We start from the raw sequence: 115,343 nt of genomic DNA, 5'->3' as shown, positions 1-115,343 counted from the left end.
TTACTCAGCCTTTCTCCATCAGCATTACGCAAAACAACACCATATGATTCTTTATAGTTAGAGACAGTGGCTTCGTTGGCTTTGTCAAATACCTTCGCAATAGAACCCTTCATTAAGACCTGTTTCAAAAGAGAATTGATTTGAGTCAATGGAAACCATGTCATAACCTGTTGTAATGCTTTTCCTACCGAGCCAATTGAGAGATATACTCCTGAAATAAAACCAATAAAAGTCCCTACAATTGTGCTAAGAGTCGTAAAAGCTGAACTAGTATGAATAAAGGCTAAAATAGGTAAAATCATCGCCGCAGATAAAACAGTCCCTAAGGAAACGATCCCTAAAATAGTTAAATAATCCATAGCTGAATACTCTAGCAAGGAATTAAAGCCGTTAAAAATACCGATAGCAAAGATGCAAGAGAACATCGTCATGACAATACCAAATAAAACGGCAAATATAGCATAGGACAATTCAATTTTGATATTTGATATAGGACTGACCTTAAAATCTTCATTTAATTTTTTTTCTTTGTCGGACACCATAACTCCAAAGGCACCTAATGTACTAGTCATTGAAATAATAGTCGTCAAACCTGCAATGAGCCAATAATTAACCATGTGAATAGTATCACTGGATACTGTATTACTCCTCAATGCTGCTTTTATAGCATCTAATTGAATTTTTCCCAAGAAAATCTGATAGACCAAAATTAAGATAATAACTGATAAAAAAGACATGAAAAACGCTAACCGATCTCGCGTGTAAACTTTACGATTTCTAGAAATTAGTTCAAACATTGTTTTTCCTTTCTTTTTCTCTAAGCAAGTTGAGATACGCCGCCTCTAAGTTCGAATATTCAACATTAAATGTCTCAATAATAGATTTATCTTGATTGTCTGAGATAACCTGCATCATTTCCTCAACAGAAATATCCTTAAATACTATCTCCCTTTCTGAAAGGACTTGACATTTATTAACAAAATCAGCTATCGAAAGTTGGTCTAATGACTTTTCTGGTTTCAATACCACATTCAAGTTTGTTGTGGAATGTTGCTCAATAAAGCTTTTAATATCTCCCGAATAATAAATGTTTCCTTCAATAAGAACATTTAAAACATCACAAGCAGACATTTCTTCAAGATAATGAGTAATTAGTACAACTGTCATCTGCGATTGTTGATTTAGTTGTGCGATAGCATCCCATAAATCGCGACGAGATTGAGGGTCTAAACCAGTCGTTGGTTCATCTAATAATAATAGAGAAGGTTGTGGCAGCAAGGCGCGTGCAATATCAACTTTTCGTTTTTGACCTCCTGATAAACTGCCATATTTTTGTTTTTTTATTGCTGTGATATCTAGATACGTTTGAAGATCTTTAAGGCGATTACGTACTTGTGATTTAGATAAACCGTACAAAGCACCTCTAGAAATTAGATTTTCCTCAACCGTTAAATTATCATCTAAGCGATTACTTTGGAAGACAATACCAATGTGACGATAAAAATCTTTAATAGATAGAGGTTTTCCATCCACCTCCCACTTAATATCGCCTGACGTTTGCTTAAAATTTTGAATTAAAAGGTTAAATAAAGTTGTTTTACCAGCTCCATTAGGTCCAAGAAGGCCATAAAATTTTCCCTCTTCAAAGATGAGATTAATGTCTCTCAATGCTTCAAAAGAACCATATTTTTTTCCAATATTTTTGAGTTTAATTTCCATTTTCTGATACCAACATCCTTCCTGAGGCAACCTCTTTTTTATTCTCATCTCTAATAACGACTTGAATTTCTAAAAGATGCCCCAATTTTGATTGAGATTTACATGTAATGTTTAGCTGGTCTCCTGGAGTAACAATTTTCTTGAATTTGAAATTCTTCACACTGGCTAAATAACCTACTTTTTCTGCTATTTTCTCTGCTGTTAATTCATCAAGAGAGGGGAGGCTACCATCAAGTGCATCTAAAATATAAAGTAAAGCTGCAGATTGAGCTGCCATCTCAATCATCAAAACACCCGGAACTATAGGACGTTGTGGAAAATGTCCTTGAAAGTAAGGTTCGTTGATAGTAATATTCTTACGACATTCAATGATACCTTTTTTATAACTCTGCACTCTATCCACCATTAGAAACGGATAGCGATGAGGTAACATTTTTATAATTTCTTCACTACTTAGCTTGGTCATCTATATCCTCACTATTTTCAATCACAAAATCTGCTAGTCTATTTACTGATGATAATATTGAAATATCATCATCATTTAGTTCAACACCAAACGTTGTTGAAATCCCTATTGACAGTTCTAGGGCATCAATAGAGTCTAGCTCTAATCCACGACCAAATAATGGTTGATCATTCATAATCAGATCTTTATCAATATCCAACATTAAAGAGTCAATCAAAATACCTTTAATTTCATCAACTACTTCTTGACGTGTTTTTATTATTTTACGTTCTTCAGCCCAGTTAATCATTAATCATTCCTCCATCAATCACAATATTTTTTCCTGTAATATAGTTTGCCTTCTCACTTGCTAAAAAGCTTACGAGCCAAGCCACCTCTTCAGGTTGTCCAAACCTTTTTAGAGGAATAAGATGCTCTTTTAGCTCTTCTTTATTTTGCAATTCATTTGTCATATCTGTTTCAATGAATCCTGGACTTACACAATTAATCGTAATACCATCTGATGCAAATTCTTTCGCTAGAGTTTTAGTAATGGAAATGATAGCGCCTTTCGTTGCTGAATAGTTCGCTTGCCCTATCTGCCCTGCTATACCACTAGTTGAAGAAATATTGATAACCTTTCCCTGTATACGCTTAGCCTTCATGATTTTTAACACGGCTTTACTCATGTTAACTAGCCCCATAATATTTATGTTAATGACATCCATCCATTTTTCCTTAGACATCATCAAGAAAAAGCCATCTCTAACAATACCAGCATTATTAACTAAACAATCAATACCGCCATATTCTCTAAAAATTTTAGTCACCAATTTTTGTACTGCTTTTGCATCTGAAATATTGCATTTATAAACGTCTAATTTTGGTAACTCCTCTTGTAAAGCTCTTGCCTTAGCATCATTGCTATTATAAATAGCAATGACTTTGTAACCTTCTTTGTATAACTCTTTTGTAATAGCCCTTCCAATTCCTCTGGTACCACCAGTAACTATTGCTACTTTCATAACTGTTTCCTCCCCCTCTTTTTCATTTTTTGCAACTGACTAGAAATAAACCTATTAGGAGAAATATCAATAATCTCCGCATCCTTTTCTATGATAGTTTCCTTAATCGCACGCCAGTTAAAGAGATTGGTCCACTGATATAAAATTTCATCTACCAATTGATCACAATGAAAAATATAGTCATAGTCATCATTTTGCGAAATATCTAGGCTTTCAATCAATTGTTTATACTGCTCTTTAGATTCATTTAAAAAATCAGTATGATATGGTGCTTTTACGCCTAACTGCTTTAATTTATAAAAATAACCTTTGTTAGTCATCACGTCATCAAAGAAAGAACGGTTGACTTGATCCATAGCAATTACACCAGCTCTATCATCAGTAATAATAGCTAATTTTACTTTCTCAGACTGTTCTTTTAAAACATCCTTACTAAACATATCAATGTTTTCAACCATCAAAAGCCAAAGCTCTTCAGACACATGACAATTTTCTATAAGTTGGGCACGACGTTTAATAAAGTGAATAATGTTTTCAAAACTAGTACTACCACTAGCATATAACACATTGAAAATACCGGCGCTATGAGCTGAAAATCCTATCCCAGATACTATTTTTTCATCGTTTGTTAGCCAATCATTATATAAAAAATTTGCTAACATAGACGCATGAACATTGTCTAAACTTACCTTGTGGTTAATGACATCCATCATTAACTGATATGATTCTAAATCAGTTGCTTGTAACTTTGAAAAAAGAATTTCACCTTTTGGAGTTTTAACTAGTTGACAAAGGTGTTTTGACTGAACATTACCCTGTCCTCCATATATTATTACTGTTTTCATTATTCAATCCTTTCCATTAATAGTATTGGCATGTTATAATCAACGACACTGCCATCAGCACAGTACTTCTTGATTACTTTGATATCCCCATAACTTTTATATTCATAAGAAATTCCTAAGGTTATAACTTCCAACAAGGTTTCTCCCTTATGATATACACCACCTTCCGTAAGAAACTCAGAATACCTAATATTTCCAACCAGTTGGACTACTAATAGTAACTTGTCTTTAAGCCGCGTTTTATACAAGCCACATTGATTATCAGAACATTGTTCACACCTACTCAAAATATTAGAACGTCCCATATTATCACCTTCAACTAATCATCTTCGCTCTGATATCAGTACTGTTGGAAAATAAAATATTTCTAAACATCTACTTCAAACACTACTATGGACAAGCCGTGCATTGCCTTTCTTATGTTTTCTTCCTTTCTGTGTCGTCTGAAACTCTTTAAAATGAGGTCATGACTTAAGTGTTGAATTCACAAAATCATGAGTAAAACACTGCTATAAACATTAGTTTAAATTTAAAATAAACATTGTAAAAATTAATTATAAATTCACACTCTAATTAAAATATCATTATTATGTTAAAATAGTAACAAAGTATTTCATCTTTGTCAACACTTTCATAAATGACATCTGCTTTTTGCTTACCTTTTATAGACCAAAAAACGCTCTTAGAAAGCACATCTAAGAGCGTTTTTAACTTTATTTTGGTAAAGATATGGTAATTATTGTTCTATGAGGGACATTATTCTCAACACTAATAGTCCCTCTTCACCTGATATACTCCCCTTATAGTGGACAGTAAAAAAACAAAAATTCACTAGACACTATAAGGGGAGTATATCATCACTAACAAAGCTAAGTTAGTAAGCCTAAAACTTCTAAACACTCAAAAAAATTAATGGCTTGCCTTACTAATCAAGAACCCGCACTCTCATATACTTCTACTCCTTTATGCCAAAGTATTAGTGATACCATAAAAGAAATCAAGGAAATCAAGATAACCCCACCAATATTAAAATAGACATTTCTATCTTGTAAGAAGTAAGCAGCGGGATAATAAGCTGTAAAAGCAAATGGAATGACAAAACTAATGATCCAACGCAATAGATTATTATATATTGCGACAGGATACTTAGCAAAGTCATTAAACATATAAAAAATATAGATAACAGCACCAGATTGTTTGGTCCAAAAAGCGATACTTGACGTAGCAATCTTCAAGGAGGTATAAATCAAAGTTGCAAAGGGGATAATAAATATAAATAATAATACTTTTGGCACGATCCAGCTTATACTAGATACTGTGGTAGATAACAGAATAAAACCAACCAATAACTCCCCCAATGCATCTACTTGAAAGGTTTCAACTAGGACATGAAATAAAGGACTGATCGGCCTGGTTAAATACTTATCAAATTCTCCTTTTCGAATAAGCCTTTGACCAAGAGCCCACAAGTTATCAAAGAAAAGGTGATCAATTCCTTTTGGGAGGAGAGAAAAACCATAAATAAAAGCTATTTGCTGAAAAGTCCATCCTTCTAAAGAAGGGATATGTTGAAAAAGAACATTCAGAAATAAAAGATTTAGCCCTTGTGTTAAAAATACTCCTAAAACGCCTACAAAAAAGTCTATTTTATACTCCATGATTTGCTTCATGTATTGTTTAATAAAAATAAAGTGCATTCGCTGATATTTTGTCATCTCAACCTCCTTGGATAGTGATATGCGACTGTACTTTTTTCCATATTAATTGAGATAAAGCTACCATTACTATTAGCCAAAATATTTGTAAAAGTAAGGCTTGCACAATTTGACTGCCATCATATTTACCAATAATAATCATTACTGGTGTGTAAATTAAAGATGAAAATGGTAAAAATCCTAAAATATCAGCAACGATTTTCGGAAAAAAAGTAAGAGGAATCAAGCTCCCCGACATAAATGCGACTAACGAATTTTTTAACAGGTTTGACCCCCATAAATTTTTAAAAACAAATGCCGAGAAGCCAAAACAAATATTAAAAAAGAAGTTAATCAAAAAAGCTAAAATAATGCTAATAATATAAAATACCACTAACACTATAGCTTGAATCAAATCAGTCCCCAAGAAGAGGCGTACCCCCGTAATAACAAGCAAAAACGGTACCCCTATACTTAAAAAGATGAGCCATCTAGAACCAATCTCCATGAAAAGGTAGGAAGCAGCAAAGTGAACTGGACGTAAGAGTCGCATAATAATTGAACCGTCTTTTACTTCGTCACCTATCATAAATGAACTATCAGTTCTTGTTAATAAATTAGTCACAAAACTCATAATAATATAGAGAATCATATCTGACAGCTGAAAACCTTGGATTAAGGATTGACTTGAGGAATCGAAAACTGCTTTCCATAGATAAAATGCAACAAATGCTCCTATCACATCACCTATCCTATAAAGGATGAAATCAACACGATATGTGATTAATCCTTGGATTCCTGTACTAATAAAAGGTTTATAACGTCTCCAAATTCTGTTCATCCTTATAGCTCATTTCTATAGAAGCGACGAATGATATCTTCAATATCCGCATCTGTCATTTTAAGGTCACGTACAGAAAAATCTGCTAATGTCTGCTGAATTATGTCAGCAGTTTGGTAGCGAGAACTATCATACTGAATATCTAAAACTAAGTCATTACGTTTAATATTAATCTCCGACTTTCCAATTAAACTAGAGCTGATATGCTCTTGTCCTGGGCGCAAATCAAAAGAAAGAGTTTTCATCTTTCCAAATGTCTCTTTTAGCTGAGAAACTGTGCCATCAAATATTTCTTGTCCTCTATCAATCATAAAAATACGATGACAAAGTTGTTCAATATCACTGAGGTCATGTGTCGTTAGTAAAATCGTTGTCTCTTCTTCTTGATTAATTTGTGTGATTGCACGTCGGATATTATCTTTCACTGAAACGTCCAAGCCAATGGTGGGTTCATCTAAGAAAAGAACCTTTGGGTTATGTAATAAAGAAGCTGCGATATCCGCTCTCATACGCTGTCCGAGAGACAAAGTTCTAACAGGATCCTTTATAAAGTCATTTAGTTCCAAAACCTCATTTAAAAAAGCCATGCGTTTGCGAAATTCTTTATCAGGAACGTCATAGATTTCTTTTAACACTGTATAGGTTTCTTGTAGAGCTAAATCCCACCACAACTACGTACGTTGCCCAAAAACGACTCCAATATCCTTAACATAATTTTGTCGGTTTTCTTGTGGCAATTTGCCATCAATACGGCAAAAGCCCGAAGTTGGTTTTAAAATCCCAGTTAACATTTTAATTGTTGTAGATTTTCCTGCACCGTTCGCTCCAATAAATCCCCAAATTTGTCCTTTAGGCACATCAAATGTTAAATCTTTAACAGCTTCAAAGGTGTGTTTTTCAGGACGAAGAAATGATTGAAATGCTCCTTTTAACCCTGGTGCTTTAACGGTTTTTATAAAATTTTTCTGAAGGTGAGAAACTTCAATCATTGACATATTAATACCTCTTTTACTCAACAGTATTTTTATAGCTTAAATCAGCTCGACAGTTAGATTATTAAACTATAATAATGATTAACAGCTATTTATTATAGCACAATTAAAAATTCAATGCAAACGTTTTCTTAGATGGTGTTACTGCTTAATATTGAATAAAAAAGAAGGCCAACTTAGCCTTCTTTTTTATTCATGTGATTTAGAGACGTTTCTTATACCTTCTTTTCCTAAACGAATGACGTATTAAAAGCATTAAAAAGAAAGAAAATACAAAGTAAAAGACTAAGTGGAAAATCTTATTAAGGAACATAAATTTTTGATAATATTCAAATGCTTTTGGTGCCACGTGACTAGCATCACTATAGACTTTGTTATTCATAAAAAGCACCATTGTATCATGCGTCTTTAGATCTGCATAACCAAAACTTGAATACTGGAAAAAGGCCCCATTAGAATTAACTATACGACCATGCATGTAAAGCCCACCATAATAATGTGATATCGCATCATTTTGATGTTTGGTATATTCATCCGTTGGGAAAAAGTACCCTTTAGAAAAAGACCGCATCAACACCCAAAAGTTCAGCGGAGTTGTGAAAAAATCTCCAGCTCCATATGCTGTGGATACTTGATTAAAGATATTAATTTTATTTAACTTGCCGTTCTTTCGCATTGGGCTAACTAAGTCATGATTAACAACTGATTGGTAACTTTGGGTATCATCTAATCGCAAAGGATTTTTTATCACATCATCAACAAGTTCAGCGTAGGTCCTTCCCGTAACTTGAGTGGCTATACCTGTTAGGAAACTAAAGTTGATATTAGAATAATACCACGATTTCTTATTAACAAAGTTATAGTGTTTTAAGCAAAATTGTAATTGTTCTCTCTCATTTTTTAGATAAGGAGACACCTTAACACCTTTTTCTCTTAACCCACTCGTATGGGTCAACAATTGGTGGATGGTAATACTATTACTACCTTTTACTTGGGGAAAGAACTGAGACAATCGGTCGTCTTCACTCAAGACATCTTGATCAATTAATCTTTGGATAATAATTCCTGTCATGAGTTTTTGGAGAGAAGCCATTGGAAATAATTTATTATTTTCAATATCCGTTTCAACTTCCCCACGGTTAATCCCATGCGAGATGGTAATCGGTTTACCAGTATTATCGCTAACAATCATCATTCCATTAACATTATTTTTTCGCATAAAGCGATGCAATAAAATCGGTGTAATATTCCCTTTATTTTCTGGAATAAAAAAGAAACATGCCACTGAAATACCGGTGGCGATTACTGCTATAAGAAAGAGAGATAGGAGCGATTTTAAAAATTTACGTACCATAAATAACCTCCTTAATATCATAACACAGGGCTAAATTATTTCAAAGACATTTTATATATTCTAGCAAAAAATATGTTCGTCGCTAATATTATTTTCAACTCCTATCATTGCTACCTCAATATTTCCTTTTAGATTCTCACTATGATCTTGATAGTTATAACTCTTCTGATAAGTACGGATTCCTAAAAAAACTTGGTAATTCTCTTCAGTCACTTTAGCCTTCTCAAAATTTTCTGTTTCAAGATAAGAAGATATCGCTTCTCTATAAAAAACATTATGAAACTCTATCAACTCCTCCTGCTTTACTTTCAAGAGAAGCAAGCTCACCATTTCTTTACCCTGTTTAAAACACTTTCTCTAGTGTCACTCCAATCTTTTAAACTGTTTTTAGGACATTTTTTAAAGACAGAGATAAGGTTATCAATGTCCTTGAATCGCCTTATTCAAACACCAAACTTGAGCAACCAATAATCTCATCAAAATCATCAAGCACAAACATTTAGCTTTAGAAACTTTGAATATTTTAAAAAGAGAATTCATATCACTTTGAATATCAAAAAGGAGAAAACCAATTTGGTTTTCTCCAGAATATAATTTTTCATCAACCCACTACAGTTGACAAAGAGCCAAAAAACAAGGAATCAATCAAGAAATTTTGATTGATTCCTCGTTTTATGCTTATATGAGATACTTTAAACAAATTTTTTCAATGAGATCCAACTATCTAGTGACTCCTCGATATCCTTTTATATCTCTCACGATAGCTTTGAGGAGTAAGTACTATTCCATTCGTTTTACCTATAATTTCACCAAATGCATACATACCATATCCTATATAACGGCTATCGTTTTAAGAACAATTTATTTATGTTGGCAGAAAATAATAATAGGAAGCAGAAAAATCCAATAATATTCAAGAGAAAAAGTATAGGTGATAGCTCTCTAAAAAAATTTGATATTGAAACTATAAGAAACCCTGTAGATACGATAGTTGAAACAACCTTTTTCTTATCCATATTAATAACCACCCCTTAAAACAATTTCATATCCTATATACTTTGTACGCATAACGAATCCCTCCTAAATTATTTTTTTGTCTGTTGCAACCCTGACAAGTTAGTGTAGCACGAAAAAACGATTATATTCTCAAAATCTTATCTTCTAGCTGCTCAACTTCTTCTTCAATACGAGGGTCTTCATCATTCTTAGTGTTAAATAAAGCGAGATTGGATCAACCAGTGTCACGTTAGCCTCTCCAAGCTATTTATTTTTCTAGTAATCAAAGGGATTGGTTCATAATTCCAAATCTCTAGCCGATGACTTTGAAGGATGTATAGTTGAAGACTTGATTCGAAACTTTTGTATCTTTTCCTTGAAATAGTATAGTCTCCGTATTTTTCCGAATCATCAAGCAAGCCTAGATATGATAAGTCTTTAAAATAAGTCGGTTAAAATAATAGCTCTTGTTTTAATTTTTGAAAATCCTTATCACTTATAATCAACGCTTCTCTAACTGGACTATCTATTAGATCTTTGGACTCTTCAAATATCATATTTTTTGGCTTCGCAAATTGGTAAGATTTCTGTTTATTATGAAGCCATCCACGCTCTTTAAAATTTCTAAAGCAACAATATAAGTTTTAGAATAGAAAGATCGGTTAGCTGACTTACTTCTTACATATCAATGATTAAACCTTTAGTATGTAATAATAAGGTAATCAATAACTTTTGTTCAGTCGGAGACAACCGATTATCAAGTTCAATTTTTTTAGTTAATTTAGAATATAGAAAACCTAATTGTGGGATAAGAGCATTTTCTTGATAGTCAAAATAAGACTTCCCAACATGCATTAACTTCTCCTTCTGCTCATCAGATAGCTTATTAAAAACTAGAGTAATGCCCATTTCAAACTATTTTTAGATAGCTTGAGCTTGTTTGACAAAGTTATCTAAACGACCTGACCTTTTTTCTTTAACCAAAGGGAGGTGGAATCCTAACAGTTAAGATTGAAAATTCATATCGTCGACGAAAAACAATTAGAAGTTCTAGAACTATTAGCTATATTTGAATTTCAAAATGGAAAGCACTTAGGATACTCTTGATTTTTTAAATATCCATATTTAGCTCCTACTATCATTATATTTGCATCTTATCAAACATAATGATAATATGCAAACTTTTCGATAAAATGGACAAATACGATAATAAATATTTCATTTGTTAGTATATCCTCACTTTACTTGGTCATATAAGCAAAATTCATGGTACTATCTGTAGATGTAATGTGACGAAAGATATAGTTCCGTAGCCTATATACGAACCATAACTACTTTCCTAAAAAGAGAGAATAGTACCTTCTTTTGGAACTGTATCAGTTTCACCATCTAGTCTTTCGGCTGTTCCAACCCAATCCTGACCATTTCCCATTGAACTGGTAATGGTAATCTTCTCACCATTTCAACCTTTGAGTTTCAGTCCCACTGATTAATTCGTGCCGCAACTCCCCAAGTACATTTGCTATAAGCATAACCCATGACATCATCACCGCCCGAAATCGAATCATTACGGACACTTTCTAGTGCCTTTGGATCATTCTGGGCGGTTCCCCTTTTGGTTGACTAAAGCTACGATCGACTTGGTAGTACCACCCCGTTGCGCTGGTTTGGTGTTCAATGAGCTTGTCCCCAGAATTCCCCTCCCAATGGATGAGAACTCGTGAATCCTGTTTTTCCATATATATTTTTCCTCCGTAAACTAAAAAAAGAGAACACTCTAAAAATGTTCTCGTAATGCCAGAAATTTATCTGACGTATCTATTTTTTTGTCTACGCAAGCCACTTCAAAACAAACGGTCACGTCAATATGTTTTTTAATACCTTTTTTATGTTAAAATCACTCTTTTCAATAAAGACAAAATGCTTGAAAAAGTGCTTAAAATAAAGGATTTTTACCCTTTGCTTCGTTGTAGCAACGCTACGCACTCCACATGGCTGGTATTATCAGCCATTGGGTAATCAGCCTCTTTGAAGTTAGCTTCATCCACAATTGTCGTTTTTCCTGAATTTTGAACGACCACAACATAAGTCTTAGGATCAAGTACGTAAGCATTCGGCGCTTTCGTTTCTTTAAGGTCATAAAATCCAGGTTTAAGGTTGTCAAAGGTAAGGGTTGTCCGACCGACTGTCGTCTCTTTGCTGACAGGAATGAAATCTCCTTGTACTTGATGATCTGCCGCTACTGTTGTGCGTTTAGACAAGGTGAAGGTCGCACCTACTAAGCCTTCTTTAGCTTCGTCAATCTTGTTAATGCTGAACTTCCTGCTCTTTTTATCCGTAACCGTCAAAATCGATTCCGGAATTTGTGACTTAATCGTTGTCCCAATAGCTTGAATCTGAATGGTGTAGTTTGCATTAATAGGTGGTGTAAATAAAGTGCTGGAGTTGTTAGACCAAGCTACCTTAATATTATCTGCTGGAAAAAAGGCGCCAAAAGAGGATGATAGAACTTTTGGATCTAAATATCTCGATCTATCACTATATGGATCGCGCGCCACTAAAAGATAAGGAATAACTCCTAATGGCTTCATGATATCAAAGCTAGACTGACTTTGAGGTATAAAAGTTTTCTCAGATGAGCTCCGCTATTATAACGACCTTTATCAGCTCATACTCTTTCATTTCTAAGAAAAGCGAACAACTGAATTCTTTAGCTTCATAGATGATAACGTAACAACTGGCAATTCTGCTTTTAAAATGGTCTTTAGGACCTTCATGAAGTACAAAACTTACATCACAAACGCCCTCAGCTATCCCTTTCCAATGCCAAATTAGAAGCGACCAACAAGCTTATCAAAGACATCAAGCGACAAGCCTTTGGCTTTCGCAACTTTAAAAATTTTAAAAGCAAAATTCTCATCGCTTTGAACATCCAAAAAGAGAGAGAACCAAGCTGATTCTCTCTCGTTGTTAATGATAAGTCACCCATTACAGTTGACAAAGAGCCCATATAAGGTGTACAGGTCAGAAGGGTAACATAATCTTTATCCTCTTCAATGCTCACGGCATCCAATTGGCTAGGTTCAATCACCATGATACGATCCACTTGATAAGCCAAGGTTTCTTTCAGATTGGTAACATAAAAATAATCACCTTTTTTCATCTTATCCAAATCCGCAAACAACCGAGCAGCTGGCATACCTCTTTGACCGCTCAAGACCGCATGTGTAGAAGCCCCTCCAATCGGCAAACTTATCCCTTCTAGATGACCAACTCCCCGTTGCAGATTGTCCTCTTCTGAACCAGCGTAGATTGGTAAATCCTGATTGATTTTTGGAATCATCACATGGTCAACCTGCTCTCTGACTTCTAACATCCTAGCGTATTCAGTCCACCCTGCCTTTTTTGCTCCTCAGAATAAGAATCTCTCAGCACAGATTGAGTCGACTGACTACTTGTTCCAGAAATACTAGCATTGTAGGCTTTAGCCAGACCTAACCGTCGTTGAATCTCCGTACGGTCAATGGTTGTAACTGTTCTTTTAAAGGCATTAATATTGGCATGAGAAGCTTGATAATAACTAATCTGACTGACAATAGGGAAAGGCCAAAACTAGTCATTTTCTATTATTTAATAATTTCAACGACACCTTACAATTGTTTACGACGGAAAGAACAAATGGTAAGTATCATAAAAGTAGAACCAACTAATATATAGACAATTGTACCAATTCCCCCTGTTTTAGGAAAAACACCTGGTGGGCGTTTGGGAGTGTTGGTAATAAGATGTTTACCATTTCCTTCAAGATACCCGATTTGATTTTTATTAGCATTTGGATCTGCTTTCAGGTTCGTAACTTCTCCATTTTGAATTGTAAATGTCACAACAGGTTTCGTTTTAACCTCTATATAGCCATCTGGACTTGAAATTTCATATAATTTATAGTTACCATCTTGAAGTGCTTTAAAATAAATTTTACCATCATTCTTTGTTGTAACATCACTTCCCTCTGGAACAAATTGCTTATACCCAGAAAAATCTTTTTCTATCTGAAGTTGAAACTTAGCTCCCAAAAGCGATTCTGAATGTTTGTCTTTATTAACTTTAATAAATTCAACCTCACCCATTTTCTTCTGATTACTGATGGTTAGTACCGGAAACTCACGAACATCACGAATTTTGGGAATTGGGAAATCACGAATAGTATTTGGTTCTTTTTCACTCTTCGGACTTAGCGTTGTACGATTATTTGTATTGTAAAATTTGTTACTTATATAGTTATCTTTTAAACGTACATCATAGGTAAGAACTACTTTTTGTCCACTTCCTAAGTTCAAATGATTGATTTTGATGGTTTGAGATGTCTTATCATAAGTCACTGTAACATCTTTTAAAATTCCCCCATCACTGTTTGGTCCACCAAGAGCCACACCATTTTTTAATTGACTGCCATCATTTCCAACCAAAACGTAATCATCATGTGTAAAACTTTGACCATTTTTTAATTGGAATTCAATCATCTCTCCCATAGGATCAGTCACATTTCCATCAACAATAGAATGTTTTTCCTCAACAATTGTTTTAAAGTATTTATTTAGCTCATCATAAATTTTATTTGTATCATCAACATTAGTATAATTTTCTGTTTTACTTGATATTGATTGCATAAATTTCTCAGCTTCAAGAGGAGTTGCACCAGGATCTCCGTTTACACCAATCCCAACAGTAAAAATGTCATAACCTTTAGGTCTTATATTTCCATTAAAGTATAATGTTGTTGGCTCACCATGAGTTTTGATTTGTTTCGTTGCAGAAACTTTCTTTGTCTTAGGATCAAATGGATAGACCCAGTTGTAATCTCTCCAATAGAGATAAATATATCCACTATTAATTGCATATCCCTCATTACTCATTACAGAGAGTTGATTTTGCGGTACTCGATAAGCTGCTTGTGTCGTTCCTCCAGTAACAGGAACTTTTCTATCCGAAAACAGTTTAAAACTCTCTCCATCTCCTTTTACTATTTGATAATCATCACCATTGATTATAAAATCCTCTTGGAGAATACCACTTCTATCTGGTATTTTATTTAAAAAAGAATTAAACTGGTTTTGGTAAGATGTTGATATATAAGGATTAAAATTTATGGCATAAGACATCGTAGGGACACCATCAGTTACGTGAAAAATAAGTTTTTTTCTAGCATTAGAACTTTGTGTCTCTAAAATTTCATTTGCTTTCATTAGAGCTTTTTGAGTAAATGTCGCACCAAATTGATAGAGCGTGCGATCCCCATTTATATGCTCCGCTTCCTTTGGAATTCTTGACTTTAGAATATTAACTTCGTTAGCATCATTTGTTAAATTTAAATAACTGTAATTATGTGTAGTTGCTGTAAAAGTAGTTTTATGATAATCCCATGATACACTATCATTCAGCGCTTTACCATTTTGATCGGCAACTCCCTTTGATACGGTCGCTTCAGTACCATCAAAAATGGTTGAGGCATATGTCACAAGAGCTACTCTATTGTCTTTATTTGATGTAATTTTATCAATCAGCTTTTCAACTGCTTCCCCAGCTTTTAATGCTCTTTGAGAATTATTGGCTCTTTCATTATTCATACTATTTGAATTATCTAATAGCACAACGACATCTAGTGGTTGATTAAGTTCTTTCGTTTCAACAGTGGTTTTACCCTCAACAGTTAATTCAATTTTATATTTATTCTTATCGAGATCATTGACCCCTGTAATTTTTTTTGATAACCAACCTTCAGCAATCTCTCTTCGACCATCTTTTCCATTTATTGGATTCAATGCTTTGTATTGTTCACCAACTTTGGAACCCTCTACATTAACTAATGGGTAATTTTCTTTTGTATCCTCATAAATAGCTGATTTTGGATATTGGGCATTCAAAACTTCTTTTCGTTTCTCTGCTTTATCTGCATCCATACCCTCGATTATTGTTGCTCCGTTATCTGCAACTTTAACTTTCCAGGTTTTATCAGTTTTTTTATAACCAATTGGTGCTGTTTCTTCTCTTAATGTGTAGTCTCCAGGTTTTATGTTTTCAAAGGTTGCTTCTCCAGAACCCTCTACCGTTTCGTGACTTGTTTCTGACTTATCATTGTCATTTTTTAACACAAAAGTCGCTTTGCCTAATGGTGTAGCATTGTCTCCCGTTTTTTTAACAATTACTTTTCCAAGTGCTTGATTGGTATCTTGGGTTTCACCTTGTACCAATATACCAAATGGAATTTGGGACAGGATTAGTAAAGTAACTGATAACCCTCTCCATATTTTTTGTCTCTTTTTCATTTTTCTCCCTTCTAGATAACCATTATTCACAATCATCATTAGTCACCTATTTGATAAGTAAGTAAGCCATTCACAACATCGTTATTGACGATGTTGCATCCATCTTCTCATCATTATCACGATGAAGAGTCCAATTAATAATACTAGTAGTATCTTCAACACTAGTGACAAACGATAATCTTGTACGGTTTGTTCTTTGTGCTTTTCCGCCTCGGTAGAATCATAAGGAATACGCTCTCCTTTTACCAAGAGACGATGACTATTGATCATGTAAGGTGTGCAAGTCAGCAAGGTTATATAATCCTTACCATTGACAATCTTAACCTCACTTAAAGCTGTTGGATCCACAACTTTGATAGACACGACTTTGTAGGCAAGTGTTTCCTTGATGTTCGTCACATAGAAAATCTGGCCTTTTTTAACTTTATTTAAGTCGGTAAATAGCCTAGCTGTTGGCAAGCCACGGTGGGCAGTTAGTACTGAATGGGTTGACAAACCTCCCACTGGAAGACTGGTTCCCTCCAAATGCCCACTACCTTTCTGAAGCACAGTTTCGGATGTTCCAGCATAAATTGGAATATCAACCCCAATACTTGGGATTGCCACATGACCTATTTGCTCATGAACTTCAAGCATACGAGCATACTCTCTCAAACCTTCTTTTTGCTTACTGGTAAAAGGGTCTATAAGCAAGGGATTCCTTGATAACGTCTCATTGTAAGCATTAGCTAAAGCGATGCGTCGTTCAACCGTATTAGTATCAATCTTAGCGACTTCCCGCTTAAATTGATTAATATTTTGATGCGAAGCAAGGTAGTAACTTACCTGGCTCACAATCGGAAATAAGAGAATCAGACTTCCCATCACAAAAATGAGGGTTCTGATTTTATTATTTCGAATTATTGTGACTATTTTGACTAGCCGCTTTTTCATTCTTTCTCCGCTTTTTCTGTTTCGTCTTTTTAAACCAAATGAGAAGCGACAGCAAGATAAGTCCAACGACTACCCACATAGCATAGGTTAGGTATTGTTGTTGCCTGAAGGTCTTTGAATCTTTCTGCACTGTTTTTTCCACATAAGGAATTCGCTTGCCTCGAACGAGGAGGCGATGACTATTTATCATATAAGGTGTGCAAGTTAATAGGGTGACGTGATCTTCTCCTTGAATCACGTACAAATCCTCTAACTGATCAGGGGCGATAACTTTGATTTGGTCTACCTGATAAGCAATCTTTCCGCCGATGTGTTCAATGTAAAAACGGTCACCTACTGTTACCTTGTCTAAATTGGTAAATAGCTTGGCCGTTGGTAGCCCTCGATGGGCAGTTAGAACGGCATGAGTTGACTCACCACCGACTGGAAGACTGGTCCCCTCTAAATGTCCAACGCCCCTCTGAAGATTTTCTTCAGCAGAGCCAGCGTAAATAGGGATATCCTGATTAATTCTTGGAATAATCACATGACCTATTTGTTCTTTGACTTCAAGCATGCGGGCGTACTCAACGACCCCTGCCTGCTTTTGTTCAGCAGAGTAGGGGTCTTTAAGCGCTGGATATTCGCCATTAGTTTTGGCACCTGCTATACTGGCGTTATAAGCATAAGCAAGTTCTAAACGCCGATTAATCTCCACCCGGTCAATCTTGGTAACAGCTTCTTTAAAAGCATTAATATTGGCGTGAGAGGCTTGAAAGTACATGACCTGACTAACGATGGGAAATGCCAAAACAAGGAAACCCGCTAAGAAAATTAAACGAAAAATCCATATACGAATATTCGTAGCTAGAGATATTTTTGATTTTTGTCCCATGCTAATCCTTATTTTGATGTTTCCGATGTTTTGATAGTAATCGTAAGGCTAAAGCAATTAAAATACCACCAATAATTACAAGTGCCATTGCCTGTTGCTCACCTGTTTTGGGAATAAGACCTCCTCGAGATGGCACTTTAGGTGTCGGAACTTTTTTATTTTCAATCGTTACTGTTACTGTTTTTGATTTTTCAATAGTCACAGCAGTCTCTGCCTGTCCGATCTGATATCCTGACTGTGTCTCGATTTCTTTTAAGACATAGTCCCCATGGATGAGCCCGGAAATTCTGATATGCCCTGATGAATCTGTTTCTAAATGTTTTGCAGCGTCAATATCTTGAGAATGCACCCCATTTTTCACACGAATAGGAGTCCTACCATTCTTTTCATAAAGTTCAAAGACAACGCCTGCTAGTGGTTTTTTGGTATCACCATCCACACCAACTTTAAGCAAGTCCAACTCACCTGTGGACCAGATGATTTTAGGATAAATCACTTTATCCTCAGACAAGTCAACCAAGAAAGCTGAGACATTACGATTTTTTTCACCGGCTTTAACCGCCAGACCATAATAAATTCCATCTGGTAGTTGGTTAAATGTAGCCTTTCCTTGTTGATTAGTAGTGGCTTCAAAAACCTGCTGCGCCTGTTTTTTCAATTCTGTGATAGTTAGGGAATTCCAATGTGCCAACAAATCGCCATCTTCAGTTGATTTTAATTGGTACAACTGATAGAGTACTCCTTCAATTGGAGTCCCTTCTTTAGGGGCAATCTCCAACTGTGGATTTGGACGATCAATATCCCTTGCTTCAAGATGAACAATCGTCAACTGATGAGTTTCTTGCGCTAAAACAGTTTGGCTAATTCCAAACATAGTCCCTAACATCAACAGAAAAGAAAACATAAGTTTTAATGTTTGTTTCATGATGTTCCTTTATTTTAAAAACGACAAAAAGAGAAATAAGGCTATTTCTCTTTTCTTAAACATGGTTACTTAAGAAGTAGCCTTTTATTTAGTTATCTTTTGTACGACGCTTCATCCCCTTAACAGCAAAAGCCATCACCGCAGCACCGATAGCGACAAAGATAGCCGTACCAATACCACCAGTATTAGGGATTGAAGGACGTTTGTTGTTTTTAATTGTATCAGGTGTTGCATCAGCACTATCAACCGTGATGTCAGTTGGTTTTGTATTATAAGATGTTTGTGATACTGTAAACTCGATTTCTTTATCAGGGATTACATAACCTTCTGGTGCTTTTGTTTCTTTTAATTTGTAAGTTACTGCTGTACCCTCTGCATTCGCATCAACTGCATAAGCCAAACCTTTAATCTCAAACGTACCGTCTGTATGTGATTTCAATTTGATTGGTTGCCCAGTAACAGCTTCTCCAGCAATATAGTTTTTATTAGTATTCGCTTTAATAAGAGCATCTGTCCATTTTACTGCTGTCCCATCAGAAGCCAACAAATCAAACTCAGCACCACCTAGTGTTTGTGTTTCTGTTGAGTCTTTCTTTACAAATCGTTTCCCACCAGTATGAACTTCTGGTTTTCTTGGAGGATTAGATGGTTTTGGATTGTCAGCTTTATCAGGAGTATGGTCATATTGAAGTTCAAAAGTATTTTCAATTGCTTTTCCTAAAACTGCTTTTTCATTAATAGTTGATGCAACTGGAATTTCCAAAAATGCCGCATCATCTGTATTTGCAGTAGCTTTATCAAGAGCATCTTGATTTTTAACAAGGGTCATTCCTTTAAGTAGCTCAGCAATTTCTTTAAATTTCTCTGGTTTAAACGTAATTTTTAATGTATTTTGGTTATCAACTGTTGGTTCATCAATAGTGTAGTGCTCATCTCTATTCAGTGTTTTCGAACCAATCTTGATTTTTCCAACAGATTTATAAGTCAAGCCATCTGCAAATTTATCAGTAATTTCAAATTTTTCATAGTCACCTAAATTGGCAGGGATTGTAGATTTCAAGAACCATTTGAATTCTTCACCAATCGTATAACCTGCATCGTCCTGACCTAATTTTTTAACATCTTTATCTGTTTTTGGTTCATCAGTTACAACGTTTTTAGGGTAAATATTAATTTCAGAAAGGAAACCTGTACCTGTAGAGTTAGCAACTGGTAATTCCAACACAAACGGTACAGCATAAGCTTTGGTAATGTTTGAAGGTGAATTCTTTAAATCTTCTACATACAAGTATCTCACATTACTTTTTGAATCCAGAGCATCGACGACCAAACCTTGAGCATTAGTTTTTTGAGGTAGACTGACACCTTCTTCAAGAATCGTTCCAACTTTTGCATCTGCTGCTTCAACTGTTGTCAATTTTTTCAATTCATCAACAGAAATATCCGTCTTGACTTTATAACGTTTAAACTGTACACCTTGCAAACCTTTTACATTGTCACCAAGTTTAGCATAGTTAGATATTACTTCGCCGTCTTTATTCTCGATACCACCATTAGAAGTAATTTCCGATTTATAACTATCAGCTTGTAATTTATAGATATTTACTGTTGTTTTCGCTGGGCGTTCTTGTGACACTTCTGCAGCTCTTACAATACTCATTCCAGTCGCAAACTGAGCTACTGGTTCAACAGTTGACCCCGCCACCATTGTTAAAACAGCAGCCGAAAACAATAACTTCTTCGATAATTTCATTAAAAGTTCTCTCCTCGCTTTTCCCTTTGTTCTTTGTAAGTGCTGATTATTATTAAGCACAAAACTATTAAAGTTTAGCACAGATTTTCTTAAAAAATTTGCTTATTTTAAATTCGTGTTTATTTTTACTATTTTTATTTATTTTTTCAGACGGAAGATTAAAAATATATGTGGATTTTCAAAGTTATATTTTAACAAAATCACCTTTATTTGTCATATAAATAGTAGTATAATAATGGTGAGAGATGATGAAGAGAGAGTTTGCTAATTAGCGTGTCTTTTTAGTGTATCCACAAGATAGTTGTTTTCATCATTTTATTTTGTAGTCTTTACAAACCTAAAGAAAAATTCTAGAAATGATAATGAAGGCGGTCTATCAAATGGTTACATTCGATTTTAAACATGTTCAAACATTGCATACCATATCTCAACTACCTATTTCAGTCATGTCACGAGACAAGGAACTCGTTCAGTTATATAGTAACGAAGACTATCTGTTGCCTTACTATCAGTTTTTAAAACATTTAGCTATCCCTTATAACCAAGATATCACTGTTTATGAGGGTCTTTTTGAAGAATCATTCTTAATTTTTCCTGTCTGTCAATATCTTATTGCTATTGGACCATTTTATCCCTATAGCCCTGATATCAATAGGCAAGAACAGTTATCCAGTCGCTTTCTAGAACAATTTTCTCATCGTAGTAAAAAAGAAATCTTATCCTATATAAAGCTTGTCCCTTGTTTTCCTACTACCAGTATACGTAGTCTTCTTGTGTCTATCGATGCCTTTTTCCAAACACAGTTTGAGGCTAGTTGCCAACAAGTCATCAATCATTTATTAGAAGAGTCAGAACAGATTGTTGCGGATCCTGATATTGTTCTTCACCTAAAACATACTAAGAAAAACTCTTTTCAGTTACCCACTGTTTTAAACCATCTCAATCACATTATTGATCTCGTTAAGCTGGGTAACACTCAACTGTTAAAGCAAGAAATTAATCGCCTCCCATCATCCAGTGTTACCTCATCTTCAATCCCTGCCCTAAGAGCTGAAAAGAACTTAACTGTTGTTTACTTAACAAAATTACTAGAATTAAGTTTCGAGGAAAATACTGATGTGGCTAAAAGTTATGCGCTGGTAAAGCACTATATGGCTTTAAACGAAGAGGCTCCTGATCTTATTGATGTTTCAAGAATTCGCTGTGCAGCTCTTATTGATTTTTCAGAATCCTTAACCAATAAGAGCATCTCTGACAAGCAGCAAATGTACAATAGTATTCTCCATTATGTGGACAACCACCTCTACTCCAAACTCAAAGTATCTGATATTGCCAACTACCTATATATCTCAGATTCCCACTTACGCTCAGTTTTTAAAAAATACTCTGACATTTCCTTGCAAAGTTATATTCTAAAGGCAAAAATTAAGGAGGGACAATTACTACTGCAAAGAGGGGTACCGATTGGGGAAGTAGCGAAATTATTACATTTTTACGACACCACACATTTTCTTAAAACCTTTAAAAAATACGTGGGAATATCTTCAAACGAATATCTTACTAAATATCGTGAGACCTCATGCCAGTAACATAGCAATCCATGAAGGTACGGAATTATTTCATCGTCCTTTTGCCTTCATCTGAAACGACTAAAAACAGCCTTCTCGTTTAAACGGAAGACTCTTTTGTTACCTTTCAAAATCCACTGGCACTACTTTTTAGTCTAAAATTTTCAGCTAATCCAGTCCATACAAACTCTCTCTTTGTGCTATAACATAGGTTATGGATAAAATTATTAAATCAATTTCTGCCTCTGGTGCCTTCAGGTCTTATGTCCTCGATAGCACCGAGACTGTTAAATTGGCTCAGGAAAAACATCATACCTTGTCGTCTTCAACAGTTGCTCTTGGTCGCACCCTGATTGCTAATCAAATATTAGCGGCTAATCAAAAAGGCGATAGCAAGATTACGGTTAAAGTCATCGGTGATTCTTCCTTTGGTCATATTATCTCTGTTGCAGATACCAAAGGGCATGTTAAGGGGTACATCCAAAATACTGGTGTTGACATCAAAAAACGGCCACAGGTGAAGTTTTGGTTGGCTCTTTTATGGGGAATGGTCATTTTGTGACCATCATCGACTATGGCACAGGTAATCCCTATACCTCAACAACGCCTCTTATTACTGGGAAAATTGGTGAGGATTTTGCTTATTACTTAACCGAATCAGAGCAACCCCCCCTGCTGTTGGGCTTAACGTGCTTCTCGATGAAAGTGATACTGAGCCTGAGAAATTAGATGGCTTTGGTTGATAGCACGCGCAATTTGATTGATGTTATTTCCAATCCGTGTTAATCGTGACAAATGACATATTGGGATTAAGAAGAACTCTTCTAGCATAGACTGAGAAATTTTGACAATTGCTCTTAGCAATCCGCTCATTTAATTGATTCAATTCTGAATCTGTTAGAAAGACTTTTTTGAGATTGGTACGATAACGATAAACAATTGCAGCCTCCTAACCCATATACTTTTCACGAAACTCACGACTGAGTGGCTGTGTTTGATTGACTTCCACAATCAATTCTTGAACGCAGGTCAATAAGATTGACACGTGTTCATGAGTCACTTGATGATTCTCTCTTGCGATAATCAAAACTTCCTGCACATCTCAACTAATCTGCTCAAACTTTTGGTATTGCCAAAGGGTGGATGTATACTATAAAAGTAGACAAAACTTTGTGTGTTACAATCTGTTTTAAAAGACACAAAAACGAAAGGACAACCTATGTCAACATTTAAACGCTATGATGAAGAATTCAAACAATCTCTTGTTAACCTTTATCAAACTGGAAAAACTCAGTCTGAACTCTGTAAAGACTATAGGGTATCCACTTCTGCGCTTGCAAAATGGATCAAACAGTACTCTCAATTCAAACTCGAAGATAATTCTGTACTTACTGCCAAGCAAATACAAGAGTTACAAAAACGTAATGCGCAGCTTGAAGAGGAGAACCTTATCCTAAAAAAAGCAAGTGCCATATTCATGCAAAACTTAAAGTAAGACTCCTCGCTGTCTATCGGTTACGCTTTGAACACGCCACAACAACCTTGTGTCGTGTTTTACGTGTCAATCGCTCCACTTACTATAAATTTCTAAAACATAAGCCCTCAAAAAGAGAATTGGATAATCAAATTTATAAAAAACAAATACTTGAGATTTATACCAAAGCAAACAAAAGACTTGGTGTGAAGTCTATCAAAGTCATTCTTCAAAGAGACTACGACACAAAAATCTCTGAAGGAAGAATTTACCATCTGATGAAGAATATGGCGCTCCCTAAAATGGCTACCGTTAAGCCAAAAACAGCTCTTAAAAAGACTCAAAAAACGTATCCTCAAAACTTACTCAACCAGAAATTTTATCCTGACAAACCTAATCAAGTATGGTCTACTGACTTCACCTATATTTCTATTGGATATAAGAAATATGTCTATCTCTGCGCAATACTTGATCTCTATTCTAGAAAATGTATTGCTTGGAAATTGAGTCACCGTATGGATGCAAAGTTAGCATGTAACACTCTAGAATTAGCTCTTAATAAAAGAAAGATTGAAGGAACACTTCTCTTTCATTCCGACCAAGGGTCACAATTTAAGGCCAGGGAATTTAGAAAAATAATTGATGACAACAATATCATGCATTCTTTTTCTAAACCTGGATATCCTTATGATAATGCCGTAACTGAAGCATTTTTCAAGTATTTAAAGCATAGACAAATCAACCGAAAACATTATCAAAATATCAAACAGGTTCAATTAGACTGCTTTGAATACATTGAGAATTTTTATAACAATTACAACCCACATACGGCTAATCTAGGACTAACCCCTAATCAGAAAGAAGAAAATTATTTTAACGCAATAAAATAACACGGTTTTCTGTCTACTTATTTGACATTAGTCCACTCTGTGAATTCAGATGTGGAAGAAGAAGTAACTCGCAATGTTTTATTTGCTTCTTTTTCGTGTGTCACTGGAACCGCTGCATCTTCAGCATTCTAATCCTACAGCATGCTCCGCTGATTCTGTAGGATTAGAATGAGATGCATCTGTTGATAACACTGCTGAAGTTGACGTATCTGTCGCAAGACTTGTTACATCTGAAGTAGGCTGTGTAACAGTAACTTCCGGTTTTACACCAGCTGTTTGTGGTACCTCAGTACTCATAATGCTTGACTCATCCGCCAAAACAGAATGACTACTCATTCCTAGAAATGTCAATCCAATTAATACCGATGCTACACCAAATTTGAATTTCTTAATCGAAAAACGCTGTTTCGTATGTGCGACATTATAATTTCTTTGCTTATACTTCCTAAGCATAACTTCTCTCCTTTTCAAAAGTAAAAATAGATTAACCAATAAAGTTATCTATTTTTACTTTTTTTAAAGTTTTACTGTTTTACATTATCTCGATAAATGTGAACTATTATTTGAATTTGTATTGTATAATCACATTCGATAAGATTTATAACTTTAAGATTTTATATAAAGGTGATAGTATATTGGTAAGTTCAGATAACACTAATTTAAAATTTTTAAAAGCTTTCTCAGAATTGTTAAAGATGAGGAGCTTTGAGCAAATTAAAGTTAGCGATTTAGCAAAAAAAGCTCGACTTAGTAGAAGATCTTTCTATAATCATTACAATTCAAAAGAAGACTTCCTTAGGGAGTCTATTTTAATAATCTTTGATGATATCACAAAAATTTTAAATAATGATTTATTATATGAAGAAGTGGTCTTAAAGGAGATGCTTAGCTATATGTATATAAATAAAGAAATTATTAAATCCTTTGTTTTTTCCGAATATTGACAACATAATTAAAAACTATATCAAAGAGATGATTACACATTCCGATATACCAGACTTACAAAAACAACTGGAAACAGCATATCAAGTTCCATATTCTTTCGCTCTTGGTATTTATATCTCAACAATTGAAAGTATTATTTTAAATTGGATAGATCATGACTTTACTGAAGAGCCTGAAGAAATAGCAAGATATATTACATCTGTCGTGAGAATTTAATATTTGTATTAGAAAAAACTATCGTCTTTGGTAACCATTTTTATGAAATTTTTTAAAGTTAAAAATATAATTTATAATACTATCTTCTTCCATTTTCTGATTTTAGTTCTGAAAGTTCCAAAAGGTGCAACCGTATTTACATGAATAAACTTATACACTTCCCAAGTCGCTGTTTTAGTCGCTTCATCAGCCCACTTTCTCATATGCGCTTCAAATAATTCTTCCTCACTCAACAAATCAATCATTGCATAGATAGAATTAATATTTTCATTTAATTTTGCTTTCAACTCTTGCAGAGATAAATGAGCGTAGGTATCTGTGAACCACTGATATAATTCACCAAGTTGATTCCATTTAAATTTATCCGATGGTGTTTTTACTTGAAGTCCCTTTCTTTCATCTTCTTCCCATTTAAGAACCAAGTTGGTCCAGCCAACCTGATAAGAAAGGTTTTCTGCTGGAGTTCTATCAACTTCATCAATTCTTTTATCTTTTAGATTCTCTGGAATATTATTAAATTCCATAATGTATTTCTCAAATGTTTTACTTATTTCTTTTTTCAACTCTTCTTTATTTTCATAAACTCTCAAAAAACATCTCCTTTCTGATACATATTATTAATAATGATACGGAAACAACCCCAAAGTATTGTATTATAGAATTAGATGACTGATTACAAATTCCTTGTTCACGCCAAAAGAGTTATTAAAAAATTATGATTCAATTTTTTTAGACAGGCATTTGTTAGAAAAACTTCTTGTTACCGAGAGGAGAGAAGATCAGTCATTAATAATCAATCTAAACTACTCCAACTTCCCTTATTAGCATATCATTGATTGCTACTTTTTTAGCACTTCTTATTACAAATCTAAAAATTGATAGATAATACTATGTTAACTAATAAAGATACTAGTAAGCTGAATTTTCGAGAACCTCTTCACCGTAGCCTCCAGCTTCTGGTAAAGGTAGATTTGTAGAATTAGGTGCTCTTAAAATTCTAATTGGTCTAGCACCGGCCTCCCTAGCTGCATGAATATCGTCATCACTATCTCCATAATGAATGTCTGAACCATATTTCTTAATATAATATGATTTATCATATTTGTATGGCTTTTTAGGTTTATCGCCTGTATAATTTACAGCAATTGGTTTGTCTAATTTAAAATCTTTAGCTAAGGCTTTAGCTGTTTTATCAACCTCGCCCTCCTTATACATTGACCCTCTTGTCCTACCTGTTATAAAAACAATTTTATCTCCTCGTTTTTGATGCATAGCAATTAATTTTTTAGCATATTCTTTGGGAATGGAATCTTGATCTCCTCGTTTTGCAACAAGATCCCAGAATTTTTGTTTATGAAGAAAATCAAACGATCCAGGAGTTACATATTCTTTACCATATTGAAAATATTGACTACTGAAAAGCAGTGTATCATCAATATCAAAACTAACAGTAATCGGCTTCTTACCTTCTAAGCTTTTTTGAATCTCGTCAATAGAAATAGTAGTGACTTTATCTTTATTTGTGTCCGAAAGAGCAGTCATTCCCTCTTGTGTATAAGCTACTTTTGGCCCCTTAGCCTCAACTACTGTTTGTAACGTTATCGTAATCCCTAAAACCAAAAGACTACTCACTAACACTTTCTTCATAAGAACCTCCATAATAAAGTATAAAAATTATTTCTTTAATTAGTTTATCACAAAAAACATAAGAATGAAAGCGATATCATATATGGTTATTTTTTACTTATGTTAAGTCTACAGTCTTCAAAGTGATTTTTCTTCTGTCTCTTGCTTAGGAGTGTTCGCTTCACGAGATTTAATATAATCTTTCATTTCTTGGTAGGTTGTATAAGTCTTCAGCATATCGTCAAAAAATTCTTGAAGGGCATCTCTTTCTATTTCAAATTCTTGGATACTTTGACTGACATCTGCTATGGTAATGTCTTTTGGAAGAACTAACTCATCTAACAGCTGCATAGTTGGCAAACTATTTCCTGGTGTTTGTGCAATGGCAAGTAGAGCCCCTTCGATTTTTTGGTAATAGGTCAGTCGATTATCTAAGGCTTTTTAATATTCCTTTCGTTAAAAAGTTTCTAGGCTTTTACGAGCAGAGCCACACACTCCACATGATGTGTCATTGGGAATAAGTCTACTGGTTGAATTTTTACTAAATGATACCCTAATTCTTCAAATAGTTTGATATCACGCGCCATTGTCGCTGAATTACAAGAAATATAAGTGATTTTATCTGCTTTTGTTTGGGCAGCAGAATATACAAAACTCTCCGTTAATCCTTTTCGTGGTGGATCAACCATTATAACAGTTGGTTTTATACCTTCTTTAAGCCACTTTGCCATTGCATTTTCAGCCGAATCAGCAACATAGGTACTGTTAGTTATCCCATTTCGAGTAGCATTTTCTTTGGCATCACTTACTGCTTTTTCAACAACTTCAACACCATAAACATGTTTTACTTGTTTAGCAACAGATAAGCCAATTGTTCCTATACCTGAATAGGCATCAATAACGATATCCTCTGAGTTTAAATCTGAAAAATCGATTGCTTTTTGGTACAGTTTTTCAGCCATTTCAGTATTAACTTGGTAAAAAGATTGGGCTGATATAGCGTAAGTATTTCCTAACATTTGGTCCTCAATAGTATCAGAACCATATAGAGTACGAAATTCTTTCCCAAAAATAACGTTGCTATTACGATCATTAATATTTTGCATAATTGAAACAACAGAAGGAAAGGCAGACACCAACTTTTCAATCATTTGGTCAATGCGGAATATTTTAGGACGTGTTGTCACCAAAACCAACATTAATTGCCCTGTATAATGTCCTCGACGAACAACGAGATTTCTAATTAAACCAGATTGCTGCTCTTCGTCATATGGTTTAACATCAAATTTTCTTAATAAATCTCGTGTAAAATTAATCAGAGCATCAATCTCTTTTTCCTGAATTAAATAATCTTCAATGGATACCAGAGTATGTGAATTTTTTCTGAAAAAACCTGTCTCTAGCTGTCCATCAACACGACGAACTGGTACCTGAGCTTTATTTCGATATGCCAAAGGGATTGTCATACCAAGAGTAGGTTCTACTAAAACATCAGATATATGAGCAATTTTATAAAGGTTATCAGCTACTTGTTTTTGTTTAAATAACAGCTGTTGTTCATAAGTAAGATGTCCCAAATCAGCAATCCCTGTACGTAAATAGGTATAGTCTAATCCTTCATTTCGGTGAGGAGAAGTCGTTAAATATTCCTCAACTTTTCCATATCCTATACGCTTACGTAATTTCAAGACGCGCATCTTAATAATCTCACCTGGAAGAGCATTTTCAACAAAGAAAACAAAGCCATCTACTTTGGCAATACCCATTCCCTCATGGCTAATGTCGCTAATTTCAGTTTCAATAATATCATTTTTATGTAACATAATTTTCCTTTTATATCTATCATTTGAAGTCTTTAGTTTATACACTAAAGATAAAAATAGAGTGACAATAAATCACTCTATTATATCATAATTAAAAATGTTAACGCAGTCCCATTTTCTTTAGGATCTTTTTGTACTTAGCAAAATCAATTGTTAACCCTTGACCACCATACTGGTCATAATCATCTACCCAATCTCCTTCTCTTGGAATTGTCATTTGCTTAATACCATTTTTAGCATCTGATAAAATTGGAATGCCATCTGTTAGGACAAAGCTATAAGATAAATTACTTGAAGTTAAAGCATAGGCTTTACCGATAGCAGCAGAACCTGTAAAGAGACGACGTGGGTCTTTTATTTGAGAGACAATAGCTCTCATAACTTGTTGTTGACGTTGTGTTCGACCAAAGTCCCCATCATCGTCTTTTCTGAAACGAGCATAATTTAGAAGGGTCCTTCCATCCATGTACTGAATCCCAACCTTAATTTTTTGGCTAGGTACAACGCCATTTTTCATCCTTAAATCATCAGGAACTTTAACTGAATCAGCAGATTGTCCACCGACAAGTCCAAATTTAGCATTAATCTTGACACCATTAGGAAACAGTGTATCAATAGCATCTGCAAATGTCTCAAAGTCAACCATAACATAATATTTTATATCAATATCAAAATGATTTTTCAACGTTTGTCGAACATACTCTGCTCCTTTATGATTATCTTGTTCTCCCAAATTAAAAGACGCATTTAATTTCATATCATAGTAACCTTCCGTACTATAATTAGGAATATTGACTAAGAGATCTCGCATAAAACTCACCATCTTAACCTTATTATCCTTGTTACCAACATTAGCAACCATTATGGTATCTGTTCTCGCATCAGTAGATCTCTCGCTGACACGTTTATCACTACCTAAAATTAAGATATTAGTCCCATCAACAGCATCTTTTCCCTTAAAATCTTCAATAATTGCAGGGCTATAATGTGACTTCCCATTATTCACATCACGCATTCCTTTAACAAACATGAAAACCATACCTGATAAAACAATTAGTAATATAATACCTATGAACTTTAGGAAACCCTTAAATTTTTTTTTCTTTCTAGGGGGGGTTATAGCCTTTGGAGGGAAAGGCGCCATAACCTTCACCCTCTGTTTTTCTTTTCTGGCCCTTTGTTTTTTCTTCTTCGGAGCTCTCTCTTCTTGATAAATTGGTAAACCTTGTGAGGTTAGCTGAGGCTCTGAGTAAAAATCGTCATCTTGATAATAAGAATCAGAATAAGGTTCCTCATAATAAGAATTAGTTGGTGGACTTTCTGTCCTTCTCTGTGGTCGTACTGCTGTTTTTTTATAATGAAGGTACTGAAATTCCATCTTTTCACGTTCATTAAGATAATGGATGTTTTTTAAAAGATAGTTATATCGTAGCTCTTCATGATGATTTAGCTGACCGTAATTATTTCTTGACATATTTTCAGGTGATTTACTTTCAATAATAATAGTTCATACTACCAAACTGTGATAACTTAGTTAGATAAATTAACCAGTGACTCTCCAATTACAGTAGCTATTTTTTGTGGTGTAAGATAATCGGTATCAATAATCATATCAGACAAACCACTATAGAGTAACATGCGTTTTTGATAAATATCATAAAATTCTTCTTTTGAATGGTTTAAAAATAATGGTCTTCTATTCTTCTCATCTTTTTTTATACGATGATATAAGACTTCAAAACTTCCTGTTAAAAGAATATTATTATGACGATTTAAAGTTAAAAGACGACGATTTTCTTCAAGGAGTACAATACCTCCTCCACTAGCTATCACAAGTCCTTCATTTTTTTTCTTTAAAAGTTCGTTTAAAAATTGAGATTCTAAAGCACGAAAGGAGGCTTCTCCTTCTTCTGTAAAAAATCGGGAAATTGACATACCAATATGTTTTTCAATCAGACTATCCATATCAATTACTTCATTTTCTAAGCAGTTGGCAACACTAGTCTTGCCAACTCCCATGAATCCCAATAATACCTTAGGCATTAACTAATCCCTCCAAATGTTCTAAAAAGTTAGGATAGCTTGTATTAATAGCTTCTTCACCAGATAAATCTACTTCGCCTTCTTTGACCAAGAGAGCAGCAATAGCTATCATCATTCCTATTCTATGATCTCCATGACAATCAAGTGAAGCAGCGTGAAGAGGGGTATTACCACGTATAATCATACCATCTGCTGTAGCAGTAATATCAGCACCCATCTGTTTTAGCGATTCGACAACGACCTGAATCCGATCTGTCTCTTTCACCTTTAATTCCTGAGCATCTGCTATGACTGTGGTGCCTTGAGCTTGTGTTGCTAAAAGAGCAATAATAGGTAATTCATCAATCAGACGTGGAATCATAGCCCCAGAAATATGAGTAGCTTGTAGATGAGAGTAATCAACTGTAAGGGTTGCTGATTTTACTTGATTATCAACCGAAGATAACTTAATTTTTCCACCCATTTTACTGACGACATCAAGGATTCCAGTTCGTGTCTCGTTTATACCTACGTTTTCTAAAATAATATGACTGTTAGGAATAATAAGACCCGCTACTATCCAAAAGGCAGCACTCGAAATATCACCAGGAACTCTTATATCTTGTCCTACTAAGCTCTGACCGCCATTGAGTCGAATTTCTTTATCTTTAATATCCAAATGTCCACCAAATTGCCGAATCATGTCCTCAGTATGATTCCTTGTTTGCTCTTTTTCTACAATGAGAGATTCTCCCTTAGTTTGTAAAGCCGCAAAAATTAAAGCTGATTTTACTTGTGCAGAAGCTACGGGTAAATGGTAAAAAATAGGTTTTAATTTTTTTGTACCTTGAAGTTTTAATGGTGGTAAATCACGGTTAGTTACTCCCGAAATTCTAGCTCCCATTTTGCTTAAAGGCAATGCTATACGATCCATAGGTCTCTTTGACAAACTATTGTCTCCAACCATCGTCACTTCAAACTCTTGACCAGCTAACACACCTGCTATCAGACGCATTGAAGTACCAGAGTTTCCCATGTCTAAGAGATTATTCGGTTGTGTTAAACCTGCAAATCCTTTGCCATAGATAGTGATTATCTCGCCATCGTCTTCAATTAGAACCCCCATTTGTTTAAAAGCCTCTATAGTTGATAAAACATCCTCGCCTCTTAAGACATCAACAATTCGGGTAACTCCCTGAGATATACTCCCAAAAATAATAGCCCTGTGACTTATTGATTTATCGCCAGGAACACGGATGGTTCCCTTGAGAGTATTTGCATTAGTCAGTAATTTCATGATAACTCCCAAAATCTATTTTGCTATTATTGTATCATAATATATGCTATATTTTGAATTTTTTATTTATACTATAGCTCCTCTATATAGCTGTAACATCTTTTATAAATTAACTTCACATGTCATACATCATTATGTTATAATATTGTTACAAAAATCACATTTTAATTTTCAGAATGCATTTAAAAATAAACAGCTACTATTTTATGTTATTTTAGAGGTTAACAGATGAAAAGAAAACAGTTTATAAAATTAGGAATTGCAACCTTACTAACGGTTATTTCGCTTTACACACCAATAAACCTAGCTACAAATCATACCACAGAAAATATTGTTACTGCTCAAGAGTATAAAACAAAAGAGAATGGTACTTTACCTTTTAAACACAAACGACAATTGGTTTTAGGAGAGTTGGATGACAAAGGTCGTGCCACATTCGCACATATTCAGCTAAAAGTTAAAGATGAACCCAAGAAAAAGAGAGTAAAACGTTTAAAAACAACCCCTGTTGGATGGCACAATTTTAAATTCTATTATAATGATGGTACTCAAAAAGCTTGGCTAATGAGCCGAGGCCGTCTTATTTGCCACCAATTTAGTGGACTAAACAATGAAAGAAAGAATTTAGTTCCAATGACGAATTGGCTAAATACTGGAAACTACAATAGCACGAATTCATCTAACCCTGAGAGCATGCTATTCTATGAAAAACAACTAAAGACTTGGCTTTCGACTCATAAAAACTACTACTTAGATTATAAAGTAACACCAATTTATCAAAATAATGAACTAATTCCAAGAAAAATTGAATTAAAATATGTTGGTATTGATAAGACTGGGAAATTATTACCTATTTTTATCGGAAACAAATCCACTCAAGATCAATTCGGCATCAGCACTGTTACCTTAGAGAATACCTCACCAAATGCTACCATTGACTACCTCAGCGGAAAGGCTCAAAATACTGTCTTATCAGCTAAAGAACAAAGAAAACTTATCGCTAAGCACGAAGAAGAAAAACGACTTGCAGAAAAGAAAGTTGAAGAGGAAAAAGCTGCTGCTGAAACTCAGAAAAAACTGGAAGAAGAACAAGCAAGGCTTGCTGCTGAAGCTCAAAGGAAGCAAAAAGAGGAGCAAGCAAGGCTCGCAGCTGAAACTCAGAAAAAACAAGAAACTCTAGTACAAGAACAAACTAGTCAAGGCTACAAACGTGACTATAGAGGAAGGTGGCATCGTCCAAATGGACAATACGCTTCAAAAGCAGAAATCGCTGCTGCTGGATTGCAATGGTAGAACTGTTTATTATCAAATCAATTCTATTATTATAATGTGTACATAAAAACCATCTTGCATATGCAAGATGGTTTTTATTATATTTTCAACTGTTTAATAATCTGAGACTATTTTTTTAAGTTGTAGAATGATTTGATACCTTTGTATTGAGCAACTTCACCAAGTTGGTCTTCGATACGAAGTAATTGGTTGTATTTAGCAATACGGTCAGTACGTGATAATGAACCTGTTTTAATTTGACCAGCGTTAGTTGCAACTGCGATATCAGCGATTGTTGAATCTTCAGTTTCACCTGAACGGTGTGATACAACTGCAGTGTAACCAGCTTCTTTAGCCATTTCAATAGCTTCGAAAGTTTCTGTCAAAGTACCGATTTGGTTAACTTTGATAAGGATTGAGTTAGCAGCTTCTTCTTTGATACCACGTGCTAAGTAATCAGTATTTGTAACGAAGAAATCGTCACCAACTAATTGTACACGTCCACCAAGGCGTTCTGTAAGAGCTTTCCAACCATCCCAGTCGTTTTCATCCATACCATCTTCAATAGTGATGATTGGGTATTTGTTAACCAACTCTTCAAGGTAATCGATTTGTTCTGCAGCAGTACGAACTGCTCCACCTTCACCTTCGAATTTACTGTAGTCGTATACTTTACGTTCTGCATCGTAGAACTCTGATGAAGCACAGTCAAAACCAATCATGATTCCGTTTTCGCCAGCTTCGTAACCAGCTGCTTCAATAGCTTTAAGAATAGTTTCTACGCCATCTTCAGTACCTTCAAATTTAGGTGCAAATCCACCTTCATCACCAACAGCTGTTTCAAGACCACGTTCTTTAAGGATTTTCTTAAGAGCATGGAATACTTCAGCACCCCAACGAAGTGCTTCTTTGAAAGTTGGTGCACCAACTGGCATAATCATGAATTCTTGGAATGCGATTGGAGCGTCTGAGTGAGAACCACCGTTGATGATGTTCATCATTGGAGTTGGAAGAACTTTAGTGTTGAATCCACCAAGGTAGCTGTAAAGTGGTACTTCAAGGTAATCAGCTGCAGCACGTGCTACGGCAATAGAAACACCAAGAATAGCATTTGCACCTAATTTACCTTTATTAGGAGTTCCGTCAAGAGCGATCATAGCACGGTCGATAGCTTGTTGGTCGCGTACATCATAACCAATGATTGCTTCTGCAATAACGTTATTTACATTGTCAACAGCTTTTTGTGTTCCAAGACCACCGTAACGAGACTTGTCGCCGTCGCGAAGTTCAACTGCTTCGTGTTCACCAGTAGAAGCTCCTGAAGGAACCATACCACGTCCGAAAGCACCTGATTCTGTATAAACTTCTACTTCAAGTGTTGGGTTACCGCGTGAGTCAAGGACTTCGCGTGCGTAAACATCAGTAATAATTGACATTACAATACTCTCCTTATGAGTTTTAATTTTTTACATATTCATAATATCATAATCTTTAGTTAATAACAAGGAAAAACCCAGTGAAACCGCTTTATTACGTGGTTTTTGATAAAAAAATCACTAATTCTTTTCAAGTTTACCTGTGCTAATGCAACCCATTTAGGTTATAATAAAATTAGCAAATTCAAGGAGAAATTATGACTGAACTTGACAATAAAATCCTACAAAAAGCAAGCGGTGAAAATCGTCTTGATCCTGATCAACAACGTTACTACCTTGGTACTTATAAAGAAAGAGTTGTGCTCCACTTAAGTTTAAAAGAGGCACAAGAAGAAAAGTTTCAACTTGCTATAACATCTGCTCTTAATAATCTGATACTTGAATATCCTAATCTTAGTTTAAAATTATCACCAAATCTCCCTACTGATGTTCAAATGTTCTACATGAAGTTAGCTAACCGTCTATCACTAGCTGCTACGATTGTTAATGAAGCAAATGCCAATTCTCCATTTGGTATTATTATACATAGTGATAAGGCTGAAAACGTTGAATGGAACGATTTTGAGACACAATTCCCTGATTTATTCAATTCACCAAAAAAAGAGGAGTCTCCTAAAAAAAGTCTATGGCAACATTTCTTTAGTCAAAAATAACAAGGAGGTCTAATGGAAATTTGGGATGCTTATGACCAATATGGGTTCATTACAGGTCTTACACTTAATAGGGATCAAAATATCCCACAAGGCTTATTCCACTTAGTTGTTGATGTTATCCTTTTTCATGAGGATGGTGACGTATTGATGATGAAACGGCACCCTAAAAAGAAAGCTTTTCCTGCTTATTTCGAAGCCACCGCTGGCGGATCTGCCCTTAAAGGAGAAAATGCTAAGCAAGCTATTCTAAGGGAACTCAAAGAAGAAACTGGTATCGTTCCTCAATGTCTAACCTTTCTTAATAGAGAGTGGTTCTCTGAGCGTTCTTACTTTGTAGACCATTTTATCGCAAAATACAATGGTGCAAAAGATATAATTACATTGCAAGAAGGAGAGACCGTTGACTATATCTGGTTAAAACCAGAATATATTGATTTATTTTTATCTAAAAACAAATTAATACCCTCTCAAATAAAACTCTTAAAATCCTTAATCTAAAAACTAGGCTTAATAAAGGCCTAGTTTTCATTTGCATCAATAATATCAAATACCTTAAGCAAATTTTTTTCATTAATCTGATACGCAGCTTCTTCTCTGACAATTGGTTTTGCACAAAAAGCAATTCCTACCCCAGCGGATTTGATCATTGGTAAATCATTGGCACCATCTCCCATTGCGATGGTTTGTGAAAGGTCTAAGTGATTTTCAGAAGCCCACTCTTTTAACTTTATTTTTTTCACTTCTTTAGTGACAATCTCTCCCTCAACTTCGCCAGTGAGAAAACCACCTTTGACACCAAGACGATTCGCTTTGACATAATCAACTTGTAATTGCTTAGCTAAGATATCAATCGTCTCGTGAAAACCTCCTGATACAAGACCAACTTTCATCTGACGCTTGTGACACTCTTTAATCAATTCATAAGCCCCTGGAGTAAAATGTATTGAGGATAATATATCTGTCAAAATAGTAACAGGCAAACCTTTAAGTAGCGCTACTCTTTTCTTCAAAGCTTCTTCAAAATCTAACTCGCCACGCATTGCAGCGTCAGTCAGTGCAGCAACCTGTTTCCCCACCCCTGCTTCAATAGCTAATAAATCAATAGCTTCTTCCATTATTAAGGTTGAATCAACGTCCATGACTAACAAACCTTTAATCATTTAAAACCTCCAAAACTTTTTTACTATTGTACCTTAAAATTAGCACCTTTCATAGATAGCAATTAAAAAAAGAAGAGTACTAACTCTTCTTTTTTAGAAACGAATACGTTCTTGTGTCTTTTCATAAGACGTCACAAAACGGTCAGTTACACCTGGTTCCACAGTCTCAAGTGCGTATGAAATTTCATCGAAAGATGCTTTATAGTTATGTTCAACTTCAAATAAGTACAAAGCTTGTTCAAAGCTCTTTTGCACATTTTGTTCAAAACTACGATAACGGTTTGAATACTGTAGTAACTGCTCTGTGAGAGTCGCATCTTGAACAACTAGATATGTAGCTTGCTCTAAATTAGCGATAGCATTTGTAGTCACATCATTTAAACGTGAAACAGCCTCAATATCAATACGACCGCGACTGAGTTCATTAATAAGTGCCTCAATTTGAGAACTTGTTGTAAAGAAAGTGCTTAAGAAGTCTTGCGGGATTCCTGGAAGATTGCGTTTTTCCATGAAACGTTTAATCATATGGAGCTTGTTAACATACTTATCCATATTTTGGCGTGCTCGTGTCTCAACGCTTTCAATAGTTTTAACGGCTTCAAAAACTTCCATTTGATTTTCTTCAACAGTAGTCAATGTTTTCAACGTACGCTCAAATAAAATTTGTAGATGAGTATAAGGTGAAGCTTCTTGACCAAAATTTTCTACAGAAGGTAAAACCTTTGTTTCAATTTCTTCCAAATCATTTGTGAAGGAACGTAAACTTAAGCTTTCATTTTCATTTAAGATATATTTAGCAGATAATCGTTTGATTTCATGCCCCAGTTGTTCATTGTTAGATTTTGCATGAGCAAGGAATTGAGGAATAATTTTACTATCCTTATGAGCTACTTTATAAGCAGCAATCTCACGTTCAAAAATATCATAAAGTTTATCAATTTTTTCTTGAATATGTTCATTTTCATCGCGAGCACGATCTAGATCCAAACTAACTAAACCATCTGAATTCGAACGAATAGCCTCACGAACTTCTTGAAAACGTTGTTCAATATCCTTTTCAGGGAAATGGTAGTTTTCCTCTAAAAGACGACGATATCCTGTCTCCAAATCATCTAACTGATCTGGAAAATCGTCTTCTAATTTAGCAACAATAGCTGGAATTTGTTCTGTAATTTGCCCTAAAGCAATCGTATGCTCCTCTGCTTTATTCAAAACTTCAGAAGCTTCAATCGGGTCACCAGTTGAGTTTAAGGTCACAAAATGTGAAAATTCAGCCTCGATATTTTTCAACTGCTTTTCAATTTCTGGCATGGTTGTCCCGTAATTATCTTCTTTTTCAGAAATTGATTTTTGAAGTGTTTCGTATAGGTCCAAAGCATGTGTTACACGGGCACTATTTTTCTCTTCTTGCTCTTTTAAAACTTCTAAAGCTTCACGAATCGAAACAATATCTTCTTCTATAATAGTTAGCTGACTATCAACATTATCAATCTCGTGCTTAGCACGCACAAAATTAAATGAATCATTAAGATTTTCAGCTTCAACTAAATGAAAATCAATATCTTTAAATGAATTAGTTGATAAATCAGTCCATTTTTGGTTCCATTCTCTAAAAGTTGATTGACTTTGGCCAATCAAATGAAGCAATTTGACTTGCTCAATCTCCTCTTGCACAGGAAGGTCAACTAACTCTTGTTTTCTAGTTTCTAAGTTTGCAATTAATGTATCATTACGTTTTCTTATTACGACGCCGACTACGTAGGCAATAATCACAAGCAGGACTATAGCCACAAGCAGCAATATGATTCCGCTCGACATTCAACTCTCCTTATAATGGTCTAATTTTCTAAAAATCTACTATAACGTTAAGATTATAGCATACTTGAACTGTTTTTCAAAGCTATCTTTGGACTAGATATCTAAGTTACTATAAACAGCATTAGCTTCAATGAATTCACGTCGTGGTTCTACTCGATCTCCCATTAGCATATCGAAAATCTTATCTGCTTCTGCTGCATCATCAACTGAGACACGTGCCATCAAGCGGTTTTCAGGATCCATTGTTGTTTCCCAAAGTTGATGGTCATCCATCTCACCTAGACCTTTGTAACGTTGTACAGTAGGTTTTGAACGTCCTGAACTATAGGTATCTAGAGCTTGACGTAATTCCTCTTCTTGATTGACCCCTGGCTGAATATAAGCTTTAATCTCACTTCCTACTTTGACACCATAGATTGGTGGTTGAGCGATATAAACATATCCTGCTTCCAAAACAGGTCGCATAAAACGATAAATCAGAGTTAAAAGTAAAGTTCTGATGTGAGCTCCATCAACATCGGCATCAGTCATAATGACTAATTTTTGATATCTGACTTTTGATACATCAAAATCTGCACCAAATCCAGTTCCCATAGCTGTGAAGAGACTTCGGATTTCTTCGTTTGCTAAAATTTTATCCATTGTAGCTTTTTCAACGTTTAGAATCTTACCCCTAATCGGTAAAATTGCTTGAAACTCACGATTACGTCCTGATTTTGCAGACCCTCCCGCAGAATCTCCCTCCACTATAAAAAGTTCATTCATCTCAGCATTATTAGATGAGCAATCAGCCAGTTTCCCAGGTAAGTTTGAAATCTCTAAGCCTGACTTTTTACGTGTTACTTCACGCGCCCGTTTTGCTGCAATACGGGCTTTAGATGCCAAAATTCCTTTTTCAACAATCTTCTTAGCTACTTGTGGATTTTCTAATAGGAATCGATTGAAAGCTTCGCTAAAGAGACGATTTGTAATTTTAACAACTTCAGAATTTCCAAGTTTTGTTTTAGTTTGTCCTTCAAATTGTGGATTTGGATGTTTAACAGATATAACTGCTGTTAAACCTTCACGAACATCTTCTCCAGTTAAATTATCTTCATTTTCTTTGAGAATCTTATTCTTTTTAGCGTAATCATTAATCACACGTGTCAAGGCAGTACGAAATCCTTGTTCGTGCGTTCCTCCTTCATGAGTGTGGATGTTATTTGCAAAACTCATAACAGTCTCTTGATATCCAGTAGTATACTGCATTGCTACTTCAACTGAAATACCATCTAATTCACCGTCAGTATAAATAGGATTTTCAAAAATCACTTCTTTGTTCTCATTGATAAACTCAACGTATGAACCTATACCACCTTCATAGTGATATTCTTTTTCAACTTCTTGACCTTCTCGCTTGTCTGAAATGGAGATTCTTAGTCCACGATTTAAAAAAGCTAATTCCTGAATACGTTTGGCTAATTTATCAAAATCAAATACAGTGGTTTCAGTGAAAATTTCTGGGTCAGGCGTAAAGTGAACTGTTGTTCCTGATAAGTCAGTATCACCGATAATTTCAAGATCATTAACAACAACACCGCGTTGGTATTCTTGATAATGAACCTTGCCATTTTTATAAACCTTGACATCTAATTGTGTTGACAATGCATTAACAACAGATGACCCTACACCATGTAAGCCACCAGAAACCTTGTATCCGCCACCACCAAATTTACCACCGGCATGGAGAACTGTAAAAACTGTCTCTACAGCTGGTCTTCCAGTTTTTTCTTGGATATCTACCGGAATACCGCGACCATCATCAACAACTGTAATAGAGTTATCTGGTTCAATGTAAACTTTAATATGTCCTGCAAATCCAGCTAAGGCTTCATCAATTGAGTTATCAACAATTTCCCATACAAGGTGATGAAGCCCTTCTTTCGAAGTCGAACCGATATACATGCCTGGACGCATGCGAACAGCTTCTAAACCTTCTAATACTTGAATCTGACTTGCGTCATATTCTTGAGCACGTTGTTCCATATTCTTTGTTTCTTCTGTCATTTACTCTATTATCTCCATCAATGATTTTGACCCATCGACTAATAAGGTATCAAAACCAGCCGATTCTCCTGCTTGCTTATCTATATCACGATCGCCTATTACTAAACAATTATCAATTTGGTATTTTTCTTTCAAATAAAGCATACTCTCGGGACTAGGTTTCCTTGAAAAGCCGTTATCAGCAGTCACTACTTCTGTAAAATAGTCAATAATTTCTGTTTTTTCCAGAATAACTATAACTTGATTATCACGATGAGACACCAAAAAATTACGACTACCTTGTCTTTGAATTTTCGCTAAAAGTTCTTTTGCCCCTTGGAATAGAATTGGTGTTTCCAAAACCTTAGCTTCATTAGCCTTATACTCTTTTAAAAAATCAGCTTCTTCAGGGATAAAATATGCAATTGCATCTGCTGTTGACTCTTTTAATTTTTGATACACACTATCGTGGTCTGCTTGATATCCAAATTCTTTCAAAGTCTCTACAAAAGCACGTGTGGAACTTTCGTAATTATCAAGTAGTGTACCACCCAAATCCCAAATATAATCATGATAATTCATACCCTTTATTATATCATATTATTACGATTTTTTATAGCTACCACCTTACTTAATTAACTCACTCCTCTAAAATATTTCGATTATTAAAAGGCTGGATTATCTTTCCAACCTTTTTTTGTTATATACTACGATACTTCAAATGTGATCCATTAGCCTTGGCCTGACGAACTGTATTTTGATAAGACATGGATAAGACCAATCCAATTCCAATAAGATTACTTAGTAATGAACTTCCACCTTGCGAAATAAACGGAAGTGGGATTCCTGTTAGAGGTAATATACCAACTGCTGCACCAATATTTTCAAAAACATGGAAAACAATCATCATGATAAAACCAGTTGATATAAAAGTATAAAATTGATTATTAGATTCAATGGTGATCCTTAACATACGGTAAATGATAATGAGATATAACCCTAAAACAATCGCCGAACCAATGAAGCCAAAATTCTCAGCAATGACAGTAAAAATCATGTCACTTTCACGAACAGGAACCGAGAGCTCTAAAATATTAAAACCTTTACCTGTTACCCCGCCACTTCCAATTGATACCATACCCTGTGTTTGTTGATAAGCAATTGAGTCTGCAAAACTAAATGGATCAATCCAAGCAGATAAACGGTTGATTTGATATGTATCCATCCCCAAATTATAAAACCATTCCTTGCCGTTTGGTGAGATAAAAATCATCAAAAAGCTAGCTATAAAAAGAACGATAGTAGATAAAATTGGCAAGATTATCCACCAAGATATGCCCGATAAAAGGATTAAACCTGACAAAATGGCAAGGAAAACTAATGCTGTTCCTAAATCTTTTTGTAACATTAGAAGAATCATCACTGGCAATGTAACCAAACCAAACAATCCTAGCAACTTCCAATCATCTTGAAAAGTTTTGCGATTTTTCTGATGAAAACTAACAGTTATTCGAGATAACATTAAAATATAGGAAATCTTCATAAACTCTGACGGTTGAAACAAAGTTACCGAGCCAATGGTCACCCAATTTTTAGCACCTGTTGCCGCAAAAAGCTGTGGACTATAAAAAATTAAGGGAAGAACCATTAGGGTTAGTCCTAAAGCATACAGATAGGGCGTGGCTTTCCATAAAAATTCAGTACTGAAAAGCATAACGACAAATGCAATAATACACCCCATAATAATCCAAGACACCTGCTGAAACATCGCGATATAGATATTAGAAGGATAATCATTCATCGTTGCAACATAAATTGAGGCTAAACCAATCATTAATAAAAAAAATACTGGTATCACAACAGCATAATCAATTTGCCCTTTAAAATAGTTTGATTTTTGTGACATAGGACTTCCTTTTTTATTCATGGTAATTATTATAACATTTTTTCAGAATCTGACTTATATTTTTTGCAATAAAAAATGCAACTCAAATCATTATGAGTTGCAAATATTAGGAGATTGTTCTTCATCAGTAAAACAAAGAACATGAAAAGAAAAGTTTATTTAGGATATTTAAAGTATACAAAGTTCACCTTAAACAAAACTTAAATAATCTTATTTAAGTTTTGTTATTTTCTCAACACTAGTCTAAAGAATAAAATCCTTCCTAACATCTCAAAAAAGGTTTTAATATGTCCCCTGCCAACTTCTCTACCATTAAAATAGGATATATTAAAGGTTAAAATACACGATACATCCATAATAAAAAGCATATTTTTTTATTTTATTCTATTTTAAAATACTTTTTGGGGCGAATTTTGGTCCGTTATTATGATAACTTCCTCAGTACATCAAGCACTCTCTCAACTGTAACAACCTCTTCTTCTCTCACTTCTTCGTGTAGTAACACATAATCAAATATCTTTCCGTTTTTACGCACTATCGCTACTGTGTTCCCTGAAATATAGCCTTTATCAATCGCTTCTTTAAACTCATCTATATCTGTTCTGATAGACAAAAAGATAACAAATAACCGCTCGTTAAATGAGCGGTTATTTGTTACTTCAGTTTTTCTTTGACAGCATCTACTGCCCCTTCAACAGCATCTTTAGCATCATCTGCTAGTTCTTTGCCTTTAGCAATTGTTTTTTCGATAAATCCTTTTGCTTCTAACTCTTTATCACCGGTTATTTTGCCAAAGCCTTCTTTAGCACCACCTTTTGCTTGATCTAATTTTGATTTTAGTTTTTCTTGTGACATACTGCACCTCCTTATTATTTTTATTAATCATAACATCTATATCTTTCTTTAGCAAATAAAAACAAGAGTCGCTAGTGTCAGGCGACTCTTGTTTTAGTGATTATCTCATGGTTATGCGAGTATGGATGTATACTATAAAAATAGACAACACTTTGTGTGTTATAACCTGTTTTAAAAGACACAAAAATCTCTGAAGGAAGAATTTACCGTCTGATGAAGAATATGGCGCTCCCTAAAATGGCTACCGTTAAGACAAAAACAGCTCTTAAAAAGACTCAAAAAACGTATCCTCAAAACTTACTCAACCAGAAATTTAATCCTGATAAACCTAATCAAGTATGGTCTACTGACTTCACCTATATTTCTATTGGATATAAGAAATATGTCTATCTCTGCGCAATAATTGATCTCTATTCTAGAAAATATATTGCTTGGAAATTGAGTCATCGTATGGATGCAAAGTTAGCATGTGACACTCTAGAATTAGCTCTTAATAAAAGAAAGATTGAAGGAACACTTCTCTTTCATTCCGACCAAGGGTCACAATTTAAGGCCAGGGAATTTAGAAAAATAATTGATGACAACAATATCATGCATTCTTTTTCTAAACCTAGATATCCTTATGATAATGCCGTAACTGAAGCATTTTTCAAGTATTTAAAGCATAGACAAATCAACCAAAAAAATTATCAAAATATCAAACAGGTTCAATTAGACTGCTTTGAATACATTGAGAATTTTTATAACAATTACATCCCACATACGGCTAATCTAGGACTAACCCCTAATCAGAAAGAAGAAAATTATTTTAACGCAATAAAATAACACGGTTTTCTGTCTACTTATTTGACATTAGTCCAATAGTATGATTATTACTCAAGAGATTATTTTTATTTTAAATATAAAATAATTTTCACCATGTAATATTTCATACTTTATATTATACTTATTAAGTATATTCTTTACTATATTTAATCCTAATCCATTACTATTATCCAATTTTAGATCAAAACTAGCATCTAAAATTTTATTTATTTTCGAAATTTTATTTTTATCATATGAGTTTTCTATAAGTAACCAATCATTAGCTATTTTGATATTAATTATTCCATTTCGATTAGTATATTTTACTGCATTGCTAATCAAATTAGAAAATACAATATTTAGTGCCGTTTTTCCTATATAAATATTATAGTCTAATAATTCCTTATTAATATTTATTTTTTTTTGATTTACTAAGATAGAGTATTTTTCTAATACTTCATCTAATGTATCACCAACATTTAAATATTCTTCATCATTATTCAAGTCTTTTATAGAATAAAAAGATAATATTTGCAAGACATTCTTTGTTAAGTTATCTACAATATTAATACACTCACTGATATAAAAGTCTCTATCTTTATATTTTCCGATATTATATTTCATATTCTCAAGTAATATCTTTAGGCTGGAAAGAGGAGTTTTAAGTTCGTGGGACGCCCCCTTAAAAAAATCATATTTCAATTTTTCTAACTTTAAAATTTCCTTATTTTTAAATTCCAAATCATTAATTGTATTCAATAAAGCACAATATAAGTCATTGATTTGCTGTTTTAGTTGTCCAATTTCATCATTAGAACTAATTTTCAATCTTGTTTCTTTGTCAAGTTTTATCATTTTATCAGTAACCATAGTTATTTCTTGTATATTGTTTTTTATAGATTTAGCATAAATTAAAGAAATAACAATGGAAAAAAGAAATGATATCGATAAAGAATATGGTAAAAACTTAAGGCTCAAGTCTTTCGCGTCTTTTTGCATATCAGCTGTTGAAACAAATTGAAGATGTATTTTTTTGCCATCATGAAGTTTAATTTCCCTTTCTTCAATTATTAAAGAATTACTATCACTTTTTACATTAACATTTATATTATCATTTATTTGTAATTCATTTTTGTTATTATTTTTTTTTATAAATACCTTTATGTCACTACTTTTAGAATAAAGCTCCAAAGTTTGGTCTAAATATTTTAACTCTTTTCCATTCATATTTTTAGAAATTTCATCTGCCATAATGTGGATTTTTACTTTCCTCGTCTCCAAATATGTTTTAGGAAAGATAAAAAAGAATAATGAATGAACTAATATAATTAGTATTCCAAGAATAGAAAATATTTGTATGAACATTTTTGGGAATATTTTTAATTTCTTCATTTTCTCTCCAATTTATATCCTACATTTCTTATAGTAGTTATACAGTCTAATTGTAATTTTTTTCTAAGTTCTTTTATATATACATCTACTACTCGATCATAAGGGATCTCTTCGCTATCCTTCCAGACATAATCAATAATTTGCATTCTTGTTAAAACTTGTCCATCATTATCCAATAAACATTTTAGTATTTCGAGTTCTTTTGCATTTACATCTATTTTTTCATCATTTATTTTAGCTGTATAACTATTAAAATTTACCGAAAGATTCTTATATTCAAACTTCTCTAAATGTCCAAAATTCTTCTTAATTAAAGAATCTATTCTAGCCTTTAAAACAGGCAATGAAAATGGTTTTTCTACATATCCATCTACTAAATTAGTAAATGCATCAATTTTATATTCTTCATCACTAAATGCAGTCAAAATTAGAATTGGTAAATTGCTTTTCTTTCTAATTTCTTTCAACACTTCTAAACCATTTATAAAAGGTATCTGAATGTCTAAGATAACCAAGTTTATATCACTATTAAATTTTGACAAGGCTTCCCTTCCATCTTTAGCCTGAATAACAGTATATCCAAATTCTGAAAGGTATTCACTTATTCCCTCTCTTATCAACTTATCATCTTCAACAGTTAATATTTTCATAGATACCTCCATTTAAATCTATACATAATATTATACAGTATATTATTTGATTTTTATAAGTCAAAAAACATTCGGTGATATAAATCACCGAAAATTTTAATTATTATCAATTAATAACTCTTTTGGATTCTTTCTTAATGTATAAATTGAAGAAAGAATCAATGATACAAGAAGTACAAAACTCATAAATATAACTACATAAATTATGAATTTAGGTAATACATTTATATCTAAACCTGAAAGAGTCTTGTTGAATCCTTCAGCTTCTGCCCCCCCGCCTAATTGACTAGATGCAGATTGTCTAGCTATTTGTTTAGCTATATCGCCAGTAACTTTATTCAATATATTATTCCCTAGCTTATCAGCTGTATATTGAGCTAAGAAATAAGATCCAAGAAGTGCGGGAATGGATATAAATACCATCTCGATTATAAATTGACCAAAAATTTCTAATTTAGATATACCTAATGATAGTAATACTGCTATTTCTTTCTTTCTGGCATTCATCCATAAGAAAAGTAATAATGAAACTACAACTCCTGCAAATATTAATGAGCCAACAAATAATTTGTTTGAAATAGAATAGATACCGGATATAGATTGTTGCAGCGCAGGATAATTTGATGAACTTTTAATCAAATTATATTCTCTCCAATTTATATCTAGTTTCCCAAGATCTTTTATTACACTATCAAGATTCTTATCACCTTTTACAAAGAATGTTGCATCTTGGTATACGGCTGTATCTTCTGTATTACCATAAACTTTAGCAGCTGAATGAACGTCAGTGATTAGTGTATTTTCGTATAGTTCTTGTGCTGCACTTACCCCACCGCTATTATGACCATCAAATAAACCTTTAATTTCTACTTCTACAGTTTCATTTGCAACTTTTTCATTGTCAGCATCAAACAAATTAGATTTTATTTTTATTTTATCTCCAACTTTGAGATTGTTTTTTTTTGCCAAATCTTTATGCATTAAAATTTTATTTTTATCTTTATTTTCTAAATGCTTTCCTTCTACTAACTTATATGCTTCTGATACAAATTTTGTTTCTTTTGCTGAGTCATTAACCCCTGTTAACATAACTGTTCTCTTAAAATTCTTTGCTCTTTCAGGTGATTGATTTGCAAGTGTATCTTGAGTTTCAATTATATCATGATCAACTAGGTCTGCGACGCTGTTTATTCTTTTTACATAGGAGTCTATACTGTTTGTTTGAGATATCTTTTTAATATCTTCACCTTTTACATTTCCTCCACCCCTAGGTGTTCCTGGATTTACTTGTCTATTTATTTCCATAGAAAAACTGTTTGTTATATTAGCAAATGTTTCCTTAGAAGCTCTATCTGTGGCATCTTTAATAGATAAACTAATGATGCTTAAAGTTGCCATTGATAGAATAACTAATATAATAATTAATGATTTTAAGCTTTTTCTAGTTACATAAGCAAATGCATTTTTTATCATTATTCAACCTCCAAATTCATTTTATTTACTTTTTTCAACTTTTTACCACTTAGTTCTAAAATGATATCCGCAGAATCTGCTACTTCCTTACTATGTGTTACAACTATTACACATTTATTTCTATCTTGAGCTAATTCCTTTAATATATTAATTATTTCTCCAGCAGTAACACTGTCTAGGTTACCGGTAGGCTCATCAGCTAGTATTATTGGGGCATCTGATACCAGTGCCCTAGCAATAGCTACCCTTTGTTGCTGACCACCAGATAATTTCATAACATTTCTTTTTATTTGTTTTTTATCTAAACCTAATTCGAACAAGATACTCTCATCTACTGATTTATTTACTAGTCTAATATTTTCAATCGGCGATAAATAATCTATTAAATTATAATTTTGAAATACCAAAGATATATTATTTTTTCTGTGATTACTATATCCTTTCTTTTCTATATCTTCATTCTTAAACAAGATTTTTCCTGTTTGAACTTTATCAAGTCCTGCAAGTAAGGAAAGAAGTGTGGATTTTCCTGTTCCTGACTTCCCTACTATCGCATAAAACTTTCCAAGTTCAAATTTTTGATTTACTCCTGACAAAACTTTTTCTTTAGAATTTGCGTAACTGTAATTTACATTCTTTATTTCTAATATATCCATTATTTGCTCCTAACTTATTTTTGATAATATTTCTTTTGGTTTCTTAAATAATATTAATGAAGAGGCCATTACAACTGATAAAACAATAATACTTATTAATATTAAATAACTTTCTGCAAGTGTTGTTATGTTTAACATAAAACTGCTTTTATTTATTAAACTTCCACCGAAAATCATTGAGTTCTCTGAGTTAATAAATCCTTCTACAATTACTTTTAATAGTAGATTCCCTAAAAATAAGGAGGATATTATACTTGGTATTGATATGAATATTAACTCAAATATAAATTGCCTTATAATTTGTATCTTAGTTGTTCCAATAGATAAAAATATACCTATTTCATAAATTCTTTCTCTTAACCATAGAATCAAGATTAATGAAAGAACAACTATTCCACCTAACATAATCGAATAAGTCATTATTTTAATTATATGTTTTATTCCACTCACTGACTCTAAAGACTCTTCGAATGCTTTATTATCTTTCTTAATAGAATACTTTGACTTATCAATTTTAAAGTCTTTCAATTTGTTTAAGGCAAGCTCTGTAGATTCTAAACTACCAGAATACATTAAAATTTTATTTGCAATTCTATTATTCTCTGATTTATTTAATATTTCTTGGCTAGTTGAATAATCTACAAAAACCATATTTTCGCTAAAATCAGATGATAATCCTGTATATGTTTCCTGTTTTTTACCAGAAAAGATTCCTATAATTTTAAATTTATGACTTTTTATTTTTCCACTTTTTTCCGTATCTAGTAATTCAAGATCAATTTCATCACCCAATTTTAGTTTGTTTTGTTTAGCAAATTCTTCATGAACAAGAATTGAATTCTTATCATTTTCTTCTATATTTTTTCCTTCTTTAAAACTAAATACTCCACTACTAAATAAAAGATTTCTTTTAGTATTACTTGTAGCTTCTAGTGAAACAACATTTTTAAATTCGTCAGATAAATCTTCTCTATTTATACTTTGCTCACCACTAACTACTTTAAGATCTTTCAATTTTGCTAATCCATCATATTGAAATATTTTTTCTTCAACCTCTTTTATTTTTTCAATATTCTTAAATTGATTAATATTAAAATATTTACCATCTTTTTTTGTAATTGATATTGAAGAATTAGAACTTTCATATAAAGCCTTTTCTATTTCATTACTTGATTTCATTATTGTTAAACATGAATACAAGCAAGAAAGAACAATTGTTAAAATAGCAAATATAATAAGTGTTCTATTTTTTTTTCTGGTAATATATGCTATAGCATTTTTTATCACTTCCTAATTACTCCTCTCTATTTTTACTCCGCAACTATTGCATCCACTGGATTAATATTTTTACATCGCCTACAACTAATGTTTTTAAAACTATTTCCATTAAAATTTCTTCATTTGACAAACTATCTCAATGATAGAGCCGTTTATATATGAAGTTACTGAATTTCGTATCTATTTATTCAAAGGAAAATCTCAAATAACTCATTATGAAGAATGCGATACGAAATCTAATTCTCATGTTTATATAGTTTTATTATCAAAAACTACCTAATGCTCTATTGAAAAAACTAGACTTAGGGTAGCGATGATAAACAATGAACTGATGTCTGGTTAAGGAAATAGTTATTAAGCAATACAGATTTTATGATGCATACTGGCTGTTTCAATAATCATCCCGTACTTGACAGTACCTATCTAATTTTACATAAGTTCACCTCCCAATTTAGCTTACAATAAATAGACATTTAACTCTTAAAGCGAAGAATTACGTTTACTAGTAAAATTATCAATCTATAAGTTACTAGACACCAGTGACAAAATAGTGTTGCCTAAATACTATATTACATACCTTTTATGAAACGTTTATGAAATAAAATTTTTTCCATATTATATTAATTTTTTTATTTTCAAAAGAGCTATGCTAATTTCTTTTATCCCTTACTCTAATCCATTTATATGAAATTCAGTTGTAAAAATAAAGTCTTATGCTAACATAGTAGTTTATGTTTTATTAACGTTCTTTTGGGCGGCATTGGAGCGCATAAATTTTACGCAGGAAAAATAGGCCAGGTTTTTTTATATATTATTTTTAGTATTACCTTTATTCCTGGAATTATCGACCTTATCGAAGCTTTGATGGCTCTCGGAAAACAAACTGATGAATATGGAAATATCATCGTTTAATGAAACAAAAAGCCTCACGCTCAATTTTTGGTCGAGGAGAGCGTGAGGCAAGACAGTATAAGAAATAAGCATTAAATGGCTCGTTTTCTTGTAGCTATTTTAGCAAATTTAGAAAGGTTAAGCAATCTGAACGGCTCCCTGTCAAGTAGACAGTCAAATAATAAAAGATAAGTTATGCAACCTGATTCCTGAATTCTAGAGGAGTCAGATTGTTTAATTTTGATTGATAACGTTGTGTGTTGTAGAATTCGATATAACGTGCCACATCATTGACCAACTCATCATAAGAGTTGTATTTCTTAAGGTGGTAAGACTCAGTCTTGAAAAACCCAAAGAAACTTTCAGTTGGTGCATTATCAATACATTTGCCAATCCGGGACATGGATAAGGTCAGACCAGCTTGTTGTATGATATAACGGTATTCTTTGGAAGTATATTGACTACCTCAATCGCTATGGATGATAGGTGTGGCTCCTGGATTGAGCTCTAGCCCCTTTTTAATGGTCTTCATAACAAGTGGATTTCATTGTTGTGACTAATCTCATAAGCGATAATAGAACCGTTATACAGGTCTTTAATCGCACTGAGATAAGCTTTAGCTCCCAGACCGTATTGAAGATAGGTGACATCTGTGCACCATTTCTGGTTATGAGCTGTGGCTGTAAATTCACGATTAAGAATATTTTCTTCGTAAAATCTGTCACCAGCTTTTGTACAAGCATGGCTAACACGACGAATGACTGAACTAATCCCCAGAATGTTCATCAATCAACGAATCCGTTTCTTGTTTTAAGTTGTCCCAAGTTGACGATTAATAAATGTTGTCATACGGCGATAACCTAAGATACCATTGTAGAGTCTATGAAGTTCCTTGATTTTAGCCATTAGCTTTGTATTTTTTGTCTCAAAATCTGTTTTTTGACGATTGAGCCACTTGTAATAGCCTGAACGAGACCCCTTCAAGAGTTGGCATAAGGCCTGAATAGGCACATTAGATTCCTCATCGTAATAATTCTTGATTACTTGGAACTCCGCTAAATGCTTACCTAGTCTTACCGTCTGTTTCCTCGTTTGATGTCTTCTAACTTTTTTAGTAAACTAACCTCGATTTCTAAGAGACGATTACGTTCCTCCAATTGTTTAATCTTGAGTTAAAGTTGCTCAATCTCGGTTAAATCAGGCCTACTCTCCAACCCTTTCACACGTCTATCAACCAAACCTTGTGAGCCATTCTTCTCAAGCTTACGCACCCAAGAATAAATTTGTTGGTAGGAAACACCAAACTTCTCAATAGCTGCTTGATAGTCTTTCCCATGGGCAATGGTGTAGTTAACAATCTCTACACGTTCTTCAAATGTGGCTTGCCTTCCTTGTTTCATACGGCTATATCCTCTACTAGTGGCTTTCAAGTCTTCACCACTAGTATACCGTTTTATCCACTTTTGGAGAACAGAGCGACTTGAGATATCATACCATTTACAAATATCTCTAAGAGAGCCTTTTCCATCAAGGTAGCCTTGAACACCCTGTTCTTTAGCTAATGTGGAGTATATCAATGGCGTATTTCCGTAAACGCGACAACGGGTGGGAATATCGAATATCGTATAAACATATAATAGGAAATATATTACTTTGCAATATTACTTCCACTAAATATCAACAAGTCATAAATCATTATAGTCAAACGCATGTGCAAGATACAGTAAAGCGTTTTAACATACATGTAAAAGCCTGCGTATCCATGGCTGTTCACGAGGGATATATAGAAAAAAATTTTTGTTTATTCACTAAGGTTAAAGCAAAAAATAAGGGGCGTAAATAAAGATAAAATTTCTTGAAACCAATGAATACTTACGCTTGATAAAAATTTGTAAAGAAAAATCACAACATCAATCGTATGCAGCGTTATACCTCATCGCTAAAACTGGCATGCGCTTCGCTGAATGTTTAGGTTTAACAGTTAATGATATTGATTACACTAACAAATATTTATCAATTAATAAAACTTGGGATTATCATTTCAACCAAAGATACCTGCCAACAAAAAACAAAAGTAGTATCAGAAATATACCAATTGACAATGATACATTATTTTTTTTGCATGAATTTACAAAAAATAAAAACGACAGATTATTCGACAAACTTTCAAATAATGCAGTCAATAAAACTATCCGAAAAATAACTGGTCGCGAGGTACGAGTGCACTCTCTCAGGCATACATTTGCAAGCTATCTAATTTCCATCTCTCAAGTTTTAGATCACGAGAATTTAAATATCACTTTAGAAGTTTACGCACATCAATTACAAGAACAAAAAGATAGGAACGATAAACTTAATCAGAGAAATTTGGGGCGGATTTGGGGCAAAATAGCTCTAAACCGCTATTTACATGCAATGAATATGTCCCCTGCCGGAATCGAACCAGCAATTACTCCTTAGGAGGGAGTTGTTATATCCATTGAACTAAGGGGACCTAGTAAAAAAACTGCCCACAGGCAGATTTTTTACGTCTTGGTTGTCCAGTTTTAAAACATAGTTACTATCCTCAAACAACCAAGCATTTTTAAAATCTGATCATCAAAATTAACGACGGATTTCTTTAATACGTGCAGCTTTACCTTGCAATGCGCGTAAGTAGTAAAGTTTAGCACGACGTACTTTACCATAACGAACAACTTCGATTTTATCAACACGAGGAGTGTGAATTGGGAATGTACGCTCTACACCGATACCACCAGAAATTTTACGTACTGTGTACATTTCTGAGATTCCTTGACCTTTACGTGAGATAACAACACCTTCAAAGATCTGAATACGTTCGCGAGTACCTTCAACAACTTTAGCGTGAACACGTACAGTATCACCAGCACGGAACTCAGGGATATCAGAACGAAGTTGACCTTCTGTCAAACTTTGAATTAATGGATTCATTTTTATTCTCCTTCTCTTACTAATCTTAAGTACTTGTCTCAGCGGATTAGCCGTTTTTTGTGCGTCCATTACACACTCTCACAATTCTACCAAATTTTAACCTGCTTGTAAAGCTATTTTATCTAGAAGAACAAGGTGTCATCCTTTAGAATAGTTATTTGTATATTATTGAAATTTGATTTACTGTTTCTAGGTTAGCTTTTTTCTGATTTTTGAGAGTTTAATTCATTTAATATTATATGATTTTTTAAACTACGTTTTCTATATTAGCTTTCGTGTCACCTGACTCTTTCCCATAAAGTTGAAATCCACATCAACTTTTTATCTTCTAATGCATTTCACCATCGCGACTTAAATGCTTGTAGACATTATCCTAACCTAAGTTCTTACACATTCAATTGGATTTTACAGTATTTTAATGACAATCATAAAATCAATTTCTTTGAAGAAAATTATATTAGCCACATAATTTTTGCATTCATAAAATTTACAAACTTCATTTTTATAAACTTTAAGAGAATAAAAAAGAGAACGGAATATTCCGTTCTATAAACTGATAAACTCTTTTAAAACTCATCACTAACTATCTAGATTGAGCACCATAAATCGTATGAGCATGTGATATGGAGTAAGCAACAAGACATACAATAACAAAATAAGGAGTGTTGGCAAAGCCAAAGACTTCGCCACCTATTAAGATAGGACCTAACAGAGTATTCGTTGCACTCCCAAAAACGCTAGTATAGCCTAAAGCAGCAACTAAAATAACTGGCAAACCTAAAATGGGCGCAATAATCACTCCTAAACTTGCTCCTATTGCAAATAAGGGAGTTACTTCTCCTCCCTGATAACCTGCAGCCAAAGTAATAACTGTCAAACACAATTTTAACAACCAATCATAATCATAAAGATTCTTATTAGTGAAGCTAGCCTCAATTAGATTTGTTCCCAGTCCTGAATATCGTCCAAAATGGAAGATAAACAATAAAAAAGTAGCTAACAATCCAAGTGTGAAAATCCGTTTATATGGGTTTAGTAACCTACTAGAAGCAATTAATTTAGCTTTAGCCAATAAATAAGCAAATAAATTGCCACACAGACCAAAACATAGTCCTAAAACCAATAATTTTAGAATAATATCTGGTGTTAACGCCATTGATGTTGCTATACTATGAGAAAATTTTTCTAAACCTAAAGAATGTGAGACGAAATTTGCTGTCAGAGCAGCAATTAAACTTGGTAATATATACGAAACCATTAAACGACCTACTACCAAAACTTCGATCGCAAAAAAAGTAGCAGCTAAAGGAGTCTGAAATAAACCAGCAAAACCTGCTGCCATTCCCATTACTAGGAAAAGTTGAGAAGCGTTTTGTAAACGGCAATATTTTTGAAAGTAGTGTGAAACGGTAGCCCCAATCTGTACAGCAACCCCCTCACGACCTGCACTACCACCAAATAAGTGGGTTAACCAAGTTGTTAATATCACGAGAGGAACAAGACGTTTCGGAATAGTCTCCTCATTACCATGACCTACTTCAAATACCAATCCCATCCCTTTAACACTCTTACCCCCAAATTTTTGATAGACAAAAACTATAAATAAACCAACAATGCTAAGAAAAGGGAGTAGGTAAGCTATATAATCACTTCTAAAGGCTGTCAGGAATAATAGAACACGTCCAAAGACTGCTGTAATAGCCCCAACCACACCACCGATTAGTAAGCTAAACCCTAAAACAAGTACGTACTGAGCATAATTATCAAATCGTTTAATCACCGTCTACAATATTCTCCTTTTGATAAACACGAGATTCTGTCATAATGTCTTTGAAAGTTGCTCGTATCACATCGTCAAATTGATGATTTTGGACTTTCTTCAATACATTGTTAAGCACTTCGTTTTCACGATTATTATCTAAAACTGGAAGTCGGTGTTTCTTTTTAAATGCTATGACCTCTAAAATTAGACCCATTCTAGTTTCTAAAAGGCTTACCAATTGCTGATCTATTTCATCTATTTCTTGACGAATCTCTTCTAATTCCATATCTATATCTCATATTCTAGTTACAAAAGATGGTAAAAAAGTTAAAAAGACGACTCGTGTTCGTCTTTTTGGTAGCTTAGTTAAGTTTAGAAGCAATTTCTTCAGCAAAAGCTTCTAAGTTTTCAATGTCTTCGTCTTCTGCCGCTAAATCAACTTTAACACAATCAGCACCTTTTTGTGCTCCTGTTAATGCGAATTGAGCCTCGAACTCATCAACAGATTTGCAGAAGTAATCATAGAAAGTATCACCTGAACCCACTACGCCGTAAACTTTACCAGATAAATCAACTTCTGCTAAATCTTCATAAAAGTCCACGATTTCATCTGGTAAATCTCCATCACCATATGTATAAGTGGCAACAATTGCAATGTCAGCATCTTCAAAATCTGCAGCATCAACCATCGTACACTCTTCTACTTCAACATCTAGACCCAAGTCACGTAATTTATCAGCAACAATGTCAGCAATTTCTTCAGTATTTCCGGTCATGCTAGCATAAACAATCTTTGCTAAAGCCATATCTTCCTCCACTTGTAAATTACCACTATTCTATCATATTTTTAAAGAATCGTGAAGGTTATTTTAGATAGCTGTCATAGTTTTCTTGTAGCTTATGTAGTAAAGTATCTTTCTCTGAATCACTTGTAAAGGAGGCCTTCACAGCGTTTTGATTAAAAACAAGAAAGTCTTCTATTTTCGTTCCAAAATAAGTTACGAAAAGACTATATTCTTTCGTCAAATTTGTATCGGAAACAGTACGATTATCTGTATTAATTGTAATCTTACCTCCAGCATCATAAAGTTCTTGATAAGGAAAACTTTGAATACTTGAGGCTGCTTTCGTTTGTAAATTGCTAGTTAAACACATCTCTGCTACAGCATCTTCTTCGACAAATCGCTTTATTAAAGCCCTCTGTCCTGTTAAAGCTGTCACATGTCCCATACGCTTAATCCCTAAATTTAAACTATCCGCAATATGCTTAGCACAACCACACTCACCTGCATGTAAAGTCATCGGGTAACCTGAGCGTTTTACTTCCTGAATAAGATCTACTAAACTATCTGTTGGATAGGAAAATTCATCACCTGCAAAATCAAAACCTACCAGGCCTTTGGGAGCCAAATCAACAATGTGTTTAATAATTTCCTTGGTCGTTTTATGAGACGATTGGCGCATACCGCAGACAAGGGCGCGTGCAACGATATTAAATTCTTTCTGAGCATCTGCTAAACCTTCTAAGACTGCAAAGACTGTATCACTTGCGGTTAAACCTTTATCCATAGAGAGTTCTGGCGCAAAACGAATTTCAATATAAATAACATTTTCTAAAGCTGCCTGTCTAGCAACATCATAAGCAGCAAAACGTAATGCTTCCTTCGTTTGAAGAAGCGGTCTGATAAACTCAAACGTTTTAAGGTAATCTACCAAGCTTTCTGTTTGAGCTGGAGCTATAACATATTTTCTTAATTCTTTATCACTATTTGGCAGTATTATATCAGCCATATTAGCCAATTTTCTAATAGCTGGTAAAGAAAGTGAGCCATCTAGATGACAATGCAACTCCGCCTTAGCCAATTCTTTTAATACTGCTTGTGTCATAATTTATCTCCTATTAAAAAGCATTTTTACTATATTAACAAAAGTTAGCTAAAAAGCAATACATTTACAAAATATTATCATAAAAAAGATTGTTAGTTAGCAGTATCCGAATTTTATAAAAAAATAACATACCATCATATAAAAATAAACAAACATTGCGGCCGCTATCTTAATTTCTTTCCTCAATAAAAGATTTAAGCTATAATATAGTCAACAATATAGCCTTGTTCTTCACTAAAAGACAAAACAGTTAGGTAGGTAAAAAATGATTATTTTTCAACAAATTCTTGATAAAATCAAAGAGTACGACACCATCATTATCCATCGACATATGAGACCAGACCCTGATGCTCTTGGTAGCCAAATCGGCTTAAGGGATATCATCAGGCATAATTTCCCAAAGAAAAAAGTACTTGCTACTGGTTTTGACGAACCCACACTCGCTTGGATTGCTAAAATGGATCAAGTGACCGACCAAGACTATCAAGGCGCTCTTGTTATTGTTACAGATACAGCAAATACCCCTCGCATTGATGATGAACGTTATAAAAAAGGTGACTTTTTAATTAAAATTGACCATCATCCAAACGATGAAGTCTATGGAGACCTCTCTTATGTAGATACTAACGCCTCTAGTGCAAGTGAAATTGTGACAGACTTTGCTCTTTCTTGTGATTTGTTGTTATCAACAAGTGCAGCAAGAGTTCTATATAATGGTATTGTAGGAGATACAGGACGCTTTTTATATCCTGCTACCACAAGTAAAACACTGAAGATTGCTAGCAAACTTCGTGAATTTGACTTTGATTTTTCTGCAATGGCACGTCAAATGGATTCCTTTCCTTTCAAAATTGCAAAATTACAAGGCTTTATTTTTGAGCAACTTGAAATTGACAAGAACGGCGCTGCATGCGTTACTTTAACACAAGAAGACTTAAAACGCTTTGATGTAACAGATGCAGAGACTGCTGCAATCGTTGGTATACCTGGAAAAATTGATATTGTAGAAAGTTGGGCAATTTTCGTTGAACAAAGCGATGGGCATTATCGTGTGCGCCTACGTAGTAAGTCACACATCATTAATGAAATAGCTAAACGTCATAATGGAGGCGGCCATCCTTTAGCCAGTGGAGCTAATTCTTATAGTTTGGAAGAGAATCAAGCTATTTACCAAGAAATCCAGGAAGTACTTTCTTTATAATTTTACTTTTTTTATCAAAACACTTGTCAAGGCTATTCTTATTTGATAGAATAGAGTGGTTAATAACTATGACTCAGACGAGTTATGGCAGAAAGGAAATTTTTAAAGATGAAAAAAGACATCCATCCAGATTATCGTCCAGTTGTTTTCTTAGATACAACTACAGGTTACAAATTCCTTAGTGGTTCAACTAAATCAACTAAAGAAACAGTAGAATTCGAAGGTGAAACTTACCCACTTATCCGTGTGGAAATCTCATCAGATTCACACCCATTCTATACAGGACGTCAAAAATTCACTCAAGCAGATGGACGTGTGGACCGTTTCAACAAAAAATATGGTCTCAAAGACGCAAACGCTGCTCAATAAGCATAGCATTAATTTTAAAAGCACTTCTAATAGAAGTGCTTTTTTCTATGTTTGAGCCTATCACGTACGAAGAAAAAAAGATGATATCGTATCCGATATCATCTTTTAAATATTAATGAGACATAAGGTCTTGGGCAACTTCACGTCCAGACATTTTAGCTGGGAAGTATGTTGGCCAGTTTTCCATTTCCTCAAATAATTTTTCTTGGCTTTCTGAACCCCAGAAGATATGGAAGTGTTCAGCTTTATTCGGTTTAATACCATGGTCACTAAATTGGATATATTTGAATTGACCAGCATCTTTTTCCTTAGCTTCAAAGAGATAACGTACTCCACGATTACCTTTTTTATAAGTTAAGATTTTGTAACCTGCATATTTGTATGTAAATGTTTGTGATTTACCATTACGTACAAAGGTCATTTGGTGTTTTTTACCATCAATCTTGATTGATTCTACGTCAGTCTTGTAACCTGCTGTATAATATTTTTTGTACTCTGCAGCAGTCATATCTTTTTTAGATTTAGCTTTGTAATCCCAAACTGGATCAAGTGTTCCATCTTGAAGAAGAGGATATACTGATTGCCAATTACCAGAGTAATCTGTCAATTTACGGTCTTTAACATCTTTAGTTTTAAAGTAACCTGTTTCAACTGTTTTAGTTTTATCTTCTTCAGGAGCTACTTCTTTACCTGCAACATCTGTTGTCTTTTTAAGAACTTTCAAATTACGTCTCATAACTGAGAAGTAATCTTCGCCAGCTGCCATTTCTTTTTTAGAAAGTCCTTCAAGTGGACTAAGCACAGCTGTTTTCACGCCAACTTCATCTGCTAAAGTTTTAGCAACTTTATTTGAAGCATTTTCTTCAAAATAAATGTAGTTGATGTTATATTTCTTGATGTATTTAGCTAATTCGCCTAAACGTTTTGATGAAGGTTCTGCATCTGGAGTAAGACCAGCAATTGGAACTTGATTTAAACCGTAATCAAGCGCCATGTAACCAAACGCTGCGTGTTGAGTCACAAAACTCTTTTGTTTAGCATTTGACAAACCATTTTTGTATTCTTTGTCAAGCTCTTTTAATTTTGCAATGTAAGCATCTGCATTTTTATTAAATGAAGCTGCATCTTTTGGATAAGCTTTGACAAATTTATTACGGATGTTTTCTACAACAGAAATCGCACGTTCTGGAGACAACCATACGTGTGGGTCAAGTTCATGATGATGCCCTTCATGACCATGTCCTTCATGTTCTTCACCTTCTTCTTCGACGCCTTTAGTAAGTAACATATCGCCAGTACCTTTAATAGTTGTTACTTTTTTGGATTTAACTGACTTAGCTACTTTTGGAGCCCAAGTTTCCATGTTATCATCCATGTAAACAAAAGCATTTGAATCTTGGATGGCAGCGATGTTTTTAGTTGATGGTTCAAAATCATGCGGCTCTGTACCTGCTTTAATTAACATAGATACATCAGCTTTATCACCAACGATATTTTTTGTAAACTCATAAACTGGGTAAAAAGTTGTTACCACTTTAAGTTTACTATCAGCCCAAACTTGTTTAACTTGAACAAGTTGCCAAGCTGCAAACATAGCTACAAAGCTTATCAATAAAAGAAATTTCTTTCTCATTTTTTCTCCTTTTTATTTAACCCGTTATTTACCGGTTAATATTTTACTAGTAAAGTATAGCACGATATTTTTTTTTTGCAAGTTTTATATACTTATGCAAGCGTTTTTATCTTAAAAAACCCGGAAAATATTCCGAGTTTTTTAATCTCCCATTGAAAAGCGATTTGTCATTAAATTACTTGCATCAAATAGAATACGATTTAACAATTCTTGGCTTTCTTTTTGAATATAGTCACTCATTTCTTGATTTTTCTGTTGAAAATCAATCTCTTTATTCTCAGCAACTTCTCTATCAATACCATTAATATGTGCATGTCCTTGGGCCATCGTTCTCTCGATATAGCTTTCAATATCAGCTTCATGTTGATAAAAGTGTGGATCTGCTAGAGCTGCAATTAAACGATTGGTCCAATAAAAATTATCTGTTGAAGCATCCTTGGTTGTATTCGAAAAATAGTCTGGTACAGTCTCAACTTGTGTAAACAACGGCACCATGGTTGCAAATGGCATAGAGCCATAAGATAACCATTGAACACCTGTCGTTTCAAGTGATTTATTTGGTCGCAATTGTAGAATAGACGTTTGACTAGTTCGGTTGATACCAACTGAACGAAAAGCTCTCCTACTTACCGCATCCCCTTCTGGTCCATATGGGTCATACACACTGTCTTGATAATGATCACTCAACACATATTTAATATCCTCAACAGTAATTTTTCGGTAAGGCTTTTGACACCAGGGAATAAACAAACTACGTGGATCCTGTTCAATTTCAGGATTTAAAAAACGCTGCATTGCCCAACTTCTTGGTGTGTTGTAATGACGATCTTTATCACGTTGGCTACCAAAAGCATATCGAGGATTGAAATGCTCATTAGAATAGGTCAAATCTAAATGGTATTGTTCGATAAACTCTTTCAAATCACTAGAGCACATGTAGTCATCACAGTTATTAAATTCAAAATGATCAATTCCTAGTTGGTTAGGATTAGTAACATAAACATCATCAGGTACGCGACGAGCAATCCAATGATGCCCACCAATTGTTTCTAACCACCATATTTCTTCGGTATCTGAAAAAGCAATACCATTTGATTCATAGGTTCCATATTTTTCCAAAATAGCACCTAAACGCTCCACACCTTCTCGCGCTGACTGAATATAGGGAAGCACTAAAGTGAGTATATCCTCTTCCCCTATACCATCTGAAACCAAAGGATCTGCACCCAAAACGCGGGAATTCGTTGTAATAGTTTCTGTAGCACTCATCGCTACATTTTTACTGTTAATACCGGCTTCACCCCATATACCATCTTTTCCCAATGCGTCCGGTACTGAAGTATAAGGAAGTGGGTTATCTGGTAAATCTACTTCAAAATTTGATAAAACTGATTTGTAATGACGCGGTTGATCTTTAGATGTCATTACCTTTAATTTTTTGGGTGTGAAATCGCCATTAACAGAGTCTTCCGTTCTAGCGATCATAGTCGAACCATCATAAGAAGCCTTTTTACCAACCAATATTGTTGTACAAGCCATGCTAATATCTCCTTCTATAATTCATCTGCAATTTTATTTATTTTCCGTAAGCGATGGTTAACGCCACTCTTACTCAGAGGCGTTTCTAAACTGTCTGCTATTTGTTGAATAGAGTAATCTGGATGAGCCACACGCACCTGAGCTACTTGTCTTAAATCACTAGGCAGTGCATCAAAACCAATAGTATCCATAATCTTGATAATATTATTGATAGTCTTCATACTAGCTGTGATTGTTCTAGCAATATTAGCTGTTTCAACGTTGTTAGCACGGTTAATATCATTACGTGTCTCACGTATCATTTTAATCTCTTCAAAAGCATCTCTAGCTTCCATGGCATCAATGACTATCAAGAAATCCATAATATCTTCTGCTTTTTGCAAATAAGTTACTGCTCCATGTTTATGTTCAATAACCTTTGCATCTAACATAAATTTTTTCATAAGATTAGCTAAGTCTTGTGCATGGTCTAGATAAACAGAAAAAATTTCTAGTTGATATTTTCCAGAATCAGGTTCTCTAACAGTACCCGTTGATAAGAATGCTCCCCTGAGATAAGCTCTTCCATTTTCATCATTGTCCAATATAGAGTGTTCAATACCAGTTTCAATACCAAAAAAAGCATCAGCCAACTTCAAATCAGCAAGAATAACATCAACTTTTTCTTCAATAAAAACAGTATACACACGATTCTTTCGTAAGTTCGTTTTTTGATGGTATTTGATTTCTGGCTGCAAATGATAATGTTCTTCTAACATGCTATAAATATGACGAGCAATTTTAGCATTTTCTGTGGTAATAGAAAGGTTGAGGCCGTGGTTAGCTAATCCTAAACTACCTGACATTTTGATAATAGCTGACAGTTCCATCTTATTTTCACTCTTATGACCTAGCAACTCTTCTTTGACTTTTACTGTAAAACTCATAAATGTGTTCCTACTAAATTCATTAGTTCCTCAACAACGAAGTCACCATGATGGAAGGCTCCACCTTTTTCTAATTTTAAAAAGTTAGACGAGATGACACGTCTGGCATGTTTTCTAAGCCCTGAAAAATCATGTTCAACCTGTACCAAATACTCATCAAAATGATTGTTTTCCATATAAGACTCTGGCACTTTTTCAATATTAACCAAAACTGTATCGATAGCATCTTGTCCTAAATGACGTTTCAATACTTCAACGTGGTCTGCGTCTGTAAAATGCTCAGTTTCACCACGTTGTGTCATAATATTGCATACATAAGCTACCTCTGCCCGAGTTTCTAAAAGAGCTTGTTTAATCTCTGGAATAACTAGGTTAGGTAAAATAGAGGTGAAAAGTGACCCTGGACCCAACACAATCATATCACTTTCTAAAATTGCATCAACAACTTTGCGGCTGGCCGTAGGAGTCTCTTCATTATAAGTATTAGTGACATACACATGGTCAATCATGCCTTTATAATCGGCTATTTGACTCTCTCCAACCACTTCATGGCCATCTTTAAAAACAGCATGCAGAGTGAGCGGATGTTCACTAGATGGATATATCTTTCCTGTTGTATGAAAGAACTGTGTTAAACTCTGCATAGCGTTATAAGTTGAACCTTGCATTTCAGCAACACCAGCAATAATAAGATTTCCTAAAGGATGACCTGCAAAATCCCCATCACCTTCTGCAAAACGATATTGGAAAATTTGTTCGTAAAACTTCGGCATATCACTCAAGGCAACCAAAACATTTCTTAAATCTCCTGGCGGTGTTAGTTGCATAACTGAGCGCAACTCACCTGACGAACCACCATCATCTGCCACCGTGACAACCGCTGTAATCTCAACATCTTCTAAGCGAAGACTTTTCAAAATAACTGGAATTCCCGTTCCTCCGCCAATAACGGTTATTTTAGGTTTTCTCATGAACGATTCACCGTCTCCTTACGCTTATTTTTATCACGATGGCTTTCATTCACTGTCCAATCTGCTTTTAAATCTTCTGATAATCTATGAGCAAAAGCGGTGCTACGATGTTGCCCACCTGTACATCCGATTGCCACAGTCAAAACAGATTTCCCTTCTTTTTGATAGCCTGGTAAGATTGGCTTTATTAAGGCAAGAAGATGGTCATAAAAATCGTCTGATTCATCAAAACTCATGACATAGTCATAAACCTCAGTATCTAAACCTGTCTTATCTCTTAATTCTGGTTTATAGTATGGATTTGGTAAAAAACGCACATCGAATACTAAATCCGCATCCAAAGGTATACCATATTTAAACCCAAAACTCATAACTTCAATACGAAAAGAACTTTGACTATCTTGATTTGAGAATTCTTCAGAAATGACCTTACGTAGTTGTCTTGGTGTTAATTCACTAGTGTCCACAACGTTCTGACTCATACTTTTAAGCGGTGCTAATAGTTCTCTCTCTAGAGAAATACCATCTAACACTCTGCCGTCGGCAGCAAGAGGGTGGCTACGACGTGTCTCTTTATATCGTGACACTAGCTCGGTGTCAGTAGCATCTAAAAATAGAATCTTAAAGTTAATATTATCATTAATTTCAAGGCTATCCAAAATAGAGTTAATTTCTCTAAAGAAAAGACGACTACGCATGTCAACTACCATAGCAATCTTGCTTGTATCTCCTGATTGTGCTGCTAATTCTAAAAACTTAGGCACTAGAGTAGGCGGCATATTATCTATTGTAAAATATCCTAAATCTTCAAATGACTGAATAGCCACTGTCTTTCCTGCCCCACTCATACCTGTTACAATCACAAGTTTGATTTGTTCGTCTGACATTACGATTACCTCTTTCTCTTATGTTTTATGCCATTATACCACAAATGGCTAGCAATTAGGATTTTACTTCAGAGGAAAAGAAACTCATTCTAAATAGTAAAATCTTGTCGGAATGCTCCCAAATTTGGTAAACTAGACCCAAAGGAGTTTATTATGCTTTATGAAGTAACCTCATCAAACACTCAAGGCGTTGATGGAAAAGTTTATCTCTCCAATGGAAAAATTGTGGAGACCAATCACCCTTTAAATCATTTACCAGGATTTAATCCTGAAGAATTAATTGCTTTAGCATGGTCAACATGTTTAAATGCAACTATAAAAGCTATTTTAGAACAAAAAGGATTCAAAGACCTAAAATCTCGTGTTGATGTTAATTGCCAGCTCATGAAGGAAAAGCAAGTAGGTAAGGGATTTTATTTCCAAGTTAACGCTGTTGCTAGTATTGAAAAACTGTCATTATCTGATAGTAAGCTAATCGTTAACAAAGCACACAGCAGATGTCCGATTTCAAAATTAATTTCAAATGCTAAAACAATCAATCTAGACACTGTTAAATGGTCAGTTTGAATCTTTACAAGTTAGTGCTTTCATATTATAATAAAACACGTGCATAATCGAGGATTTCTCGGACTGGTTCGAAAACTTCCCAGAATAAAAAACTAAGTGACTGAAAATATGATTGAATTTAGAAAACTAAATTCATTTTTTCGTGTGATCTTGGTAACTGCCAAGATCTTTTTTATTGCCATGACTATTGTTAATAGTTTCATAAAAGCATAGAACATTCACTAATATTAAAAGAAAGGAGACAAATGAACAAAGAAAAAATTATTATCGATTGCGATCCCGGTATTGATGATACCTTAGCACTGATGTATGCTATTCAGCATCCTAAGTTAGAAGTTGTTGCTATTACTATAACAGCAGGCAATTCGCCTGTTGAGCTAGGACTAAAGAATACCTTTGTAACGCTTGAATTACTAAATCGTCGCGACATTTCAGTTTATGTTGGTAATAACTTGCCTTTACAACGTGAATTTGTATCTGCTCAAGATACTCATGGAATGGATGGCCTTGGAGAGAATAACTTTACATTGGCGCAACCAATTATCTTTCAAGAAGAATCAGCAGATTGTTTTTTAGCAAACTATTTTGAACACAAAAATGATACTTCTATTATAGCTCTCGGACCTCTGACCAATATCGCTCGAGCCTTACAAACTAATCCCAAATTAGGCAAACATTGCAAGCGATTTGTTAGCATGGGAGGAAATTTTAAATCACATGGCAATTGTTCTCCAGTTGCTGAATACAACTATTGGTATGATCCCCATGCTGCACAATATGTATTTGAAAACCTTGACAAAAAAATAGAGATGGTTGGACTAGACATCACACGTCATATTGTATTAACCCCCAATCATTTATCTTATATGGAGCGTATTAATCCAGACGTATCAACTTTTATCCAAAAAATCACAAAGTTCTACTTCGATTTTCACTGGCAATATGAGCATATTATTGGATGTGTGATAAATGATCCTTTAGCTATTGCTTACTTTGTTAATGAAAATATCGCTACTGGTTTTGATAGCTATACCGATGTTGCTTGTCACGGAATCGCCATGGGACAAACAATTGTAGATCAGTATCATTTTTATAAAAAAGATGCTAACAGTAAGATTTTAACCTCAGTCAATACTAATTTATTTTGGAATGATTTTATGACCGTCCTATTACATGCACAAAATTCAGTCATCATTGAAGACTTAGAAATGTTAGGACTTAACAAATGACAAAATCACCTGCTCGTTTAATTTCATTTATCTCAATCGCTATCGCCATCAACCTTATTGGGGCTAATTTAGCTCTATTTTTACGCCTACCTATCTATCTAGATACTATAGGTACATTGCTAATAGCAGTTATCCTGGGACCATGGTACGCTGCCAGCACTGCTTTTCTCAGTGCACTCATCAATTGGATGACTACTGATATTTTTTCACTTTATTATTCACCAGTCGCCATCGTAGTTGCTATCATTACTGGTATCTTGATTAAAAGGAATTGTAAACCCTCTAGCCTATTGTGGAAATCACTGATTATTTCTTTACCAGGAACTATTATTGCTTCAGTTATAACAGTTATCCTTTTTAAAGGAATTACCTCTAGTGGCTCAAGTATTATAGCACAATTCTTACATGGAATTGGATTAGACATGACAAGTAGTTTGATACTTGTTCAAGTTGGAACAGATTATATTGATCGACTAATCAGTCTTATCCTTGTCTTTTCGACAATCACATTGTTAAAAAAACATAGTCCCAATTTAATTAACCAACGATTCTAAAGACCATAATAAAAAAGCGCACTAGCTAGCGCTTTTTTATTATGGTTTGATACGATGTAACATACGTGGGAATGGAATAGCTTCGCGAATATGTTTGGTACCAGCAACAAAAGTTACCATACGTTCAATACCTATACCAAAACCGCCATGAGGAACAGAGCCGTATTTACGAAGGTCAAGGTAAAAGTCGTATTCTGATTTATCCATACCTAGTTCATCCATTTTAGCCACAAGAGCATCGTAGTTGTCTTCACGCATTGAGCCGCCAATGATCTCTCCATAACCTTCTGGAGCTAAAAGATCAGCACAAAGAACGCGTTCTGGATTTCCAGGAACTGGTTTCATATAAAATGCTTTAAAGCTTGCTGGGTAATTCACTACAAATGTCGGCACTCCAAAGTAATTAGAAATCCAAGTTTCATGTGGTGAACCAAAGTCATCACCATGCTCTAAATGTTCATAATCTGTATCTTCATCTGCTTCATGCTCTTGAAGAAGTGTAATAGCATCATCATAAGAAACACGCTTGAATGGCTCTGCGATATAACGTTTGAGAGCCTCAACATCACGTTCTAAAATATCAAGTGCTTGAGGCGCACGATCTAGAACGCCTTGGATCAATGCTTTAACATAAGCTTCTTGAAGGTCAAGTGATTCCTCATGTGACAAGAAAGAATACTCGGCATCCATCATCCAAAATTCTGTTAAATGGCGACGTGTTTTAGATTTTTCAGCACGAAAGACTGGACCAAAGTCGAAAACTCGGCCTAGAGCCATTGCTCCAGCTTCAAGGTATAATTGACCAGATTGGCTAAGAAATGCTGGTTTCCCAAAATAGTCTGTTTCGAATAACTCTGTTGAATCTTCTGCTGCATTTTCTGATAAAATTGGGCTATCAAATTTGATAAAACCATTTTGGTCAAAGAATTCATAAGTTGAATAAATAATAGCGTTACGAATTTGCATAACAGCCATTTGTTTACGAGAACGCAACCAAAGATGACGGTTGTCCATCAAGAAGTCTGTCCCATGCTCTTTAGGAGTTATAGGATATTCATGTGACTCTCCAATGACTTCAAGGTCAGTAATATCAAGCTCATAGCCAAATTTTGAACGTTCATCCTCTTTAACAATCCCTGTTACATAAACAGATGTTTCTTGGTTGAGACGTTTAATAACGTCAAATTTTTCAAGACCTGATTCTTCACCATATTTTTCAATGAAGTTTGGTTTAAAAGCGACACCTTGGAAAAAGGCAGAACCATCGCGCAACTGTACAAACGCAATCTTACCTTTACCTGATTTGTTAGCAACCCAAGCACCAATAGTAACTTCTTGACCAACATAATCTTTAACATCAACAATTGAAATAAGTTTTTTTGACATAAGTTTCTCTCTATTTTTATTTAATTAATTTCATTACTTCCCATAAAGACATGCAGTCTACGAACAGCTTCTTTAAGGGTTCCAAGATCTGTAGCATAACTCAGACGAACATTTTCCGGCGCTCCAAAACCAGCACCCGTTACTAAAGCAAGTCCAACTTCTTCAAGAATGGCATCCGTGAATGCTGTAACATCCGTATATCCTTTCATTTCCATTGCTTTTGTAACATTTGGGAAAAGATAAAAAGCACCTTGTGGTTTAACAACCTCAAACCCAGGGACCTGACACAACAATGGATAAATGATATTAAGGCGTTCTTCAAATGCTAGCCTCATTTTTTCAAATGACTCTTGAGAACCATTTAAAGCCTCAATAGTAGCATACTGTGAGACAGCCGTAAGGTTAGAAGTTGTTTGACTGACTACTTTAGACATTGCCGCTATAATATCATGATTACCCACTGCAAAACCAACACGCCAACCTGTCATCGCATAAGTCTTAGAAACTCCATTTATGACTATCGTTTGGTTTCGAATGGACTCTGAAAGGCTTGAAATAGGGGTAAAAATATTGCCATTGTAAACCAATCGACCGTAAATATCATCTGCTAAAATTAGGATATCATGTTCGACTGCCCAATTTCCAATAGCCTCCAACTCCTCAGCTTTATAAATCATACCTGTAGGATTTGATGGACTATTAAGAAGTATGACTTTTGTCTTATCAGTCCTAACAGCTTCTAACTGTTCCACAGTTACTTTGAAGTGATTAACTTCTTTTGCTGTGACAAAAACTGGCTTACCTTCAGCCATCTTAATCTGATCAGCATAAGATACCCAATAAGGAGTCGGAATAATTACTTCATCACCGGGATTCAGTACTGTCATAAAGAAAGTATAAAGGATAAACTTAGCACCAGTTCCCACAACCACCTGATTAGGTTTAAGGGAGTAGCCATAAAAACGTTCAAAATACGCATTAATTGCTGACTTCAACTCCGGCAAACCACTTGATGGTGTGTAAAAACTTGCACGTCCATCTGTTATAGCCTCAATAGCCGCTTGCTGAATGTTTTTAGGAGTAGCGAAATCAGGCTCCCCTAAAGTTAAACTAAGAATATCTCTTCCTTGTACTCTGAGTTCTCTTGCTTTAGCTCCCGCAGCTAAAGTAACACTCTCTTCCATATTGAGTACACGTTCTGACAAATAGGTCATCACTCCTCCTTTTATCAACGTACTACTATTATTTAATCTTGAGTCGCACTGTCAACATCTTATTTTTAGACAATGATCTTTACCATTATATCAAAAATTTAGCCATTTCAGTCAAGACCTTGTTAATTTTTTCCTTAGAAATTTCAAAATCTCTACCAAGAGAATGCATGATGGTTTGTCCATAAGATTTAATAACCAATCTGCTATCCAAAATAATTACCGCTGACTTTTGTTCTTCTCTCCTTGTAGTACGTCCCAAGGCCTGTTTTAATTTTAAGACAGTCATTGGTAAAGAATAGTCATAAAAGAAGTTTTTCCCCTCTTTTGTTAAACTCTGCGATAGTTTCTGGATAAAATAGTCTTTGGGATTATCAAAAGGCAATCGCGTGATAACTTCAATAAGACGATCACGATGTACAAAGTCAACACCTTCCCAAAAAGATCCTGTACCTAAAAGAAGATTGCTTTCTCCACGATCAAAACGTTTTTTAACGTTATAAGCTAAGCCATTTTTATCTTGAGTAAGATGTTTTATCTCCCACTTATCCAAATAATCAGATACCATAAACATTGTCTGTTTAGAAGTTAATAAGACTAAGGTAGGCTGCTTTAACGTCATTATATCTTGTAAACGCTTGGCTATTTCGTAAGCATACTGTTCCGGTGATAAATCAAGTATATTAGGCATAGAGGTATCAATCCATACTTTCTGATTGGCATTTTTCTCATGCGCTATCTTCTCTGTGCTTATACTTGAAAATCCTCCTAAAAGATCTGACAAGTAGACTTTGGGACTGATTTGTAAAGTAGCTGATATCATATAGGTCTTTTTTGTGGGAGGGAGGAACTCTGAAAATTTAAGAAAATCTTCTCTCGCCCCACGTAAAATGGTTAAACGCTTCTCATTGACTTTATCAGTTTCAAACCAATAGTTAGTATAAGTAGCTGTGAAAAAAGTTTGTAAATCATCTAATCCTACTACTTCTAAAGCGTTTATACTATTTTTTAGACGTTTCAACCAGGTCTCTGAAAATTCAAAAGAATTATGACGATAAAAAAGTTCTGCTGCATGACTTAACTCATAAGAAATACTTTCCAGAAGGCGCTTTTGTAATAACGGAATAGGACTATCAATTATTTTTTGAATAACCTGCAATTGGTGACTAATATCAAGTTGCCCACGAGAAAAATTTTCCAGTCCCAAAACAAGTTTCTGAGCTTCATCAAAAACTAAAACCTTCCCCTTTGCAAAATCTTTGTCATCCTGAACACGCTCAAGAAAATAAGCATGATTAATAATAACAAGTTGACTTTGTGCAACTTTATCATAACTGCGTTTCCAAAAATCCAGATCATAAAAAAGTGATGATTGAGTCACTTCTCCATCGTGTTTTAGCTGGTCAAAGTAAGATTCTAATCGTTGTTTTTGTTTAATTTCATCCAAATCACCTGTAGTCGTTTCCGTCAACCACACTAGCAGTTGCATTTTAAAACGATTTATCAATCGATTTCGATCCTGCACTTGGAGGCTCTTATAAAACGCATCTAACTTCAAGTAATTTCTCGGTCCTTTGATACTGTGACAGGGAATATGAAAAAGTTCTTGAATGTGCTTTATTTCTTTAGCCATTATTTGATCTTGCAAAATCTTTGTTGGAACAGATACTATTATTTGTTGTTTTTGAGACTGATCCAATAAAGGCAAGAGATATCCATATGTTTTACCAAGTCCTGATTGAGCTTCTAAAAACGTTGTTGTTTGATCATTAAAATGCGCTTTAACCAAGTCAGCAAAAACAATTTGCTTAGGGCGAGCATCCATACCTAACAAAGCCATGTTAACTTGAAAATCACTAGATAATTTCTTAGGCTTTCCAACAGCTTTTTCTTTTTTTAAGACCAATCCTTGCCAGAAATAATATTCTTTAGGATTAACGAAATCAGCTTCTTGATAAGCTTCTTCAATCAATAAATAGGATTCGAACAAAAGATTATCAGCAAATGTTAAAATGGTCTCCAACACTTCTTTAGGTAAACTACTAATTTTAGCTTTTAACTTAATGAATAACTGTGCTGTAGCTCTTGCATCTGCAATAGCAGTGTGCGCATCTGTTAATTCAATATTTAAGCTTTCTGCTAATGCCCCTAAAGAATATTTTTCTAAACAGGGATAAAACACTTGTGATAACTCTACTGTATCTATCCTTGGTGTACGTAACTCGAAGCCTTCTAAAAATAGTTGCTCAGCCAATAAATTTGCATCGAACTTTACATTGTGGGCAACAAAAATACAATCTTCAATCAATTGATAAATGTGATGCGCCACTTGACCAAAATCCGGAGCTTTAACCAACTGCTTATCCGTAATACCTGTCAAATGAACAATATGCTCATCCAAAGATTCATGAGGATTAACATCTGTTTCATAACTATCAATAATTTTATTTCCTTGGATAATAACAATCCCAACCTGAATAATAGAAGCATTGGGACCTGCTCCAGTAGCCTCCAAGTCAACTACTGCATATTTTCTAAGTTTTTTCTGGGTCATAGTAAGTCTATTATAGCACGCTATATCTATAAAACAAAACATGACTGTACCTCAAAGATGCCATCACTCCAATAACCAAGATAAGATAATTTTTTAAGAAATATAAAAAACACTGTGAGTTTCACTCACAGTGTTAGCATTAATCATTTTTAATGGAATACCATACCACCATCGACAACTATTGTTTGTCCAGTGATATAATTTGAATCATCTCCCGCTAAGAAGCCTACTGCATTAGCAACATCTTCTGGTTCAGACAAGCGTTTCAAAGTGATATCTTTTGCAAACTGCTCCATACCCCATTCATCATCTTTGCCTGCATTCTTACCAACTTCATGGGCAATATCAAACATCATAGGTGTTTTAACAATACCTGGTGCGTAGGCATTGACTGTGATTCCTTCTGATGCCAAATCCTTTGCCAAAGTCTGTGTAATACCACGAACTGCAAATTTTGTACCACCATAAACAGTCAAATTAGGATTCCCTTCACATCCTGCTTGTGAAGTTGCATTTATAATTTTTCCGCCATGACCTAATTCTCTAAAATGTTTTTGAGCTGCTTGACTTCCCCAAATAGTTCCTCCGACATTGATTGCAAAAGCCTTTTCAAACTGCTCTTCAGTAATAGTGTCAAGAGGGGTTGTTGGGGCAATACCTGCATTGTTAACAACAACATTCAAATCACCAAAAGTATCTACAACTTTTTGGAAAGCATCAAAGACTTGATCACGTTTTGAAACATCTGCTACAACTGCAACAGCATCCTCAAGTGATAGTTTATCAACCGCAGCCTGAGCAGTCTCTTCATTATAGTCTAAAACGCCTATTTTAAAGCCGTCTGCATGAAGACGTTTCGCAATAGCAAATCCAATTCCTTGACCAGCACCAGTAACAATAGCAACTTTTGACATATCTTCCACCTCATATTCTTTAGTCAACCAATTAGGTTGCTCTCAAAAAGTCAGTGTTCTTAAACTAAGTTCAGCTTTAGGCTTGGCTTATTGATTACTTTTATGATACACCTTTATGAAAACGGTGTCAAGAAATTGCTGTGAGATCCCATATTTTCTGAAACTAGTTGCCATTTATTTTCCGCCACTCTTTTTTTAACAAAGTCTTGATTTTTTGGTACACTATCATTATGAAAATCTATAAAACAATAAACCACATTGCTGGTGAAAATACTTATTACCTCGTTAATGATCAAGCTGTTATCCTCATTGATCCAGGGAGCAATGGCCAAGAAATCATTGCTAAAATTAAATCCTTTGAAAAACCTTTAGTGGCTATCCTCTTAACTCATACTCACTATGATCATATTTTTAGTTTAGATTTGGTCAGAGATACTTTTGATAATCCACCTGTTTATGTTTCAGAAAAAGAAGCCGCTTGGCTATCTTCCCCAGATGATAATTTATCTGGGTTAGGCCGTCATGATGATATCATTAATGTTATAGCAAGACCGGCAGAGAACTTTTTTAAATTAAAGCAACCCTATCAACTAAATGGTTTTGAATTCACAGTTTTACCAACACCTGGTCATTCTTGGGGAGGAGTCTCATTTGTTTTCCACTCAGATGAATTAGTCGTTACTGGCGATGCTCTATTTCGTGAAACTATCGGTCGTACTGACTTACCTACCAGTAACTTTGAGGACCTCATTACTGGTATTCGCCAAGAACTATTCACCTTACCTAGTCATTATAGTGTTCACCCAGGCCATGGCATGAATACAACTATTGGCCACGAAAAAAACTTTAATCCTTTCTTCCAATGAACATAAAACGTCACTCTATTTTTCTTTGGTTAACAACAAGTATCCTTGCTATTTTAATGGCCGTCGGGATGACCATTTACTTCAATACTTACCAAGCCTCCCCATTAGCTAGGAGAATTGCTAAAACCGCTACAAACCATAAGAACTACCTTCTTTTTAGAAGCAAGGGTAAGGTAAAAGCAAATATTATTTTCTATCAAGGGGCTCTTGTGGAAGAAGAAGCTTATTCTCAACTTGCTAGAGATTTAGCTGATAAAGGGTATAATACCTATATTTTGAAGACACCTTTAAATTTGCCAGTTTTATCACCTTATAAAGCTAAAACAATTATTAATCAGAACCACTTAACTAATGTTTACCTTGCTGGACATTCTTTAGGAGGAGTTGTTGCTAGCCAAAATGCCAAAGTAGCCCCTGTTAGAGGGCTCATATTATTAGCTTCCTACCCTTCAAGTAAATCCGACCTATCTCATAAAAAGTTAAGAGTACTCTCCATTACAGCAAGTAACGATCATATTTTAAACTGGGAAAAATATGAGGAAGCTAAAAAACGCCTCCCAAATTCAAGTACTTTTCGAACTATTGTCGGGGGAAACCATAGCCGATTTGGTAACTACGGACATCAAAAAGGGGATGGTAAAGCTACCCTTTCTCACAAATCATCTGAAAAACAATTGGCTACGTTTATTTCAAATTTTATCCACTAGCATGATATCTACAATTAATAAAAAGAGATGAAATAGATGTACTGACCCCCAAAAGTTGGACAATTTATTTTAAGTGAAGGATTTAGTTCTGTATTGCACAGGACTAAGTCCTTTTAGTTTTGCTTTGATTCGCTTGTTGTTGTAGTAAAAAATGTAATCTGTGATAGCTTGCTCAAGGTCATCAAGTGATTTGTAAGACTTCTCCAAGCCATAGAACATCTCAGACTTTAGAATCCCAAAGAAAGATTCCATCATACCGTTGTCAGGACTGTTCCCCTTCCGTGACATAGAAGGACGAATGCCTTTGTCCTCCAGAAATTGATGGTAGGACTTGTGCTGGTACTGCCAGCCTTGGTCGCTGTGGAGAATGGTTTCGCTGTATGAAGCCGCAGGAAAAGCCCTCTCAAGCATGGTTTGAACCTGTTTCAAGGCAGGAGACCGAGACAGGGTAAAATCAATTATCTCACTGTTATAGCCATCAAGAACAGGCGATAGATAAAGTTTCCCTTCAGGTAAAGCAAACTCCGTCACATCGGTATAGCACTTCTCATAGGGCTTCGACCCCTCAAACTGGCGTTGAATCAGGTTATCAGCCTTCTTACCAACCTCACCTTTGTAAGAGGCATACTTGCGCTTACGACGAATACGAGCAGTCAAGCCCATACTTTTCATCAAGCCTTGCACCCTTTTGTGGTTGATGACAAAGCCACGATTTCGCAGTTCTAAATAAATCCGACGATAGCCATAGTTTCCTCTATGTTCATCATAAATGGATTGAATGTCAGATTTGATTGCTTTGTCTTTATCTGGTTTATTCAGTTTCTTTAGTTGATAATAGTAAGTTGCACGAGCTATCTTAGTTATCTCAAGTAAGAGGTCTAGTCGGAATCCTCCTGTGACCATTTCTCTAATTGTTTCTGCCGTTCGCTCTGTAAGGCTTCGTCCCTCAAGCGCAAATCCCTCAACTTTTTTAGAAAGGCATTCTCCGTTCTCAAGCGCTCATTTTCTTCCTGAAGTCGCTCGAGCTCTGTCATTTCTTCCCAAGTTTTCTTACGCTTACGTCCCATTTTACTCGGTCTCCCTCTTGTTTTCTCAACAATAGTATAACCATTTTTCTTAAATTGGGAAAGCCAATTTGTGAGTATAGAACAATTAGAGAGAGCATAATCAAGAGAAACAGAGAGTTGAGAACAACCATGAATCAAGACTTTATCTATCATTTCCTGCTTTAATTCAGGTGGATAATACTCATTTCTACCTTTTTCGACGATTTCTACACCATACCGATCCATGAGTTTTATCATGTATTTAAGATTCGAGATACGAACATCATATCGTTGACTAATCTGAGACCAGGACATCCCGATCTTTCTTAACTCGTATATTTCTAGTTTATCTTCATAACTTAATTTCATCAGAAAAGCACCCCAATCGTTAGATTTTTTGTCTAACTTTTGGGGTGCAGTTCATAGATTTCATCTCTTTTTATTAAATCTTAAGGTAACGTCTCATTGATAGGACAGATCCAAGTGAGCCAATAATAATACCAATAATCACCATACCACCAATAATTGCTGGAACCATAATATCCATAGGATACAATGAAACATGGCTTGTCTCAAATTTTGGATTAAACTTGTTAAACACAAATTGATAACCAAAATAGAAAATCAGCGATGGAACGATAGCCCCTAAAATCCCTACCCAAGCACCTTCAAAAAAGAACGGTCCTCGAATATAAGAATTTTTAGCGCCAACTAATCTCATGATTTCAATATCTGTACGGCGTGACATAATCGACATACGAATAGTATTTGAAATCAAAAAGATAGCAAGGACAATTAATAAGGCAACACCACCAAATCCCCATATACGGATGTTATCTGTGAGATTAGATAGTTTTGTTGAATCAATAGGTTCTTTAGTATAATCAACACCTTCAATGCGTCCAATTGCTTCACTGACACTCTTAGAAACTTTTGCAGAACTTGTCCCAACTACGTAAACATCTAACAAAGCATCTTTGTAGGTATCATCAATAACATCTGAACCATACTCTTTTTGAACTTCTTTTAATTGTTCAGCTTTACTTGAATAAGTGACTTTCTCTACACCAGAAATACGTTTAATCTTGTCATAAACTTTATGATAATCAGGATTATCTTTTAGCTTTCCGTCCTTATCTTTGACTTGTTTTTGAGCATCCGTTGAGTCAACATTTAAAAAGGCACTGATAGTAAAATTACCTGAAACATCAGTTGTTAACTTTTCAACATTCAGTAAAACTGATGAAAACAAGCCTACAAGAAGTAATGTTATGGTAACTGATGTTACAGAAGCAAAAGTCATCCAAAAGTTACGTTTTAAGTTTTTAAGCGATTCCCAGAAATGTCTAAAGAAATTAATCATGATAACCATATTCTCCCTTCTCTTCATCTCGGATAACGCTACCTGCTTCAATCTCAATGACACGATGACGAAGTGTGTTAACAATTTGACTATTGTGTGTTGCCATCAAAACAGTCGTTCCTTGAAGGTTAATACGTTCCAATAGATGCATGATTTCCCAAGCGATTTCTGGATCCAAATTACCAGTAGGTTCATCTGCAATTAATAATTTTGGATTATTAACAATCGCACGTGCAATTGCCACACGTTGTTGTTCTCCACCAGATAACTGTGTTGGAAAAGAACGCATCTTGTGTTTTAAACCTACTAATTCTAAAACTTCTGGCACGCGTTTTTTAATATGACGGCGCTTAGCTCCAATAACTTGCATCGCAAACGCAACATTCTCATAAACTGTTTTTGTTGGTAGTAATTTATAATCTTGGAAGACAACTCCAATACTACGACGTAAAATAGGAATTTGACGACGTTTGAGTTTATTGAGATTGAATTCCCCTACCTTTAATCTACCTGAACTTAATTTTTCTTCACGGTATAGGAGGCGAATCAAGCTAGATTTACCAGCACCTGACGGACCAACTAAATACACAAACTCACCTTGCTGAATTGATAAATTTAAGTTTCTCAAGGCAGTTGTTGAACGGCGATACTTTTTAGTAACACCAGACATTTCTATTAGTGCCATGTTTCTCCTTCATTATTTTTAGTCTTCAATGCGCCACTTAAGGTAGGCATCAATAAAGCCATTGATTTCTCCATCCATAACCTTATCTACCTGAGCAAGCTCAAAGTTAGTACGATGATCCTTCACCATCGTATAAGGGGTGAAAACATAAGAACGAATCTGACTTCCCCAAGTGATTTCTTTTTTATCACCCTTGAGAGCATCTACTTCTTGTGCTTTCTTTTCTTGTTCTAACTGATATAGCTTAGCCTGCAACATCTTCATAGCGCGATCGCGGTTCCCATATTGAGTACGGTCAACGGTAGACGATACCACAATTCCAGTTGGAATATGCGTCAAACGAACACCTGTTGATACTTTATTGACGTTCTGACCACCAGCTCCTCCGGAACGGAAAGTATCCATTTTAATGTCATCATCACGTACTTCTACTTCAATCGTATCATCTAACTCTGGCATCACTTCAACTGAAGCAAATGAGGTATGACGACGTTTAGCCGAATCAAAAGGTGATATACGAACGAGGCGATGAACTCCCATTTCTGATTTCAACAAACCATAAGCATTGGGACCTTCAAAAGAGAGGGTAACCGATTTAATACCAGCTTCATCCCCTGCTTGATAATCCAATACTTCTACTTTGAAACCATTAGCATTGCCAAAACGGGTATACATTCGTAAGAGTAAATCTCCCCAATCTTGCGCTTCAGTTCCTCCTGAACCAGGATGGATTTCTAAGATAGCATTATTGTGGTCATAAGGCTCAGATAAGAGAAGCGTCATTTCATAAGCACCCATTATCTTATCTAGCTGCATTAGATTTTCTTCTAATTCTTCTTTCAAAGAATCATCTTCGTCAAGCATCTCAAGTAAGAGTTCTGTTTCGTCAGATAATTCTTGCATATTATGGAAAGTATCATACTTACCTTTTAACTCATTCAGTTCTTGAGATGTCTTTTGCGCTGCAATATTGTCATTCCAAAAGTCTGGCTCAGTCATTTGATTTTCAAGAAGAGCAATCTCCTCTTCCAAACGATCTAAGTCAAAGAGACCTCCTGAAGCTAGTCAACTTCTCTTTATTTTCTACTATTTTTTGGCGAATTTCAGCCACTTCCATGAGATTTCTCCAATCTTTGTTAATCTGTTTTATTTTATCATAAGGTTCTTAAAAATACCATAAAAGGCTTAAAATTGCCATTTATGACGGATTAATTCCAACTCTTTTCGGCTATCTTCATCTTTTAAGGTTAAATTACTCATAAACTCCAGTATCTCATCGTTTGGTTTTTTGACAATTTCTCCCAATGCCCATATAGCTGTTGCAGTATGAATAGGGTTATTATTTTTATCAATAATCTCTATTAATTTAACCACTGCGGTTTTATCATGAGCATTTGCTAGCGCAATAATGGCATTACGCTGTAAAATATTTTTACCTCGCCAACTTCCAGCAATCATACCAAATTTTTCTTTAAATTGTCCATTTGATAAACTCAAAAATGGTATTAATTCTGGTTGAGCCAACTCAGGATCAATCTCTGTCGCCAATGGATTATTTATACCTTTGTTATAAGGACAGCAAATTTGGCAAATATCGCAACCATAGATAACTGTTTTAATCTTTTTTCGAAACTCTATGTCCATCATTCCCTTATCTTGGGTTTGAAATGATAGACAACGCTTGGCATTCATTGAGCCATCACCAATTAAACAAGAAGTTGGACAGGCATCTAGACAACGACGACAGTCACCACAATCATAATCGACAGGCTTGTCTGGCTCGATCTCTAAATTGGTAATTAATTCTCCCAAAAACATATAAGAGCCATATTCTTTAGAAATAACTAGACCATTTTTTCCTATAAAACCAATACCTGCTCTTTGGGCAACTGCAGTATCAACTAAAGCTCCAGTATCGACCATTGCTTTTTGTTGCAAAGGAAAATCTCGACAGAGCTCTTCAATGCCTTTTGATAGTCTGTCTAACTTTTCGCCGACCACATAATGATAATCAAGCCCCCACGAATTAGGTGTAATTTTTCCTCGTTTATAAGGTGTTTTTTGAGGTTGCTGAGGAAGTTTGTGAGGATAAGCAACGCCAATTGAAATAATCGTTTTAGCCGATTCTAAAAGCCTTTCAGGGTAGATACGATCCTCTATGACTTTATGTTCAAATCCTGAATTGCGCCCCTCTTCCACAGAAGCACGCAATGACTTTTCCAAATAATCAAAGTTATCTGCCGTCGTAAAACCAATTTTAGAGATACCAATTTCTTTTGCTAATTTTTGAATTTCTGCCTTTATGTCCATAATATTATTTTAAGTCAATTTAATAAAAGAGACAAGGTAAGAAACTGAAAAATTAAATCCTACATATCAATTAGTAAATTACTTAAACACTAGTCATCATATTCCTGAAAATGACGATAAAGGTGATCTAAGTCTTTAATCTCTTTGGTTAACTTTTGTCCAATAGTTGTATCTTTTACAAGAATCCTATCCTTGGCTTCTTCTACTAATCGCTTCGTATCAATGATATAGTTGGTTCCACTTAAAACTTCCTCAATGGATGTAAAAGGAAGGTGTGAAATTAATTGTATCCCATAGCTATTATAAATCAAAGTGTAGCCAGCTAAACCTGTATTTTTCTGATAACCTTTGGCAAAGCCACCATCAATTACTAACATCTTACCATTTGCTTTTATCGGTTGCTCACCATTTTTTTCTTTGACTGGCGTATGACCATTGACAATATGTCCAAACTTAGGCAAATCAAACTCTTGTAAAAGGGCAGTGCAAATATCATCTTTATCTCTCAGTTTAAAGTAGGGATTTTTTCTTTCTTGATGAGTTACTTTGTCGGAAACATAATAGCGCTCAAAAGTAGTCATGGCATTCTTACCAAAAAGAGAAGAATTTTCACCACACCAAAGATACCAAACGATATCTGTCGCCAAATCATCATGTTTCTCTGGTCTAGCATATGCTAGACGTATTTGACTTTCAAATAAATCCAGTAAATCCCTACCACCATAAGTTTTTCCTGCAATTTTAAAGCTTTTAAAATCACCATTACTATGCATTGGTATGCAACCATGGAATAAAAGATTATCATTATAGGTTAAATACATACTTCCTTTCTCAAATAGGAAATCAATATGTTTCTTTAAACTTTCAGAAGTCTGGAAGGCTATCATCAATTGTTGTAAAAGCTCTTCTTCCTCACTTGTTAATCGACTGGGATTTTTCGAATCAATGCATCTACTATTAAAATCTTTAAGTTGATGCACAACTCCCTTTATAGATATACTTAAATCTTTATAATTTACCTGGTTAATAAGTTGTCGATTATGCATTTGAAATTCTGGACGCCTGTCAATCAATTGGGCTTCCAATTTAAACTGTAAAATTGCTGTTGCTTGTTGTATCATATTTAACAAATCTAATTCATCTGGATGAGTCATTTCCTCTCCATCTAATATGGGGGCGAAAGAAGGTAGAGGTTCATAGTAACGGCGTGAGTAATCAACCAAGCGACGCAAATTGATACCATATCGGTCTTCAATTAAAGTAATATTATTATAACGTGCAGCAATACGGATAACATTTACCATACAAAGGTAGGAACCAGATGCTGCTCCCATCCAAGTGACATCATGGTTCCCCCATTGGATATCCAAATTTGGAAAAGCCATTAACCTATTCAAGATACGATCAGGATACCTACCACGATCGTAAATATCCCCTACAACATGTAAATGGTCAATGATTAAAACTTGAATTGTTTGGGATAATACTATAATTAAATCTTCTACTTGGTCTAATTCAAATAATTTTTCAATAATAGTATCAAAATAGCTTTTCTTCTCTGGGTTACGGTCAATCTCAGCTAAAAGTTCTTCGATAATGTAAGCAAACTTACCTGGCAATTGCTTACGTACTTTAGATTTTGTATATTTACTAGAAAAATATTTTAAAACTTGTATTTGTAACGGAATCATTTCCCATAACTTCGTTTTATAAGCACTTACTGACAAGTTCATTTTATCGAAGGCTAATTTTTCCTTTGGGTAATAAAGCAGTATACAAAAATCATCTAAATCAACAGCAACTATTTTCTGCCAATCAAAGCAGTCTAATAATTTAGCTCTAATAGACCCTGCACCTGTCCGTAAGAGATAATCAACAGCATCGTATTCCCCGTGTAAATCACTAATAAAATATTCCGTCCCTTTGGGTAATTGACAAATAGCTTCTAAATTGATCATTTCTGTTACGATATCTTCTTTTCGAGGAAATTTTTCTTTCAAGAGCTTATAAAAATTAGACATGAGACCTCCTTAAGGCACCTTAAATATAAAGCTTCTAAACACAATTATGAAAGCGCATTCTACAATGACATATCTATTATAGAATGACTTTAAAACTATTTCAAAAATTTACTGTTTATCTCTTTGAACTACAATATGGTACAATACCCTTATGACCAAACTTGCTATCATGAGTGATTTACATATTGACCTCAATCATTTTTCTACCTTTGAGACGAAAACGTTAATTAATTTGCTTAAGAAAGAAAAAATTGATCACCTCCATATCGCTGGGGATATATCTAATCATTTTACTAAAGATACACTTCCCTTTATCAATAACTTAAAAAAGCATATTAAACTTAGCTATAATTTAGGAAACCATGATATGCTTGATTTAACAGAAACAGAAATCCAACGCCTTGACTTTCAAACCTATCGATTTGACAAAAAAATGCTACTAGCTTTTCATGGCTAGTATGATTACAGCTTTTCAAATAATAGAGATATCAAGGATGTTGAAAAATTAAAAAAGACTTTTTGGTTTGATAGACGTTTAAAACGTCCAAATAATGATGTAACTATCCAAGCATCAATTTTAAAACGCTTAGACGAAATATTAGCAAAAGTCGATTCTTCAAATATCATTATTGCTATGCACTTTGTTCCCCATAAACAGTTCACGATGACTCATCCTAGATTCTCTCCTTTTAATGCTTTTTTGGGGAGTCAGGCTTATCATGATTTATTCCAAAAATATCATATCAAAGATGTTGTTTTTGGTCATGCACACCGCTCATTTGGCGACGTTAAAATTGGAGAGACTACTTATCATTCTAGACCACTTGGATATATTAGAGAATGGAATTTAACTATTGACTTTGTCAATCAGAATCCCAATCATAACCCTAATTTAACCTGGAATCTTAGCAAAAGGCATAATGCCGTTAAGCATTTGGATAGTTTTGAAAACTATCCAAAAAAATATTTTGAAGACGAATTACGCAACTCTATGACAATATTTGATTGCTAAAAAACTCACTTAGATATTCTAAGTGAGTTTTTTTATCAGCTAAACTAAATAGCTTTTTCGTCTTGTCCTAATTTACGTTGGATAAATTTAACAATTTCCGTTAACACTACCATCAATAAACTTCCGATAACTACAGTTAACCATTGTGTTGAACTTAAATGAGTTACATGGAAAAGTTTATTAAATCCAGGAACAACAATAGTCACCATCAAAAGAATGAAAGCTACTGGAATAGACCAGTTAAAGGTTCTATTTTTAAAAGCTCCAACTGTAAAGATTGATTGGTAAACTGATTTAACGTTAAATGCATGTACCAATTGGATTAAACCAAGCGTTGCAAAGGCCATCGTAAGGGCATCTGCGTGAATCATGCGATAACCAGCATGTTCTGGATACATCAATGCCCAACCATAGACACCAAGTACTAAGATAGTTTGTAAAATACCTTGATAGATAATAGCTCCCATAACACCACCATCAAAGAAGTTTGACTGGCGACCACGAGGTTTATGTGTCATAACTCCTGGTTCAGCTGGCTCAACTCCAAGAGCGATAGCTGGAAGAGTATCTGTTACCAAGTTAATCCAAAGAAGGTGAACCGGTGCAAGTACATCCCATCCTAATAAAGTTGCAAAGAAAATTGTAAATACCTCTGCCATGTTGGCTGAAAGAAGATATTGAATAGATTTTTGGATATTTGAGAAGACTTTACGTCCTTCCTCAACAGCCACAATAATAGTTGCAAAATTATCATCAGCAAGAACCATATCAGAAGCACCTTTGGAAACTTCTGTACCAGTTATTCCCATACCAATACCAATATCTGCTGTTTTTAGCGATGGAGCATCATTAACACCATCACCAGTCATGGCAACGACTTTGCCATCGTTTTGCCAAGCTTTCACGATACGCACTTTATGTTCAGGAGAAACACGTGCATAGACAGAATATTGTTTAAATACTTTTTGAAACTCTTCGTCACTTAATTCATTAAGTTCAGCACCCGTAAAGACATGATCTTCTGTGTCATTTGCATCAATAATACCTAGACGCTTTGCAATAGCTTCTGCAGTATCTTGATGGTCCCCGGTAATCATAATCGGACGAATTCCTGCTTCTTTAGCAACTCGAACAGCTTCTGCCGCTTCTGGACGCTCAGGGTCAATCATTCCCACTAAACCTGAGAATACTAAATCTGACTCAACAATATCAGTCTCTAAAGTTGGAATTTGTGTTTCATATTTATAAGCCATCATCAAGACACGAAGAGCTTGTTTTGCGAGTTCTTTATTGGTATTTAGGATAGCCTCTTTATCTTCAGCCGTGATATCACGAACCAAGCCATTATCTTCAATTTTAGTAACTCGTTTTAATAATTGATCAGGAGCACCCTTGACTGCGATAAAGTAGCGACCATCTGATTCTTTATGAATCGTAGACATTAACTTACGATCTGAATCAAATGGTAACTCAGCGACACGTGGTTCATTTTTCAAAACTTCACGGACATCAAAATTCTTATCTAAACCAAATTGTACCAGTGCAGTCTCTGTTGGGTCACCGATTAATTTTCCTGAAGGATCAATCTTAGTATCGTTGGAGAAATTCATAATACGTAAAGTGTTATTATCAACTGAAATTTCTTCCGAAGATGATTGGAGAACGCCATTAGTATACACTTTTTCGACAGTCATTTGATTCATTGTCAGAGTACCAGTCTTATCCGATGCAATGATTTCTGTAGAACCTAAAGTTTCAACTGCAGGGAGTTTACGAACGATAGAATTACGTTTAGCAAGAGTTTTTGTTCCCATTGATAAGACAATCGTAACAATTGCAGGAAGCCCTTCTGGAATAGCTGCAACTGCTAAAGCAACTGAAGTCATCAATCCTTCAATCCAACCTTCTTTACGGACAAATATCCCCACTAAGAAAGTAATAACCGCAATAATCACGATTAAGTAAGTCAATAATTTAGAAAGTTGAACTAAACTTTGTTTCAATGGTGTTTCAGATTCATCAGCATTTGCCAACATATCAGCAATTTTACCAACTTCAGTATACATCCCTGTGTTAGTAACAACACCATATCCTCGACCATACGTGACATTTGAATTTTGATACGCCATATTCACACGATCACCAATACCTGCATCCTCTGCTACTACTTGAGATATGTCTTTCTCAACAGGTACTGACTCACCAGTTAGAGCTGCTTCTTCAATTTTTAAAGACGCGGCTTCTAAAAGTCGTAAATCTGCGGGAACAACATCTCCTGCTTCTAACATAACGAGGTCACCAGGAACTAGTTCTTTAGAATCCACCTCAATAGTATGACCATCACGACGAACACGCGCAATTGGGCTTGACATATCTTTGAGGGCTTCAATAGCTGCTTCGGCTTGCCCCTCTTGATAAACACCAAAAGCTGCATTTAAGATAACAACTGCCAAGATAATCAATGCATCCGTTAAGCCATGCATACCTTCCGTAATAACAGAGAGAGCTGCAGCAACCAGTAAGATAATAATCATTAAATCTTTGAATTGGTCAAAAAACTTAGCTATTAGACTACGTTTTTTCCCTTCTTCAAGCTCATTGCGACCATACATCTCTAAGCGATTTTTCGCTTCTGTTGTTGATAATCCTTCACGAGAAGATTCTAAAGACGTTAGAACCTCTTCTTGACCTTGTGTGTAAAACAAGGATTTTTTCTGTTCTTTTAACAAAACCTTTCCTCCTTTGGTCTCTCCACAAACAAAAAGAGACCTGTTTTTATGAAAACAAGTCTCGCTGTTTAAGACAACGCCGGAAATTTCTTTCGTAATGACGACATTGCCACGGTAAACCGTCTGCTACTCCCTTGATATGTTAATCATTGTAACAGAAAAAAATCCATTTTTCAATTAATTATCCTTGCTATCACTAATAATCTCAAGGGAAAAAACGAAGTTCATCTAGTCGAAATAAACCATACTGCAGTTTATCAAATAAATGGCTCTCATAAAGAGATCCCAGCGTCTTCAGTAGACGAAATTCATAATGACTACTCTTTTGTTAATGGTAATTATCTCAATACCATTGAATCTTTAATTCATAATTTGCAAAACAGGCTCCTGTCTCCGTTTGCTTAAGGACATAATTGATGTGCAACCTTTGCTGTGACAAATCAAACTGATAGTGACTTGTCTCTGTAATCAAATGTTGAATACCAAGTGGAGTGGGGATATTAACCAAAGCAGGCGTTTCACGATGAAAACGCATTACAGACTTAGGATTTGAAAACCTCGTCATAAGCAATTCCTCATGATTTGCCTTAATAACTACTCTCTCGCCCTCAGCATTAATATAATTCAAATAAACGTAACTTCCTTTTTCAATAAATTGACAATCGTGAATCTCATGAATCATTTCGGTTTCGTTGTCAATTTGAATGTTATTGTTAATTTCTAGTTTCATGACTTCTCTCACTTCTTTTATCCTTCTATTCTACCAATTTCTGACTCAAGTTTCAATTTTTGCTATAATATATATATGAATGAAAAAGTATTTCGTGACCCCGTTCACACTTATATCCATGTAAATAATCAAGTCATATATGACTTGATTAACACTAAAGAATTTCAACGTTTACGACGCATTAAACAAACCTCAACGACTTCTTTTACCTTCCATGGTGCAGAGCATAGTCGTTTTTCACATTGTCTCGGAGTTTATGAACTGGCTCGTAAAGTTACAGAAATCTTTGATGAACATTATTCTGATCTTTGGAATAAAAATGAGTCCCTGCTAACGATGGCTGCCGCCCTACTACATGATATCGGACATGGCGCATATTCTCATACATTTGAGCGTCTCTTCAATACTGATCATGAAGCTTACACTCAGGAAATCATCACCAATCCTACCACAGAGATTAATGCTATTTTACGAAAGGTGGCTCCTGATTTTCCTGATAAAGTAGCTAGTGTTATTAATCATAGCTACCCCAATAAACAAGTTGTTCAATTAATTTCTAGTCAAATTGATTGTGATCGAATGGACTATCTTCTCAGAGATTCTTACTACACTGCTGCTAGCTATGGACAATTTGATTTAACACGAATTTTACGCGTTATTAGACCAACCGATTCTGGAATTGCTTTTGCTCGTAACGGGATGCACGCTGTGGAAGATTATATTGTTAGTCGCTTCCAAATGTATATGCAAGTTTATTTCCATCCAGCCAGTCGTGCTATGGAATTACTCTTACAAAATTTACTAAAACGTGCTCGCTTCTTATTTGATACCCATCGCGATTTTTTTGAACAAACTTCTCCAAATCTTATTCCTTTCTTCACGGATCAATATGATTTACAAGATTATTTAGCCCTAGATGATGGGGTAATGAATACTTACTTCCAATCTTGGATGCAAGCTGATGATAACATTTTGGCAGATTTAGCTAATCGTTTTATCAATCGAAAAGTCTTTAAATCAATTACCTTTGAAGAGGCTGATAAAGAAAATCTAGTTAAAATGAAAGAACTAGTCTCACAGGTTGGTTTTGATCCCGATTATTACACTGGTGTCCATGCTAATTTTGACTTACCTTACGATGTTTATCGGCCTGAACATTCAAATCCACGAACAGAAATTCAAATTATCCAAAAGAATGGACAACTTGCTGAATTATCAAGCTTATCACCGATTGTAAAAGCATTAACTGGATCTAATTATGGTGATCAACGTTTTTATTTTCCAAAAGAAATGTTGACATTAGATAGCCTATTTTCAAGTACAAAAGAAGAATTTCAATCTTATATCACAAATGAGCATTTGACACTCACGAAAGATAATAGCCATTCATGACAAACCCTTTATTTTTTAGTAAGATATAAGGTGAGTATTTTAGGATATTGAAATAAAGAGTGGGAGATAAAATGACTTCAATTAAACTTGTTGCCGTAGATATTGACGGCACCCTATTAAATAGTAAGCGTGAAATTACACCTGAAGTGGCTAAAGCTGTTCAAGAAGCAAAATCAAAAGACGTTAAAATTGTTATTGCTACAGGACGTCCAATCATCGGAGTCCAAGATCTTTTAGAAGAATTGAAACTCAATGAAGAGGGAGATTATGTTATCACCTTTAACGGCGGTCTAGTTCAAGACACAGCCACAGGAGATGACATCATCAAAGAAACCTTAACCTATGAAGACTATCTGGATTTCGAACTGTTAGCGCGTAAATTAGGCGTCCACATGCACGCCATTACAAAAGAAGGAATTTACACAGCGAATCGTGATATTGGTAAATATACAATACACGAAGCAACTTTAGTTAATATGCCGCTCTTCTATCGTACTCCTGAAGAAATGGGAGACAAAGAAATCATTAAACTAATGATGATTGATCAACCTGACATCTTAGATGCAGCAATTGCTAAAATTCCAAAAAAAGTTCTCGATAACTACACCATTGTAAAATCAACTCCTTTTTATTTAGAAATTTTACCCAAAAACGTTAATAAAGGCACTGCACTTCTCCACCTTGCAGAGAAAATGGGATTAACTGTAGATCAAACAATGGCTATTGGTGATGAAGAAAATGACCGTGCTATGCTTGAAGTTGTTGGAAATCCTGTTGTTATGCAAAACGGCAATCCTGAACTAAAAAAAATAGCAAAATATATCACCAAATCAAACGAGGAAAGTGGCGTAGCCTACGCACTACGTGAATGGGTAATAAACTGATGTATCATGTTACCGTTGGAATATCCGAAAAAGAATATGATGCCTTTGCTATTGCATCGTCTCAAACCAATCTCCTCCACTCTTCAAAGTGGGCACAAGTAAAATCAAATTGGCAAAATGAACGTTTAGGCTTTTATAAAGATGACCAATTAGTTGCTGTAGCTAGCATCTTAATTAAATCATTACCTCTTGGTTTTACAATGCTTTATATTCCACGTGGACCTATTATAGACTACAGCAATAAAGAATTAGTTGGCTTTGTGTTAAAAACACTAAAAAACTTTGGACGAAAGAAACGTGCTGTTTTTGCAAAATTCGATCCAGCACTTCTTCTACGTCAATATCACCTTAAAGAAGAGAATGTCGCCGAAGAGATAGATGAAAGTAGACAGGCAATTGATAATCTTAAGTCAGCAGGTGCCCAATGGATAGGTCCAACGAAAGCCATTTCCGAAACCATCCAACCACGTTTTCAAGCGAACATCTATACCAAAGCAAATATAGAAGAAAACTTTCCAAAACACACTAAACGTCTGATAAAAGATGCAAAGCATCGCGGTGTTCAAATTTATCGTGCCAACATTGATGATTTACCTAAATTCGCCACGGTTGTAGCATTAACCGAGAATCGTAAAGGTGTAGCTTTACGTAATGAAAACTATTTCCATCAACTAATGACAATTTATGGAGAAGATGCCTATCTCTATTTGGCTAAAGTCAATCTTCCTAAAAGATTAGCGCAATTTAAAGAACAACTTCTTCAAATCCAAAGAGATTTATCAGAAACTCCATCCCATCAAAAAAGTCGCCTGACAAGGCTAAATCAACAAGAAGCTTCTGTTAAACAATATATCCTTGAATTTCAGGAGTTTAGCAAGAAATATCCAGATGAGCCTGTCATTGCAGGAATTTTGTCCATTCGTTTTGGCAATGTCCTGGAGATGTTGTATGCTGGTATGGATGATAGCTTCCGTAAATTTTATCCACAGTATCTCTTGAATGCTAGGGTGTTCGAAGATGCTTTCAAAAACGGTATTGTATCTGCTAATCTAGGCGGTGTCGAGGGAAGTCTTAACGATGGTTTAACAAAATTTAAAAGTAACTTCAATCCAATGTTTGAAGAATATATTGGCGAGTTTAATCTAGCAATCAATCCATTATTATATAAATTGGCCAACCTAGCCTATACTATTCGAAAAAAACAAAGACACTCTCACTAAGAAAGGAAACTCATGTATAGAGAAATTACCGCTGTCGAACACGATCGCTTTGTGAGCGAATCCAACCAAACAAACCTACTTCAATCTTCTAATTGGCCCAAAGTAAAAGACAACTGGGGTAGTCAATTACTTGGCTTTTTTGACGGTGAAACCCAAATTGCCAGCGCTAGTATTCTCATCAAATCACTTCCTCTTGGCTTCTCCATGCTGTATATTCCGCGTGGACCAATCATGGATTACTCCAATCTAGATATTGTAACTAAGGTCCTTAAGGACCTTAAAGCTTTTGGCAAAAAACAAAGAGCTCTCTTTATCAAGTGTGATCCTCTCATCTATTTAAAAATGGTCAATGCCAAAGATTTTGAAAATTCGCCCGATGAAAAAGAAGGGTTAATCGCCATTGATCATTTACAGCGTGCAGGTGCTGATTGGACTGGTCGGACAACAGATTTAGCTCATACTATCCAACCACGTTTTCAAGCAAACCTATATGCTAATCAATTTGGACTTGATAAAATGTCTAAAAAAACTCGTCAAGCTATTCGAACTTCCAAAAATAAGGGAGTAGATATACAATTTGGTAGCCATGAACTACTTGAAGATTTTGCAGAGTTAATGAAAAAAACAGAAGACCGTAAAGGGATAAATCTTAGAGGAATTGACTACTACCAAAAACTCCTTGATACGTATCCTAATAACTCATACATCACAATGGCTTCGCTAGATGTTGCAAAACGATTAGAAAAAATAGAAAAAGAATGCCAGATAGCTCAATCTGAAAGAATAAAATCACTTGAACTTAATCGTGAGAAAAAAGTTAAACAACACCAAGATACGATTGATCGATTAAATAAAGAAATTGATTTTCTCAAAGAAGCTCAAAAAGCCTATGACCGAGACATTGTTCCATTGGCTGCAACCCTCACTCTAGAATTTGGTAATACATCAGAAAATATTTATGCTGGTATGGACGATTACTTCAAATCTTATTCTGCTCCTATTTACACTTGGTTTGAAACAGCTCAAAGGGCTTTTGAACGTGGAAATATTTGGCAAAATATGGGGGGGATTGAGAATGACTTATCTGGTGGTTTATATCATTTTAAGTCTAAGTTCGAACCAATCATTGAGGAATTTATTGGAGAATTTAACATTCCAGTGAACAGATTGCTTTATAAAGCCTCTAATTATGTCTATGCCTTACGCAAAAAACGTAATAGCTAGTTAGGAAAGGATACTTTTATGGCGCTTAAAGAATTAACAGCTAAAGAGTTCGAAAGTTATTCAGGAAATTACGATTTACAATCGTTTATGCAAACCCCTGAGATGGCAAAGCTTCTAAAAAAACGTGGGTATGACATTACCTACATGGGCTACCAAATCGATGGGAAAATGGAAATCATCAGTATTGTTTATACCATCCCAATGACTGGTGGACTTCATATGGAAGTCAATTCTGGTCCAGCCCATTCCAATTCTAAATATCTGAAACATTTTTATAAAGAACTACAGAACTATGCCAAATCTCAGGGCGCTTTAGAATTATTAATTAAACCTTATGATACCTACCAAGAGTTTACTGGTGAAGGTGAACCTAAAGGTGCACCGAACACCTATCTTATTGATGGCCTGACTAGTATAGGTTATCACCACGATGGGCTTCATATTGGTTATCCTGGCGGTGAACCTGATTGGCATTATGTTAAAAATCTAGAAGGTATCACTCCTCAAAATCTTCTTAAATCTTTCTCTAAAAAAGGACGCCCCTTGGTTAAGAAAGCCATGTCTTTTGGTATAAAAATACGTGTCCTCAAGCGGGAAGAACTACATATCTTTAAGGATATTACTTCTTCTACTTCTGATCGCCGGGACTATATGGATAAATCTCTAGATTATTATCAAGATTTTTATGATAGTTTCGGAGATAAGGCGGAATTTGTCATTGCAACTCTAAACTTTAGGGAATATGATCATAACCTACAATTAAATGCAAAGAAATTGGAAGAACAGATTACAGTCCTTGATAATCGCCATCAAAATAATACAGATTCTGCCAAATACCATCGTCAACGTACTGAGCTTGTCAATCAACTAGCTAGTTTAGATAAACGTCGCAAAGAAGTCGAACCTTTTATTCAAAAATTTGGAAATCAAGATGTTGTTTTAGCTGGTAGCCTCTTTATTTATAGCCCTAAAGAAACTGTCTATCTTTTCTCTGGCTCATACACAGAATTTAATAAATTTTATGCGCCTGCAGTTCTTCAAGAATATGTTATGCAAGAGGCTCTAAAGCGTCAATCAACTTTCTATAATTTTTTAGGTATTCAAGGAAATTTTGATGGTTCAGATGGCGTACTTCGCTTTAAACAGAATTTTAATGGTTACATTGTTCGTAAAATGGGTACTTTCCGCTACTATCCAAATCCATTAAAATATAAGAGTATTCAATTACTAAAGAAAATCTTACGCCGAACATAAAAAATAAGCTTACATAAGCTTATTTTTTTATGCATTATAGAAAGCAACATTTATTTCTTTACTATTATTGTTTACACAAATAATAACGTTCGTTATTTAGCGAAATTTTATTACCAATATCATTATTTTCTTGCCGCTCTGTTAATCAAGTGATAAAATAGTAAAAATTTATCTTCAGGAGGATATTATGGTATCGCTAAAAACGGAAATTGCTGGTTTTAGTTTTGACAATTGTTTGATGAATGCAGCGGGTATTTATTGTATGACTAAGGAAGAGTTATTAGCTATTGAAAATTCTGAAGCTGGTTCCTTTGTTACAAAAACAGGTACCCTTAAAGCTAGAGAGGGAAACCCTCAACCACGTTATGCAGATACTGACTGGGGATCAATTAATTCTATGGGACTCCCTAATAAAGGTATTGACTATTATCTTGATTTCGTGACTGAATTACAAGACCAAGACAATAGCAAAAATCACGTTTTATCATTAGTAGGTTTATCACCAGAAGAGACACATATTATTCTTAAAAAGGTTGAAAACAGTAGTTACAATGGCCTGATAGAGTTAAATTTATCGTGCCCAAATGTTCCTGGAAAACCTCAAATTGCTTATGATTTTGAAATGACTGACCTCATCCTTTCAGAAATCTTTAGCTATTATCAAAAGCCATTGGGCATCAAATTACCACCTTACTTTGATATCTTTCACTTTGATCAAGCAGCTACAATTTTTAACAAATATCCTTTAGCTTTTATTAACTGTGTTAATTCTATCGGAAATGGACTTGTTATTGATGATGAAACTGTCGTTATAAAGCCTAAAAATGGCTTTGGAGGTATCGGCGGTGATTTTATCAAGCCTACCGCCTTAGCTAACGTCCATTCTTTCTACAAACGTTTAAATCCTTCAATTAAAATTATCGGAACAGGTGGTGTTAAAAACGGCCGTGATGCCTTTGAACACATTCTATGTGGAGCTAGTATGGTCCAAATCGGAACCGCTTTACAAAAAGAAGGACCAGAAATTTTTCAGCGTGTAAGCAGAGAGTTAAAAGAAATAATGGCTGATAAAGGCTATCAATCATTGGAGGATTTTCGAGGACAACTTAATTACCTTTAAAAATAATAAAAGAGCAAACCTTGTTTGCTCTTTTATATTGATTTTACCAATCTTTATCAAATTCACGTTCTTCACGTTCCTCGGGTGTTAAATCATCCTTTACAGGCTTTGTTATGATGTTTCCTTCATTATCTACTTTAGGTTTTATCGTATTCATATATAACTTTAACAGAGCTATCTTTATAATAGCGATAATAACAAAAGCAATAAGGATAATTAATAGTATAGCTTTTTCTGACATTCTCTTTCGCAACCTCTCTTTTAACTTATCTTTTAGGAATTATAACATCACAGTTAAGATAATTCAAGGGTATGCTCTAACACATTTGAAACTCTAAATTCCTTTGAGCTCTCTAGTCGTTTATTGAGTATTGGATATAAAAAAGAACCTTGTCGCTATCAATAAACATTGATATGACAAGGTTTTTCTAGACGAATTATTTAACAGCGTCTTTAAGAGTTAGTTTTTTCGGTTGGCATTATAAGGTCTAAAACATATCTATATAAGTCGTTATGAGTAGTAAACGTAAAAGTCGTATCATTGTTAACATAGATTAGTTTTTAACTTATGCCCCAAATTCGCCCCAACTATAATATGCTTTTTTGTGGGGCAGGCTATTGATAGCTGCTTATGTCACGACGAACATTACTCCAATTCTCTCATAACATCTTCCACTCTCTCAACTGTCACAACCTCTTCTTCTCTCACTTTTTCGTGTGGTAACACATAATCAAATATCTTTCCGTTTTTACGCACAACCATCACTGTATCACTGCTGATATATCCTTTTTCAATCGCTTCTTTAAACTCATCTATGTATAACATATTTTATCCTCCTCTCTATCTATTCGTAAAAAAATCCTAAAAATAGACAATTTTAAATTTTTCTGTTCTGATAGACAAAAAAAGATAAATATTTTTAAAAAAAGTATTGAGTTTATATAGTACATGTATTATAATTAATATATAGAAAGGAGGAAGATATGAGAATATCAGAAATTGCTGATTTGCTTACTTCAATCGGAACTCTGTTGGTTGGTATAGCAAGCATAATCACAGCAATAAAAAAAGAACCTAAAAAGAAAAACCGGCCACGGAGATTCAAATAAGGTTCTAGTAGTAGTTTGGGGCTCAAGCCCCTTGCCACTACTGATAGTATATCATATCTAAGACAAATATGAAATATTTGATTATTTTCGCGATTTGTTTAGTTGTATTTTACTTTATTAATAAGGATGATTGAAATGGATAAAGAATTAACACCTCAAGAAAAAGCAAATAAAAAGTGGGCAGAAAACAATAGAGAACATAGAACCTATCTATCAAAACGATCTACTGCTCGTAGTTTTATTAACAAAAATGCTACAAAAGAAGACTTATTAGAATTAAAACAATTAATTGAAAGCAAACTCTAGACACACAAAAAACCGCCCTCAATTAGAGAGCGGTTAATATTTATTTCAGTTTTTCTTTGACAGCATCTACTGCCTCTTCAACAGCATCTTTAGCATCATCTGCTAGTTCTTTGCCTTTAGCAATTGTTTTTTCGACAAATCCTTTTGCTTCTAACTCTTTATCACCGGTTAGCTTCCCTGCACCTTCTTTAAGACTGCCTGACGCTTGTTCAACTTTTGCTTTTAGTTTTTCTTGTGACATAATGTGGCTCCTTATTATTTTTATTCTATGGTAACATTTTGATTATTTCTAGGCAAATAAAAAAGCAAGAACCGCTAGTGTCAGGCGATTCTTGCTAGTGTGATTATCTCATGATTATGCGAGGGTGTCAATAAGGGGAAGAGAAATCCAAGCGTCAGCCTCTAAAGTTTTTCTTTTTTTTGATTTCCTTTATAGTGTTCATTGATGCAAAGCCATAATATTTTGCTGTATCCTCGTCCTTAATAAGTTTATGCAAAGAATCAATGATATCTCGAAAATGGTATTTAGGATTTATTTTACCCATCATTTCCAAGACAATTAAGAAAGGTAGAGCAATCCTGTTTGAAAAAACACCTTCTTTATACTCAAACAAAAAATCTTTCCACTCTTCTTTTAACTTAGAGACAGTTATAAATTTAAAATCTATGATATTTGAATTGTGGGCGCAAATATTACGGGCTAGATTAATACATTTTAACCAAGAAATTAATTCAGGATTACTACATGAAAAAGTGCTTGAAATTTGAGTTAAATTAGTTGTTGACATCAATTCTAGCAAATTAACCATCTGCCCAAATGTTAACATATTTACCGCTAGCCAAATAGGAGGATATTTTTGTCTGTCTAGTTTTAATTTTTCATCCAATTCAGAGGATGATGCTTTTCTTAGCTCTCTTTTTAACTGTTTTTTAAAGTTATTTTCACTATAGGAAAGGTAGTGTTTGCAATACTCTTCTTTGTTACACCACTTAGAAAAATCTAGATAGCCATAGCTTCCTAAGCCGTTTTTCCCCAGAACATAGGCGATTTTTGTTTTTATTGCTACTTCAATATCTTCAATCGCATGGAGTAAATTTAATCTCAAATTCTTATCCTGATAATATCTAGATATAACTATCTCAAATTTCGTACCCTGATAATCTATTTTTTTCTTTTGTCCATCTTTTTGAATTTTTGCAAAAGGCTTTGCAAATTCTTTTATTTTGTAGTAAGAAATCACAGATAAACTATACTCTGCTTTACTTTTAGCTTTTCTTCCACTAAAGACAATACCTCTAGATTCCAAAAGTTCAACTTGTTCTCTGTAACTTTTGTGTTGAAAATTTTCCGCCATGAAACACCCTCAATTTTTTAGCAAAAAAACCCCCCATCAGAACATGTCTGCGCGTATGCGAGGGAGGCCATTGATATTTATATATACATTATATATTTTTATATAGCTTATTGTCAATGATTTTCCCTTTATATAATTAAACTTTTTAATAAAATATATTTTTCATCCAGTAAAAGGCACCTAAATACCTCCTGAAAAATCTGTTCAAAATAATAAACAGCCCCCGCAAAAGCGAGGGCATTTGTCTTATCTAAAGGAATTTTACCTCCTAAATTGTTTTTTTAGTTGCGGTGTAACTTACACCATTAACAGACCGACATTTATATCGCTCTGTTGGTTTACATATCTGTTGCATCAATTAAGTAAGCATCTTCTACCCACTGATTAGACTGTGGAGCGCCTATCCTTGCCCAGCCTTTTACTTTTTCGTAAACTCGAACTCTAGTACCAGCAACAAGCAACTCCTTATCAGTGCTATTGACGTCAGGCTTGGACTCAACGTAATAATCTTCTGAAATTGTTGCTTCGTAATATGGCATATTTGAATTACTTAGCGGTGTGTTAACGTCTAACTCTTTTTCAAATTTAGATACAACTGATTTATTATCAACCTTAGCATTTGACTGTTTCCCAGAGTAACGATAAGCGTAAACATACGGTTGACCATTATATCCCCAGATTTCATCATGGTTATTCACTGTAATTGAGTTATAACCATAATTACAGTGAATAATATTGTCTGGATCAACAAACATACCAGTATGTCCAAAAGCTCCAGCCGAAGCCCCACGTTTACCCCAAATAAAAATATCACCTCTTTGCGCATTCCAATTAGTATTTTCTGCAATAAGAACATAACCGTTTTTTATCAACCAATCGTGCTCATATTCTGTATTTACTGCCCAGCCATTATCTGATGCGCCTGCTGAGCGTAGAGCAAAATAGACAGAGCTAGAGCAATCGTAAGATGAAGGACCATTTCGATAGTCCATCGAGTAAGTAACTTTACCTTTTCTAGATGCCATCCATGCGATAGCTTGCTCAATATTAATTACCATATTATTGACCTTTCTTCCACTCATCATTCATGCGTTTAACCGCAGCTTCGATAAAAGTTTCAAGTTGTGTCTGTGTAAGATTAATATTATATTGCGATAAACCATCAATAACAGCGGTTTTAGCTTCTGTTAGCTTATCTTGTCCCTTGATACCACCAACTTCCGCAGATATTTGTTCAACTGCCTCAACAGCATTACGAGCGACAATTTCTGCGATTTTAACAGCTTTTTCTCCACCTTTTTTTATAAGTAATTTTTTTACTTCGTGCGTGAGAATACCTGCGATGATACCAAAAATTGGTACTGATACTGTAATGATTTGTGTTGTAAATTCGTTCATGTTATTTCTCCTTATTATTATTAAATAATGTTTTGATTTGCTCTTTATTGATGATGATATCATCCTCGACACGACCTAAACGCTCCTCGTGACGATCAATAACAGCTTTTGTAATCTCTCGGTCTCTATCTATATTTTTGAGCTCGTATGCTAGTTCTTTGAGTGAGTCCTTGAGCTGAGCCATAGCAATCTCGTTAGCTTCCATTGCTTTTTTAAAGGGATTAACAATAAATCCCCATACTCCCAAAATAGATAAAGCAGCACCTGCAAAAGCGCCAACTTGCACAAAATCTATCATTAAGTTACCTCACTCTGATTCTTTATCAGTAACTTTTTGACTAAGTAACTCAAGCACAACATCTCGTAAATTAAATAATTTAGGTACTGCTTCGAAATCACAAATACCATTCGCAACACGACGGTACCAAACGTCAACAATAAGATGATCTTTTTTAAAAGTATATGTCATATTAAATTCTCCTTTTTTTATTAAATAATATAGTGTTATAACGGTATTCAACGTTAATTCCATTAGCTTGATTCCATCGATGTAGACGGCACGGAAAGGCTAGATACACTTGATGTCACTAAGTCAGTTAACTCGACAACTGCTTTATCAACTTTAAGCTGCATATCTTTTGTTGCTTGCGACATCTTAGAAATTGCCTCATCAGCCTCTGCAATTTTTTTGATTAAAGTTACTTTGTCAGCTTTTAGTTGCTCAATATCTTTTACAGACTCAAGCATTGCGAAATCAACGACATTTTCTTTTGCAAAAGTTTCAAGTACAAGTCTTATCAGTGATTGATTATCCTTATCAACATGATTACCAATTAGCTCTTGTGGTAAATATGTACCATCGTCGCCTTGTAAGCGTACATCCGTTTTTACAACCACTCCATCTTGATAGATTGGAAATGGTTTTCCAACAATGTTCCATTGTTTCATGTTACTCACCTCACTTTGCTCCTGGCTTAGTTATCTCATCTAATTGCTGATTTAACTCAGCAATTTGTAATTGTAATTGCTCATTTTGAGCTTGTAGAGTTGCTTTATCTAAAGATAATTGCGCTATTTGTAAAGCTAAATTTGATTTTATTTTTTCTTCCATTTTTTCTCCTAAATCTTTCCTGGAATAGTATAACTGTAGCCTTTTTCAGTCGTTTTATTATTGTGTAGTAGCTGCAAGTTATCAATAATCATATTAATTGTATCTTTCATGCTTGTATAAGTTGATGTATTTTTCCATAGCCAAATATCTCCTACTTTTATCTTAGACGTTACACGATGATTTATGTTACGTGCATCTATTGATAGCTGATTTGGCAAAGTAATGATTTCCCAACCATCAGCGTTAGTGTACGCAGAGCTTGCTAAGTGAATACTATCGCCAACTAAATCAAGAGTATCGATGTCTTTACCATTCCAAGCGCGAATACCTACGAAACCACCGTCGTTTGACGATTCACTTCCCCATCGATTAGAACCTATAACCGTTACGCCAGCCGCGCCCTTTCCTTCAACATTACCTGTTGCAAATTTAACGAATTGGTTAGGATAACCTGCAGTAATACGTTTGATAGCTGGATTATCTGTGTAAAATTCAATTTGTCCTGTATTAAGATCGGTTAACATTGCACCGTTTTGCGATATTAAAACGCCGCTACGTATCAGGTCCGCTGACATTCTTCCGCTGGTAATATTACTAGCATCTAAATTAATGACATTTATACGATTAGCATCAATTGTTCCTGCTGTAATCTTATCTGCAGTTAAATCTTTTATCATCGCATTAGTAATAATGCCATTATCAATAATAGATTGACCTGACAAATGTATTAACTTACCTTCCAGTTTTACGTTACCATCAGTCAAATTAAGCTGACTCAATACAGTACCGTTAGAAGTCAAATTTTTAATAGCCCAACTGTTCGCTGTTTGTGCGACTATTGTATTAATCGCAGTAACATTATCTTTGATATCTTGCTTGGATTCAGACCAGGGTAGATCAGCAGTACCTTTAGATAACATAAAACCACCAACCATAAACCAGCCTGGATCACTGGCCAACATTGCGAACCGTGGTCTGATTTTACCGTCTCGAGTTGGAATAAATGTTATTTTAAATCGTCTAATGGTTTGAGTGACGTCTTTAATAATAGTTTCACGAGGAGTTGTGCTTGTAATATGATGATTCCAAAGATCATACAAGTAGAAATATAGATTTCCTGCTTGTTCTCTAGAAATGTATGCAGTAAACGTATACTCTTGATCTTTTTTGACATCATATTCGATTAAAGGTGACACCTTATTACCGCTTACCCATTTTTTAAAAACAAATGGGTAAGGCGATTGTGTTAGATCCTCTAGTACTGCACCTTCTGTTTGCCATCCTGTGAATTTTTTTGTGCCAGGTAAAATGTTGTTATCAAGCTGACTAACTGTTGCAACTATACCGTCAGCCGTTTGGGTAACTCGTGACAAGCGTCCATCCACATTAGATACTGTTGATTGTATATTATCAACTTTTTGTATTGTAGCTGTCAGACTCTCGTTTTGTTTACCAATCAGTTGACTATGACTATTAACTGTATCGTTGATTTTATTAAATTCAACAGTCATTTTATCTTCTTGATCCGCTGGGGACTCTGAATAGTCACTTGTAACATTTCCATGTTCAAGCTGGTAACCTGCAATATACAACCAACCATTTTCATTAAAGCGTTCGAAGCGTGGTAAAATATAGCCATCAGAAGTTACGTTAAATTTAATAACGATACGTTGCCAATCCGTGTTTAAAGTGATCGACTTGAAACTAATACTTATCTTAGCCTGTTGCGATTGATCATTTGGTAACAAATATAAATTAACAACATCATTATCTATGCTTGATTTAGCATATGCACTAAAAACGTAATTCTCTCCGCTTTTTACAGCATACAATTGTGATATACCACTCCACATTGCTTTGCGCTTTAGCACTGTTAAGCTAAAATTACCAATAGTCAAGTTATCGTCATCAGATTGCCAGTTATTACGATTAAACCAATTTTTAGTCCAATTTTTAGTACCAGATAGTAGATTAACTGTACCTATCTTTAAATTATCAATAGTATTATTAACACGAGTTATTTCTCTGCTAAAACTATCTGCAGTTTCCTTGACTTTATTATCAGCGATAACAGCAGACTTACTTGTAATCAACGCTTCAATATTTGTTTGAGATAATCTCGTTGTAATTTCATTAGCCGTTTGTGTGACTTGGGTCTGTAGACTGCTAAGCGTACCATCAACAGTCTTTTTGTTAGCAGTAATACTTGTACTATTTTGATCAATCGTCTGCTTATAATTAGCGAGTGTTTGAGTGATATCTCCATCTTTTTTTAACAATGCCTCGTAGCTAGTTTGTAATCCTTTGACTGTACCATCAAGTTGTGTCAGTTGCAGATTAGTTGTTGAATAATGCTCAACTTCTGTTTTAGATAACGCAGACATTTTATCCGTCAGTTTTTTAGATTCACTAATAAGGTTTGTCAATGCTTCTGTAGCATCTTTTTTGGCAGAATCAGACAAATTCTTTGCTTGATTAATTAATTCGTCTTGGCTAACATTTTTAGCAACAATTGCATTATATTTTTCAGTTAACTGTTCATCAGCAAGTTTCATTGCTGCATTAACCTCTATGATTTTATTAGTAATTTCTTTCTTTACAAAATCAATATCGTCGCTAAAAGAATTGATAATCCATTCAGCACCATTCCAGAAATACATTCTGGTAGTATCGCCAACAGTTAAAAAAAGCAAATCACCCTTTCTTAGCGTGCCTTTTGGATCATCTACTGGCATCTCCGTACCATAGTAGTTAGTGTTTTTACCATCAGCTGATGCTAGTGCTTGATTTGCTTTAAATACTGCATTATCTAGTATTTCTTGGTTATTATTAATCTTACTTGATAATTGGCTAACAGCTACAGTTTGTTTTTTGATTGTACCAATATCGTTACAAGTGACTTTATGGTTAATCAGCTGACCTGTTACATCATACTCACTTTCAAACGATACTATTCGGATTTTTTCCTTAAATCCTAGTGTCTCATTGATAGCCATAATATAATCACCGGCAATAGGTTGAGTGTACTGATAACCTGCTTTTGTAAGATCTTCAATGTCAATTTTTACAGCGATATTGTAAGACGAATCTACATTTTGTTTTAGTACTGATTTTAAATTGTCAGCGTTAGTGTACCGCTCATCAACAACAGGCTCACCCTCAATTCGTCCATATTCCTTTGCAAGTGGACTTTCATATTCTACTTCGAGCCTTCCTTTGGAATGATCCTCTTGGTCAGTCCACGCTCCAAAACCCTTCTGATATGTAATAAAATCATTGATTTTCTTTTCAATTATGATTTCATTCATATTGAAATTTTTACGTACGATTGTTGATAAATCTGTTCCTGTTTTTTGTAGAATTCGAACAACCTTGCCACGAACAAAAAATTCAACTCCTGCACTCTTAATGATGTCATTAAATAAATCAAGTCGCGATTTATATCCAAACGATTGCTTTTCGAAAGATTTGACAACTACTTCTAAACTGTAAGTATACCCGCTGCCATTAAAAATAAAGTTCAAATATGCTTGGAAAGTATGTGAACCATCATTTAATTGCTTATGTAGTGATGATTTATCAAAATCATAAAAAAATTGATGAACTGCATCAAATTCAACTTGAATTTTGTTACCAGTATCAGTAGGTTTAGCATAAATAATCTTGTAATACTCATCATCAAACTCAAGTTTCCAACCTTTATCGACCTTGTTTAGTACCTCTTCGTTAGTATAAATTGTTCCTGATAAAGACCTTTCTCCGTTAACTGCATTAGTTGTTTTAACAACAGCTTGAGCTTCAAACTCATTATCTTTATGATCTAAAAAAGTTGTCAATCTATCACTTCCTTACTTGTAAAGTTCTTTAAAGTTTAAAAACTTGATTGTGCCTTGAAAATTTGTGCTGTAGAGAATAGTCTTGTTGACTTTTTGCTTTAAAACAAAATATTCATGATTGGTTCTAGCAGTCACATTTATCTTATTCAATGTTGTGGATATACCAGTGATTACAATAACGTCGCCTTGATTAAGTGGTGCACTATATTGATAAGCCCAGCGCCTCCCATCGATTTCAAGATAAAAACTACTTTGTCCACCAGTTGAAGTTAACTCTACAGACCATGGGTATTCTAACTGGCTAAAAGGTGCAGTACCAGAATAATTAAACGTTCCGTTAGTAATGACTATATTTTGTGCAATAGTTTCACCAAATGGAAGTTCTGCAGTCTCAAATGCAATTGTAAAGTTGTATTTGAGACCTTCACTAGACTTACCAACAAAAGTGTACTCAGGTTCACTTGAGACATAAACTTTCCAACGATAGTGCCACGCTGTATGAGATTGATTTAATAAGTCTAAATCACCTGCTTTCATCCCAGGCAATTCGAAATCATATAAATTTTCTTTCTGAGGATACATTTTAGTAATGTAAAAAGGCTCACTATCCACTAGTAAGCCATTCACATCATCTTTTTTTGTCATAAAATCTTTAATAGAAGCTACAACTAAGCGCCCATTAACCTTAACTTTTTTTGTGCCATACTTAGCACTAGCAAAGATTTTACCGCTTCGACCTTTCACTGTTCGACTATCAACCTCAAGAGATGATGAACGGTCATCGACATCAAGTATTCGTAGACCAATCTCTGAAAATCGAAAGGATTGATCACTCTTTTGTACTAATAAATCCATTTTTCTCCTCTCTTATGTCGCAAAGTTGAAGTAATTATCTTTATTACTTTCTCTTGCTTCTTTAGATTTAATAGTTGTATAAATTTCATCACCAACAAGTTCATTATGAACCTCGAACGTTGGACTAGTCAATTGTTGGTTGCGTACCTCGTCGCTTAGATTATCAAGTGATGATGATACACCTGCACTTGATATGTTTGCAGATGTCGCTAATTGTGAATCTGTTTCCCATCGCTGATCAGTCACAGCATTAGCGTACTCTTTACCTATTACATTGATATCATCCATCCAATCCTGCATACCAAGTGCAAAACCTTCACCAGTATAAGCACCAAGTTCTCGCGTTACTCGCGAAGGCGAATGAATATCCATTGCGCTTCTGATTGTTGCAGCGACATTAGCAGCAATACTATTAGCAATAGCCATAATAGTTCCTGCAGTGCTTGCTAGGCCATTTGCAAATCCAATCCCAGTATTATAACCTGCAGATCTAGCACCACTCGCTGCTGCATTCATTGCAGATACAACCGAATTCATTGCACTTCTTGTTACACTCACAGCGCTGTTCATTCCACTTGAAATTGACGAACGAATACTAGACATAGCATTTGAAACTGTAGACTTAGCAGAATTAAAGGAACTTGTAAAGGTGGATTTAATATTATTTCCACCTGATTTTACAGTATTATTAATACTATTCATTCCACTAGTAACAGTGCTGTTCATTCCTGACATTGAACTTGAAACTGTAGATTTAGCTTGTGTAAAACTGCTATTCACACTGTTAGATATATTTGCACCGCCTGATTTTGCAGCATTTGCAGCTTGATTCATCCCTGTAGATACAGTGCTAGTTATACCTGACATGTTATTAGCTACACCACTAGCCATACCAGCTGTAGCACCAGTAACTCCAGAACTCATTCCATTCGCGGAAGTGGTAGCATTTGCTTGTGCAGTTTGCATATTACTTGTTGCCTGTTGCGATAATTCCAAGAAATTCGGTAGAGACCCCAGACTCATTTGGCTAGTAGCGTTATTAACATTAGCAGTCATTTGATTAGCTTGATTAGTAGCATTTGTATTTGCTAAAGTCATGTTCGAACTCAACGCTTCATTAAATCCTGCCGCATTCAGCAAACCTTGATTTGCCATAGATGCTGTTTGTGCATTTACATTTGTTGCCATCTGAGTAGCATTTGTTGTCGCATTTAAATTAGCAAGACCAGTATTTTGACTAATGCTATTTAGCATAGTAGTTGTGTCTATGTTAGTTTGATTAGCCATTGTGGTCGTCTGCATACCAACATTCATAGTCATTGTTGACATGTCTGATGTAACTTTAGCGGCACTTGTTGAGCTCTTTCCTGTGATTTGGTCCCACATAGAACTAAATCCACCTTTAATGCCTTCCCATACCCCTGAAAGAGCATTCGGAATAGCCTCAAGCATAGCTTTGCCAAGTCCTATAATCAATTGAATACCAGCTGAAATAATCTGTGGCAACCCTTTAATAATTGCAACAGCCAACTGCACAACTAACTGTAGCCCTGCAGATATAATTTGTGGTAATGCTTGTGATAAACCAGATATCAATGACTGAATAATCTGCATCGCTGCTTGGATTACCTGTGGTAAATTTTGAATAATACCTTGCACTAACATGATTATAATCTGGATGCCGCCTTGGATTACCTGTGGCAAATACTGAGCTATACCGGAAATAAAACCTGTGATGACTTGGGTTGCAATTTGTACAACTGCGGGTAACATTTGGATAATGCCTTGCACTAAATTAGTTAAGATAGCAATGCCATTATTAACAATGCTTGGCATGTTTGCTTGTAAGCTTGCCCCAAAATTGTTAATAATTTGTTGAGCATATTGAATAATTAGTGGAATATTTTGCACAATTCCTTGAACTAAATTAACTATCAATTCCATACCAACTGCTAAAAGCTGAGGTAATGCACTTGCAATTGAACTAATAAATGTCCCTATAATTTGTATTGCTGAACTAATTAAACTCGTAGCATTTTGTCCAACACCTTGAACTAAACTAGATATTAATTGGACACCTGCTTGAATAATAACAGGTAACAATACAGTAATAGCATTTGCAAATTTAGATATAAGTTCAGCACCACTAGCAATTAATTGAGGTATTTGTGATGTAATGCCATTTACCAAATTAGTGATAATTTGAGAACCTCTAGTAATTGCTATATTTAGCAATTTATCAATTTGAGTACCAAATTGATTGTTTACTAAACCAAGACCTGCTACGACCAATCCTAAAATTGCCGCTGACCCTATTGCTGCCATAGCAACGCTTACCACAGCTCCCATGGCTTGTGTCATTGCACCGAGTATAGCAACACCTCTCGCTGCCGCAGTTGCAAAAATGGCAGGTAAACCACTTACTGTTGCTGCAAAAGCACCAATTATTCCGCTAGCAGTTGACAATCCACTGGCTACCATTGCTCCGAATGATCCCAACGCTGAACCAACAGTCCCAAGAGCAACACCAATCTTACCAATAATTGATATTAAAGGCATAATAGTTGCAATAGCACTTGCAGGATTTAATAAGGCCCAAGCTGCTATTGCAGTAGGACCTATAGATGCTATCTTTGATTTGATTCTATCAATAGTTGCTGACGATACTTCACCAGTTTTTGCAAATTCACCTAAAGCAGTATTTAATAATCCAAAAGCTGATTTAATTCCACTAGTTAGTGGACTAAAGTCAATATTCACCATCTTGGAGATTCTAGCGAATGCTGCAACAAGGTTTGGCATTATTGAGTTCACAGTTGCAAATGCAGAATTTATAGCTGGCTTAATACTATTAATGGATTCTGCAATGGTCTTCATACCATTAGCTTTGGCAGCTTCATCAAAGGCTGAAATCATACCTGCTACGCCTTTTACGACGGCGGTATGTACGTTCTTCCATGCAGTTCGGATTCCACCAGCCGATGATTGGGCCATCTCAGCAAAACCACCCTGCGCCTTGTTTAGTTCAATCATTTTATCAGCGAATTCTTGGGCAGTAATACTGCCGTCTGAAAGAGCTGCTTTTAAGTCCTGAACACCATTTTTACCAAATCCGAATGACTCTGCCATTTTAGACATTAAGCCAGGGGCAGCTTCAGACACAGAATTAAACTCTTCGGCATATATCTTACCAGACCCCAACGACTGGTTAAACTGTCTAAGTGCTTGCTCAGCCCCTTCAGTAGTCGCTCCATAACCAATCATTGCATTATTAAATGCTAATGCTAGCTCTGTTCCTTTATCTAAGCTACCTGTAGTTATAGCTAATTGTTGGGCACTTTTAACAGCACTGTCTAGTGGTGTAGGAAGTCCTTCAATTCCTTTAGATAATTTATCTATTGATGCTTTAGACTGTTGTGCAGAATACCCAAATAGCGCCATCGTTTTCGGAAAGCGGTTCATGGTATCTACACGACTTATTGCACCGTCCATTGCTCCTGTGATTGCTTGGATTCCTTTCTGAGCAATGGCCATCAAACTAAAAGCAGAAATGATACTTCCCACAGTGCTTCTTAGTTTTTCACCAGCAGATGATGCGCTTGCGAATCTCTGACTAATACCATTTAGGGCACTAGTTGCAGAACTGGACATCCTGCTAAAACTATTGCTAAGACCTGTGCTTAACTTAGTCGCTAAATTAGTAACCGCTGAAGTGATTCTACCCCCAAAACTACTACTGATTTTATCTGCAACAGTACTCGCTTTAGAACTAACAGAGTTGAAAGCAGCTGAGACGGCACTTGTGATCTTAGACGAAAAGCTAACTACTGCACTTGTTGCACTTGTGAATGCGGATTTTATGGGTTGAGGGATGGCGCTCGATAACTTCTGTACGCTATTTTGAATAATTGAAAAAGCTTTATTGAACCCATTCTTTATGGGTTCGGGAATTTTTTCACCGATAGATGCTGCTATCCTTTGAATTTGACCAAGAGATAACTTGAGACCTGTACTATATGCATTACCGAGTCTTTGCCCTAATGATTGACCATTATTTGCTAATTGAGCCATAATTTGACCAATCATCTGTATCATTTTGTTGCTGTTGTTAACTGCAGCATCCTGCGCTTTTCTAAAAGCATTTTGTGTAGTACTAACAATTCTAGCCATAGCTGCCTCATAATCTTTAGTATTTGCACCAATATCAGCGAATATAGCCCCATCAAATGTACCTGCCATTAAATCCCTCCTTTCTTGTTATATCTTGTTATAAATTTTGAAAATGTAAATTGAGCTTCGCTACACGTTCTGCGAAATCGTTTGAAATATTAGTTAGATCTTGTTTATTTTGATAAGTTCGTTTAATTTTGTTACGTTGTTTATCTAATTTGAGCTTATTAGCATTGACGTTTTTAGCATTTAACGTGTATCTGAGATTTAAAGCAAGTTCAGAGAGGTTTTCACGTTCTGCAATTTGCTTGTACTGCAAACCTTCCATAATCGCATCTAATTCCGTTCTTGTACACTTGTAAATAATATCAATGTCCGTCAGGCCAAGTTGAGCACAATTAATTAAGAGATTGCGTCTTTCATTTTCCCAATCATGTCTTTTACGATTTGGATTTGAGCTTCGTCCGCATCTTCTCGAGCTTCTAAATATTTCACTGATTTCTCCATGCTTTCGATATATTTCGAAATCTTCTCTTTGAAAAAACCAGATTCAACCATGTCATTCTCAATTTCTTTAAATAAGGCTTCTGTCGACCCTTCTTCTTCGACTAGCTCTGCGATAGAATCAAGCACTTCATCTTCTGACAATGCTTTTTTACCGCTGCCTACAGACAGCTTGACTAAATCTACTACAGCTGAATCATCACGCTCTAAGATTTTATAAAATAGCGTACCGACGCCGTCAGCGTTACGTTCCCCTGTCTCTTTATTCACAGTCCCAAGTCTATTATTTATCTTAAACATTGTTTTAAAATCAAATTTAATTTCAATACTGCGTTTTGCTACTGTTAATTCCATTTATGTATTTCTCCTTAAAAATAAAAGGTAGCGAAATGCTACCTTATAAATTAGTGTCCTTCTGATAATTTTTCAGGAACTGCTCCCGGTGAACTTCCTGAAACTTCTTTTTTCTGGATATTGTCATAATCGCCAGTAGTTTCGCCTGGGTTTTGATATGCATAAACACTTGTTAGCAAAGCGATATCTTCTGCCGTCAGTGGAAATTTGCCATCTTTTAAACTATCGATAATATTCAATGCATATGATGCTTCTACAAGATCTTCAACACCTTCTGAATATTCAATCTCGTCAATTTTTCCATATCCAAACTTAGCAGGATAAACTTCTCTATCTTTTAAAGTTCCTGAACCTTTTTCTTTCAAAGATTCGTCTGCGATAACACGCCAAACTTTGACAGATTTACCAGTTGTTTTAGCTATTTCTACAATTTCAATTGCTTTGTCTTTCGGTGTGTAGTATGATGTCAAATCAATTGAGTGCTCATCTGTTGCTTTTTCAAGCACACGTCCTTGTTGAGTTTGTTCATCAATAAAATCTCCACCGAGCGTCGTTGTCCCATCTGTGCGATACGCTGGCAGAATTGCTTTACTACCTAATTCAGCATCAACAGATTGAATAAAATAAAATATATTTTTACCTTTAATAGGCTTAGCTGTAGTAATTTCAACTGTAGTTTCCATTTAATTCTCCTTTAAATTAGTATTTCTGTGATATTGATAGCAATATGGTAGACCTCACGACCTACAGAATTATCCATCAATAACTGTGCATTAATCCGTTTGTTTCGTCCTAAGGACATAATCATTCTAGACTTAACCTCCTCTGCATCTGTTCTGCTAGTGGCAGGTAAGAATGCGTCAATATTTAGCCCAAAATCTCCCACAACAGCTCCTGTCTGCGCTGTTTTTGATGTATCCGATACATTGGAACCTATGACAATAAACGGCTCTAAAACGTCCGATTTTGGTAATTTAAAATAGATTGGGATATTAAGTGTTCCCAATCTATTTTTTACCTCATTCAGATATAAAGTTGATGGTGAGTATATCATTGATCACCTCTTAAACATTTTTTTGAGGTTAGCCATTAACACTGGCCATTCTTTTCTCAGGGCAGGGTCTAAAAATGGTTGAGCTTCCATTTTACGAGTACCTAACTCAAGATAAATAGAATATAAAACAGGAGAAACCACTCTATAGTGCAAGAGTTTTTGTTGTTCATTGTAGATTTGACTTCTCAGCCATGTAGTATCAACCGGGGCTAGTATTTTAGCCTGTCTCTCAATCCTAGCTGCTGATTTGCTAAGTTTTTTATCTACAGCGATTCGTGCTGACTTCTGCTTGCGCTCAACACTGCGTAAAAACCTGTCCAGTCCTCGCATACGATAAGTAAGACTCATACATAAATAACCGTGCTATTTTTATGGTGCGCTAGTCCCTTTATCAACCTCGGTTTCCCCTTGTAGATAATCTTGCTAAAGCCATCGTAATGGCCTTGCAAGTGCAACTTAAAAGCGTTCAAATCATATTTACCAAATAACCCCATCTGTTCAGATTTTGTGAAAGTATTTTCCATGCAGGGGATTTTTCCGCTAGGTTTTTCAACAGTTCTTTTATCTAGAAAATCGTCCTGCTCATCGACATACACTAAGATAACTCTATCTTTGTAAATCATTTATGACCTCCTAAATAAATCTAGCGACACCTTTTCCACGGCACCTTTTACCATAAGCAACATTTCTAAGAATTGAGTCATATTCTGTGAGATAGTCTTCCCAACTAAAAGACCGACCTTCTTCAGAATCTGCCTTGGCTCCTTCTGAATTAAGCCGATTATATCTTTTAATAGCTACATCTCTTGCGATAAATGTTAAACGTCGTGGTATTTCTAACAGCTCTTCATCAGAATACTCATTGAGTTTCGCAAGGATACGTTCAATACTTTCGTCAATGGCAAGTTTAATCAATTCGTCTTGTGAGGCATCATTCTTAGCAATACCTTTAAAAATTTTTACCTCAACTAAAAGTAGTTCCTTATCCATTTATTTTACCCTCCTGGAACTGCTCCTGGGACCTCTTTATCTGCTTCAATAGTTGCCTCTACAACTCCTTCAGGAATTTCAGCAAATAGTACATTCGCTCCAAAAAATACTGACTCATAAGTTAAGTTAGATAATTGACGTTGACGAGCTGCAGCAATCAAGCCAGTCTCATCTGTGTAGTCTGCAAATAGACCACCTAAATCTCCACCACGTACATTCAACGAAGCAAAAACAAGATTATCAACTGCAGTTGAGTAAACTTTTCCTTCTGGCACAGATGGCATAACGATAACATTCTGCATCCCTAAAAAGTTCTTTAGTAACGTCATCCCAAAAACATTAGAAGCATCTGCACCTACTTTAGTATCACCAAGGTAATTTGCTACATCTAAAGGAGATACAAAAGAAACAAGTTGAGACCCCTCAAACTCATTAAAAGTAGCTAGTTTTGCCCATGATAAAGATAGTGCCTTCTGAAGACCAGCCCCTTTAACTTTTGTTGGTTTTGTTTTGAGGAATGTAAAGAACGCATCCTTAATTCCATTCTGAAGCTCACGCATAATGCGCTTATCTGCTTCAGTGATAGCACGAGCTGCACCATGGCGAGCAATTGCCTCAGCTGTAGTTGCACGACGTTTCTTGAACCACTTCACTGTATAGTCTTTATCTTTAGTTCGAGTAACCTTAGACAGAGGGATTGTTTCCCCTTCTCCAGGATCAGTTTGATCTAAAGTCACTTCCCACTTATAGGTCTGAATTTTTAAATCACTGGTTAACTCTTCACGACGAGTAACCCCTAGTAGTTTCAGTAAGTCATTAATGTTTTTGGAAAACTTGTTAACAAAATCAATCGATTTAATGTCTCCCAAGTCTGCCATGGTGTTTAAATTTTTTTCAGCCATAATATTCCTTTCTTATTCTTAAAATAAGTTACGATTTTCAGCAATTAAACGCATACGTTCGTCGTCGTCTTCTACTGCCATAATCTCAGCTTTAGTCATGCCGACAGAGCCGTTGCCAGTCCGTGGTGGCTTCTGAGTCAAACGATTATTAACGCGCTTTTCAACAGCCTTATCAAAAATAATTTGTAAATTATCAATATTAGTCTTAACTTCTTCTGCAGTAGTACCTAAAACAACATCAATAAATTCTAATGGCAAACCTTTTTCCACAAGGAGCGTTTGAGTCTCAATACGCATTTCACGTTCTGCGACTGCTTTTTCTCGTTCTGCGATTGCATCAAGACGTTTTTGTTCTTCTTCCTTAGCACGTTCATCCTTGGACATTTTGGCCAATCGTTCGCCCTCAGTACGTGCCTTTTCAATAGCGTCAGATTGTTCTGCTTCCCATTTAGCTCGCTCAGCAGTCATCATTTTTGAAATATCCGCACGAGTAAATGTACGCTCATGTTCTTGCTTAGCTTGTTCAACAGCTTCTTTCTGAGTGTCGACTTGCTCAGTAGTTTCTGTTGCTACATTTTCTTCTGCCATAATTTTCTCCTTTAGTGGTTACGCCACCAACCGATAGTCTAGTTTTACGTCCTGCGACGAAACAGTGTAGCTTTTAGTGTCATCAACAAGTTTGGACATAATAAAAAGCCGTATCGCTACGACTAATCTAAATGATTAGTAATTATTTCTTCCATTTTTTCTTATAGTTATTCTTTATATAATCAAGTTCGTTATTTGTCGCTTGAGCATTATGTTCTACAATTTGTTCAAGTTGTTCAATTCTTTTATGTTGATTTCTAAGAGCTTCTGCTTGCATGGCATTCTCTGCGATAAGCATCACAATAGCTCGTTCGAGTTTACGTTTCTTCTTAATTCGTTTATTCATTGCTTTATCCTTCCTTCTTCACTTCTGCAATAATTGACTTAACTGCTATTGCTGCAATGCCAATAATCAATATGAGCACCAATACACCCAGTGCTACTAATACCATTCGCCAAATAAACATATCTTCCTCCTTGATAATTCTGCTATACTGGTGTATACTTATGGTAGTGAAAGACGGTGGTCTAACGCCCATGAAGCAGTTTTCTGTGGAGGCGGTGGGTCATCGTCTTTCTTTTTCTACTACAGCTAACACCTCGTCTTTGTTTTTGATAATTGATATATTGAGACCCCTGCGATCTATCTTATAAATATGTTCTAACTGCCCCAGTATTTCTTCAAAAGATAGTGGGGTTTTTGTGATATCAAAAATGATATTAGGTGCTTGCTTTTTTGCTTTTCGTAGATTACCATCGATGACGTTTTTACCTGAACCTGTGATTTCTTTCAAGTCAAATGGAACGTCGTCAACTAAATAGTCTGGAGTGTTAATATTTTCGGGGAAATTAACCCTCGGAACCATTTCAACTTGTAATCCTGTCTTCTTAGATAACCAGTTAGCAACTCTATATTCGTAGTTTGAATGGTCAAGTACTACGTTATGACCATCAACTCTGTAAGTTCCGCCTCCTTTAGTGTACTCATTCAGCATAGATATTTGAGACTCATACTCTTGCCCATCTATCCAATCTGATGTGACATCCTTAAAATACTTAGTACTTTTATCAGCGATAGGTTCAACATCGGTATTAAGTTCATCCTCGTCAGGAATAATTGTAGTCCTACAATTAAAGTGATATGGAGCAGCATTAATTCCGGGCTGTATTTCAGATAAGAGTTTCTTTTTATTTTCTCTTGCCTTACTTCGACATATCTGAGTAGTTCTATCATCTAGCTGAACTAAGTCTCGATAATACTTAATACCTGCATCAATGTATCGCTTGGCTGTAGCATTATTGATAATCATCGTGCCATCAGTACGAATAAGCGTTTCAGCCCTATGTCTGGCTACGTCGTAACGTTTGCCCAATTCACGAGCCATTTCTCTAGGACCAAGACCTCTGACAAATCCTTTTTTGAATGCTTCTTGTAAATCTTTTACTAGATTATCAACATTTCCCCAGAGTTGCTCTGAGTAATTATAGCCGTCAAATGGTGTCTTGATTAACTGTTCTAGAGCTGGCCCATTAATTGTTCCTGAGCGACCACCTACAGATTTTTGGTAAGCATAACTAGCTGCCTTTCTTAGATGATCGCTAAACAAACCATCTAAGATACCTCTCATAGTACCTGCACGATGTATAAGCTCTAAATTAAGCATGTCAAGACGAGTAGCCTGCGCTGATACATATTGTTCATTAATACGTTTAAGTAGCTCTGGGTCTTTCTCAGCTTGCTCTCTATATCGATTGGCATTTGCTGCATAATCACTTAAATCTTCGTGTCTAAGCTTCTTAACAGCATCTTGATAAGTTATCTTATTATCTTCAGCAAAACGATTATAAAAATCATATAAATCCTTTTGTAAAGACAATGATTGGTTACTATATACTCTAGATAATTCATTGAAAATATCTAAGTCTGCTCTATCTAAATAACTAACAATATCTTCTTGACGTTTTTGCCAGTAATCAAGATGGTCCTGCTGTTGGTTCTTCTTGTCCATTAGCATCACCTACATTTCTTGGTTCTGGCATTACTTGCTTCTCGTCAGCCTCTTCTTTCAGACGTTTTAATTCAGCTTCAGCATCGACACCAGTTACTGCGTTTAAAATTTCAAAAATAGTTTGATCGCTAACAATTCCATAAAGACTCTGTGCAGCCGAAACAATTTCATTATCATTCTGCGGCACATTAGGAGTAAATACTATACTAGTATCATTAACTTGACTATATACCGTCGATTCGTTCCCCTTGATTGACCAGATATTGGCAGCTAAACGTAAACGTCTCATGAGTCCTTTTTTGAACAACCGTTCTTGCTTTTCACGGTAATTATCTGAAGCCATTAGCTTATACTTCATTGACTCGCCAGATTGAACACCAGAGAATTTTAAATCTTGAATATCGGGAGTAAAAGTAAAGCGTAAGATATCTGACACTAGTCTGTTTTTATACGCTTCACTTCCTGCCATATCATATTCTTTTTTTAGATAATACGCATCTGGCTTAGCACCATCCGGGTTAGGATTGTCATCAAGGACAATAACTTTTGCCTTCTTGAATCCAATAGATATACCTAAACGACCGTTTGGATTTATACGTCCATCTTCAAAAAAATCATTTTCGTCTGCTCCTGTATACGGATTACCAGAGAGAACTAGGATTGCATCTACAGAATCTTGTTGAAAGTTAGCAAGCTCTGACTGTGATAAGTCGTATGCATCAATATTATCTAAGACTGATTCATAAGCGCCTGCTCTATCATCATTATTAGAATATTCATTAACTGGAACACCACTAAAGTAATGTTCTTCTTCATCTTTCAGACTCATTCCTTTTGTTTCTTGATT

At 34.9% G+C, this 115,343-nt stretch carries 112 protein-coding genes, 1 tRNA gene, 12 pseudogenes and 1 riboswitch (2 of these 126 running past the window's edge); of the genes and pseudogenes, 31 read left to right on the top strand and 94 right to left on the bottom strand.

What is annotated here, in order from left to right:
- The 12 genes and pseudogenes from A6J68_RS04930 to A6J68_RS04870 form a co-directional block, all read right to left on the bottom strand.
- On the bottom strand, nt 1–797 hold the 5' portion of the coding sequence (locus tag A6J68_RS04930) for an ABC transporter permease (RefSeq protein ID WP_000462408.1). It extends 82 nt beyond the left edge of the window; 797 of the gene's 879 nt are visible here — the first part of the coding sequence; its start codon is at nt 795–797; the stop codon falls past the left edge of the window.
- Nucleotides 790–1,719, bottom strand: coding sequence for an ABC transporter ATP-binding protein (locus A6J68_RS04925; protein ID WP_000403526.1), 930 nt, complete (start codon nt 1,717–1,719; stop codon nt 790–792). The genes A6J68_RS04930 and A6J68_RS04925 overlap by 8 nt, the downstream gene beginning before the upstream one ends.
- On the bottom strand, nt 1,709–2,185 hold the full coding sequence (gene fabZ, locus A6J68_RS04920) for a 3-hydroxyacyl-ACP dehydratase FabZ (RefSeq protein WP_000164166.1): 477 nt from the start codon (nt 2,183–2,185) through the stop codon (nt 1,709–1,711). The genes A6J68_RS04925 and fabZ overlap by 11 nt, the downstream gene beginning before the upstream one ends.
- Complete coding sequence (locus tag A6J68_RS04915) at nt 2,169–2,474, bottom strand: phosphopantetheine-binding protein (RefSeq protein WP_000611493.1); 306 nt, start codon at nt 2,472–2,474, stop codon at nt 2,169–2,171. Before A6J68_RS04915 ends, fabZ begins: the two co-directional genes overlap by 17 nt.
- Nucleotides 2,467–3,189, bottom strand: a complete 723-nt coding sequence (gene fabG / locus A6J68_RS04910; RefSeq protein ID WP_000861303.1) for a 3-oxoacyl-ACP reductase FabG — start codon at nt 3,187–3,189, stop codon at nt 2,467–2,469. Before fabG ends, A6J68_RS04915 begins: the two co-directional genes overlap by 8 nt.
- Nucleotides 3,186–4,034: a hypothetical protein gene (locus A6J68_RS04905; RefSeq protein WP_000859501.1), complete on the bottom strand. Its 849-nt coding sequence runs from the start codon at nt 4,032–4,034 to the stop codon at nt 3,186–3,188. Before A6J68_RS04905 ends, fabG begins: the two co-directional genes overlap by 4 nt.
- Entirely contained in the window at nt 4,034–4,339 is a 306-nt protein-coding gene (locus A6J68_RS04900; RefSeq protein WP_000533775.1) for a hypothetical protein, read from the bottom strand. The genes A6J68_RS04905 and A6J68_RS04900 overlap by 1 nt, the downstream gene beginning before the upstream one ends.
- 624 nt (nt 4,340–4,963) lie before the next feature.
- Nucleotides 4,964–5,749, bottom strand: coding sequence for an ABC transporter permease (locus A6J68_RS04890; protein ID WP_000170563.1), 786 nt, complete (start codon nt 5,747–5,749; stop codon nt 4,964–4,966).
- Between the two features lies 1 nt (nt 5,750).
- Nucleotides 5,751–6,569 (bottom strand): ABC transporter permease, encoded by an 819-nt coding sequence (locus A6J68_RS04885; RefSeq protein ID WP_001080088.1) that lies wholly within the window; start codon nt 6,567–6,569, stop codon nt 5,751–5,753.
- 2 nt (nt 6,570–6,571) lie between these two features.
- A pseudogene (locus tag A6J68_RS04880) lies at nt 6,572–7,564 on the bottom strand (ATP-binding cassette domain-containing protein).
- Nucleotides 7,565–7,763: 199 nt separating this feature from the next.
- Nucleotides 7,764–8,915: a serine hydrolase domain-containing protein gene (locus A6J68_RS04875; protein WP_000251790.1), complete on the bottom strand. Its 1,152-nt coding sequence runs from the start codon at nt 8,913–8,915 to the stop codon at nt 7,764–7,766.
- Between the two features lie 60 nt (nt 8,916–8,975).
- Nucleotides 8,976–9,245 (bottom strand): hypothetical protein, encoded by a 270-nt coding sequence (locus A6J68_RS04870; RefSeq protein ID WP_000254085.1) that lies wholly within the window; start codon nt 9,243–9,245, stop codon nt 8,976–8,978.
- Here A6J68_RS04870 and A6J68_RS11620 point away from each other — a divergent pair.
- Both A6J68_RS11620 and A6J68_RS11615 read left to right on the top strand, forming a co-directional pair.
- A pseudogene (locus A6J68_RS11620) lies at nt 9,195–9,509 on the top strand (transposase); the annotation flags it as partial. The gene A6J68_RS04870 and the pseudogene A6J68_RS11620 sit on opposite strands and share 51 nt — an antisense overlap.
- A 273-nt stretch (nt 9,510–9,782) precedes the next feature.
- Complete coding sequence (locus A6J68_RS11615; RefSeq protein ID WP_014959742.1) at nt 9,783–9,950, top strand: hypothetical protein; 168 nt, start codon at nt 9,783–9,785, stop codon at nt 9,948–9,950.
- Nucleotides 9,951–10,589: 639 nt separating this feature from the next.
- On the opposite strand, the gene A6J68_RS11420 is transcribed toward A6J68_RS11615, so the two are convergent.
- The 3 genes and pseudogenes from A6J68_RS11420 to A6J68_RS04840 all read right to left on the bottom strand — a co-directional run bounded on the left by A6J68_RS11420 (nt 10,590) and on the right by A6J68_RS04840 (nt 12,469).
- Nucleotides 10,590–10,820, bottom strand: a complete 231-nt coding sequence (locus tag A6J68_RS11420) for a hypothetical protein (RefSeq protein ID WP_001865548.1) — start codon at nt 10,818–10,820, stop codon at nt 10,590–10,592.
- 433 nt (nt 10,821–11,253) lie between these two features.
- Nucleotides 11,254–11,626, bottom strand: a pseudogene (locus A6J68_RS11610) (CHAP domain-containing protein); the annotation flags it as partial.
- Between the two features lie 237 nt (nt 11,627–11,863).
- Nucleotides 11,864–12,469, bottom strand: a complete 606-nt coding sequence (locus A6J68_RS04840) for a prealbumin-like fold domain-containing protein (RefSeq protein ID WP_070469324.1) — start codon at nt 12,467–12,469, stop codon at nt 11,864–11,866.
- 70 nt (nt 12,470–12,539) lie between these two features.
- Between A6J68_RS04840 and A6J68_RS11605 the strand changes: the two are divergent.
- Nucleotides 12,540–12,885, top strand: a pseudogene (locus A6J68_RS11605) (transposase); the annotation flags it as partial.
- Between the two features lie 33 nt (nt 12,886–12,918).
- Here the strand turns inward: A6J68_RS11605 and A6J68_RS04835 are convergent.
- From A6J68_RS04835 to A6J68_RS04810, 6 genes and pseudogenes are all read right to left on the bottom strand, one after another.
- A pseudogene (locus A6J68_RS04835) lies at nt 12,919–13,514 on the bottom strand (class C sortase); the annotation flags it as partial.
- Nucleotides 13,515–13,561: 47 nt separating this feature from the next.
- A complete protein-coding gene (locus tag A6J68_RS04830; RefSeq protein WP_001868236.1) occupies nt 13,562–16,234 on the bottom strand; it encodes a SpaA isopeptide-forming pilin-related protein in 2,673 nt (890 codons plus the stop codon).
- Nucleotides 16,235–16,315: 81 nt separating this feature from the next.
- Nucleotides 16,316–17,167: a class C sortase SrtC2 gene (gene srtC2, locus A6J68_RS04825; protein WP_000746885.1), complete on the bottom strand. Its 852-nt coding sequence runs from the start codon at nt 17,165–17,167 to the stop codon at nt 16,316–16,318.
- Nucleotides 17,124–18,041 carry a class C sortase SrtC1 gene (gene srtC1 / locus A6J68_RS04820; RefSeq protein WP_000529914.1) on the bottom strand — a complete coding sequence of 306 codons (918 nt, stop codon included), beginning with the start codon at nt 18,039–18,041 and terminating at the stop codon, nt 17,124–17,126. Before srtC1 ends, srtC2 begins: the two co-directional genes overlap by 44 nt.
- Before the next feature lies 1 nt (nt 18,042).
- Entirely contained in the window at nt 18,043–18,966 is a 924-nt protein-coding gene (locus A6J68_RS04815) for a collagen binding domain-containing protein (RefSeq protein WP_000815035.1), read from the bottom strand.
- Between the two features lie 88 nt (nt 18,967–19,054).
- On the bottom strand, nt 19,055–20,719 hold the full coding sequence (locus A6J68_RS04810) for a SpaH/EbpB family LPXTG-anchored major pilin (RefSeq protein WP_000777402.1): 1,665 nt from the start codon (nt 20,717–20,719) through the stop codon (nt 19,055–19,057).
- 380 nt (nt 20,720–21,099) lie between these two features.
- Here A6J68_RS04810 and A6J68_RS04805 point away from each other — a divergent pair, with 380 nt between their 5' ends.
- Both A6J68_RS04805 and A6J68_RS04800 read left to right on the top strand, forming a co-directional pair.
- Complete coding sequence (locus A6J68_RS04805; protein WP_000255861.1) at nt 21,100–22,308, top strand: YSIRK-targeted surface antigen transcriptional regulator; 1,209 nt, start codon at nt 21,100–21,102, stop codon at nt 22,306–22,308.
- Between the two features lie 193 nt (nt 22,309–22,501).
- Nucleotides 22,502–22,997 (top strand): annotated as a pseudogene (locus tag A6J68_RS04800) (Hsp33 family molecular chaperone HslO); the annotation flags it as partial.
- A gap of 1 nt (nt 22,998) precedes the next feature.
- On the opposite strand, the pseudogene mobC reads toward A6J68_RS04800, so the two are convergent.
- Together mobC and A6J68_RS11490 are read right to left on the bottom strand one after the other, a co-directional pair.
- Nucleotides 22,999–23,227, bottom strand: a pseudogene (gene mobC / locus A6J68_RS04795) (plasmid mobilization relaxosome protein MobC); the annotation flags it as partial.
- 9 nt (nt 23,228–23,236) lie between these two features.
- A pseudogene (locus A6J68_RS11490) lies at nt 23,237–23,425 on the bottom strand (hypothetical protein); the annotation flags it as partial.
- 81 nt (nt 23,426–23,506) lie between these two features.
- On the opposite strand from A6J68_RS11490, the gene A6J68_RS04790 reads away from it, so the two are divergent.
- Nucleotides 23,507–24,651, top strand: a protein-coding gene (locus A6J68_RS04790) for an IS3-like element ISSag5 family transposase (RefSeq protein ID WP_088197835.1) whose coding sequence is annotated in 2 segments (ribosomal slippage) — nt 23,507–23,741 and nt 23,741–24,651 — 1,146 coding nt in all. Because the reading frame shifts where the segments join, the coding sequence is not laid out codon by codon here.
- Nucleotides 24,652–24,987: 336 nt separating this feature from the next.
- Here the strand turns inward: A6J68_RS04790 and A6J68_RS11745 are convergent.
- Nucleotides 24,988–25,104 (bottom strand): annotated as a pseudogene (locus A6J68_RS11745) (YSIRK-type signal peptide-containing protein); the annotation flags it as partial.
- A gap of 182 nt (nt 25,105–25,286) precedes the next feature.
- On the opposite strand from A6J68_RS11745, the gene A6J68_RS11600 reads away from it, so the two are divergent.
- Complete coding sequence (locus tag A6J68_RS11600) at nt 25,287–25,595, top strand: TetR/AcrR family transcriptional regulator (protein ID WP_001876114.1); 309 nt, start codon at nt 25,287–25,289, stop codon at nt 25,593–25,595.
- A 28-nt stretch (nt 25,596–25,623) separates the two neighbouring features.
- Entirely contained in the window at nt 25,624–25,812 is a 189-nt protein-coding gene (locus A6J68_RS11595) for a TetR-like C-terminal domain-containing protein (RefSeq protein WP_001875973.1), read from the top strand.
- Nucleotides 25,813–25,883: 71 nt separating this feature from the next.
- Here the strand turns inward: A6J68_RS11595 and A6J68_RS04770 are convergent, their stop codons facing one another.
- From A6J68_RS04770 to aroA, 7 genes are all read right to left on the bottom strand, one after another.
- The gene (locus tag A6J68_RS04770) at nt 25,884–26,402 is read right to left on the bottom strand and encodes a ClbS/DfsB family four-helix bundle protein (RefSeq protein WP_001267096.1); all 519 of its coding nucleotides are present in this window, start codon (nt 26,400–26,402) and stop codon (nt 25,884–25,886) included.
- A 319-nt stretch (nt 26,403–26,721) separates the two neighbouring features.
- Complete coding sequence (gene aphA / locus A6J68_RS04765; RefSeq protein WP_000757296.1) at nt 26,722–27,459, bottom strand: acid phosphatase AphA; 738 nt, start codon at nt 27,457–27,459, stop codon at nt 26,722–26,724.
- Nucleotides 27,460–27,576: 117 nt separating this feature from the next.
- Nucleotides 27,577–27,822, bottom strand: a complete 246-nt coding sequence (locus A6J68_RS04760; RefSeq protein WP_338322624.1) for a helical hairpin domain-containing protein — start codon at nt 27,820–27,822, stop codon at nt 27,577–27,579.
- Nucleotides 27,823–27,905: 83 nt separating this feature from the next.
- The gene (rlmD, locus tag A6J68_RS04755) at nt 27,906–29,261 is read right to left on the bottom strand and encodes a 23S rRNA (uracil(1939)-C(5))-methyltransferase RlmD (protein WP_000902654.1); all 1,356 of its coding nucleotides are present in this window, start codon (nt 29,259–29,261) and stop codon (nt 27,906–27,908) included.
- A gap of 100 nt (nt 29,262–29,361) precedes the next feature.
- Entirely contained in the window at nt 29,362–30,735 is a 1,374-nt protein-coding gene (locus tag A6J68_RS04750; protein WP_000089337.1) for an LCP family protein, read from the bottom strand.
- Nucleotides 30,736–30,791: 56 nt separating this feature from the next.
- Entirely contained in the window at nt 30,792–31,304 is a 513-nt protein-coding gene (locus A6J68_RS04745; RefSeq protein ID WP_001127193.1) for a shikimate kinase, read from the bottom strand.
- The gene (aroA, locus tag A6J68_RS04740) at nt 31,297–32,580 is read right to left on the bottom strand and encodes a 3-phosphoshikimate 1-carboxyvinyltransferase (protein WP_000772014.1); all 1,284 of its coding nucleotides are present in this window, start codon (nt 32,578–32,580) and stop codon (nt 31,297–31,299) included. Before aroA ends, A6J68_RS04745 begins: the two co-directional genes overlap by 8 nt.
- A 228-nt stretch (nt 32,581–32,808) precedes the next feature.
- Here aroA and A6J68_RS04735 point away from each other — a divergent pair, with 228 nt between their 5' ends.
- On the top strand, nt 32,809–33,873 hold the full coding sequence (locus A6J68_RS04735) for a DNA/RNA non-specific endonuclease (protein ID WP_000823931.1): 1,065 nt from the start codon (nt 32,809–32,811) through the stop codon (nt 33,871–33,873).
- Between the two features lie 107 nt (nt 33,874–33,980).
- Here the strand turns inward: A6J68_RS04735 and eno are convergent, their stop codons facing one another.
- A complete protein-coding gene (gene eno, locus A6J68_RS04730; RefSeq protein ID WP_000022832.1) occupies nt 33,981–35,288 on the bottom strand; it encodes a surface-displayed alpha-enolase in 1,308 nt (435 codons plus the stop codon).
- A 197-nt stretch (nt 35,289–35,485) separates the two neighbouring features.
- On the opposite strand from eno, the gene A6J68_RS04725 reads away from it, so the two are divergent.
- The gene (locus A6J68_RS04725; protein WP_000137373.1) at nt 35,486–35,941 is read left to right on the top strand and encodes a YueI family protein; all 456 of its coding nucleotides are present in this window, start codon (nt 35,486–35,488) and stop codon (nt 35,939–35,941) included.
- 12 nt (nt 35,942–35,953) lie between these two features.
- The gene (locus A6J68_RS04720; RefSeq protein WP_000409124.1) at nt 35,954–36,439 is read left to right on the top strand and encodes an NUDIX hydrolase; all 486 of its coding nucleotides are present in this window, start codon (nt 35,954–35,956) and stop codon (nt 36,437–36,439) included.
- Nucleotides 36,440–36,459: 20 nt separating this feature from the next.
- Here the strand turns inward: A6J68_RS04720 and serB are convergent, their stop codons facing one another.
- The 7 genes from serB to A6J68_RS04685 all read right to left on the bottom strand — a co-directional run bounded on the left by serB (nt 36,460) and on the right by A6J68_RS04685 (nt 43,705).
- Nucleotides 36,460–37,101 (bottom strand): phosphoserine phosphatase SerB, encoded by a 642-nt coding sequence (gene serB, locus A6J68_RS04715; RefSeq protein ID WP_000589685.1) that lies wholly within the window; start codon nt 37,099–37,101, stop codon nt 36,460–36,462.
- A 93-nt stretch (nt 37,102–37,194) separates the two neighbouring features.
- On the bottom strand, nt 37,195–38,919 hold the full coding sequence (gene ezrA, locus A6J68_RS04710; protein ID WP_000094341.1) for a septation ring formation regulator EzrA: 1,725 nt from the start codon (nt 38,917–38,919) through the stop codon (nt 37,195–37,197).
- 93 nt (nt 38,920–39,012) lie between these two features.
- Nucleotides 39,013–40,965: a DNA topoisomerase (ATP-hydrolyzing) subunit B gene (gene gyrB, locus A6J68_RS04705; protein WP_000134196.1), complete on the bottom strand. Its 1,953-nt coding sequence runs from the start codon at nt 40,963–40,965 to the stop codon at nt 39,013–39,015.
- Nucleotides 40,966–41,526: an HAD-IA family hydrolase gene (locus tag A6J68_RS04700; protein WP_001106189.1), complete on the bottom strand. Its 561-nt coding sequence runs from the start codon at nt 41,524–41,526 to the stop codon at nt 40,966–40,968.
- 118 nt (nt 41,527–41,644) lie between these two features.
- On the bottom strand, nt 41,645–42,850 hold the full coding sequence (locus tag A6J68_RS04695; protein WP_000078931.1) for an FtsW/RodA/SpoVE family cell cycle protein: 1,206 nt from the start codon (nt 42,848–42,850) through the stop codon (nt 41,645–41,647).
- A 424-nt stretch (nt 42,851–43,274) separates the two neighbouring features.
- Entirely contained in the window at nt 43,275–43,463 is a 189-nt protein-coding gene (locus A6J68_RS04690; RefSeq protein WP_000027835.1) for a hypothetical protein, read from the bottom strand.
- A gap of 41 nt (nt 43,464–43,504) precedes the next feature.
- Nucleotides 43,505–43,705, bottom strand: coding sequence for a CsbD family protein (locus tag A6J68_RS04685; RefSeq protein WP_000076708.1), 201 nt, complete (start codon nt 43,703–43,705; stop codon nt 43,505–43,507).
- 177 nt (nt 43,706–43,882) lie between these two features.
- Between A6J68_RS04685 and A6J68_RS04680 the strand changes: the two are divergent.
- Nucleotides 43,883–44,530 (top strand): annotated as a pseudogene (locus A6J68_RS04680) (IS3 family transposase); the annotation flags it as partial.
- A gap of 51 nt (nt 44,531–44,581) precedes the next feature.
- Here the strand turns inward: A6J68_RS04680 and A6J68_RS04675 are convergent.
- The 5 genes from A6J68_RS04675 to A6J68_RS04655 all read right to left on the bottom strand — a co-directional run bounded on the left by A6J68_RS04675 (nt 44,582) and on the right by A6J68_RS04655 (nt 49,967).
- Nucleotides 44,582–45,901 carry a sensor histidine kinase gene (locus A6J68_RS04675; protein WP_000734167.1) on the bottom strand — a complete coding sequence of 440 codons (1,320 nt, stop codon included), beginning with the start codon at nt 45,899–45,901 and terminating at the stop codon, nt 44,582–44,584.
- Nucleotides 45,898–46,551, bottom strand: a complete 654-nt coding sequence (locus A6J68_RS04670) for a response regulator transcription factor (RefSeq protein WP_000699093.1) — start codon at nt 46,549–46,551, stop codon at nt 45,898–45,900. The genes A6J68_RS04675 and A6J68_RS04670 overlap by 4 nt, the downstream gene beginning before the upstream one ends.
- A 96-nt stretch (nt 46,552–46,647) precedes the next feature.
- Nucleotides 46,648–48,024, bottom strand: coding sequence for an ABC transporter permease (locus tag A6J68_RS04665; RefSeq protein WP_000594351.1), 1,377 nt, complete (start codon nt 48,022–48,024; stop codon nt 46,648–46,650).
- Complete coding sequence (locus A6J68_RS04660; protein ID WP_000353149.1) at nt 48,024–48,680, bottom strand: ABC transporter ATP-binding protein; 657 nt, start codon at nt 48,678–48,680, stop codon at nt 48,024–48,026. Before A6J68_RS04660 ends, A6J68_RS04665 begins: the two co-directional genes overlap by 1 nt.
- A gap of 9 nt (nt 48,681–48,689) precedes the next feature.
- Nucleotides 48,690–49,967 (bottom strand): ABC transporter permease, encoded by a 1,278-nt coding sequence (locus tag A6J68_RS04655; RefSeq protein WP_000594360.1) that lies wholly within the window; start codon nt 49,965–49,967, stop codon nt 48,690–48,692.
- Nucleotides 49,968–50,708: 741 nt separating this feature from the next.
- Here A6J68_RS04655 and A6J68_RS04650 point away from each other — a divergent pair.
- Nucleotides 50,709–50,870 (top strand): TM2 domain-containing protein, encoded by a 162-nt coding sequence (locus tag A6J68_RS04650; protein ID WP_000508795.1) that lies wholly within the window; start codon nt 50,709–50,711, stop codon nt 50,868–50,870.
- Nucleotides 50,871–51,042: 172 nt separating this feature from the next.
- On the opposite strand, the pseudogene A6J68_RS11590 reads toward A6J68_RS04650, so the two are convergent.
- Nucleotides 51,043–52,420, bottom strand: a pseudogene (locus A6J68_RS11590) (IS3 family transposase); the annotation flags it as partial.
- 5 nt (nt 52,421–52,425) lie between these two features.
- On the opposite strand from A6J68_RS11590, the gene A6J68_RS04625 reads away from it, so the two are divergent.
- Together A6J68_RS04625 and A6J68_RS04620 are read left to right on the top strand one after the other, a co-directional pair.
- A complete protein-coding gene (locus A6J68_RS04625; RefSeq protein ID WP_001872365.1) occupies nt 52,426–52,692 on the top strand; it encodes a hypothetical protein in 267 nt (88 codons plus the stop codon).
- Between the two features lie 35 nt (nt 52,693–52,727).
- The gene (locus A6J68_RS04620) at nt 52,728–53,309 is read left to right on the top strand and encodes a site-specific integrase (protein ID WP_001865706.1); all 582 of its coding nucleotides are present in this window, start codon (nt 52,728–52,730) and stop codon (nt 53,307–53,309) included.
- Here the strand turns inward: A6J68_RS04620 and A6J68_RS04615 are convergent.
- From A6J68_RS04615 to add, 6 genes are all read right to left on the bottom strand, one after another.
- Nucleotides 53,272–53,343 (bottom strand) — tRNA-Arg (locus A6J68_RS04615). The genes A6J68_RS04620 and A6J68_RS04615 overlap by 38 nt on opposite strands.
- Nucleotides 53,344–53,453: 110 nt before the next feature.
- On the bottom strand, nt 53,454–53,801 hold the full coding sequence (gene rplS / locus A6J68_RS04610; protein WP_001068667.1) for a 50S ribosomal protein L19: 348 nt from the start codon (nt 53,799–53,801) through the stop codon (nt 53,454–53,456).
- 583 nt (nt 53,802–54,384) lie between these two features.
- The gene (locus tag A6J68_RS04605) at nt 54,385–55,581 is read right to left on the bottom strand and encodes a voltage-gated chloride channel family protein (protein ID WP_000595706.1); all 1,197 of its coding nucleotides are present in this window, start codon (nt 55,579–55,581) and stop codon (nt 54,385–54,387) included.
- Nucleotides 55,574–55,849, bottom strand: coding sequence for a chorismate mutase (locus tag A6J68_RS04600; RefSeq protein ID WP_000418127.1), 276 nt, complete (start codon nt 55,847–55,849; stop codon nt 55,574–55,576). Before A6J68_RS04600 ends, A6J68_RS04605 begins: the two co-directional genes overlap by 8 nt.
- Nucleotides 55,850–55,925: 76 nt before the next feature.
- The gene (locus A6J68_RS04595) at nt 55,926–56,369 is read right to left on the bottom strand and encodes a flavodoxin (protein ID WP_001162136.1); all 444 of its coding nucleotides are present in this window, start codon (nt 56,367–56,369) and stop codon (nt 55,926–55,928) included.
- A 58-nt stretch (nt 56,370–56,427) separates the two neighbouring features.
- Complete coding sequence (gene add, locus A6J68_RS04590; protein WP_000189636.1) at nt 56,428–57,450, bottom strand: adenosine deaminase; 1,023 nt, start codon at nt 57,448–57,450, stop codon at nt 56,428–56,430.
- A 265-nt stretch (nt 57,451–57,715) separates the two neighbouring features.
- Here add and A6J68_RS04585 point away from each other — a divergent pair, with 265 nt between their 5' ends.
- Nucleotides 57,716–58,651 (top strand): DHH family phosphoesterase, encoded by a 936-nt coding sequence (locus A6J68_RS04585; RefSeq protein WP_000583233.1) that lies wholly within the window; start codon nt 57,716–57,718, stop codon nt 58,649–58,651.
- A 108-nt stretch (nt 58,652–58,759) separates the two neighbouring features.
- On the top strand, nt 58,760–59,020 hold the full coding sequence (locus A6J68_RS04580) for a type B 50S ribosomal protein L31 (RefSeq protein WP_000710757.1): 261 nt from the start codon (nt 58,760–58,762) through the stop codon (nt 59,018–59,020).
- A 112-nt stretch (nt 59,021–59,132) separates the two neighbouring features.
- Here the strand turns inward: A6J68_RS04580 and A6J68_RS04575 are convergent, their stop codons facing one another.
- The 5 genes from A6J68_RS04575 to rapZ form a co-directional block, all read right to left on the bottom strand.
- On the bottom strand, nt 59,133–60,653 hold the full coding sequence (locus A6J68_RS04575) for a zinc ABC transporter substrate-binding protein AdcA (RefSeq protein ID WP_070469306.1): 1,521 nt from the start codon (nt 60,651–60,653) through the stop codon (nt 59,133–59,135).
- Between the two features lie 141 nt (nt 60,654–60,794).
- Nucleotides 60,795–62,192, bottom strand: coding sequence for a C69 family dipeptidase (locus A6J68_RS04570; protein ID WP_000752455.1), 1,398 nt, complete (start codon nt 62,190–62,192; stop codon nt 60,795–60,797).
- A gap of 14 nt (nt 62,193–62,206) precedes the next feature.
- Nucleotides 62,207–63,118 carry a DNA-binding protein WhiA gene (gene whiA, locus A6J68_RS04565; protein ID WP_000011316.1) on the bottom strand — a complete coding sequence of 304 codons (912 nt, stop codon included), beginning with the start codon at nt 63,116–63,118 and terminating at the stop codon, nt 62,207–62,209.
- On the bottom strand, nt 63,115–64,089 hold the full coding sequence (locus tag A6J68_RS04560) for a YvcK family protein (RefSeq protein WP_001231102.1): 975 nt from the start codon (nt 64,087–64,089) through the stop codon (nt 63,115–63,117). Before A6J68_RS04560 ends, whiA begins: the two co-directional genes overlap by 4 nt.
- The gene (gene rapZ, locus A6J68_RS04555; protein ID WP_001278845.1) at nt 64,086–64,976 is read right to left on the bottom strand and encodes an RNase adapter RapZ; all 891 of its coding nucleotides are present in this window, start codon (nt 64,974–64,976) and stop codon (nt 64,086–64,088) included. The genes A6J68_RS04560 and rapZ overlap by 4 nt, the downstream gene beginning before the upstream one ends.
- A gap of 153 nt (nt 64,977–65,129) precedes the next feature.
- On the opposite strand from rapZ, the gene A6J68_RS04550 reads away from it, so the two are divergent.
- The 3 genes from A6J68_RS04550 (at nt 65,130) to A6J68_RS04535 (ending at nt 67,326) form a co-directional block, all read left to right on the top strand.
- Nucleotides 65,130–65,543 (top strand): OsmC family protein, encoded by a 414-nt coding sequence (locus tag A6J68_RS04550; protein WP_000965178.1) that lies wholly within the window; start codon nt 65,130–65,132, stop codon nt 65,541–65,543.
- A 57-nt stretch (nt 65,544–65,600) separates the two neighbouring features.
- Nucleotides 65,601–65,645: riboswitch (PreQ1 riboswitch) on the top strand.
- A gap of 143 nt (nt 65,646–65,788) precedes the next feature.
- A complete protein-coding gene (locus tag A6J68_RS04540; protein ID WP_001031103.1) occupies nt 65,789–66,772 on the top strand; it encodes a nucleoside hydrolase in 984 nt (327 codons plus the stop codon).
- A complete protein-coding gene (locus tag A6J68_RS04535; RefSeq protein ID WP_000167485.1) occupies nt 66,769–67,326 on the top strand; it encodes an ECF transporter S component in 558 nt (185 codons plus the stop codon). Before A6J68_RS04540 ends, A6J68_RS04535 begins: the two co-directional genes overlap by 4 nt.
- 39 nt (nt 67,327–67,365) lie before the next feature.
- On the opposite strand, the gene asnS is transcribed toward A6J68_RS04535, so the two are convergent.
- From asnS to A6J68_RS04515, 4 genes are all read right to left on the bottom strand, one after another.
- Nucleotides 67,366–68,712, bottom strand: coding sequence for an asparagine--tRNA ligase (asnS, locus tag A6J68_RS04530; protein ID WP_000038473.1), 1,347 nt, complete (start codon nt 68,710–68,712; stop codon nt 67,366–67,368).
- A 20-nt stretch (nt 68,713–68,732) separates the two neighbouring features.
- Entirely contained in the window at nt 68,733–69,926 is a 1,194-nt protein-coding gene (locus A6J68_RS04525) for a pyridoxal phosphate-dependent aminotransferase (RefSeq protein WP_000221828.1), read from the bottom strand.
- An 85-nt stretch (nt 69,927–70,011) separates the two neighbouring features.
- Complete coding sequence (locus tag A6J68_RS04520) at nt 70,012–72,477, bottom strand: bifunctional DnaQ family exonuclease/ATP-dependent helicase (protein WP_000192267.1); 2,466 nt, start codon at nt 72,475–72,477, stop codon at nt 70,012–70,014.
- A gap of 149 nt (nt 72,478–72,626) precedes the next feature.
- Nucleotides 72,627–73,391 (bottom strand): (S)-acetoin forming diacetyl reductase, encoded by a 765-nt coding sequence (locus A6J68_RS04515; RefSeq protein ID WP_000048142.1) that lies wholly within the window; start codon nt 73,389–73,391, stop codon nt 72,627–72,629.
- Between the two features lie 230 nt (nt 73,392–73,621).
- Here A6J68_RS04515 and A6J68_RS04510 point away from each other — a divergent pair, with 230 nt between their 5' ends.
- Both A6J68_RS04510 and A6J68_RS04505 read left to right on the top strand, forming a co-directional pair.
- The gene (locus tag A6J68_RS04510) at nt 73,622–74,257 is read left to right on the top strand and encodes an MBL fold metallo-hydrolase (RefSeq protein ID WP_000708402.1); all 636 of its coding nucleotides are present in this window, start codon (nt 73,622–73,624) and stop codon (nt 74,255–74,257) included.
- Entirely contained in the window at nt 74,254–74,964 is a 711-nt protein-coding gene (locus A6J68_RS04505; protein ID WP_001022577.1) for an alpha/beta hydrolase, read from the top strand. Before A6J68_RS04510 ends, A6J68_RS04505 begins: the two co-directional genes overlap by 4 nt.
- Nucleotides 74,965–75,033: 69 nt before the next feature.
- Here A6J68_RS04505 and A6J68_RS04500 read toward each other — a convergent pair.
- The 6 genes from A6J68_RS04500 to A6J68_RS04470 all read right to left on the bottom strand — a co-directional run bounded on the left by A6J68_RS04500 (nt 75,034) and on the right by A6J68_RS04470 (nt 82,389).
- Nucleotides 75,034–76,379, bottom strand: a protein-coding gene (locus A6J68_RS04500) for an IS3-like element IS861 family transposase (RefSeq protein WP_370657101.1) whose coding sequence is annotated in 2 segments (ribosomal slippage) — nt 75,034–75,923 and nt 75,923–76,379 — 1,347 coding nt in all. Because the reading frame shifts where the segments join, the coding sequence is not laid out codon by codon here.
- 73 nt (nt 76,380–76,452) lie between these two features.
- Complete coding sequence (gene ftsX / locus A6J68_RS04490) at nt 76,453–77,382, bottom strand: permease-like cell division protein FtsX (protein WP_000236202.1); 930 nt, start codon at nt 77,380–77,382, stop codon at nt 76,453–76,455.
- Nucleotides 77,366–78,058 (bottom strand): cell division ATP-binding protein FtsE, encoded by a 693-nt coding sequence (gene ftsE / locus A6J68_RS04485; protein ID WP_001173889.1) that lies wholly within the window; start codon nt 78,056–78,058, stop codon nt 77,366–77,368. Before ftsE ends, ftsX begins: the two co-directional genes overlap by 17 nt.
- Nucleotides 78,059–78,076: 18 nt before the next feature.
- Nucleotides 78,077–79,175, bottom strand: a protein-coding gene (prfB, locus tag A6J68_RS04480; RefSeq protein ID WP_011324939.1) for a peptide chain release factor 2 whose coding sequence is annotated in 2 segments (ribosomal slippage) — nt 78,077–79,102 and nt 79,104–79,175 — 1,098 coding nt in all. Because the reading frame shifts where the segments join, the coding sequence is not laid out codon by codon here.
- A 68-nt stretch (nt 79,176–79,243) separates the two neighbouring features.
- Nucleotides 79,244–80,368, bottom strand: coding sequence for a tRNA epoxyqueuosine(34) reductase QueG (queG, locus tag A6J68_RS04475; protein WP_000351633.1), 1,125 nt, complete (start codon nt 80,366–80,368; stop codon nt 79,244–79,246).
- Nucleotides 80,369–80,457: 89 nt separating this feature from the next.
- Nucleotides 80,458–82,389: a fructose-bisphosphatase class III gene (locus A6J68_RS04470; RefSeq protein WP_000064641.1), complete on the bottom strand. Its 1,932-nt coding sequence runs from the start codon at nt 82,387–82,389 to the stop codon at nt 80,458–80,460.
- A gap of 151 nt (nt 82,390–82,540) precedes the next feature.
- On the opposite strand from A6J68_RS04470, the pseudogene A6J68_RS04465 reads away from it, so the two are divergent.
- Nucleotides 82,541–83,401: pseudogene (locus A6J68_RS04465) on the top strand (metallophosphoesterase).
- A 44-nt stretch (nt 83,402–83,445) separates the two neighbouring features.
- Here A6J68_RS04465 and A6J68_RS04460 read toward each other — a convergent pair.
- Together A6J68_RS04460 and A6J68_RS04455 are read right to left on the bottom strand one after the other, a co-directional pair.
- Entirely contained in the window at nt 83,446–86,130 is a 2,685-nt protein-coding gene (locus A6J68_RS04460) for a calcium-translocating P-type ATPase, PMCA-type (RefSeq protein ID WP_000910750.1), read from the bottom strand.
- A 343-nt stretch (nt 86,131–86,473) separates the two neighbouring features.
- Nucleotides 86,474–86,860: a DUF1934 domain-containing protein gene (locus A6J68_RS04455; protein ID WP_000764119.1), complete on the bottom strand. Its 387-nt coding sequence runs from the start codon at nt 86,858–86,860 to the stop codon at nt 86,474–86,476.
- 75 nt (nt 86,861–86,935) lie between these two features.
- On the opposite strand from A6J68_RS04455, the gene A6J68_RS04450 reads away from it, so the two are divergent.
- From A6J68_RS04450 to A6J68_RS04425, 6 genes are all read left to right on the top strand, one after another.
- Nucleotides 86,936–88,252 carry an HD domain-containing protein gene (locus A6J68_RS04450; protein ID WP_001003542.1) on the top strand — a complete coding sequence of 439 codons (1,317 nt, stop codon included), beginning with the start codon at nt 86,936–86,938 and terminating at the stop codon, nt 88,250–88,252.
- A gap of 71 nt (nt 88,253–88,323) precedes the next feature.
- Nucleotides 88,324–89,136, top strand: a complete 813-nt coding sequence (gene yidA / locus A6J68_RS04445) for a sugar-phosphatase (RefSeq protein ID WP_000200660.1) — start codon at nt 88,324–88,326, stop codon at nt 89,134–89,136.
- Nucleotides 89,136–90,356 (top strand): aminoacyltransferase, encoded by a 1,221-nt coding sequence (locus A6J68_RS04440; protein ID WP_001873937.1) that lies wholly within the window; start codon nt 89,136–89,138, stop codon nt 90,354–90,356. The genes yidA and A6J68_RS04440 overlap by 1 nt, the downstream gene beginning before the upstream one ends.
- Nucleotides 90,357–90,368: 12 nt before the next feature.
- The gene (locus A6J68_RS04435) at nt 90,369–91,580 is read left to right on the top strand and encodes an aminoacyltransferase (protein WP_000285510.1); all 1,212 of its coding nucleotides are present in this window, start codon (nt 90,369–90,371) and stop codon (nt 91,578–91,580) included.
- A gap of 18 nt (nt 91,581–91,598) precedes the next feature.
- On the top strand, nt 91,599–92,834 hold the full coding sequence (locus A6J68_RS04430; protein WP_001185383.1) for an aminoacyltransferase: 1,236 nt from the start codon (nt 91,599–91,601) through the stop codon (nt 92,832–92,834).
- A gap of 187 nt (nt 92,835–93,021) precedes the next feature.
- Nucleotides 93,022–93,954, top strand: coding sequence for a dihydroorotate oxidase (locus tag A6J68_RS04425; RefSeq protein ID WP_105253163.1), 933 nt, complete (start codon nt 93,022–93,024; stop codon nt 93,952–93,954).
- Nucleotides 93,955–93,997: 43 nt separating this feature from the next.
- Here the strand turns inward: A6J68_RS04425 and A6J68_RS04420 are convergent, their stop codons facing one another.
- Both A6J68_RS04420 and A6J68_RS04415 read right to left on the bottom strand, forming a co-directional pair.
- Nucleotides 93,998–94,195, bottom strand: coding sequence for a hypothetical protein (locus tag A6J68_RS04420; protein WP_001290370.1), 198 nt, complete (start codon nt 94,193–94,195; stop codon nt 93,998–94,000).
- Nucleotides 94,196–94,600: 405 nt separating this feature from the next.
- The gene (locus A6J68_RS04415; protein WP_000965651.1) at nt 94,601–94,780 is read right to left on the bottom strand and encodes a hypothetical protein; all 180 of its coding nucleotides are present in this window, start codon (nt 94,778–94,780) and stop codon (nt 94,601–94,603) included.
- 158 nt (nt 94,781–94,938) lie between these two features.
- On the opposite strand from A6J68_RS04415, the gene A6J68_RS11675 reads away from it, so the two are divergent.
- Entirely contained in the window at nt 94,939–95,064 is a 126-nt protein-coding gene (locus A6J68_RS11675) for a hypothetical protein (RefSeq protein ID WP_017285425.1), read from the top strand.
- Nucleotides 95,065–95,199: 135 nt separating this feature from the next.
- On the top strand, nt 95,200–95,370 hold the full coding sequence (locus A6J68_RS04410) for a hypothetical protein (RefSeq protein WP_000356856.1): 171 nt from the start codon (nt 95,200–95,202) through the stop codon (nt 95,368–95,370).
- Between the two features lie 40 nt (nt 95,371–95,410).
- Here A6J68_RS04410 and A6J68_RS04405 read toward each other — a convergent pair whose 3' ends face one another.
- The 24 genes from A6J68_RS04405 to A6J68_RS04300 form a co-directional block, all read right to left on the bottom strand.
- On the bottom strand, nt 95,411–95,611 hold the full coding sequence (locus tag A6J68_RS04405; RefSeq protein ID WP_000076696.1) for a CsbD family protein: 201 nt from the start codon (nt 95,609–95,611) through the stop codon (nt 95,411–95,413).
- A 154-nt stretch (nt 95,612–95,765) separates the two neighbouring features.
- Nucleotides 95,766–96,725 carry an Abi family protein gene (locus A6J68_RS04400; RefSeq protein ID WP_000829578.1) on the bottom strand — a complete coding sequence of 320 codons (960 nt, stop codon included), beginning with the start codon at nt 96,723–96,725 and terminating at the stop codon, nt 95,766–95,768.
- A 338-nt stretch (nt 96,726–97,063) separates the two neighbouring features.
- Nucleotides 97,064–97,783 (bottom strand): peptidoglycan amidohydrolase family protein, encoded by a 720-nt coding sequence (locus A6J68_RS04395; protein WP_000236382.1) that lies wholly within the window; start codon nt 97,781–97,783, stop codon nt 97,064–97,066.
- Nucleotide 97,784: 1 nt separating this feature from the next.
- A complete protein-coding gene (locus A6J68_RS04390) occupies nt 97,785–98,123 on the bottom strand; it encodes a phage holin (protein WP_001001962.1) in 339 nt (112 codons plus the stop codon).
- A 1-nt stretch (nt 98,124) separates the two neighbouring features.
- The gene (locus tag A6J68_RS04385; protein ID WP_000564987.1) at nt 98,125–98,421 is read right to left on the bottom strand and encodes a hypothetical protein; all 297 of its coding nucleotides are present in this window, start codon (nt 98,419–98,421) and stop codon (nt 98,125–98,127) included.
- A 9-nt stretch (nt 98,422–98,430) separates the two neighbouring features.
- The gene (locus tag A6J68_RS11485; RefSeq protein ID WP_000222556.1) at nt 98,431–98,592 is read right to left on the bottom strand and encodes a hypothetical protein; all 162 of its coding nucleotides are present in this window, start codon (nt 98,590–98,592) and stop codon (nt 98,431–98,433) included.
- Nucleotides 98,593–98,654: 62 nt separating this feature from the next.
- Complete coding sequence (locus A6J68_RS04380; protein ID WP_001873936.1) at nt 98,655–99,071, bottom strand: DUF1366 domain-containing protein; 417 nt, start codon at nt 99,069–99,071, stop codon at nt 98,655–98,657.
- A gap of 10 nt (nt 99,072–99,081) precedes the next feature.
- Nucleotides 99,082–99,234 (bottom strand): hypothetical protein, encoded by a 153-nt coding sequence (locus A6J68_RS11480; protein ID WP_000391486.1) that lies wholly within the window; start codon nt 99,232–99,234, stop codon nt 99,082–99,084.
- An 8-nt stretch (nt 99,235–99,242) separates the two neighbouring features.
- Nucleotides 99,243–103,070, bottom strand: a complete 3,828-nt coding sequence (locus A6J68_RS04375; protein ID WP_000206522.1) for a phage tail protein — start codon at nt 103,068–103,070, stop codon at nt 99,243–99,245.
- Between the two features lie 12 nt (nt 103,071–103,082).
- Nucleotides 103,083–103,925 (bottom strand): phage tail domain-containing protein, encoded by an 843-nt coding sequence (locus A6J68_RS04370; RefSeq protein ID WP_000365119.1) that lies wholly within the window; start codon nt 103,923–103,925, stop codon nt 103,083–103,085.
- Nucleotides 103,926–103,937: 12 nt separating this feature from the next.
- Entirely contained in the window at nt 103,938–108,164 is a 4,227-nt protein-coding gene (locus A6J68_RS04365) for a tape measure protein (RefSeq protein ID WP_105253162.1), read from the bottom strand.
- Between the two features lie 28 nt (nt 108,165–108,192).
- A complete protein-coding gene (locus tag A6J68_RS04360; RefSeq protein WP_000398752.1) occupies nt 108,193–108,423 on the bottom strand; it encodes a hypothetical protein in 231 nt (76 codons plus the stop codon).
- Nucleotides 108,424–108,497: 74 nt separating this feature from the next.
- On the bottom strand, nt 108,498–108,953 hold the full coding sequence (locus tag A6J68_RS04355; RefSeq protein ID WP_000424190.1) for a tail assembly chaperone: 456 nt from the start codon (nt 108,951–108,953) through the stop codon (nt 108,498–108,500).
- A gap of 50 nt (nt 108,954–109,003) precedes the next feature.
- Complete coding sequence (locus A6J68_RS04350; RefSeq protein WP_000450517.1) at nt 109,004–109,636, bottom strand: phage major tail protein, TP901-1 family; 633 nt, start codon at nt 109,634–109,636, stop codon at nt 109,004–109,006.
- Between the two features lie 11 nt (nt 109,637–109,647).
- Nucleotides 109,648–110,007, bottom strand: a complete 360-nt coding sequence (locus A6J68_RS04345) for a hypothetical protein (protein WP_000640604.1) — start codon at nt 110,005–110,007, stop codon at nt 109,648–109,650.
- Nucleotides 110,008–110,010: 3 nt separating this feature from the next.
- The gene (locus tag A6J68_RS04340) at nt 110,011–110,355 is read right to left on the bottom strand and encodes an HK97-gp10 family putative phage morphogenesis protein (RefSeq protein WP_000060408.1); all 345 of its coding nucleotides are present in this window, start codon (nt 110,353–110,355) and stop codon (nt 110,011–110,013) included.
- Nucleotides 110,352–110,630 (bottom strand): hypothetical protein, encoded by a 279-nt coding sequence (locus A6J68_RS04335; RefSeq protein ID WP_000639437.1) that lies wholly within the window; start codon nt 110,628–110,630, stop codon nt 110,352–110,354. Before A6J68_RS04335 ends, A6J68_RS04340 begins: the two co-directional genes overlap by 4 nt.
- A 10-nt stretch (nt 110,631–110,640) precedes the next feature.
- Nucleotides 110,641–110,997, bottom strand: coding sequence for a phage head-tail connector protein (locus A6J68_RS04330; RefSeq protein ID WP_000356705.1), 357 nt, complete (start codon nt 110,995–110,997; stop codon nt 110,641–110,643).
- Between the two features lie 5 nt (nt 110,998–111,002).
- Nucleotides 111,003–111,899 (bottom strand): hypothetical protein, encoded by an 897-nt coding sequence (locus A6J68_RS11475; RefSeq protein WP_000818573.1) that lies wholly within the window; start codon nt 111,897–111,899, stop codon nt 111,003–111,005.
- Between the two features lie 18 nt (nt 111,900–111,917).
- Nucleotides 111,918–112,487 (bottom strand): DUF4355 domain-containing protein, encoded by a 570-nt coding sequence (locus A6J68_RS04320; protein ID WP_000797011.1) that lies wholly within the window; start codon nt 112,485–112,487, stop codon nt 111,918–111,920.
- A gap of 142 nt (nt 112,488–112,629) precedes the next feature.
- Nucleotides 112,630–112,833: a hypothetical protein gene (locus A6J68_RS04315; protein ID WP_001042286.1), complete on the bottom strand. Its 204-nt coding sequence runs from the start codon at nt 112,831–112,833 to the stop codon at nt 112,630–112,632.
- Nucleotides 112,834–112,837: 4 nt separating this feature from the next.
- Nucleotides 112,838–113,026: a hypothetical protein gene (locus A6J68_RS11715; protein ID WP_025194292.1), complete on the bottom strand. Its 189-nt coding sequence runs from the start codon at nt 113,024–113,026 to the stop codon at nt 112,838–112,840.
- Between the two features lie 27 nt (nt 113,027–113,053).
- Nucleotides 113,054–114,502 carry a phage head morphogenesis protein gene (locus tag A6J68_RS04305; protein WP_032459253.1) on the bottom strand — a complete coding sequence of 483 codons (1,449 nt, stop codon included), beginning with the start codon at nt 114,500–114,502 and terminating at the stop codon, nt 113,054–113,056.
- Nucleotides 114,462–115,343, bottom strand: the 3' portion of a protein-coding gene (locus A6J68_RS04300) for a phage portal protein (protein WP_370657591.1). Its footprint extends 585 nt past the window's final position; only the last 882 of its 1,467 coding nucleotides appear in the window; its start codon lies beyond the right edge, outside the window; its stop codon occupies nt 114,462–114,464. The genes A6J68_RS04305 and A6J68_RS04300 overlap by 41 nt, the downstream gene beginning before the upstream one ends.

The sequence above is a fragment of the Streptococcus sp. 'group B' genome, assembly GCF_002073795.1.
In the GTDB taxonomy this organism is placed as follows: Bacteria; Bacillota; Bacilli; order Lactobacillales; family Streptococcaceae; genus Streptococcus; species Streptococcus agalactiae.
The sequence above is the reverse complement of the archived record's forward strand: the minus strand, read 5'-3'. Positions and strand labels throughout refer to the sequence as shown.

Excerpts from the sequence above, each read along its gene's own strand:
- aphA (WP_000757296.1), bottom strand. The coding sequence starts at position 27,459 with ATGAAGAAAGTGTTAGTGAGTAGTCTTTTGGTTTTAGGGATTACGATA.
- A6J68_RS04380 (WP_001873936.1), bottom strand. The coding sequence starts at position 99,071 with ATGAAACAATGGAACATTGTTGGAAAACCATTTCCAATCTATCAAGAT.
- A6J68_RS04810 (WP_000777402.1), bottom strand. The coding sequence starts at position 20,719 with ATGAAATTATCGAAGAAGTTATTGTTTTCGGCTGCTGTTTTAACAATG.
- rapZ (WP_001278845.1), bottom strand. The coding sequence starts at position 64,976 with ATGTCAGACGAACAAATCAAACTTGTGATTGTAACAGGTATGAGTGGG.
- A6J68_RS11615 (WP_014959742.1), top strand. The coding sequence starts at position 9,783 with ATGTTGGCAGAAAATAATAATAGGAAGCAGAAAAATCCAATAATATTC.
- ezrA (WP_000094341.1), bottom strand. The coding sequence starts at position 38,919 with ATGTCGAGCGGAATCATATTGCTGCTTGTGGCTATAGTCCTGCTTGTG.
- A6J68_RS11485 (WP_000222556.1), bottom strand. The coding sequence starts at position 98,592 with ATGACATATACTTTTAAAAAAGATCATCTTATTGTTGACGTTTGGTAC.
- A6J68_RS04350 (WP_000450517.1), bottom strand. The coding sequence starts at position 109,636 with ATGGAAACTACAGTTGAAATTACTACAGCTAAGCCTATTAAAGGTAAA.
- A6J68_RS04340 (WP_000060408.1), bottom strand. The coding sequence starts at position 110,355 with ATGAGTCTTACTTATCGTATGCGAGGACTGGACAGGTTTTTACGCAGT.
- ftsE (WP_001173889.1), bottom strand. The coding sequence starts at position 78,058 with ATGGCACTAATAGAAATGTCTGGTGTTACTAAAAAGTATCGCCGTTCA.
- A6J68_RS04535 (WP_000167485.1), top strand. The coding sequence starts at position 66,769 with ATGACAAAATCACCTGCTCGTTTAATTTCATTTATCTCAATCGCTATC.
- A6J68_RS04360 (WP_000398752.1), bottom strand. The coding sequence starts at position 108,423 with ATGGAAGGTTTGCAGTACAAGCAAATTGCAGAACGTGAAAACCTCTCT.
- A6J68_RS04365 (WP_105253162.1), bottom strand. The coding sequence starts at position 108,164 with ATGGCAGGTACATTTGATGGGGCTATATTCGCTGATATTGGTGCAAAT.
- A6J68_RS04750 (WP_000089337.1), bottom strand. The coding sequence starts at position 30,735 with ATGTCAAGAAATAATTACGGTCAGCTAAATCATCATGAAGAGCTACGA.
- A6J68_RS04515 (WP_000048142.1), bottom strand. The coding sequence starts at position 73,391 with ATGTCAAAAGTTGCTATTGTTACTGGTGCTGGTCAAGGAATTGGATTT.
- A6J68_RS04665 (WP_000594351.1), bottom strand. The coding sequence starts at position 48,024 with ATGATAAAAAATGCATTTGCTTATGTAACTAGAAAAAGCTTAAAATCA.
- A6J68_RS04890 (WP_000170563.1), bottom strand. The coding sequence starts at position 5,749 with ATGACAAAATATCAGCGAATGCACTTTATTTTTATTAAACAATACATG.
- A6J68_RS04305 (WP_032459253.1), bottom strand. The coding sequence starts at position 114,502 with ATGCTAATGGACAAGAAGAACCAACAGCAGGACCATCTTGATTACTGG.
- A6J68_RS04735 (WP_000823931.1), top strand. The coding sequence starts at position 32,809 with ATGAAAAGAAAACAGTTTATAAAATTAGGAATTGCAACCTTACTAACG.
- A6J68_RS04315 (WP_001042286.1), bottom strand. The coding sequence starts at position 112,833 with ATGAATAAACGAATTAAGAAGAAACGTAAACTCGAACGAGCTATTGTG.
- A6J68_RS04660 (WP_000353149.1), bottom strand. The coding sequence starts at position 48,680 with ATGGATATATTAGAAATAAAGAATGTAAATTACAGTTACGCAAATTCT.
- A6J68_RS04570 (WP_000752455.1), bottom strand. The coding sequence starts at position 62,192 with ATGGCTTGTACAACAATATTGGTTGGTAAAAAGGCTTCTTATGATGGT.
- A6J68_RS04685 (WP_000076708.1), bottom strand. The coding sequence starts at position 43,705 with ATGTCACAAGAAAAACTAAAATCAAAATTAGATCAAGCAAAAGGTGGT.
- A6J68_RS04830 (WP_001868236.1), bottom strand. The coding sequence starts at position 16,234 with ATGAAAAAGAGACAAAAAATATGGAGAGGGTTATCAGTTACTTTACTA.
- A6J68_RS04335 (WP_000639437.1), bottom strand. The coding sequence starts at position 110,630 with ATGATTTACAAAGATAGAGTTATCTTAGTGTATGTCGATGAGCAGGAC.
- A6J68_RS04430 (WP_001185383.1), top strand. The coding sequence starts at position 91,599 with ATGGCGCTTAAAGAATTAACAGCTAAAGAGTTCGAAAGTTATTCAGGA.
- A6J68_RS04370 (WP_000365119.1), bottom strand. The coding sequence starts at position 103,925 with ATGGATTTATTAGTACAAAAGAGTGATCAATCCTTTCGATTTTCAGAG.
- rplS (WP_001068667.1), bottom strand. The coding sequence starts at position 53,801 with ATGAATCCATTAATTCAAAGTTTGACAGAAGGTCAACTTCGTTCTGAT.
- A6J68_RS11715 (WP_025194292.1), bottom strand. The coding sequence starts at position 113,026 with ATGGGCGTTAGACCACCGTCTTTCACTACCATAAGTATACACCAGTAT.
- A6J68_RS04595 (WP_001162136.1), bottom strand. The coding sequence starts at position 56,369 with ATGGCTTTAGCAAAGATTGTTTATGCTAGCATGACCGGAAATACTGAA.
- gyrB (WP_000134196.1), bottom strand. The coding sequence starts at position 40,965 with ATGACAGAAGAAACAAAGAATATGGAACAACGTGCTCAAGAATATGAC.
- A6J68_RS04600 (WP_000418127.1), bottom strand. The coding sequence starts at position 55,849 with ATGGAATTAGAAGAGATTCGTCAAGAAATAGATGAAATAGATCAGCAA.
- A6J68_RS04625 (WP_001872365.1), top strand. The coding sequence starts at position 52,426 with ATGGCGTATTTCCGTAAACGCGACAACGGGTGGGAATATCGAATATCG.
- A6J68_RS04440 (WP_001873937.1), top strand. The coding sequence starts at position 89,136 with ATGTATCATGTTACCGTTGGAATATCCGAAAAAGAATATGATGCCTTT.
- A6J68_RS04345 (WP_000640604.1), bottom strand. The coding sequence starts at position 110,007 with ATGATATACTCACCATCAACTTTATATCTGAATGAGGTAAAAAATAGA.
- A6J68_RS04420 (WP_001290370.1), bottom strand. The coding sequence starts at position 94,195 with ATGTCAGAAAAAGCTATACTATTAATTATCCTTATTGCTTTTGTTATT.
- A6J68_RS04550 (WP_000965178.1), top strand. The coding sequence starts at position 65,130 with ATGCTTTATGAAGTAACCTCATCAAACACTCAAGGCGTTGATGGAAAA.
- A6J68_RS04395 (WP_000236382.1), bottom strand. The coding sequence starts at position 97,783 with ATGGTAATTAATATTGAGCAAGCTATCGCATGGATGGCATCTAGAAAA.
- srtC1 (WP_000529914.1), bottom strand. The coding sequence starts at position 18,041 with ATGGGACAAAAATCAAAAATATCTCTAGCTACGAATATTCGTATATGG.
- A6J68_RS04560 (WP_001231102.1), bottom strand. The coding sequence starts at position 64,089 with ATGAGAAAACCTAAAATAACCGTTATTGGCGGAGGAACGGGAATTCCA.
- A6J68_RS04320 (WP_000797011.1), bottom strand. The coding sequence starts at position 112,487 with ATGGCAGAAGAAAATGTAGCAACAGAAACTACTGAGCAAGTCGACACT.
- fabG (WP_000861303.1), bottom strand. The coding sequence starts at position 3,189 with ATGAAAGTAGCAATAGTTACTGGTGGTACCAGAGGAATTGGAAGGGCT.
- A6J68_RS04470 (WP_000064641.1), bottom strand. The coding sequence starts at position 82,389 with ATGTCTAATTTTTATAAGCTCTTGAAAGAAAAATTTCCTCGAAAAGAA.
- A6J68_RS04400 (WP_000829578.1), bottom strand. The coding sequence starts at position 96,725 with ATGGCGGAAAATTTTCAACACAAAAGTTACAGAGAACAAGTTGAACTT.
- A6J68_RS04435 (WP_000285510.1), top strand. The coding sequence starts at position 90,369 with ATGTATAGAGAAATTACCGCTGTCGAACACGATCGCTTTGTGAGCGAA.
- A6J68_RS04355 (WP_000424190.1), bottom strand. The coding sequence starts at position 108,953 with ATGGAATTAACAGTAGCAAAACGCAGTATTGAAATTAAATTTGATTTT.
- A6J68_RS04805 (WP_000255861.1), top strand. The coding sequence starts at position 21,100 with ATGGTTACATTCGATTTTAAACATGTTCAAACATTGCATACCATATCT.
- A6J68_RS04695 (WP_000078931.1), bottom strand. The coding sequence starts at position 42,850 with ATGTCACAAAAATCAAACTATTTTAAAGGGCAAATTGATTATGCTGTT.
- A6J68_RS11675 (WP_017285425.1), top strand. The coding sequence starts at position 94,939 with ATGAGAATATCAGAAATTGCTGATTTGCTTACTTCAATCGGAACTCTG.
- A6J68_RS11595 (WP_001875973.1), top strand. The coding sequence starts at position 25,624 with ATGATTACACATTCCGATATACCAGACTTACAAAAACAACTGGAAACA.
- yidA (WP_000200660.1), top strand. The coding sequence starts at position 88,324 with ATGACTTCAATTAAACTTGTTGCCGTAGATATTGACGGCACCCTATTA.
- A6J68_RS11480 (WP_000391486.1), bottom strand. The coding sequence starts at position 99,234 with ATGGAAGAAAAAATAAAATCAAATTTAGCTTTACAAATAGCGCAATTA.
- A6J68_RS04410 (WP_000356856.1), top strand. The coding sequence starts at position 95,200 with ATGGATAAAGAATTAACACCTCAAGAAAAAGCAAATAAAAAGTGGGCA.
- rlmD (WP_000902654.1), bottom strand. The coding sequence starts at position 29,261 with ATGTTACATAAAAATGATATTATTGAAACTGAAATTAGCGACATTAGC.
- fabZ (WP_000164166.1), bottom strand. The coding sequence starts at position 2,185 with ATGACCAAGCTAAGTAGTGAAGAAATTATAAAAATGTTACCTCATCGC.
- A6J68_RS04540 (WP_001031103.1), top strand. The coding sequence starts at position 65,789 with ATGAACAAAGAAAAAATTATTATCGATTGCGATCCCGGTATTGATGAT.
- A6J68_RS04390 (WP_001001962.1), bottom strand. The coding sequence starts at position 98,123 with ATGAACGAATTTACAACACAAATCATTACAGTATCAGTACCAATTTTT.
- srtC2 (WP_000746885.1), bottom strand. The coding sequence starts at position 17,167 with ATGAAAAAGCGGCTAGTCAAAATAGTCACAATAATTCGAAATAATAAA.
- A6J68_RS04510 (WP_000708402.1), top strand. The coding sequence starts at position 73,622 with ATGAAAATCTATAAAACAATAAACCACATTGCTGGTGAAAATACTTAT.
- A6J68_RS04870 (WP_000254085.1), bottom strand. The coding sequence starts at position 9,245 with ATGGTGAGCTTGCTTCTCTTGAAAGTAAAGCAGGAGGAGTTGATAGAG.
- A6J68_RS04725 (WP_000137373.1), top strand. The coding sequence starts at position 35,486 with ATGACTGAACTTGACAATAAAATCCTACAAAAAGCAAGCGGTGAAAAT.
- queG (WP_000351633.1), bottom strand. The coding sequence starts at position 80,368 with ATGGACATAAAGGCAGAAATTCAAAAATTAGCAAAAGAAATTGGTATC.
- A6J68_RS04905 (WP_000859501.1), bottom strand. The coding sequence starts at position 4,034 with ATGAAAACAGTAATAATATATGGAGGACAGGGTAATGTTCAGTCAAAA.
- A6J68_RS04450 (WP_001003542.1), top strand. The coding sequence starts at position 86,936 with ATGAATGAAAAAGTATTTCGTGACCCCGTTCACACTTATATCCATGTA.
- A6J68_RS04885 (WP_001080088.1), bottom strand. The coding sequence starts at position 6,569 with ATGAACAGAATTTGGAGACGTTATAAACCTTTTATTAGTACAGGAATC.
- A6J68_RS04670 (WP_000699093.1), bottom strand. The coding sequence starts at position 46,551 with ATGAAAATATTAACTGTTGAAGATGATAAGTTGATAAGAGAGGGAATA.
- A6J68_RS04900 (WP_000533775.1), bottom strand. The coding sequence starts at position 4,339 with ATGGGACGTTCTAATATTTTGAGTAGGTGTGAACAATGTTCTGATAAT.
- A6J68_RS04505 (WP_001022577.1), top strand. The coding sequence starts at position 74,254 with ATGAACATAAAACGTCACTCTATTTTTCTTTGGTTAACAACAAGTATC.
- A6J68_RS04875 (WP_000251790.1), bottom strand. The coding sequence starts at position 8,915 with ATGGTACGTAAATTTTTAAAATCGCTCCTATCTCTCTTTCTTATAGCA.
- A6J68_RS04575 (WP_070469306.1), bottom strand. The coding sequence starts at position 60,653 with ATGAGAAAGAAATTTCTTTTATTGATAAGCTTTGTAGCTATGTTTGCA.
- A6J68_RS04385 (WP_000564987.1), bottom strand. The coding sequence starts at position 98,421 with ATGATAGATTTTGTGCAAGTTGGCGCTTTTGCAGGTGCTGCTTTATCT.
- A6J68_RS04815 (WP_000815035.1), bottom strand. The coding sequence starts at position 18,966 with ATGAAACAAACATTAAAACTTATGTTTTCTTTTCTGTTGATGTTAGGG.
- A6J68_RS04520 (WP_000192267.1), bottom strand. The coding sequence starts at position 72,477 with ATGACCCAGAAAAAACTTAGAAAATATGCAGTAGTTGACTTGGAGGCT.
- A6J68_RS04915 (WP_000611493.1), bottom strand. The coding sequence starts at position 2,474 with ATGATTAACTGGGCTGAAGAACGTAAAATAATAAAAACACGTCAAGAA.
- A6J68_RS04700 (WP_001106189.1), bottom strand. The coding sequence starts at position 41,526 with ATGAATTATCATGATTATATTTGGGATTTGGGTGGTACACTACTTGAT.
- eno (WP_000022832.1), bottom strand. The coding sequence starts at position 35,288 with ATGTCAATTATTACTGATGTTTACGCACGCGAAGTCCTTGACTCACGC.
- A6J68_RS04405 (WP_000076696.1), bottom strand. The coding sequence starts at position 95,611 with ATGTCACAAGAAAAACTAAAAGCAAAAGTTGAACAAGCGTCAGGCAGT.
- A6J68_RS04675 (WP_000734167.1), bottom strand. The coding sequence starts at position 45,901 with ATGAAGAAATTAAAAATATTCCCAAAAATGTTCATACAAATATTTTCT.
- A6J68_RS04585 (WP_000583233.1), top strand. The coding sequence starts at position 57,716 with ATGATTATTTTTCAACAAATTCTTGATAAAATCAAAGAGTACGACACC.
- A6J68_RS04745 (WP_001127193.1), bottom strand. The coding sequence starts at position 31,304 with ATGCCTAAGGTATTATTGGGATTCATGGGAGTTGGCAAGACTAGTGTT.
- asnS (WP_000038473.1), bottom strand. The coding sequence starts at position 68,712 with ATGTCAAAAAAACTTATTTCAATTGTTGATGTTAAAGATTATGTTGGT.
- A6J68_RS04720 (WP_000409124.1), top strand. The coding sequence starts at position 35,954 with ATGGAAATTTGGGATGCTTATGACCAATATGGGTTCATTACAGGTCTT.
- A6J68_RS04925 (WP_000403526.1), bottom strand. The coding sequence starts at position 1,719 with ATGGAAATTAAACTCAAAAATATTGGAAAAAAATATGGTTCTTTTGAA.
- A6J68_RS04330 (WP_000356705.1), bottom strand. The coding sequence starts at position 110,997 with ATGGATAAGGAACTACTTTTAGTTGAGGTAAAAATTTTTAAAGGTATT.
- A6J68_RS04525 (WP_000221828.1), bottom strand. The coding sequence starts at position 69,926 with ATGACCTATTTGTCAGAACGTGTACTCAATATGGAAGAGAGTGTTACT.
- whiA (WP_000011316.1), bottom strand. The coding sequence starts at position 63,118 with ATGAGTTTTACAGTAAAAGTCAAAGAAGAGTTGCTAGGTCATAAGAGT.
- aroA (WP_000772014.1), bottom strand. The coding sequence starts at position 32,580 with ATGAAATTACTGACTAATGCAAATACTCTCAAGGGAACCATCCGTGTT.
- A6J68_RS04580 (WP_000710757.1), top strand. The coding sequence starts at position 58,760 with ATGAAAAAAGACATCCATCCAGATTATCGTCCAGTTGTTTTCTTAGAT.
- A6J68_RS11420 (WP_001865548.1), bottom strand. The coding sequence starts at position 10,820 with ATGGGCATTACTCTAGTTTTTAATAAGCTATCTGATGAGCAGAAGGAG.
- A6J68_RS04425 (WP_105253163.1), top strand. The coding sequence starts at position 93,022 with ATGGTATCGCTAAAAACGGAAATTGCTGGTTTTAGTTTTGACAATTGT.
- A6J68_RS04415 (WP_000965651.1), bottom strand. The coding sequence starts at position 94,780 with ATGTTATACATAGATGAGTTTAAAGAAGCGATTGAAAAAGGATATATC.
- ftsX (WP_000236202.1), bottom strand. The coding sequence starts at position 77,382 with ATGGTTATCATGATTAATTTCTTTAGACATTTCTGGGAATCGCTTAAA.
- A6J68_RS11475 (WP_000818573.1), bottom strand. The coding sequence starts at position 111,899 with ATGGCTGAAAAAAATTTAAACACCATGGCAGACTTGGGAGACATTAAA.
- A6J68_RS04455 (WP_000764119.1), bottom strand. The coding sequence starts at position 86,860 with ATGAAACTAGAAATTAACAATAACATTCAAATTGACAACGAAACCGAA.
- add (WP_000189636.1), bottom strand. The coding sequence starts at position 57,450 with ATGACACAAGCAGTATTAAAAGAATTGGCTAAGGCGGAGTTGCATTGT.
- serB (WP_000589685.1), bottom strand. The coding sequence starts at position 37,101 with ATGATTAAAGGTTTGTTAGTCATGGACGTTGATTCAACCTTAATAATG.